Source organism: Streptomyces sp. NPDC036815 (assembly GCF_055609205.1).
On the sequence record NZ_JBVJPW010000016.1, the window covers coordinates 1 to 114,166 of the forward strand.

General features: G+C 70.8%; 97 protein-coding genes and 3 pseudogenes (1 of these 100 cut by a window edge). 41 read left to right on the plus strand and 59 right to left on the minus strand.

From position 1 onward, the window contains the following. The 6 genes and pseudogenes from ACZ69I_RS27470 to ACZ69I_RS27495 all read right to left on the minus strand — a co-directional run. Window positions 1–193, minus strand: a pseudogene (locus ACZ69I_RS27470) (methionine ABC transporter ATP-binding protein); the annotation flags it as partial. A gap of 22 nt (window positions 194–215) precedes the next feature. Further along, the gene (locus tag ACZ69I_RS27475; RefSeq protein ID WP_467680820.1) at window positions 216–1,208 is read right to left on the minus strand and encodes an ABC transporter permease; all 993 of its coding nucleotides are present in this window, start codon (window positions 1,206–1,208) and stop codon (window positions 216–218) included. Further along, window positions 1,201–2,127, minus strand: coding sequence for an ABC transporter permease (locus ACZ69I_RS27480; RefSeq protein ID WP_467681090.1), 927 nt, complete (start codon window positions 2,125–2,127; stop codon window positions 1,201–1,203). Before ACZ69I_RS27480 ends, ACZ69I_RS27475 begins: the two co-directional genes overlap by 8 nt. A 144-nt stretch (window positions 2,128–2,271) precedes the next feature. Beyond that, window positions 2,272–3,909 carry a peptide ABC transporter substrate-binding protein gene (locus ACZ69I_RS27485; protein ID WP_467680822.1) on the minus strand — a complete coding sequence of 546 codons (1,638 nt, stop codon included), beginning with the start codon at window positions 3,907–3,909 and terminating at the stop codon, window positions 2,272–2,274. 478 nt (window positions 3,910–4,387) lie between these two features. After that, on the minus strand, window positions 4,388–6,295 hold the full coding sequence (typA, locus tag ACZ69I_RS27490) for a translational GTPase TypA (RefSeq protein WP_470835270.1): 1,908 nt from the start codon (window positions 6,293–6,295) through the stop codon (window positions 4,388–4,390). A gap of 273 nt (window positions 6,296–6,568) precedes the next feature. Beyond that, window positions 6,569–8,959, minus strand: coding sequence for an ABC transporter family substrate-binding protein (locus tag ACZ69I_RS27495; protein WP_470835272.1), 2,391 nt, complete (start codon window positions 8,957–8,959; stop codon window positions 6,569–6,571). A 420-nt stretch (window positions 8,960–9,379) separates the two neighbouring features. Here ACZ69I_RS27495 and ACZ69I_RS27500 point away from each other — a divergent pair, with 420 nt between their 5' ends. The 7 genes and pseudogenes from ACZ69I_RS27500 to ACZ69I_RS27530 form a co-directional block, all read left to right on the plus strand. Next, a complete protein-coding gene (locus tag ACZ69I_RS27500; protein ID WP_467680828.1) occupies window positions 9,380–9,697 on the plus strand; it encodes a hypothetical protein in 318 nt (105 codons plus the stop codon). 110 nt (window positions 9,698–9,807) lie between these two features. Next, entirely contained in the window at window positions 9,808–10,641 is an 834-nt protein-coding gene (locus ACZ69I_RS27505) for a hypothetical protein (protein ID WP_467680830.1), read from the plus strand. Between the two features lie 16 nt (window positions 10,642–10,657). After that, window positions 10,658–12,607, plus strand: coding sequence for a fumarate reductase/succinate dehydrogenase flavoprotein subunit (locus tag ACZ69I_RS27510; protein WP_467680832.1), 1,950 nt, complete (start codon window positions 10,658–10,660; stop codon window positions 12,605–12,607). Next, entirely contained in the window at window positions 12,604–13,374 is a 771-nt protein-coding gene (locus ACZ69I_RS27515; protein ID WP_467680834.1) for a succinate dehydrogenase/fumarate reductase iron-sulfur subunit, read from the plus strand. Before ACZ69I_RS27510 ends, ACZ69I_RS27515 begins: the two co-directional genes overlap by 4 nt. Window positions 13,375–13,496: 122 nt before the next feature. Next, window positions 13,497–14,756: an alpha/beta hydrolase family protein gene (locus ACZ69I_RS27520; RefSeq protein WP_470835273.1), complete on the plus strand. Its 1,260-nt coding sequence runs from the start codon at window positions 13,497–13,499 to the stop codon at window positions 14,754–14,756. A gap of 58 nt (window positions 14,757–14,814) precedes the next feature. Next, window positions 14,815–15,165 carry a hypothetical protein gene (locus ACZ69I_RS27525; RefSeq protein ID WP_470835274.1) on the plus strand — a complete coding sequence of 117 codons (351 nt, stop codon included), beginning with the start codon at window positions 14,815–14,817 and terminating at the stop codon, window positions 15,163–15,165. A gap of 60 nt (window positions 15,166–15,225) precedes the next feature. Beyond that, a pseudogene (locus ACZ69I_RS27530) lies at window positions 15,226–16,230 on the plus strand (TPM domain-containing protein); the annotation flags it as partial. 208 nt (window positions 16,231–16,438) lie between these two features. Here ACZ69I_RS27530 and ACZ69I_RS27535 read toward each other — a convergent pair. The 7 genes from ACZ69I_RS27535 to ACZ69I_RS27565 all read right to left on the minus strand — a co-directional run bounded on the left by ACZ69I_RS27535 (window position 16,439) and on the right by ACZ69I_RS27565 (window position 24,522). After that, window positions 16,439–19,114, minus strand: a complete 2,676-nt coding sequence (locus ACZ69I_RS27535) for a SpoIIE family protein phosphatase (protein ID WP_470835275.1) — start codon at window positions 19,112–19,114, stop codon at window positions 16,439–16,441. Between the two features lie 173 nt (window positions 19,115–19,287). Further along, the gene (locus ACZ69I_RS27540) at window positions 19,288–19,704 is read right to left on the minus strand and encodes an ATP-binding protein (RefSeq protein ID WP_467680842.1); all 417 of its coding nucleotides are present in this window, start codon (window positions 19,702–19,704) and stop codon (window positions 19,288–19,290) included. 116 nt (window positions 19,705–19,820) lie between these two features. Continuing rightward, window positions 19,821–20,309: a (deoxy)nucleoside triphosphate pyrophosphohydrolase gene (locus ACZ69I_RS27545; protein WP_470835277.1), complete on the minus strand. Its 489-nt coding sequence runs from the start codon at window positions 20,307–20,309 to the stop codon at window positions 19,821–19,823. Between the two features lie 44 nt (window positions 20,310–20,353). Continuing rightward, window positions 20,354–20,539, minus strand: a complete 186-nt coding sequence (locus ACZ69I_RS27550) for an SPOR domain-containing protein (protein ID WP_467680846.1) — start codon at window positions 20,537–20,539, stop codon at window positions 20,354–20,356. 160 nt (window positions 20,540–20,699) lie between these two features. After that, window positions 20,700–21,455: a GntR family transcriptional regulator gene (locus ACZ69I_RS27555; RefSeq protein WP_389719864.1), complete on the minus strand. Its 756-nt coding sequence runs from the start codon at window positions 21,453–21,455 to the stop codon at window positions 20,700–20,702. A 112-nt stretch (window positions 21,456–21,567) separates the two neighbouring features. Beyond that, complete coding sequence (locus ACZ69I_RS27560) at window positions 21,568–22,785, minus strand: alpha/beta hydrolase fold domain-containing protein (RefSeq protein ID WP_470835279.1); 1,218 nt, start codon at window positions 22,783–22,785, stop codon at window positions 21,568–21,570. A gap of 162 nt (window positions 22,786–22,947) precedes the next feature. After that, window positions 22,948–24,522, minus strand: a complete 1,575-nt coding sequence (locus tag ACZ69I_RS27565; RefSeq protein WP_467680850.1) for a S8 family peptidase — start codon at window positions 24,520–24,522, stop codon at window positions 22,948–22,950. Window positions 24,523–24,811: 289 nt separating this feature from the next. Between ACZ69I_RS27565 and ACZ69I_RS27570 the strand changes: the two genes are divergently transcribed. Next, window positions 24,812–25,978 carry a threonine synthase gene (locus tag ACZ69I_RS27570; protein ID WP_470835280.1) on the plus strand — a complete coding sequence of 389 codons (1,167 nt, stop codon included), beginning with the start codon at window positions 24,812–24,814 and terminating at the stop codon, window positions 25,976–25,978. A gap of 961 nt (window positions 25,979–26,939) precedes the next feature. Beyond that, window positions 26,940–27,056 (plus strand): annotated as a pseudogene (locus ACZ69I_RS27575) (Uma2 family endonuclease); the annotation flags it as partial. 100 nt (window positions 27,057–27,156) lie between these two features. On the opposite strand, the gene ychF reads toward ACZ69I_RS27575, so the two are convergent. Next, window positions 27,157–28,245, minus strand: a complete 1,089-nt coding sequence (ychF, locus tag ACZ69I_RS27580) for a redox-regulated ATPase YchF (RefSeq protein WP_467680854.1) — start codon at window positions 28,243–28,245, stop codon at window positions 27,157–27,159. Between the two features lie 197 nt (window positions 28,246–28,442). Between ychF and ACZ69I_RS27585 the strand changes: the two genes are divergently transcribed. After that, window positions 28,443–29,096 (plus strand): DUF6542 domain-containing protein, encoded by a 654-nt coding sequence (locus ACZ69I_RS27585; protein ID WP_470835282.1) that lies wholly within the window; start codon window positions 28,443–28,445, stop codon window positions 29,094–29,096. Between the two features lie 76 nt (window positions 29,097–29,172). Here ACZ69I_RS27585 and ppgK read toward each other — a convergent pair whose 3' ends face one another. Both ppgK and ACZ69I_RS27595 read right to left on the minus strand, forming a co-directional pair. After that, window positions 29,173–29,913 carry a polyphosphate--glucose phosphotransferase gene (gene ppgK / locus ACZ69I_RS27590; protein ID WP_470835283.1) on the minus strand — a complete coding sequence of 247 codons (741 nt, stop codon included), beginning with the start codon at window positions 29,911–29,913 and terminating at the stop codon, window positions 29,173–29,175. A 66-nt stretch (window positions 29,914–29,979) separates the two neighbouring features. Further along, on the minus strand, window positions 29,980–30,963 hold the full coding sequence (locus ACZ69I_RS27595; protein ID WP_467680860.1) for a 4-hydroxy-3-methylbut-2-enyl diphosphate reductase: 984 nt from the start codon (window positions 30,961–30,963) through the stop codon (window positions 29,980–29,982). Between the two features lie 85 nt (window positions 30,964–31,048). Between ACZ69I_RS27595 and ACZ69I_RS27600 the strand changes: the two genes are divergently transcribed. From ACZ69I_RS27600 to ACZ69I_RS27615, 4 genes are all read left to right on the plus strand, one after another. Then, entirely contained in the window at window positions 31,049–32,461 is a 1,413-nt protein-coding gene (locus tag ACZ69I_RS27600) for an APC family permease (RefSeq protein ID WP_470835285.1), read from the plus strand. Between the two features lie 167 nt (window positions 32,462–32,628). Further along, window positions 32,629–33,900 carry an exodeoxyribonuclease VII large subunit gene (gene xseA / locus ACZ69I_RS27605; protein ID WP_470835286.1) on the plus strand — a complete coding sequence of 424 codons (1,272 nt, stop codon included), beginning with the start codon at window positions 32,629–32,631 and terminating at the stop codon, window positions 33,898–33,900. A gap of 9 nt (window positions 33,901–33,909) precedes the next feature. Next, window positions 33,910–34,167: an exodeoxyribonuclease VII small subunit gene (locus ACZ69I_RS27610; protein WP_470835287.1), complete on the plus strand. Its 258-nt coding sequence runs from the start codon at window positions 33,910–33,912 to the stop codon at window positions 34,165–34,167. Window positions 34,168–34,325: 158 nt separating this feature from the next. Further along, a complete protein-coding gene (locus ACZ69I_RS27615) occupies window positions 34,326–34,916 on the plus strand; it encodes a malonic semialdehyde reductase (protein ID WP_467680868.1) in 591 nt (196 codons plus the stop codon). A gap of 171 nt (window positions 34,917–35,087) precedes the next feature. Here the strand turns inward: ACZ69I_RS27615 and ACZ69I_RS27620 are convergent, their stop codons facing one another. After that, entirely contained in the window at window positions 35,088–35,606 is a 519-nt protein-coding gene (locus tag ACZ69I_RS27620; protein WP_470835288.1) for a DUF4245 domain-containing protein, read from the minus strand. 186 nt (window positions 35,607–35,792) lie between these two features. Here ACZ69I_RS27620 and glpX point away from each other — a divergent pair, with 186 nt between their 5' ends. Further along, the gene (gene glpX, locus ACZ69I_RS27625; protein ID WP_470835289.1) at window positions 35,793–36,824 is read left to right on the plus strand and encodes a class II fructose-bisphosphatase; all 1,032 of its coding nucleotides are present in this window, start codon (window positions 35,793–35,795) and stop codon (window positions 36,822–36,824) included. An 81-nt stretch (window positions 36,825–36,905) separates the two neighbouring features. Here glpX and ACZ69I_RS27630 read toward each other — a convergent pair whose 3' ends face one another. Beyond that, window positions 36,906–37,280, minus strand: coding sequence for a WhiB family transcriptional regulator (locus tag ACZ69I_RS27630; RefSeq protein ID WP_361715714.1), 375 nt, complete (start codon window positions 37,278–37,280; stop codon window positions 36,906–36,908). Between the two features lie 129 nt (window positions 37,281–37,409). Continuing rightward, window positions 37,410–38,066 carry a DUF1707 SHOCT-like domain-containing protein gene (locus tag ACZ69I_RS27635; protein WP_467680872.1) on the minus strand — a complete coding sequence of 219 codons (657 nt, stop codon included), beginning with the start codon at window positions 38,064–38,066 and terminating at the stop codon, window positions 37,410–37,412. Between the two features lie 202 nt (window positions 38,067–38,268). On the opposite strand from ACZ69I_RS27635, the gene ACZ69I_RS27640 reads away from it, so the two are divergent. Continuing rightward, window positions 38,269–39,936, plus strand: a complete 1,668-nt coding sequence (locus ACZ69I_RS27640; RefSeq protein WP_470835291.1) for a fumarate hydratase — start codon at window positions 38,269–38,271, stop codon at window positions 39,934–39,936. Window positions 39,937–40,020: 84 nt separating this feature from the next. Here ACZ69I_RS27640 and ACZ69I_RS27645 read toward each other — a convergent pair whose 3' ends face one another. Further along, on the minus strand, window positions 40,021–41,565 hold the full coding sequence (locus ACZ69I_RS27645) for a ricin-type beta-trefoil lectin domain protein (protein WP_470835293.1): 1,545 nt from the start codon (window positions 41,563–41,565) through the stop codon (window positions 40,021–40,023). 122 nt (window positions 41,566–41,687) lie between these two features. Here ACZ69I_RS27645 and ACZ69I_RS27650 point away from each other — a divergent pair, with 122 nt between their 5' ends. The 4 genes from ACZ69I_RS27650 (at window position 41,688) to ACZ69I_RS27665 (ending at window position 46,727) form a co-directional block, all read left to right on the plus strand. Continuing rightward, window positions 41,688–43,100 (plus strand): class II fumarate hydratase, encoded by a 1,413-nt coding sequence (locus ACZ69I_RS27650; protein ID WP_470835294.1) that lies wholly within the window; start codon window positions 41,688–41,690, stop codon window positions 43,098–43,100. Window positions 43,101–43,141: 41 nt separating this feature from the next. Beyond that, complete coding sequence (gene fomD / locus ACZ69I_RS27655) at window positions 43,142–43,828, plus strand: cytidylyl-2-hydroxypropylphosphonate hydrolase (protein WP_470835296.1); 687 nt, start codon at window positions 43,142–43,144, stop codon at window positions 43,826–43,828. A gap of 116 nt (window positions 43,829–43,944) precedes the next feature. Continuing rightward, complete coding sequence (locus ACZ69I_RS27660; RefSeq protein ID WP_467680882.1) at window positions 43,945–44,586, plus strand: class I SAM-dependent methyltransferase; 642 nt, start codon at window positions 43,945–43,947, stop codon at window positions 44,584–44,586. Window positions 44,587–44,648: 62 nt separating this feature from the next. Continuing rightward, window positions 44,649–46,727: a SpoIIE family protein phosphatase gene (locus ACZ69I_RS27665; protein ID WP_470835297.1), complete on the plus strand. Its 2,079-nt coding sequence runs from the start codon at window positions 44,649–44,651 to the stop codon at window positions 46,725–46,727. A 102-nt stretch (window positions 46,728–46,829) separates the two neighbouring features. On the opposite strand, the gene ACZ69I_RS27670 is transcribed toward ACZ69I_RS27665, so the two are convergent. After that, entirely contained in the window at window positions 46,830–49,082 is a 2,253-nt protein-coding gene (locus ACZ69I_RS27670; protein WP_470835298.1) for a transglycosylase domain-containing protein, read from the minus strand. A gap of 238 nt (window positions 49,083–49,320) precedes the next feature. Here ACZ69I_RS27670 and ACZ69I_RS27675 point away from each other — a divergent pair, with 238 nt between their 5' ends. From ACZ69I_RS27675 to ACZ69I_RS27685, 3 genes are read left to right on the plus strand one after another with little or no spacing between them, the layout of a single operon-like run. Then, window positions 49,321–49,848: a PadR family transcriptional regulator gene (locus tag ACZ69I_RS27675; protein WP_470835300.1), complete on the plus strand. Its 528-nt coding sequence runs from the start codon at window positions 49,321–49,323 to the stop codon at window positions 49,846–49,848. After that, window positions 49,845–50,531 (plus strand): ABC transporter ATP-binding protein, encoded by a 687-nt coding sequence (locus ACZ69I_RS27680; protein ID WP_467680890.1) that lies wholly within the window; start codon window positions 49,845–49,847, stop codon window positions 50,529–50,531. Before ACZ69I_RS27675 ends, ACZ69I_RS27680 begins: the two co-directional genes overlap by 4 nt. Then, a complete protein-coding gene (locus ACZ69I_RS27685; RefSeq protein ID WP_470835302.1) occupies window positions 50,528–52,939 on the plus strand; it encodes an ABC transporter permease in 2,412 nt (803 codons plus the stop codon). Before ACZ69I_RS27680 ends, ACZ69I_RS27685 begins: the two co-directional genes overlap by 4 nt. Window positions 52,940–53,027: 88 nt before the next feature. Here the strand turns inward: ACZ69I_RS27685 and ACZ69I_RS27690 are convergent, their stop codons facing one another. Further along, a complete protein-coding gene (locus tag ACZ69I_RS27690; RefSeq protein WP_467680894.1) occupies window positions 53,028–53,981 on the minus strand; it encodes a LysR substrate-binding domain-containing protein in 954 nt (317 codons plus the stop codon). Between the two features lie 133 nt (window positions 53,982–54,114). Between ACZ69I_RS27690 and ACZ69I_RS27695 the strand changes: the two genes are divergently transcribed. Together ACZ69I_RS27695 and ACZ69I_RS27700 are read left to right on the plus strand one after the other, a co-directional pair. Beyond that, window positions 54,115–54,669, plus strand: coding sequence for a peroxiredoxin (locus ACZ69I_RS27695; RefSeq protein ID WP_389719798.1), 555 nt, complete (start codon window positions 54,115–54,117; stop codon window positions 54,667–54,669). 16 nt (window positions 54,670–54,685) lie between these two features. Continuing rightward, window positions 54,686–55,216, plus strand: coding sequence for an alkyl hydroperoxide reductase (locus ACZ69I_RS27700; RefSeq protein WP_467680898.1), 531 nt, complete (start codon window positions 54,686–54,688; stop codon window positions 55,214–55,216). Window positions 55,217–55,324: 108 nt separating this feature from the next. On the opposite strand, the gene ACZ69I_RS27705 is transcribed toward ACZ69I_RS27700, so the two are convergent. From ACZ69I_RS27705 to ACZ69I_RS27720, 4 genes are all read right to left on the minus strand, one after another. After that, on the minus strand, window positions 55,325–56,725 hold the full coding sequence (locus ACZ69I_RS27705; protein ID WP_470835303.1) for an AI-2E family transporter: 1,401 nt from the start codon (window positions 56,723–56,725) through the stop codon (window positions 55,325–55,327). 136 nt (window positions 56,726–56,861) lie between these two features. Next, entirely contained in the window at window positions 56,862–57,581 is a 720-nt protein-coding gene (locus ACZ69I_RS27710) for an aggregation-promoting factor C-terminal-like domain-containing protein (protein ID WP_467680902.1), read from the minus strand. Window positions 57,582–57,980: 399 nt separating this feature from the next. Then, complete coding sequence (locus ACZ69I_RS27715; protein WP_467680904.1) at window positions 57,981–59,303, minus strand: PhoH family protein; 1,323 nt, start codon at window positions 59,301–59,303, stop codon at window positions 57,981–57,983. A 323-nt stretch (window positions 59,304–59,626) separates the two neighbouring features. Continuing rightward, entirely contained in the window at window positions 59,627–60,388 is a 762-nt protein-coding gene (locus tag ACZ69I_RS27720; protein ID WP_467680906.1) for an isoprenyl transferase, read from the minus strand. 128 nt (window positions 60,389–60,516) lie between these two features. Between ACZ69I_RS27720 and mgrA the strand changes: the two genes are divergently transcribed. Then, window positions 60,517–61,554, plus strand: a complete 1,038-nt coding sequence (gene mgrA / locus ACZ69I_RS27725; protein ID WP_470835305.1) for an L-glyceraldehyde 3-phosphate reductase — start codon at window positions 60,517–60,519, stop codon at window positions 61,552–61,554. Between the two features lie 125 nt (window positions 61,555–61,679). On the opposite strand, the gene ACZ69I_RS27730 is transcribed toward mgrA, so the two are convergent. Next, the gene (locus ACZ69I_RS27730; RefSeq protein ID WP_467680910.1) at window positions 61,680–62,213 is read right to left on the minus strand and encodes a hypothetical protein; all 534 of its coding nucleotides are present in this window, start codon (window positions 62,211–62,213) and stop codon (window positions 61,680–61,682) included. 318 nt (window positions 62,214–62,531) lie between these two features. On the opposite strand from ACZ69I_RS27730, the gene ACZ69I_RS27735 reads away from it, so the two are divergent. Next, on the plus strand, window positions 62,532–62,921 hold the full coding sequence (locus ACZ69I_RS27735; protein ID WP_470835403.1) for a DUF192 domain-containing protein: 390 nt from the start codon (window positions 62,532–62,534) through the stop codon (window positions 62,919–62,921). Between the two features lie 295 nt (window positions 62,922–63,216). On the opposite strand, the gene ACZ69I_RS27740 is transcribed toward ACZ69I_RS27735, so the two are convergent. The 14 genes from ACZ69I_RS27740 to ACZ69I_RS27805 form a co-directional block, all read right to left on the minus strand. Next, window positions 63,217–64,065 (minus strand): class I SAM-dependent methyltransferase, encoded by an 849-nt coding sequence (locus ACZ69I_RS27740; protein ID WP_470835306.1) that lies wholly within the window; start codon window positions 64,063–64,065, stop codon window positions 63,217–63,219. Between the two features lie 125 nt (window positions 64,066–64,190). Next, complete coding sequence (locus tag ACZ69I_RS27745) at window positions 64,191–64,844, minus strand: OmpA family protein (RefSeq protein WP_467680914.1); 654 nt, start codon at window positions 64,842–64,844, stop codon at window positions 64,191–64,193. Window positions 64,845–64,847: 3 nt separating this feature from the next. Beyond that, entirely contained in the window at window positions 64,848–65,456 is a 609-nt protein-coding gene (locus tag ACZ69I_RS27750) for a hypothetical protein (RefSeq protein ID WP_470835307.1), read from the minus strand. Window positions 65,457–65,488: 32 nt separating this feature from the next. Next, window positions 65,489–66,094: a pilus assembly protein TadG-related protein gene (locus ACZ69I_RS27755; protein WP_470835404.1), complete on the minus strand. Its 606-nt coding sequence runs from the start codon at window positions 66,092–66,094 to the stop codon at window positions 65,489–65,491. Then, complete coding sequence (locus ACZ69I_RS27760; RefSeq protein ID WP_467681096.1) at window positions 66,091–66,279, minus strand: hypothetical protein; 189 nt, start codon at window positions 66,277–66,279, stop codon at window positions 66,091–66,093. Before ACZ69I_RS27760 ends, ACZ69I_RS27755 begins: the two co-directional genes overlap by 4 nt. Before the next feature lie 278 nt (window positions 66,280–66,557). After that, window positions 66,558–67,448: a DUF5936 domain-containing protein gene (locus ACZ69I_RS27765; RefSeq protein ID WP_467680918.1), complete on the minus strand. Its 891-nt coding sequence runs from the start codon at window positions 67,446–67,448 to the stop codon at window positions 66,558–66,560. Window positions 67,449–67,476: 28 nt separating this feature from the next. Continuing rightward, window positions 67,477–68,424: a type II secretion system F family protein gene (locus ACZ69I_RS27770; RefSeq protein WP_470835308.1), complete on the minus strand. Its 948-nt coding sequence runs from the start codon at window positions 68,422–68,424 to the stop codon at window positions 67,477–67,479. Then, a complete protein-coding gene (locus tag ACZ69I_RS27775; RefSeq protein WP_470835310.1) occupies window positions 68,421–69,758 on the minus strand; it encodes a CpaF family protein in 1,338 nt (445 codons plus the stop codon). The genes ACZ69I_RS27770 and ACZ69I_RS27775 overlap by 4 nt, the downstream gene beginning before the upstream one ends. A gap of 45 nt (window positions 69,759–69,803) precedes the next feature. Further along, window positions 69,804–70,130, minus strand: coding sequence for a TadE/TadG family type IV pilus assembly protein (locus tag ACZ69I_RS27780; RefSeq protein WP_470835311.1), 327 nt, complete (start codon window positions 70,128–70,130; stop codon window positions 69,804–69,806). Window positions 70,131–70,408: 278 nt separating this feature from the next. Further along, entirely contained in the window at window positions 70,409–72,031 is a 1,623-nt protein-coding gene (locus tag ACZ69I_RS27785) for an AAA family ATPase (RefSeq protein WP_470835312.1), read from the minus strand. A 30-nt stretch (window positions 72,032–72,061) separates the two neighbouring features. Continuing rightward, window positions 72,062–72,772, minus strand: coding sequence for a Flp pilus assembly protein CpaB (gene cpaB / locus ACZ69I_RS27790; RefSeq protein WP_467680928.1), 711 nt, complete (start codon window positions 72,770–72,772; stop codon window positions 72,062–72,064). Between the two features lie 107 nt (window positions 72,773–72,879). Continuing rightward, the gene (locus tag ACZ69I_RS27795) at window positions 72,880–73,800 is read right to left on the minus strand and encodes a hypothetical protein (RefSeq protein ID WP_470835313.1); all 921 of its coding nucleotides are present in this window, start codon (window positions 73,798–73,800) and stop codon (window positions 72,880–72,882) included. Between the two features lie 107 nt (window positions 73,801–73,907). Further along, window positions 73,908–74,885: an endonuclease/exonuclease/phosphatase family protein gene (locus ACZ69I_RS27800; protein WP_470835314.1), complete on the minus strand. Its 978-nt coding sequence runs from the start codon at window positions 74,883–74,885 to the stop codon at window positions 73,908–73,910. Between the two features lie 233 nt (window positions 74,886–75,118). Then, the gene (locus ACZ69I_RS27805) at window positions 75,119–76,450 is read right to left on the minus strand and encodes an Nramp family divalent metal transporter (protein ID WP_470835316.1); all 1,332 of its coding nucleotides are present in this window, start codon (window positions 76,448–76,450) and stop codon (window positions 75,119–75,121) included. Window positions 76,451–76,628: 178 nt separating this feature from the next. Here ACZ69I_RS27805 and ACZ69I_RS27810 point away from each other — a divergent pair, with 178 nt between their 5' ends. After that, entirely contained in the window at window positions 76,629–77,972 is a 1,344-nt protein-coding gene (locus ACZ69I_RS27810) for a M14 family metallopeptidase (protein WP_470835317.1), read from the plus strand. A 1,122-nt stretch (window positions 77,973–79,094) separates the two neighbouring features. Here the strand turns inward: ACZ69I_RS27810 and ACZ69I_RS27815 are convergent. The 4 genes from ACZ69I_RS27815 to ACZ69I_RS27830 all read right to left on the minus strand — a co-directional run bounded on the left by ACZ69I_RS27815 (window position 79,095) and on the right by ACZ69I_RS27830 (window position 82,956). After that, window positions 79,095–80,582, minus strand: coding sequence for a GntP family permease (locus ACZ69I_RS27815; protein ID WP_470835318.1), 1,488 nt, complete (start codon window positions 80,580–80,582; stop codon window positions 79,095–79,097). A gap of 112 nt (window positions 80,583–80,694) precedes the next feature. After that, the gene (locus ACZ69I_RS27820; RefSeq protein ID WP_383331629.1) at window positions 80,695–81,105 is read right to left on the minus strand and encodes a RidA family protein; all 411 of its coding nucleotides are present in this window, start codon (window positions 81,103–81,105) and stop codon (window positions 80,695–80,697) included. A 7-nt stretch (window positions 81,106–81,112) separates the two neighbouring features. Continuing rightward, on the minus strand, window positions 81,113–81,889 hold the full coding sequence (locus ACZ69I_RS27825) for an IclR family transcriptional regulator (RefSeq protein WP_467680940.1): 777 nt from the start codon (window positions 81,887–81,889) through the stop codon (window positions 81,113–81,115). Beyond that, a complete protein-coding gene (locus tag ACZ69I_RS27830; RefSeq protein WP_470835320.1) occupies window positions 81,886–82,956 on the minus strand; it encodes a sugar kinase in 1,071 nt (356 codons plus the stop codon). The genes ACZ69I_RS27825 and ACZ69I_RS27830 overlap by 4 nt, the downstream gene beginning before the upstream one ends. 128 nt (window positions 82,957–83,084) lie before the next feature. Between ACZ69I_RS27830 and ACZ69I_RS27835 the strand changes: the two genes are divergently transcribed. Both ACZ69I_RS27835 and ACZ69I_RS27840 read left to right on the plus strand, forming a co-directional pair. Next, window positions 83,085–84,380, plus strand: a complete 1,296-nt coding sequence (locus tag ACZ69I_RS27835; protein ID WP_467680944.1) for an amino acid deaminase — start codon at window positions 83,085–83,087, stop codon at window positions 84,378–84,380. A 339-nt stretch (window positions 84,381–84,719) separates the two neighbouring features. Further along, window positions 84,720–86,336 (plus strand): N-acyl-D-amino-acid deacylase family protein, encoded by a 1,617-nt coding sequence (locus tag ACZ69I_RS27840; RefSeq protein WP_470835321.1) that lies wholly within the window; start codon window positions 84,720–84,722, stop codon window positions 86,334–86,336. A 27-nt stretch (window positions 86,337–86,363) separates the two neighbouring features. Here the strand turns inward: ACZ69I_RS27840 and ACZ69I_RS27845 are convergent, their stop codons facing one another. Together ACZ69I_RS27845 and ACZ69I_RS27850 are read right to left on the minus strand one after the other, a co-directional pair. After that, complete coding sequence (locus ACZ69I_RS27845) at window positions 86,364–87,230, minus strand: trypsin-like serine peptidase (RefSeq protein ID WP_470835322.1); 867 nt, start codon at window positions 87,228–87,230, stop codon at window positions 86,364–86,366. 98 nt (window positions 87,231–87,328) lie between these two features. Continuing rightward, window positions 87,329–88,783, minus strand: coding sequence for a cellulase family glycosylhydrolase (locus ACZ69I_RS27850; protein WP_470835324.1), 1,455 nt, complete (start codon window positions 88,781–88,783; stop codon window positions 87,329–87,331). 111 nt (window positions 88,784–88,894) lie between these two features. Here ACZ69I_RS27850 and ACZ69I_RS27855 point away from each other — a divergent pair, with 111 nt between their 5' ends. After that, window positions 88,895–89,452: a hypothetical protein gene (locus ACZ69I_RS27855; protein WP_470835325.1), complete on the plus strand. Its 558-nt coding sequence runs from the start codon at window positions 88,895–88,897 to the stop codon at window positions 89,450–89,452. Here ACZ69I_RS27855 and ACZ69I_RS27860 read toward each other — a convergent pair. The 5 genes from ACZ69I_RS27860 to ACZ69I_RS27880 all read right to left on the minus strand — a co-directional run bounded on the left by ACZ69I_RS27860 (window position 89,449) and on the right by ACZ69I_RS27880 (window position 93,316). Further along, a complete protein-coding gene (locus ACZ69I_RS27860) occupies window positions 89,449–89,736 on the minus strand; it encodes an SCO5918 family protein (RefSeq protein ID WP_470835327.1) in 288 nt (95 codons plus the stop codon). The two genes, ACZ69I_RS27855 and ACZ69I_RS27860, sit on opposite strands and share 4 nt — an antisense overlap. A 72-nt stretch (window positions 89,737–89,808) precedes the next feature. After that, window positions 89,809–91,218: a DEAD/DEAH box helicase gene (locus ACZ69I_RS27865; protein ID WP_470835329.1), complete on the minus strand. Its 1,410-nt coding sequence runs from the start codon at window positions 91,216–91,218 to the stop codon at window positions 89,809–89,811. Between the two features lie 233 nt (window positions 91,219–91,451). After that, a complete protein-coding gene (locus ACZ69I_RS27870; protein WP_030788646.1) occupies window positions 91,452–91,655 on the minus strand; it encodes a cold-shock protein in 204 nt (67 codons plus the stop codon). Window positions 91,656–91,984: 329 nt separating this feature from the next. Continuing rightward, window positions 91,985–92,317, minus strand: a complete 333-nt coding sequence (locus ACZ69I_RS27875) for a MerR family transcriptional regulator (RefSeq protein ID WP_470835330.1) — start codon at window positions 92,315–92,317, stop codon at window positions 91,985–91,987. Window positions 92,318–92,464: 147 nt separating this feature from the next. Then, window positions 92,465–93,316: a S1 family peptidase gene (locus tag ACZ69I_RS27880; RefSeq protein WP_467680958.1), complete on the minus strand. Its 852-nt coding sequence runs from the start codon at window positions 93,314–93,316 to the stop codon at window positions 92,465–92,467. A gap of 215 nt (window positions 93,317–93,531) precedes the next feature. On the opposite strand from ACZ69I_RS27880, the gene ACZ69I_RS27885 reads away from it, so the two are divergent. Then, entirely contained in the window at window positions 93,532–94,743 is a 1,212-nt protein-coding gene (locus ACZ69I_RS27885) for a pyridoxal phosphate-dependent aminotransferase (RefSeq protein ID WP_467680960.1), read from the plus strand. A gap of 81 nt (window positions 94,744–94,824) precedes the next feature. After that, window positions 94,825–95,235, plus strand: a complete 411-nt coding sequence (locus tag ACZ69I_RS27890; RefSeq protein WP_467680962.1) for an SCO4983 family protein — start codon at window positions 94,825–94,827, stop codon at window positions 95,233–95,235. 114 nt (window positions 95,236–95,349) lie between these two features. On the opposite strand, the gene ACZ69I_RS27895 is transcribed toward ACZ69I_RS27890, so the two are convergent. Continuing rightward, window positions 95,350–97,155, minus strand: a complete 1,806-nt coding sequence (locus ACZ69I_RS27895) for a YncE family protein (protein WP_470835333.1) — start codon at window positions 97,153–97,155, stop codon at window positions 95,350–95,352. 113 nt (window positions 97,156–97,268) lie between these two features. Then, window positions 97,269–99,110: a phosphoenolpyruvate carboxykinase (GTP) gene (locus tag ACZ69I_RS27900; protein ID WP_470835335.1), complete on the minus strand. Its 1,842-nt coding sequence runs from the start codon at window positions 99,108–99,110 to the stop codon at window positions 97,269–97,271. A 296-nt stretch (window positions 99,111–99,406) separates the two neighbouring features. Here ACZ69I_RS27900 and trhA point away from each other — a divergent pair, with 296 nt between their 5' ends. The 3 genes from trhA (at window position 99,407) to ACZ69I_RS27915 (ending at window position 101,624) form a co-directional block, all read left to right on the plus strand. Continuing rightward, window positions 99,407–100,123 carry a PAQR family membrane homeostasis protein TrhA gene (trhA, locus tag ACZ69I_RS27905; protein WP_467680967.1) on the plus strand — a complete coding sequence of 239 codons (717 nt, stop codon included), beginning with the start codon at window positions 99,407–99,409 and terminating at the stop codon, window positions 100,121–100,123. A gap of 89 nt (window positions 100,124–100,212) precedes the next feature. Continuing rightward, a complete protein-coding gene (locus ACZ69I_RS27910; RefSeq protein ID WP_470835336.1) occupies window positions 100,213–100,848 on the plus strand; it encodes a TetR/AcrR family transcriptional regulator in 636 nt (211 codons plus the stop codon). 29 nt (window positions 100,849–100,877) lie between these two features. After that, window positions 100,878–101,624 (plus strand): Mut7-C RNAse domain-containing protein, encoded by a 747-nt coding sequence (locus tag ACZ69I_RS27915; RefSeq protein WP_470835338.1) that lies wholly within the window; start codon window positions 100,878–100,880, stop codon window positions 101,622–101,624. Here the strand turns inward: ACZ69I_RS27915 and ACZ69I_RS27920 are convergent. Then, window positions 101,621–103,639: a thioredoxin domain-containing protein gene (locus ACZ69I_RS27920; protein WP_470835340.1), complete on the minus strand. Its 2,019-nt coding sequence runs from the start codon at window positions 103,637–103,639 to the stop codon at window positions 101,621–101,623. The genes ACZ69I_RS27915 and ACZ69I_RS27920 overlap by 4 nt on opposite strands. Window positions 103,640–103,818: 179 nt before the next feature. Between ACZ69I_RS27920 and ACZ69I_RS27925 the strand changes: the two genes are divergently transcribed. From ACZ69I_RS27925 to ACZ69I_RS27940, 4 genes are read left to right on the plus strand one after another with little or no spacing between them, the layout of a single operon-like run. Beyond that, complete coding sequence (locus tag ACZ69I_RS27925; protein WP_470835341.1) at window positions 103,819–104,562, plus strand: NUDIX hydrolase; 744 nt, start codon at window positions 103,819–103,821, stop codon at window positions 104,560–104,562. Beyond that, entirely contained in the window at window positions 104,563–105,726 is a 1,164-nt protein-coding gene (locus ACZ69I_RS27930) for a 5'-methylthioadenosine/S-adenosylhomocysteine nucleosidase family protein (protein ID WP_470835343.1), read from the plus strand. Then, window positions 105,723–107,708 carry a hypothetical protein gene (locus ACZ69I_RS27935; RefSeq protein ID WP_470835344.1) on the plus strand — a complete coding sequence of 662 codons (1,986 nt, stop codon included), beginning with the start codon at window positions 105,723–105,725 and terminating at the stop codon, window positions 107,706–107,708. Before ACZ69I_RS27930 ends, ACZ69I_RS27935 begins: the two co-directional genes overlap by 4 nt. A 14-nt stretch (window positions 107,709–107,722) precedes the next feature. Beyond that, window positions 107,723–108,262: a hypothetical protein gene (locus tag ACZ69I_RS27940; RefSeq protein WP_470835345.1), complete on the plus strand. Its 540-nt coding sequence runs from the start codon at window positions 107,723–107,725 to the stop codon at window positions 108,260–108,262. Here the strand turns inward: ACZ69I_RS27940 and ACZ69I_RS27945 are convergent, their stop codons facing one another. The 4 genes from ACZ69I_RS27945 to ACZ69I_RS27960 form a co-directional block, all read right to left on the minus strand. Beyond that, complete coding sequence (locus ACZ69I_RS27945; protein ID WP_470835347.1) at window positions 108,263–108,832, minus strand: lasso peptide biosynthesis protein; 570 nt, start codon at window positions 108,830–108,832, stop codon at window positions 108,263–108,265. Further along, window positions 108,829–109,107: a PqqD family protein gene (locus ACZ69I_RS27950; protein WP_467680977.1), complete on the minus strand. Its 279-nt coding sequence runs from the start codon at window positions 109,105–109,107 to the stop codon at window positions 108,829–108,831. Before ACZ69I_RS27950 ends, ACZ69I_RS27945 begins: the two co-directional genes overlap by 4 nt. Further along, a complete protein-coding gene (locus ACZ69I_RS27955; protein WP_470835349.1) occupies window positions 109,085–110,815 on the minus strand; it encodes an asparagine synthase-related protein in 1,731 nt (576 codons plus the stop codon). The genes ACZ69I_RS27950 and ACZ69I_RS27955 overlap by 23 nt, the downstream gene beginning before the upstream one ends. A 93-nt stretch (window positions 110,816–110,908) precedes the next feature. After that, the gene (locus tag ACZ69I_RS27960; RefSeq protein WP_467680981.1) at window positions 110,909–111,052 is read right to left on the minus strand and encodes a hypothetical protein; all 144 of its coding nucleotides are present in this window, start codon (window positions 111,050–111,052) and stop codon (window positions 110,909–110,911) included. Window positions 111,053–111,274: 222 nt separating this feature from the next. Here ACZ69I_RS27960 and ACZ69I_RS27965 point away from each other — a divergent pair, with 222 nt between their 5' ends. Further along, window positions 111,275–114,166: the 5' portion of a tetratricopeptide repeat protein gene (locus ACZ69I_RS27965; protein WP_470835350.1), read on the plus strand. Its footprint extends 357 nt past the window's final position; 2,892 of the gene's 3,249 nt are visible here — the first part of the coding sequence; the start codon lies at window positions 111,275–111,277; its stop codon lies beyond the right edge, outside the window.

The following is a 114,166-nucleotide window of genomic DNA, read 5'->3' on the forward strand; positions in this document are numbered from 1 at the left end:
ACTTGCCCGAACCCGACTCCCCCAGCACCGCGAGCGTCTCACCCGCGTCCACGCTGTAGTTGACCCCGTTCACCGCCTTGACCACACCATCACGCGTGTGGAACTCGACGTGCAGGTCCTTCACGTCCAGGAGCCTGCCGCTCTTCTCCTCGCCCGAACGGGGCGCGGGGAAGGCGTCTTCTTTGATGTCGATGCTGGTCACGTGTACGCCTCCCTCAGCGCAGCTTGGGGTCGAGGGCGTCGCGCACCGCGTCGCCGAGCATGATGAAAGCGAAGACCGTGATGCTCAGCATTCCCGCGGGGAAGAACAGTGCGTGCGGGTTGTCACGGATCGCCTTGCTGCCCTCGGAGATGTCGATGCCCCAGGAGATCGTCGGGTCGGCGAGGCCGAGTCCGAGGAAGGAGAGCGTCGCCTCTGCCGAGATGTAACCGCCCAGCGCGATCGTCGCGACCACGATGGTCGGCGCGATGGCGTTCGGCATCACGTGGCGGAACAGCATTCTGGTGGTGCCGGCGCCGAGTGCACGGGCCGCCGTCACGTAGTCGGCCTGCTTGGCGCTGATCACGGAACTGCGCGTCACACGGGCGATCGAGGTCCAGCCGAGGAACGCGAGGGACGCGATGACCACGTAGACCTTGCGCTCGGTGAAGGCGTTCAGGATGACCATCGTGCCGAGCAGGAAGGGCAGACCGAAGAAGATGTCCGTGATGCGGGAGATGATCGAGTCGATCCAGCCCCCGAAGTACCCCGCCAGCATGCCGAGCAGGCCGCCGAGCAGCGTCACGACGGTGGTCACGCCCACGCCGACCAGGATCGACGCGCGGGTTCCGTAGATGACCCGGGCGTAGATCGAGCGGCCCTGACCGTCGTAGCCGAACCAGTCGGCCTTGAAGATGTGGCCCAGTTCCGGCTTGCTCAGGAAGTGGTTGGTCAGATCTCCGTCGCGCGGGTCGGCGCCGGTGAACAGGCCGGGGAAGGCGGCGATGAAGAGCAGCAGGACCAGCAGGGTCGCCGAGATCCAGAACATCGGACGGTGACGCAGCTCGAACCAGGCGTCGCCCCAGAGCGAACGGGGCTTCTCCCGCTCGCCGCCGACCTTGGCCTTGGTGGCGGAGACGCCCGCAGCCGCGGCGTCCGCGCCGTCCTCCGTGCGGGCCGTCGCCGGCGGACCGTCGACGGCCGTTTTGCTCACAGGTGCGTCAGGCATACCGGATCCTCGGGTCCAGGACCGCGTACAGCAGGTCGATGAGCAGGTTGAGCAGCAGGATGACGAGGACGATGACCGTCACCACGCCGACGATCGTCGAGCCCTCGCTCGTCTGGATCGCCCTGTAGAGGAGGTTGCCCACGCCCTGCACGTTGAAGATGCCCTCGGTGATGACGGCACCGCCGATGAAGCCGCCGATGTCCGTGCCGATGAAGGTGATCACGGGAATCAGCGAGTTGCGCAGCAGGTGGACACCCACGATGCGGCGGCGCGGCAGCCCCTTGGCCGTCGCGGTGCGCATGTAGTCGGCCCGCAGGTTCTCGGCGAACGTCGTCCGGGTCAGCCGTGCCACGTACGCCATGGAGAGCATCGCCAGGACGAACGCGGGCAGGAACAACTGGGAGAGGTTCGTGGAGTCCTGCACATTGGGCGGCAGCCAGCCGAGTTCGTCCGCGAAGATGAACCGGGCGAGGTAGCCGAGTACGAACACCGGGATGGAGATCACGAACAGGGTGAAGACGAGGACGCCGGAGTCGGCCGCCTTGCCCGCACGCAGACCCGCCCACGCACCGAGACCGATACCGACGATGATCTCGATGATGATGGCGAGCGCGGTGAGTCTGAGCGTCACCGGGAACGCCTCCGACATCACGTCGACGACCTCGCGGCCGCCGAACGTCCGGCCGAAGTCCCCTTGGAAGAGGTTGGCCATGTAGTCGGTGTATTGCTTCCACACGGGCTGGTCGAGCCCGAACTCATGGCGCAGTGCCGCGACCTGTGCGGGGTCGGCGGCCTTGTCTCCCCACATCGCCCGGATGGGATCTCCGGGAAGGATGTGGACCATGAGGAAAATCAACAGAGTGGTCCCGATGAAGATCGGGATCATCTGGAGCAGTCGCCTGGCGGCGTAGCGCCCCATCATGCCTCCATGCCGTGAGGGGTCGGCGACGGCCTGCGCAAACTTCTCAACCACTGGGTGGGGGTGGAGAGTTACGAGCCAGCGCCTGGGTCGGGCGCCGCCGCTCCGGTTCGGAGCGGCGACACCCGACGACGGTCCCGATGCTTACTTCTGCTTCACCTGAACGTCGGTGAAGATGGGGTCGCCGTCCTGGCCGTAGGGGATCTTGCCGAGGATGTGCTTCGACTGGCCGCTGTTGACCTTGTAGAACCACAGCGGGATGGCCGGCATCTCCTTGACGAGGATCTGCTCCGCCTCCTGGTACAGCTTCACGGTCTCGTCGAGCGTGGCGGCCTTGTCGGCCTTCGTGCTCAGCTCGTCGAACTTCTTGTTGGAGAAGCCGCTGGTGTTACCGGCGGCCTTGGAGCCGTACAGGTCCCGCATGAAGTTCGAGTTGACGGGGTAGTCGAGCACCCAGCCACCGCGGTACATGGACTTGACCTGCTTGTTGTCACGCGCGTTCAGGTCGGCCTGGAAGGTCGGCTTGGAGGCACCGACACACTCGACGCCGACGCTCTTGCGAATGCTGTTGCAGACCGCGTCGACCCACGGCTTGTGGTCCTGGTCGGCGTTGAACTGGATCGAGATCTTGTTGCCCGGGACACCGCCGCCCTCCTTGATGAGAGCCTTGGCCTTCTTCGGGTCGAACTTGGCGACGTCGCCGAGGGCGCCGTCCTTGTGGCCGAGCACACCGCGGGCGACGAAGGAGTCGGCCGGGGTACGCGTGCCGTGCAGCACCTTCGCCGTGATGGTGTCACGGTCGATCGCCATGGACAGACCCTGGATGACCTTGGGGTCGATGTCCTTGAACTGCTTGGAGTAGAACGCCGGGACGATCGACTGGACCGCGGAGTACTCCTGGTCGATCGCACGGTCGCCGAGGTCCTGCTTGTAGTTCGTCAGCGCGGTGGTCGGAACCTGCTCGATCCAGTCGAGGCTGTCCGAGCGCAGGTCCGAGTAGGCGGCGTCGGCGGTCGTGTAGTTCTTGAAGTCGATGCCGCCGTTCTTCGCCGCGTTCGGGCCCTTGTAGCCGTCGAACTTACGGACCTTGATCAGCTTGTTGTGGTCCCACGAGACGAACTTGTAGGGGCCGTTGCCGACCGGCTTCTGGCCGAACGCCTTCGGGTCCTTGAAGAAGGCCTCCGGGAGCGGCGCCCAGACGTCGTAGCCGAGCTTGTACGCGAAGTACGAGACGGGGCTGTTCAGCGAGATCGTGAAGGTGTTCTCGTCCACGACCTTCAGGCCCGACATCTTGTCGGACTTGGGCTTGCCCTTCTCGGGGTGGACGTCCTCGTAGCCCTTGATGTCGGCGAACCAGCTGGAGTTGGTCTGGTTGTTCGACACGTTGGCCGACCAGTTCCAGGAGTCCACGTAGGACTTGGCGGTCACCGGGGTGCCGTCGTGGAACTTCCAGCCCGGCTTGAGCTTGACGGTCCAGACCGACGAGTCCTTGTTCGGCTTGACCGACTCGGCGTTGATGTTCACCAGGTCGCCGGAACCGGGCTTGTAGTCGACCAGACCCGCGAAGACCGTGCGCAGAACGCGGCTGCCCTGGCTCTCCTTGGCGTTGGCCGGCTGCAGCGGGTTCTGCGGCTCGCTGAGCTGCGCGGTGACAATGCCCTTCGGGTCCGCCTTGCCCTTGTTCATGTCGTCACCGCTGTCGCTGCCACCGCCGCAGGCGGTCGCCGCCAGAGTGACGGTTATCGCGCACGCGACCCACTTGGCGCTCTTGGCACCACGCATGGGGTTCCTCCTCATGAGTCCACTTGTTCACTACAAGAGGGGGTACGTGCAACCACGCCGACACCCCTGACGGCGAAGATCGAGTACCCCAGTGTGCTCGTGAGTCGGCGCTCCCCACAGCGCGTGACCCATTGACCCGAGCTATACGCGGTCAACTATTAGCCATGAGGTACCGGTCGACCACACCCTTTTGGTCTCGGTTCAATCACACCTGACGCGTACAACTTCCAAAATCCGGACAAACCGATCCGAGATAGATGGTTGCGAAACGGACGTGTTACACATCTAACGGTCAGTGACGTCCGAATAGCGGACGTTCCTCAGCCAAAAACCGGTTGCCGGGAACCCCTCGACCGGCAGCGGCCACACGGTACCCGCCAGGAGAAACGCAGAAGGCCGATCCCCGCCGAACCCCCTCGGGGGCGGCGGAAATCGGCCTCGTGGCGACTGAGTGCCACTAACTGCCTACATCAGCGGGTCAGTTGTGCTTGGCGCGGGACGCGGAACGGCCGCGCTCCTTCTGGTCGAGGACGACCTTGCGGATGCGCACGGCCTCCGGGGTCACCTCGACGCACTCGTCGTCGCGGCAGAACTCCAGGGACTGCTCCAGGGAGAGCTTGCGCGGCGGCACGATCGCCTCGAACGAGTCGGCGGCGGCCGAGCGCATGTTGGTGAGCTTCTTCTCCTTGGTGATGTTCACGTCCATGTCGTCGGCGCGCGAGTTCTCGCCGACGATCATGCCCTCGTACACCTCGGTGCCGGGCTCGGTGAACAGCACGCCGCGCTCCTGGAGGTTCGTCATCGCGAAGGCGGTGACGGCGCCGGCGCGGTCGGCGACCAGGGAGCCGTTGTTACGGGTCTTCAGCTCGCCGAACCACGGCTCGTGGCCCTCGTGGATGGAGTGGGCGATGCCGGTGCCGCGGGTGCTCGTCAGGAACTCCGTACGGAAGCCGATGAGGCCGCGGGAGGGCACGACGAACTCCAGGCGGACCCAGCCGGAGCCGTGGTTCGACATGTTGTCCATGCGGCCCTTGCGGACGCCCATGAGCTGCGTGACGGAGCCCATGTGCTCCTCGGGCACGTCGATGGTCATGCGCTCGACCGGCTCGTGCGTCTTGCCGTCGATCTGCTGCGTGACGACCTGCGGCTTGCCGATGGTCATCTCGAAGCCCTCGCGGCGCATCTGCTCGACCAGGATGGCCAGCGCCAGCTCACCGCGGCCCTGCACCTCCCAGGCGTCGGGACGCTCGGTCTCCAGGACGCGCAGCGAGACGTTACCGATCAGCTCGCGCTCCAGGCGGTCCTTCACCTGGCGGGCGGTGACCTTGCGGTCCTTGACCGCGGCCTTGGCGTCCGCGCCCTTGCCGGTGCCGCCGCGGCCGACGAGCGGCGAGGTGTTCGTACCGATGGTCATCGAGATCGCCGGCTCGTCGACCGTGATCAGCGGCAGCGCGATCGGGTTCTCCGGGTCGGCCAGCGTCTCGCCGATCATGATGTCGGGGATACCGGCGACCGCGCAGATGTCACCCGGACCCGCCATCTCGGCCGGCTTGCGGGTGAGCGCCTCGGTCATCATCAGCTCGGTGATGCGGACGTTGGAGATGGTGCCGTCCCGCTTGATCCACGCGACCGTCTGGCCCTTGCGCAGCTCGCCCTGCTCGACGCGGAGCAGCGCGATACGGCCGAGGAAGTTGTCCGCGTCGAGGTTGGTGACGTGCGCCTGCAGCGGCGCGGCCTCGTCGAACGTGGGGGCCGGGACGTGCTCGAGGATGGTGGAGAAGAACGGCTCCAGGTTGGTGGAGTCCGCCGGGACCGTGCCGTCGGCCGGCTTGGTCAGCGAGGCGACGCCGTCACGGCCACAGGCGTAGACGATCGGGAACTCGATCTGGTCCTCGTCCGCGTCCAGGTCCAGGAAGAGGTCGTACGTCTCGTTGACGACCTCGTCGATGCGCGAGTCCGGGCGGTCCGTCTTGTTGATGCACAGGATGACGGGCAGCCGCTGCTGGAGCGCCTTGCGCAGCACGAAGCGGGTCTGCGGCAGCGGGCCCTCGGAGGCGTCGACCAGCAGGACGACCGCGTCCACCATCGACAGACCGCGCTCGACCTCGCCACCGAAGTCGGCGTGGCCGGGGGTGTCGATGATGTTGATCGTGATCGGATCCCCGCCGTCCTTGGGGTGATACTTCACCGCCGTGTTCTTGGCGAGGATCGTGATGCCCTTCTCACGCTCCAGGTCGTTCGAGTCCATCATGCGGTCGTCGAGGGACTCGGCGGCGTGCGCGGCGAAGGAACCGGCCTGCTTGAGCATGGCATCGACGATGGTCGTCTTGCCATGGTCGACGTGAGCGACGATGGCGACGTTACGGATGTCGTGGCGCGTGGCCATAGTGCGGCGTACTCCTGGAGTGAGTGGATGGTCACACGCACCTCTGAAGTACGCGAACCCTGCCGGGCTGGACACGCCACGGCCTCACCCCAGTCTACGGGCCTTCCGCGGAGGCAGCCTCCGCGGGGGCGTCGCGGGGGTGGGGAAAGCCTCGGGAACTTTGAGGAAACAGCAGGTCAATGGGTGGGTACGAGCTTGCCCGCCGGGGTGGCCGACGGGCAAGAGAGTTGAGCGGAATCTGAGCAGCGGCGCCCCGGCGAGGGGGTGGTCCCGCTATCCGGCGGACGGGCTGCCCGAGGGCTTCGCGCCCGGCTTCAGGAAGCCGATGTCCTCGTAGTGCGGGGCCTGGAAGCCGAAGGCTCCCGCGTTGGCCAGGTTCGGCCGGGCCGCCATCAGCTGGGGGCGCTGATAGAGGGGGATGGAGCCCGCCTCGGCCCAGATGCGGGCGTCGGCCTTCTTCACCAGGGAGAGTGACGTTTCCTCATCGAGCTCGCCGATCGCCTGGTCGAAGAGCTGGTCGATGTGGTCGGTGCCGACGCGCGTGTAGTTCTGCTCGACGTTCAGCGACCCGTCCGCGGCCGGGACCGGCTTGGCGAAGATCGGGCGGGCGTCGGTGGCGGGGAAGGCCGACGCGGGCCACGAGTACAGGGCCAGGTCGTACTGCCCGGACGCGATGTGGTCCTTGAAGTAGCTGTCGTCGGCGACCTTCGCCGTCTCCGTGCGGACGCCGATCTTCTCCAGCATCCGCGTGATCCGGTCGGCCACCGCGCGCAGCGGCTCCGAGCCGTCGCCGGAGGGCAGGACGAAGCGGAGCGTGAGGGGCTTGCCGTCCTTGGCGAGCGGACCGGCCGCGGCCGCGCCCGCCGCCTTGGGAGCGGCGGTGCCCTTGGGGGCGTACGCGCCGGGGACTCCGCCCTTGGCGTGGTCCTTGGCCCGCGCCTCGGACTTGGGCTTGGACTCACCCTTCGACTCGGCCTTGGACTCCGCCTTGGACCGCGACTTCGCCTTCGACGCGGCCTCGGCCTTGGAGTGCTTGCCGGTGTGCTTGGCCTTGGAGTGCTCGCCCGGCTCCTTCTTCTTCTCCTTGTCGGCCTCGCGGGTCAGTCCGAGGGCGTCGGCCTGCCGGTTCAGGACGGCCCGCTGATAGGCGGCCGCGGGCGCGGGGGCGAGCACCGTGGTGCCGGTCTCGGCGGGCTTGCCGTCGTCCTCGCCCACGATGTACGTGCCGTCGCCCGACTCCTCCTCGGAGTCCGCCTTCGCCTTCTTCGCGCCGGCCTCGCCGCCCGCGGTCTTCGCGTCCTTGTCCTTCTTGCCCTTGAGCGGGCCGCCCGGCGTCCAGCCCGCGTCCGCGAGCAGCGCCCGCGCCTCCGCGGTGTCCTGCTCACCGAGGGCCCCGCTGTTGTCCGCGTACGCCTGCTGACCGGCGAGCGCGAGGTGGCTGCCGACCGGCACGGCGGGCAGGCCGAGCGGTTTGAGGACGGTCTTCGCGAGCTCCTCGCGGTTCAGGGCGCGGGCCACCGCGCGGCGCACGCGGTCGTCGGCGAGCGGTCCCTCGGAGCCGTTGAGGGCGAGCTGGGTGTAGGCCGGTTCCAGGGACTTGCGGACCACGTAGCCGCGCAGGCCCTCCTGCTCGGTCGCGTACTTCCTGACGGCCTTGCGGGTCTTGGCGCGGGCCTCGGTCTCCGCGTCGGCGGCCTCCTCGTCGGAGCCGTGCGCGAGCGCCCAGGAGCGGAGCGCCTTGGCGGGGGTCAGCGCGGCGCCGGGGCCGTGCGCGGGCGGGCCCTGCGCGCCCTTGTCCCGGGCGGCGAGGCCGATCCGTCCGGCCTCCGCCGAGTCGACCGCGGCGAGGTCGACCTTGTTCTGGGCGAGCGCTCCGGCCCGCTCGGCGCGCGTCACCCGGCGCAGCACGATCTTGTCGAGCTTGGCCGGGCTGCCCCACCAGCGCGGGTTGCGCTCCAGCGTCACGTCGCCGGCCTTCTGGTCGACGGAGGCGAGCGCGAAGGGGCCCGCGGTCACCTTCAGCTTGCGCCGTGCGCCGTCGTTGAAGGAGTCGGGGGCGCCCATGACCTGCTTGGGGTAGAGCGGCGAGAACAGGGAGCGCCAGTCCGCGTACGGCTTGGCGAAGGTGACCCGCACCTCCAGGTTGTTCGCGCCGCGCTCGATCTTCTGGATGCGGTCGTAACCGGCGTTGCGCGCCGTCCAGTACGCGGAGTCCTTGCCGGACAGGGCCCGCCACTGGGCGGCGAAGTCGTCGGCGCCGATCTCCCGGCCGTCGCTCCAGACCGCCTGCTGGTTGAGCTTGTACAGGACGACCTGCTGGGGCTCGCGCTCGACGACCTTCGCCGACTCGAGGAAGTCGGCGTTGCGCTGCGCCCTGCCCTGCGCGTCGAGGCGGAACAGGGACGGCAGGACCGCGCCCGCCACGCGCGAGGTGCCCTCGTCGGCGTCGGCCTGGAAGGAGTTGAACGTCTCGGGCAGCGCGTCGACCGCCCAGTTCATGGTTCCGCCGTCGGCGACCAGGTCCCGGGCGGCGGGAGCGACGTCCTGGCCCGCGGTCGGCCGCCCCGCCTCGTCGTTCGAGCTGCAGCCGGCGAGGGCGGGCAGAGCCAGCACCCCCGTCGCGAGGAACACGACAGATCTGACTCTGGCGCGGTCGTGGGACATGGCTGGTACCTCCGGGGTCCGGGGCTCGCCCGGCCGCCCGCTACCAGGACCGGGCCGGGTTTGATCACGTTTGGCGGTATATGGAGCTGATCACATCTATCGCTCCACTGAAGGCGACGGGACACACCCCGCGGGGGAGGCACGACACGGGGGCGCTCATATCCCACTCGTGCGGCCCAATGGCGCACGCCCGCGACGGCGCACGACGGCACACGGCAGCGCACGGCAGCGCCCCCGGGGCATGTTCCGGTCGCCGGACGGTCGCGGTCGGTCGAGGTCGGCGGGATCGGCGCGTGATCCGGCGCATTCACCGCTCCTGATCCGGCAATCGCTGCAGATCCCTTCACAAGCCGGGATGTGACGCGCGACACTCGCAGGCGCATGAGCGTTGCCACCGCACACCCGAAGTGAGGGCAAGTAATGGCTCTGCACGATGAATTGACGGCCGTCCAACGCTGTGTGGACGACCTCGTCCGCACCGTCGGCAGGCTGGAGCAGCAGGCCGACGGAGCACTGGCGGGCGTCGACGTACGCCGGGTGCGTACGGACACCGACCACCTGCGCGAGAGCGTGGCCCTGCTGCGCGCGGCGGCCCCGCCACCGTCCGCGCCCCGCGCCGAACCGCCCCCGCGCGAATTCGTGACCATCCCCGACACCCCGTACGACAGCTCTCTGTGGGCGAACGCCGGAGACCTCGACGACGAGGGCCTGGGCGGCTGCGACCGCCACGCGCCCTGACCCGCCACGCCCCGACCCGACCCGGGCCGCACCTCGCACCCCCGCACCCCCGCACGCCGCACGCACTCGCAGAGCCTCTCCCCATCCGAGGACGAAGGAGTGGAGCCTCGTTGGCCACCGGCACGGAACCCCAACCGAAGAGCGGACCGGCCCCCGGCGGCGTGCGCGACGGCACGCGCGCCGCGATCACCGCTGCCCATCTGCGGACCGACCGCTGGTGGCTGGCGCCCGCGGCGACCGCCGCCGGACTGCTCGCCTTCGTCGTCTACTCGACCTGGCGGGCCTTCGCGAACGCGGACTACTACGCGGCGCCCTACGTCTCGCCGTTCTACTCGCCGTGCGTCGCCGAGAACTGCGAACCGATGCGCTCCGGGCCCAACTGGGAGATCTTCGGCAGCTGGTGGGGCCTGTCCCCCTCGGTGCTCATCCTGGTCTTCCCGCTCGGCTTCCGGCTGACCTGCTACTACTACCGCAAGGCCTACTACCGGGGCTTCTGGGCGTCACCGCCCGCCTGCGCGGTCGCCGAGCCGCACAAGAAGTACACGGGTGAGACCCGCTTCCCGCTGATCCTGCAGAACGTCCACCGCTACTTCTTCTACGCAGCCGTGCCGGTGGCGGGCATCCTCACGTACGACGCCGTGCTCGGCTTCCGCGACGAGCACTACGAGTGGGGCCACATGGGGCTCGGCACCCTCGTCCTCCTCGTCAACGTCGTACTGATCTGGATCTACACGCTCTCCTGCCACTCCTGCCGGCACGTCATCGGCGGCAAGCTCAAACACTTCTCCAAGCACCCGGTGCGCTACCGCATGTGGCAGTGGACCGGCAAGCTGACCAACCATCACATGCTGCTCGCCTGGACGTCGTTGGCGAGCGTCGCGCTCGCCGACCTGTACGTCTACCTGGTCGCAAGCGGCGCCTTCGACGATCCGCGCTTCTTCTAAGGGACGGGACCAGCTGATGTCTCAAGTGGACCGGCAGCAGTGGGACGTCGTCGTGGTGGGGGCCGGCGGCGCGGGCCTGCGGGCGGCGATCGAGGCGCGCGAACAGGGCGCGCGTACGGCGGTGATCTGCAAGTCCCTGTTCGGCAAGGCGCACACCGTGATGGCCGAGGGCGGCATCGCCGCCTCCATGGGCAACGTGAACTCCGGCGACAACTGGCAGGTCCACTTCCGCGACACCCTGCGCGGCGGCAAGTTCCTCAACCAGTGGCGGATGGCCGAACTGCACGCCCGCGAAGCACCCGACCGCGTATGGGAGTTGGAGACCTGGGGCGCGCTGTTCGACCGCACCCCGGACGGCCGGATCTCCCAGCGCAACTTCGGCGGCCACGAGTACCCGCGCCTCGCACACGTCGGCGACCGCACCGGCCTGGAGCTGATCCGCACGCTCCAGCAGAAGGTCGTCGCCCTGCAGCAGGAGGACTACAAGGAGTTCGGGGACTACGAGGCGCGCCTGAAGGTCTTCCAGGAGTGCACGGTCACCCGGGTCCTGAAGGAGGAGGACGAGGGGTTCGGCGAGGGCGGGCGGGTCAGCGGGACCTTCTGCTACGACCGCGAGTCGGGCCGCTTCTTCGTCCTGGAGACACCCTCCGTGGTCCTTGCGACGGGCGGCATCGGCAAGTCGTTCAAGGTGACGTCGAACTCGTGGGAGTACACGGGCGACGGGCACGCGCTCGCACTGCTCGCCGGGGCTCCCCTGCTGAACATGGAGTTCGTCCAGTTCCACCCGACGGGCATGGTCTGGCCGCCGTCGGTCAAGGGCATCCTCGTCACCGAGTCCGTGCGCGGCGACGGCGGGGTCCTGCGCAACTCCGAGGGCAAGCGGTTCATGTTCGACTACGTGCCCGACGTCTTCAAGGAGAAGTACGCGCAGTCGGAGGAGGAGGGCGACCGCTGGTACGACGACCCGGACCACAACCGCAGGCCCCCCGAACTCCTGCCCCGTGACGAGGTCGCGCGCGCCATCAACGCCGAGGTGAAGGCGGGCCGCGGCTCGCCGCACGGCGGGGTGTTCCTCGACGTGTCGACGCGGATGCCCGCCGAGGTCATCAAGCGCCGACTGCCGTCCATGTACCACCAGTTCAAGGAGCTGGCGGACGTGGACATCACCGCGGAGGCGATGGAGGTCGGGCCGACCTGCCACTACGTGATGGGCGGCATCGCGGTCGACTCCGACACCGCCGCCGCGCGCCGCGTCGCCGGGCTCTACGCCGCGGGCGAGGTCGCGGGCGGCATGCACGGCTCCAACCGGCTCGGCGGCAACTCCCTCTCCGACCTGCTGGTCTTCGGGCGGCGCGCGGGCCTGCACGCGGCCAGGTACGCCGCGGGCCTCGCCGCCCGCCCCGCCGTGGAAGAGGAGCAGGTCGCCGCGGCGGCCGCGGAGGCGCTGCGGCCGTTCAGCGCGGAGGGGCCCGACGACGGGACGCCGCACGAGAATCCGTACACCCTCCACCAGGAACTGCAGCAGACCATGAACGACCTGGTCGGCATCATCCGCCGCGAGGCCGAGATGGCCCAGGCCCTGGAGAAGCTGGCCGAGCTGCGGGTGCGGGCGCGGCGGGCCGGTGTCGAGGGCCACCGCCAGTTCAATCCCGGCTGGCACCTCGCCCTCGACCTGCGCAACATGCTCCTGGTCAGCGAGTGCATCGCGCGGGCCGCCCTGGAGCGCACGGAGAGCCGCGGCGGTCACACCCGCGAGGACCACCCGTCGATGAACCGCGAGTGGCGCCGCGCCAATCTGCTCTGCCGGCTCGCCGACCCCACCGGGGGTCTGGCGGCCACCGGAGCCGTACGCGGCCAGATCGACCTGGTCCGCGTCGAGACCGAGCCCATCCGCCCGGACCTGCTCGCCCTCTTCGAGAAGGAGGAGCTGGTCAAGTACCTGGCTGAAGAGGAGCTGTACGAGTGAGTTCGTACGACGCGCAATTCAAGGTCTGGCGCGGGGACCTCGGCGGCGGCGGCCTGACGGACTACGAGGTCGAGGTCAACGAGGGCGAAGTGGTGCTCGACATCATCCACCGCCTCCAGGCCACCCAGGCCCCCGATCTCGCCGTCCGCTGGAACTGCAAGGCGGGCAAGTGCGGTTCGTGCTCGGCGGAGATCAACGGCCGCCCCCGGCTGATGTGCATGACCCGGATGTCGGTCTTCGGACCCGACGAGGTCATCACGGTGACGCCGCTGCGCGCCTTCCCCGTGGTGCGCGATCTGGTGACGGACGTCGGCTTCAACTACACGAAGGCGCGCGAAGTCCCGGCGTTCGTACCGCCCGCGGATCTCGGTCCGGGCGAGTACCGCATGCAGCAGGAGGACGTGGACCGGCCGCAGGAGTTCCGCAAGTGCATCGAGTGCTTTCTGTGCCAGGACACGTGCCACGCGGTGCGCGACCACGAGGAGAACAAGGGCGTCTTCGCCGGGCCCCGGTTCCTGATGCGCGTCGCCGAGCTGGACATGCATCCGCTGGACGCGGCGGCCGAGACCGGCCTCGACCGCAAGCGGACCGCACAGGACGAGCACGGGCTCGGCTACTGCAACATCACCAAGTGCTGTACGGAGGTGTGTCCCGAGGGCATCAAGATCACCGACAATGCGCTGATCCCCTTGAAGGAACGGGCGGTCGACCGCAAGTACGATCCGCTGGTGTGGCTGGGCAACAAGATCCGGCGGCGGACGGAGTAGGGGTTGGTTCGGGGAGAGGGCGTCAGGGGCGGCTGTCAGGGTCTCTGGGGGCAATCCCCCAGGCGGGATTTCCATGATTTCCCCCATAGTGGCGCGGTGTTGGTGACGCGCAGCATGGAGGCATGACTTCTCGTGCATCCCTGACCCGCCGTTCGCTCGTCGGGCTAGCGGTCGCGGGGCTCGCGGCGACCGCGCTGGCCCTGCCCGCGTCCGCGTCCACGTCCACGTCCACCCCCTCGCCCGGCTCGTCCGCCGCTGCCGCTGCCGTGGGCCAACTGCCCGCGCCCACGGGGTCGTACGGCATCGGCACCGTCTCGGCGCGGCTCGTCGACCGGTCGCGGCACGACCCGTGGGTGCCCGCGCAGCCGTACCGCGAGCTGATGATCAGCGTCTGGTACCCGGCCGCGCCCGGACCGGCCACCGGGCATCACCGCGCCCGCTACATGGCACCGGGCGCCGCCGCCCGCTGGGACGCCACGTCGCCGCACGGCATCCCCCGCGGCGCGATCGACTTCGCGGCCCTGCGGACACACGCCAGGGAAGGAGCCCCGGCCGACACCGGAGGCGGGCGGCGCCCCGTCCTCGTGTACGCGGCGGGGGCGGGCGACCCCCGGACCTGGGGCACCGCCCTGGTCGAGGAGATGGCGAGCCGCGGCTATGTCGTCGTGACCGTCGACCACACCTACGAGAACCCCGGGGTGCAGTTCCCCGACGGCTCGGTCAAGGACGACGGGCCGCTGCGGAAGGCGCTGGCGCAGGCGCAGAAGAACGGCACCCTTCCGCAGCTGATGAAGCGGACGCTCGACACCCGGGTCGCCGACTCCCGGTTCGTCCTCGACCGCCTCGGCTCGCTGCCGCACGGCCTCTCCCGGCTCGTCGACCGGCGGCGCGTGGGCATGTTCGGCCACTCCGCGGGCGGGATCGCCGCGGCCGAGACCATGTACGAGGACCGGCGGGTCACGGCCGGAATCGACCTGGACGGCACGCTGGAGTTCAACCCCGAACCGCTCGGCACCCACCTGACGCCGGTCGCACGGCACGGTCTGGACCGGCCGTTCCTGCTGATGGGTCACGAGGGCAGCGACCGCAGGACCGAGCCGTCGTGGCGGTCGTTCTGGTCCCACAGCACCGGCTGGAAGCGGAACCTGACGCTGCGCGGCTCGCTGCACCAGACGTACACCGATCTGTCCGCACTGCTTCCGCGGTCCGGCGTCGACAGGAAGACCCTGGAGGAGAACATAGGCACGGTCGACCCGAAGCGAGCGGTGGCGGCCCAACGGGCGTACGTGGCCTCGTTCTTCGACCGGTGGCTGAAGCAGCGGGACGACGGCCTCCTCGACGCGCCGTCCGGGCCGTACCCGGAGGTGGAGTTCGCGGGGTGACCTTCCCGCTCCCCCGCTGCCCGGCACGTCCCTGCGCGACGACGAGGCGTACAGGGACGTGGCCGACTGCCTGGGCGACGTGTACGAGGCGTCGTTCTCCGCGAAGCGCGAGGACGCGGACGTCGTGCTCTTCGCGATCGGCGGGCGGGTCGCCAAGGACGGCACGTCGTCGTCGGAGTCGCTCTGCGCACGCACCGCCTCCAAGAAGGCGGCGGACACCACCGCGTCCCGGCTCCGCGAGAAGACCGCCCCCGGACGGCGCTACGCGGGCTCGAAGGTGACCGTCGGCGAGAGCGGCACCCCGATGGTCACCATGACCTGGAAGAACCGCCCCAGGTCCGGCCTGCGCCCCGGCGACAACGACCGGACGTCGGAGCTGCCCAGGGTCCTGATGTGGGGGCGTGAGTGACCCGGGTCGCGGCGGTTCACAGGCCGCCCTACGCTCGCACATGTGACGCCGTCCCCGCGCATGGCCGCCGCGCGGGCAGCAGCGGCCGCGGTGGCCGTGCTGCTCGGGTGGCTTCTGCCGCTGTGGCCCTCCCCCGCGGTCGCCGACGACCCGGTCACGCTCTCGCGCACCGGCCAGACCACCGACAGGACCGACGCCCTCGCCGGGCGTGAGAACGCCGTCCGGCAGGCCCTCGACCGGCTCTACGACGACAGCGGCGTGCAGCTCTTCGTCGTTTACGTACGTGACTTCTCCGGCCGCTCCGCGCGGAGCTGGACGGACGCCACTGCGGAGCGCAACGGCCTCGGGCTGGACGACGTGCTGCTCGCCGTCGCGACGCACGATCGCCGTTTCGCCTGCTCCGTGGACGACGGCTCCCGGCTCACCGACGCGCAGCTCCGGTCCGTGACCACCACGGCGATCAGGCCCGCCCTGCGCCGGAACGACTGGGCCGGGGTCGCCGTGGGCGCCGCGGACGGCTACCGCGCCGTCCTCGCCGGCCGCCCCGTGCCGACCCCGACGCTCACCTCGGGTCCGGCCGACCCGGGCGGCGCGGACGGTGCGGACGACTCCGTGGCCGGTGACCTGGTGCTCCCCGTGGCGGCGGCGTGCGCGGCCGGGGTCGCCGCGACGGTCGCGTACAAGCGGCGCAGGAAGCGCGCCATCACCCGTACGACGCCCGGCGGCGGCTCGGGAAGAGGGGCGGCGGGCAAGAACGTCGCCCCGCTCCCCGAGCTCGACAGCGAGGCCCGGCGCCTCCTCGTGGAGACCGACGACGCGGTCCGCACCAGCACCGAGGAACTCGGCTTCGCCACGGCGCAGTTCGGGAAGGACGCGGTACAACCGTTCGGCGAGGCGCTCGCGTACGCGCAGCGGGAGCTGACGGCGGCGTTCCGGCTGCGCCAGGAGCTCGACGACGCCTTTCCCGAGGACGACGCCACCAGGCGCCGCATGCTGGGCGAGATCGTCGCGCGCTGCACGGACGCGGGCCGCCGCCTGGACGCCGAGACCGCGCGCTTCGACCGGCGCTCCTCGACGGGGCCGAGGACCCGCAGAAGACGATCGACCAGCTGATCCGCGACTACTCCACGACATCAAGGAGGCCGAGGAGGCGGTCGCCTCGCAGACCGAGACCGTGGAGGTCGAGGCCCGCCTCGGCGCCCTCGAGGCGACGACCTGACCCCGTACGGCGATCGGGCCAGGCAGCGGCCGTACGGCGGCCGGGCCGTCCGGGTCAGAACAGGCTGAGCAGCGCCTCCGCCGGGTCCTTCGGCTCCGCGTCGCCGGGCAGGGCGAGTTCGAACCACACCGTCTTGCCGTGCGGCGTCCTGCGCGAGCCCCAGGCCGCGCTGAGCAGGCCGACGAGCTGCAGCCCGCGCCCGCCCTCGTCGGTGTCCCTGGCCCGGCGCCGGCGCGGCTGGACGAAGCCCCCGTCCCACACCTCGCACACCAGCGTGCGGTCGAGCAGGAGGCGGAGTCTGATGTCACCCTCGCCGTACCGCAAGGCGTTGGTGACGAGCTCGCTGACCAGCAGTTCCGCGGTGTCGCAGAGCCGTTCCAGGTCCCACGCGCGCAGGTGGTCGCAGGCCAGTTCGCGGGCGCGGCCCACCGACTTGGGGTCGCGCGGCAGCGTCCAGTCCCCGACATGCTCGGCGGGCAGGCCCTCGACACGCGCCATCAGGAGCGCGATGTCGTCCTCCCCGTGGTGGGTGTCGAGCGTGTTCAGGACGTGGTCACAGACGTCCTCCAGCACGGGAGGCGCGTCGTTGAGGGCGCGCACCAGGGCGTTCAGGCCCTCGTCGAGCGGGTGGTGGCGGGATTCGACGAGGCCGTCGGTGTAGAGCGCGAGGAGTGCGCCCTCGGGGAGTTCCACCTGGACGTCCTCGAAGGGCTCACCGCCGACGCCGAGCGGCATGCCCGGGGGTACGTCGAGCATGAGCGCGGACTCGCCGGGCTCCACGAGGACGGGCGGCAGGTGTCCGGCGTTGGCGAAGGTGCAGCGCCGGGTCACGGCGTCGTAGACCGCGTACACGCAGGTGGCGAGGTACACCTCGCCGAGGTCCGCGTCCGCCGCCTTGCGGGCCGCGCGGGAGGCCTGCTGGGGACCTGCCGGGTTGCCGAGGCCGCTGGCGACCTCGTCGAGGGCGGAGAGCACCTCGGCGGGTTCCAGATCGAGGAGCGCCAGGGTGCGGACGGCGGTGCGCAGTTCGCCCATGGCGACGGCGGCCCGCAGGCCGCGGCCCATGACGTCGCCGACGACCAGCGCCGTGCGGTGGCCCGGCAGCTCGATGACGTCGAACCAGTCGCCGCCGACCTCCGTGGCCGCGTTGCCCGGCAGGTAGCGGCAGGCGATGTCGAGGCCGGACGCCTCCGGGTCACCGGGCGGCAGCAGGGACCGCTGCAGTATCAGCGCGCGTTCGTGCTCGCGGCGGTACAGGCGGGCGTTGTCGATGCAGACGGCGGCGCGCGCGGCCAGTTCGACGGCGAGCGCGCGGTCGCGCTCGCCGAAGGGCTCGCTGCCCTTCGTACGGGAGAACTGGGCGAGGCCGACCACGGTGTCGTGGGCGACCATCGGCACGGCGAGCGTCGACTGGACGAGGCCGCCGGTGCGCCGGCTCGCCGAATCGTCGTCGTCCCCGGTGATCAGGCGGGGGCGGGCGGCGCGCAGGGCGTCGGCGCAGGGCGACGTGAACGCGTAGCGGTGCACGGCGCCGACGTCGACGGGCGCGGTGCCCGCGGGGAACGGGGCGTCGGCGACGGCGCTCGCGAAGGCCACCCGGCGCAGGTCGGCGCTGCCGTCGGCGAGCCCGGGCGGCGCCTCGTCGCCGTCGAGGAGCCCCTGGTAGAGGTCGACGGAGGCGAGGTCGCAGAAGCCGGGGACGGCGACGTCGAGCAGTTCCCGGGCGGTGGTCTCCAGGTCGAGGGAGTTGCCGATGCGCGCTCCCGCCTCGTTCAGGAGGGCCAGATTGCGCCGCGCGTGGGCGGCCTCGCGGGCGGCGGCGTGCCGCCGGGTGACGTCGGTGCCGAGGCCGGCGACGCCGATGGGACGGCCCGAACCGCTGTGCACGCGGTAGAGGTTGATCGACCAGTGCCTGCGGTCGCTGTTGCCGGGCGCGGGGCCCACTATCTGCATGTCCGTCACGGAATCGCCGGTCTCCAGGACCCGCTTCATGGCGGCGGCCATGCGGTCGGCCTCGTGGCGCGGCAGATAGTCGTGCACGGTGCGGCCGCGCTGGTCCTCGACACCGCCGCCGAAGACGTCGGCGAACCTGCGGTTGGCGCGCTGCACCTTCAGGTCCGTACCGAACAGCAGGAAGCCGAAGGGTGATTGGCCGAAAATGGCCTGCGACGCGGCGAGGTCCGTCTCGATCCGGCGCAGCGCGCGGACGTCGACGACGATGCAGACCGCGGCCCGTTCGCCGTCCTCCGTCTCGGTCGGCATGACGTAGATCTCCGCGATGCCTTCCAGGCCGCCGGGGCCGCCGGGGCCGCTCCGGTGGCCGTAGGACGGCTGCGAGCCCTCCGGCAGCCGGAAGGGGACGACCCCCGTCCACTCGCGTCCGTCGAGGATCTCCGTCATCTTGCGGTGCCCGCCCGCGCGCAGCTCCGGCGGTACGAAGGCCTCGATGGGGTCCTTGCCCACGGCGTCCCGCGCCGCCACGCCGAACAGCCGCTCGGCGCGCGCGCTCCACTGGTCGACCAGGCCGTCGGCGCCGATCGAGAACGAGGCGACCTTGATGTAGTCGTAGATCGAACCCGGCGGGTTGCGCTGCCACGTCTCGTCGCCGGGGCCTTCGCCCGCCGCGTCGCCCGGGGCGGCGTCACCCGCCGCGTCGTCCGTGGCCCCATGGGCCCTCGCGTCGCCCGACGGACCGTCGCGCTCCGTCGCCTTCGCTGGTATCTCGCTCACGCGAACCGTCCCCTCCAGCTCACCGCGCCCGGCACCGGTCACCGCGTACGGCTGACCGCAGTATCCAGCACTACGGTGCCGCGCCACACGGCGTTCACGATCACAGCACGCACTCGACGCTTTTTGGCCCGTGCCGCTCTTGTGCCGGACGCCCATCGCACACTGCCAGTCTTCTAACCCGGCAACGCCAGCTCGAACCACACCGTCTTCCCCGTCCTGCCCGTACGACCCGGCCGCGTTCCCCAGCGCCGCGACGAGCGGGAGACCAGCTGCAGACCGCGCCCGCCCTCGTCGTCGGGTGCGGCCATCCGTTCGAGCGGCGGGTCGGGGAGGGGGTCGGAGACCTCCACGAGGAGCGTGCCCGTGGGCCCGGCGGGCCGTACGAGCCGTACGCCGATGGGCCCGGAGGCATGGCGCAGCGAATTGGTCACCAGTTCGCTGACGAGCAGCACGGTGATGTCACCCAGGGCCGTGAGGCCCCAGTCCGCGAGTTGTTTGCGCACGACGGCTCGGGCGGTGCGGACCGCGCCGGGGTCCGCGGGAAAGGCCCACTCGGCGCAGTCGCCTTCGGTGTCGATCACGCCGATCACTTCCAGACCAGTAGCTGAACCTGTCCGGTTTCATGGGGTTAATGGGCACATACCCGATATCCAGGTGGGTTTACCGCGCCATGAGGCGCACTGTGGCACGAACGGCGTAGGCGGGATCAGCGCGCGGCGTGCGGCGCGCCGAGCGCCGCCTCGACGGCGGGCACGTCCGCGGTCAGCCAGTCGACCGACCAGACGCGGTCGGGAGCGAGCCAGCGCAGCTCGTCGTGGTCCTGCAGGGGTCTCGGGTCACCCGAGACGAGCCGGGCCGTCCACACCCGCAGGACGTACCCCTTGGCGAGCGGCCACTCGCCGGGCACCCGCCCTGTCAGTTCGGCCTCGACGCCCAGTTCCTCGCGGAGCTCGCGCACCAGCGCGTCCTCGCACCGCTCGCCGGGCTCGACCTTGCCGCCGGGCAGCTCCCAGCCGCCCGCGAGCTCGGGGGGTGCGCTGCGCCGTGCGGCGAACAGGTGTCCGCCGTCGTAGAGGGCGGCGCCCACCACGACCCGTTCCTGCGCCGGATCGCGTGCGTCCACCGTGCGGTGTCCGTCCGCCGTGCGGTGTCCATCCGCGGGGCTGTGTCCGTCCGCGGGGCCATGTCCGTTCATGCGCCGGAGCCTAGGCGAGGCCCGTCCGGCGGTGGGCGAAGGGTTCAGCGGCCGCTGCCGTTCTGGCTCAGCCTCTCGACGGAGTAGAGCTGGCGGTGGCCGCGGTCGTCGAGGCTGTCCGCGATGCGCTGCGCCTCGGCCTTCGTCGCGTACCTGCCCACGCGATAGCGGTTGCCGTTGCCGTCCTGCCGTATCACGAACCAGGGCAGCAGGCCCGTACCGTCATTCATCGCGCCCCTCCGCTCGCCACCCCCGGCGCGCCCCACGCCTCGATCAGTAAGGAAACCGCAATCCGCATATGCCCGAGCCTACGCCCGACCTTCACTCAGCGGATACGGCTTTGCACAAAGAGGTACGCAGGGGGGTTGCTATCGGCCAGCGCGGCGCGGGCTACTTCACGGGCAGGTGGTACGCGATCCGATAGCGGTCGGCGGGCACCACGATGTCGGCCGTCTCGACCGGCCTGCCCGACGCGTAGTACGTCCGGTGGACGACGAGGACCACATGGCCGGGTACCCCGCCGAGCGCCGTGAGCTCCTCGGCCAGGCCGGGGCGTGCGCCCACGTCCTCCGCGACGTTGTCCACGACGACGTCGATGGCCGCCATCCGCTCCACCACTCCGCAGCCGCCGAGCGGCCCCTCCTCGGGGAGCATCACGGGCGAGCGGCCGGTGACGGCGAGGGGCTCCCAGGAGGTGGAGAGCATCATGGCCTCCCCCGCGTCCCGGAAGACGTACTTCGTGCACATCACGCGGTCGCCGGGACGGATGTCGAGCCGCTCGGCGACCGCGACGCTCGCCTCGACCTGCTCGCTGCGGGACTCCCAGGTGCCGCGCGCGCCGTCCGCGGCCTGCTCCTGGCGGAACGGCGTCGATCCGCCGTTCGCCGCGCGGTACCCGGCGCGGGCGACCTTGCGCGGGGCGGGGTGCTCCCGCACATAGGTGCCGGATCCGGAGCGGCCCTCGACGAGGCCCTCCGCCATCAGGACCTTGCGCGCCTCCAGGGCGACCGTGTCCGAGACCCCGTACTCCTCGCGGATCCTGGCCTGCGAGGGGAGCCGGGTGTGCGGCGGCAGCGAACCGTCGACGATCTTCTTGCGGAGATCACCCGCGACGCGCAGATACGCCGGCTGCTCACCGAAAGTCACTAGCCACTCCCATCACGTTGACAGACAGCAACAGCCTGGCAACCGTGGGTTGTTGGGTGCAACCCAAGGCCAAGGATTCACCCGATGTGATGATTTCTTGCGGTGCGGGTCTTTACGCAGGGCCTTTCCGCGGATATGGGGAACGCTCGAGGGAGCCGAGGAAACGCTTCGTCGCGGCCCGCGCGATCTGACTGCCCCAGCCGCCCCAGTTCACGTCGAAACAGTGGTCGGCCCACGGGAGTTCGATGTACGTCGCCGGGGCGCCGACCCCCTTCAGGCGCCGGGCCAGTTCGCGCGCCTGCGCCACCGGCACCGCGCGGTCCGCGCTCCCGTGCAGCAGCAGCGTCGGCGGGACGTCGCCGCGGACGAGGCGCGCCGGTGAGCCCAGACGGTAGCGGGCGGGGGCGGTGGCCGCCGAACCGCCCATCAGGCGGGGCATCATGGGGTCGCCGCGCAGCGCGGTGCCGGCGATCAGGCGCCCCATGTCGGTGGGCCCGTAGAGCGAGATGACCCCCGCGACCGAGCTGTCCCGCACCGGGCACGACGCCGGGACCCGGCTGTCGCCCTGCGTGTAGGCGGCGGCGAGCGCGAGATTTCCACCGGCCGAACTCCCCGCGAGGAGCAGGCGTCCGGGGTCGATGCCGTACACGCGCGCGTGCCTCCGCACCCAGCCGACCGCGCACTTCACATCGCCGATCTGGTCGAGCTGGGTGGCGCGGGGCGCGAGGCGGTAGTCGACGTCGAAGACCGACCACCCGCGGGCGTTGAACCACCGGTTCCACTCGGGGGTCTGACTGCGGTGCCCCTTGTTCCAGCCGCCGCCGTGCACCCAGACGACGGCGGGCCGTCGCACCGTTTCCCGCTTGGGCAGCGCCCAGAGGTCGAGCCTCAGCCTCTGCCCCCGCTCCGGGTGCGCCCCGCGGACCGCGCCCACGCGCGCGTACGTGAGCGTGCGCGTGCGGTCGGGCACCTTGGCGTAGTTGATGCCGTCGAAGTACTGGGCGGGGGCGAGCTGTTGGCCCGCTCGCCGGGCGGCGCCGTATGCGGCCGCGTACGGCATGACGCCGTACACGAGGGCGGCGAAGGAGGCGAGCGCGGCGAGCCCCGCGCACCAGGGGTGACGCCGTCCCGCGCACGCGGCGGCGGCGAGTCCGAGCAGCCCCGGCGGCAGCAGCACGAGCCCCCAGGAGGTGATGGCGCCCGCGACCAGCACCAGGAGGGGGACGCGGGGCAGCGGGGCGGCGACGAGGACGGTGAGTGCCGCGTTCAGGAGCCCGGCGCTGAGGAGCAGAATCCTGGCCACGGCGGGAGGCGGCACGGCGGACGTCACACCGAAGAACTATCACAGAAGCGGACAAAAGCTCTCTAGGGTGATCGCTCTGGTGACCTTGCGCCCTCGCGGCGGGCGGGTCGACGACCCGGAGCCGCGCCGCGAGGACTTCTGCCATCGGGAGTTGCCGGTTGCCGGTCAAGGACTACCCAGGGGTTCCGCCTAGAACTGCAGGCTCCACGAGTCGATCTTGCCGGTGTCCTGCGCCGCGTTGTCGCTGACCCGCAGCTTCCACGTGCCGTTGGCCGTCTCCGAGGAGGCATTCACGGTGTACGTGGTGTTGATGTTGTCCGAGCTGCCGCCGGTCCCGTAGCCCTTGAGCGTGTAGGCCGTGCCGTCGGGGGCGATCAGCTGGACCTGGAGGTCGCCGATGTAGGTGTGCTGGATGGTGACCGGCACGCTCAGTGCGGCGGGCGCGTTGCCCGGGACCTCGGTCACGGTCACCGGGGACTCAGCCGTGGCGTTGTCCTGGATCGGGTAGTCCGTGTCGTTCGTGAACTTCTTGCCCGGCGGGTTGGTGGTGCCACCCGTGACGTTCAGGAGGCGGTTGGGCGAGCCCGAGCCGGGGCTGCCGACGACGCCCGTCGAGGAGGCGCTGACCAGGGCGGCGGACACCTGCGCCGGGGTCGACGTGGGGTTCTGGCCCAGGTAGATCGCAGCCGCGCCCGCGACGTGCGGGGAGGCCATCGACGTACCGGAGATGGTGTTGGTCGCCGTGTCGCCCGAGTTCCACGTCGAGGTGATCGAGGAGCCCGGGGCGAAGATGTCGAGGATGCTGCCGTAGTTGGAGTAGCTCGCCCGCGCGTCGGTGTTGGTCGTGGCACCGACGGTGATGGCCTCCGCCACGCGTGCGGGGGACTTGGTCGACGCGTCGGTCGACTCGTTGCCCGCCGCGACGGCGTACGTGATGCCGGACGCGATGGAGTTGCGTACGGCCGTGTCCAGCGCGCTGTCGGCGCCGCCGCCGAGCGACATGTTGGCGACGGCGGGCTTGACCGCGTTCTTCGTCACCCAGTCGATGCCCGCGACGACCTGCGCGGTCGTCCCTGAGCCCTGGTTGTTCAGGACGCGGACGCCGACGATCTTCGCCTTCTTGGCGACGCCGTGCAGGGTGCCGGCGACGGTGCCCGAGACGTGCGTGCCGTGGCCGTGGCCGTCCTGCGCGGTGTTGTCGTTGTCGATGGCGTCGTAGCCGTAGGAGGCGCGGCCGCCGAAGTCGGTGTGGCTGATGCGGACGCCGGTGTCGATGATGTACGCCGTGACGCCCTCGCCCGCGGAGTCCGGGTAGGTGTACTTCTGGTCCAGCGGCAGGTTCTTCTGATCGATGCGGTCCAGACCCCAGGACGGCGGGTTGTTCTGGGTCGCGGTGGCGGTGAACGTCCGGTTCTGGACGACCATGTCGACCGCCGGGTCGGCCGCGAACTTCTTCGCCTCGGCCTCGGAGAGCTCGACCGCGTAGCCGTTGAGGGCCTTGTCGTAGGTCCGCTCGATCTTGGCGCCGTACTCCTTGGCCAGGGCCTTGCCCTCGGCCGAGCGGGCCTTCGGCGCGTTCTTGTCGAGGCTCACGATGTAGCTGTTCTTGATCACTCCGGGGGCGCCGGCGTTCTCGATCGTGCCTTCCGCGCGGTCCGGCCGGGCATTCGCCGGGAGGGCGGAGACGGCGCCGAGGGCGAGGGCCGCGACCGCTGTCGCGCTGATCCCGGCCAGTCTTCGGCGGTTATGACGCATCACTGCCATCTGAGGGGTCCTCCTCAATAGGTGGTGCGTTGGTGGGGGATGGGTACGGATGGGTACGGATTGGTGCCGTGGTGCCCACACTCACGGGGGCGGGCGGCAGGGCCATGTCAAGGCGACGTGCCGACGTTTACCTCCGTCCGGACGAAAGATTGGCGGATCCATAGGGAACCCACAAGAGCCAGGACAGGACGTAACACGGCTACGGAGTTCCGCTCCTGACGCCCCGTCACCACCCCCACCGGACCTCCTGCGCCCCTGCCTCACCAACCGCCCCGACTAGCCTGCGCGCATGACCACTGCCACGGATGCGCCCGCCCTGCCCGACTACGTGTGTCCGGCCGACGGGACGCGCGTACCCACGGCCTCGCTCGCCTGGTCCTGCCCCGTCTGTCGCGGCCCTCTCGACCTGGACTTCTCCCCCACGCCCGCGCCGCTCGGCAGTCTGTCCGGCCGCGTGAACTCCCTCTGGCGGTACGCGGAATGTCTGCCGTTGCGCACTCCCGCGATCTCCCTCGGCGAAGGCCGCACGCCCCTCGTCGAACTGGAGGGAAACGTCTCGGCCAAGCTGGACTTCCTGATGCCCACGCTCTCCTTCAAGGACCGCGGGGCGGTCGTCCTCGCCGCCCTCGCGCGCCGCCTCGCTCCCGATCGGGTGATCGCCGACAGCAGTGGCAACGCGGGCACGGCCGTCGCCGCGTACTGCGCGCGGGCCGGGCTCCCCTGCACCGTGTACGTCCCCGCCGGTACGTCGCCGAAGAAGCTGGCGCAGATCGGTGCGCACGGGGCATGGCTCGAAGTCGTCGACGGCGACCGCGAGGCGGCGGCCCACGCGGCCCGCGCCGCCGCCGACGAACCCGGCACGTTCTACGCATCCCACGTCCACAACCCCTACTTCCTCCACGGCACCAAGACGTACGTCCACGAACTCTGGGAAGACCTCGGCGGCACGCTGCCCGACGCGCTCGTCGTCCCCGTCGGCAACGGGACGCTGCTGCTGGGCGCGGCGCTCGCGGTGCGGGAGCTGTACGGGGCCGGGCTCATCGCGCGCCGGCCCGCGCTGTACGCGGTGCAGTCGGCGGTGGTTGCTCCGCTGGCTGAGGCGTGGCGGGCTGGTGCGGAGGATCTGCTCGGTGAGGCCGCGTCGGCGGGGGCCGGGACGTCGGCGGGGGCGGGGGCGGGGGCGGGGGCGGCTACGTTCGCGGAGGGCATCGCGATTTCTCGGCCTCTTCGGGCGCGGCAGATTCTTCGGGCGGTACGTGAATCGGGGGGCGCCTTTTTGACGGTGACGGAGGAGCAGATCGTGGCGGGGCAGCGGGATCTGGCTTCTCGGGGCCTGTACGTCGAGTCGACCGGGGTGGCGTGTTGGGCGGCTGTACGGGAGGGGGCCCTCGGGGATCGCGGGGTGGTGGTTCCACTGTGTGGGGCGGGGGTGAAGACGGGGCTAGTGGGGGCGTGAGGTTGGGCGGGGGCGCCGCTTGATGGGCCGGAGTCTTTGACGGTTGCCGGGGCCGCCCGGTTTTTTGCGGAGTGTGGCGCCTCCGGGCCGGCAGTAAAGGGCGCTCCTACGTCGCGTCGGCTGCGCCGATTCCGCTGCGCTCCACCCTTGACTCCCGCCCCTCCACCGCACGTTGACTTTGACCCGGACGGCCAGGGGTGGGACCCACGGGACTGCCTACGGGGTCATCACCATTCATCGCCGGGTGCGGACCGGCCCATCGTGAGCGGCCGCCCCGGTGCGCGCTCGGCCAGCCGCCCGGCCTCGCCGCTCGGGTCATCGGCTCTCGCTGCCGGGTGCGGACCGGTCCATCGTGGGGCGCTGTCACGGGCACAGGGCTGCCCGACATCCATGCAGGATCTGCCCTCTCGGGAACCTGCTTCGGGAAAGTTGCGAATTGGGACGCCGCGCGCCCCCTCCATGACGAATGTGCCGTGCACCGCCGGACGGGATTGGCACCAGCCCGGCACCGGTCCTCCAGGGCATCAACTTTGGGAAAGTTGCGAAGCAGACTGCCGCGCGCCCCCCGTCATGCGCACTGCGCCCCCAGTCACGTGAACTCTCGACCGCAACACCCCCCTGATGGGCGGTCTGGGGGAGGGCGCGTGGGATGTGACCGGGGGGCGCGCGCCGACTTGCTTCGCAACTTTCCCAAAGTAGGTTCCCGGGAGCGCCCGACCGAGCCACGACGGTGAAACGGCCACACACGATGGGCCGGACCGCACCCGGCAGCGAAAGGGAATGACCCATCCTCGCGATCCCGTCGGCCCCACCCCTGGCCGTCCGGTCAAAGTCAGGCGGGCAAGCGCGACCCCGACGCCTCCGCGGCCGACGCGATCAGCGCGCTGGACGACCTGATCACGACGAGCCTCGTGGGCCAGCAGGAGGACGACCGGTGCGGTGACCGGCATCCTCAACCGCGACCGGCGCCTACGCGCCCGCAGGGATCTTCCGGGGCACCCTCCAGCGCCCGGTGCTCTTCGAGATCAGCCTGGACCTCGACAAGCTCACACCACCACGAGGCACACCGAGCAGCTGAGAAGTCGGCACGGAAACGCACCAGGGGTCGGACCCACCGGGTCCGACCCCTTCTGACCTGCCCATGCGACCAAGAGACCTGGCCTGCAGGAACGAGAACGCTAGACGTTGAAGCGGAACTCCACCACATCCCCGTCCTGCATCACATACTCCTTGCCCTCCATACGCGCCTTCCCCTTCGCGCGCGCCTCCGTCACCGAGCCCGTCTCCACCAGGTCCTCGAAGGAGATGACCTCCGCCTTGATGAAGCCCTTCTGGAAGTCGGTGTGGATGACACCGGCCGCCTCGGGGGCCGTCGCGCCCTGCTTGATCGTCCAGGCGCGGGACTCCTTGGGGCCTGCCGTGAGGTAGGTCTGGAGGCCGAGCGTACGGAAGCCGACGTGGGCGAGGGTGGCGAGGCCGGGCTCTTCCTGGCCCACGGACTGGAGGAGTTCGAGGGCCTCCTCGTCGTCGAGCTCCGCGAGGTCCGCCTCCAGCTTGGCGTTGAGGAAGATCGCCTCGGCGGGGGCGACCAGCGCCCGCTGCTCGGCCTTGAAGTCGTCGTCCGTCAGCTCGTCCTCGTCCACGTTGAAGACGTAGAGGAAGGGCTTGGTGGTGAGGAGGTGGAGGTCGTGCAGGAGCTCCTCCTTGCCGGAGCCCTGGACGATGCCGGCGGAGAAGAGCGTGTCGCCCTTTTCCAGGATCGCCTGGGCCTCCTCGACCGCCTTCACCTTCGGAGCGATGTCCTTCTTGATGCGCGACTCCTTCTGGAGGCGCGGCAGGACCTTCTCGATGGTCTGGAGGTCGGCGAGGATCAGCTCGGTGTTGATCGTCTCGATGTCGTCCTTGGGCGAGACCTTGCCGTCGACGTGGACGACGTTCTCGTCCTTGAAGGCGCGGATGACCTGGCAGATGGCGTCCGACTCGCGGATGTTCGCGAGGAACTTGTTGCCCAGGCCCTCGCCCTCGCTCGCGCCGCGCACGATGCCCGCGATGTCGACGAAGTCGACGGTCGCCGGGAGGACCTTCTGCGAGGAGAAGATCTCGGCCAGTTTCGTGAGGCGGGGGTCGGGGACGCCGACCACGCCCACGTTCGGCTCGATCGTCGCGAACGGGTAGTTGGCCGCAAGGACGTCGTTCTTGGTCAGGGCGTTGAACAGGGTCGACTTGCCGACATTCGGCAGACCGACGATTCCGATCGTGAGCGACACGTTGCGACTTCCCGTACGTGAGGGCTGTGGGTGGACGGCCCGGAGGGCCGGAGCGACCGTGGGGCGATCCCCCAGTCTACGGCGTGCCGCCGACGCCACCGTCGGCCCGTCGCCGCCCCGTCGAACGCATGGCCAAGGTCGTCCCAAAGGCGTGTCCCGCAACGGGTTCGGCGCGGTGTCCCGCCTAGGTTGGTCCAGTGGAGCAACACAGGACGCGTCCCCCTCAGCCCCGGACCACCTCACCGGCGCGGCCCCGCCGGACCGCCCCGCTGCCCCCGCAGAGCCGGCCCGCCTCCGCGGGCACGGTGTACCGGAGCCCGCCACGTCCGCGCCGCCCCGTCCCGCCGTTCGTCCGGGCACTGCGCCGGCACCCGCTCTACCGGACGCTGCGCCGCATTCCGAACCCCCGCCTCACCGGGCTCGGCAGCGGCCTCTTCTGCACCGCGGTGATGTTCCTGCTCGCGTGTCTGCTGCGCCTGGTCGCGGGCGGTTCCGTCGTCGCGTACGGCGTGCTGTTCCTGCCCGTCGCCGCGCTCACCGCCCTGTGGGTGCGCCCGGCGGACCTGGTCACCGCCCCCGTGGGCGTACCGATCGCCTTCGCGGCCGGGGTGCTGCCCATCTCCGAGGGGTCGGACGGGTTCGGCGGCCAGGTCATGGGACTCGTGACGACGCTGGCCTTCCACGCGGGCTGGCTGTACGGGGGGACGCTCGTCGCCGGACTCATCGTGACCGTACGCCGGGTCCGGCTGATGACGCAGCGGCGGCAGGCCCGCACGCAGCGCCCGGTCGGCAGCGGTGGCCGTGACGGGGGCGGTGGCCGTGGTGGCGGCAAGCGGCTCCCCGCCGCTTGAGAAACCCCGGAGTCCCGGAGTCCGTTAGCCCTGCAGGCCCCGGAGCCCGCGCCGCGCCCCGGGACCACGTCGAGCGCTACGCCTCGGCCGCCGCCATCGCCGCTCCCACGATGCCCGCGTTGTTCTGCAGCTGGGCCGGGACGATCTCCGCCGCGATGCCCTCGATGAGCGGCAGGAACTTGTGCGCCTTGCGGCTCACCCCGCCGCCGATGATGAACAGCTCCGGCGAGAACAGCATCTCCACGTGCGCGAGGTACTTCTGGACGCGGCGCGCCCAGTGCTCCCAGCTCAGGTCCTCGTCCTCGCGCGCCTTGGAGGAGGCCTTCTTCTCCGCGTCGTGGCCGCTCAGTTCGAGGTGGCCGAGCTCGGTGTTGGGGACCAGTCTGCCCCCGGTGAAGAGCGCGCTGCCGATGCCCGTGCCGAGGGTGAGCAGGATGACCGTGCCCTTGCGGTCGCGGCCCGCGCCGAAGTGCATCTCGGCCACGCCCGCCGCGTCGGCGTCGTTCAGGACGGTCACGGGGGCGCCGCCCAGCCGGTCGGAGACCAGCTTCTGGATGTCCGTACCGATCCAGCTCTTGTCGACGTTGGCCGCGGTGCGGGCCGTGCCGCCGGTGATCACGCCGGGGAAGGTCGCCCCGATGGGGCCCTTCCAGCCGAAGTGCTCGACCACCTCGCGCACGCCCTCGACCACGGACTCCGGCGTCGCCGGGTGCGGGGTCAGCACCTTGTGCCGCTCTTGCGTCAGGTCTCCACGGTCCAGGTCAACGGGCGCGCCCTTGATCCCTGATCCGCCGATGTCCACACCGAAGATCTGCATGGCTCCCACCGTACGACGCGCTCGGCCCGTATGACGGACTGAGCGCGCTCGGCCCGTACCGCGCGCTCAGCCCTGGGACAGCTCGGCCGCCTCGGCGCGCAGGTCCCTGCGGAGCTCCTTGGGGAGGGAGAAGGTGATGGACTCCTCGGCGGTCTTGACCGTCTCCACGTCGCCGTAACCCCGCTCGGCCAGCCACTCGATGACGCCGTCCACCAGGACGTCCGGCACGGAGGCGCCCGAGGTCAGGCCGACCGTGGTCACGCCCTCCAGCCAGGCCTCGTCGATCTCGTCGGCGTTGTCGACGAGGTAGGAGGCGGCGGCGCCCGCGTCCAGGGCGACCTCGACCATGCGGATGGAGTTCGAGGAGTTCTTGGAGCCGACGACGATGACCAGCTCGGCGTCCTCGGCGAGCTTCTTCACCGCGGTCTGGCGGTTCTGCGTGGCGTAGCAGATGTCGTCGCTGGGCGGCGAGAGCAGGTTCGGGAACTTGCCCTTCAGGGCGTCGACCGTCTCCATCGTCTCGTCCACGGAGAGCGTGGTCTGGGAGAGCCAGACGACCTTGTCCGGGTCGCGGACCTCGACGTTCGCGACGTCCTCGGGGCCGTCGACCAGCGTGATGTGGTCGGGCGCCTCGCCGGACGTGCCGATGACCTCCTCGTGGCCCTCGTGACCGATCAGGAGGATGTCGAAGTCGTCCTTGGCGTACCGGACCGCTTCCTTGTGGACCTTGGTGACCAGCGGGCACGTGGCGTCGATGGTGGCGAGCTTGCGCTCGGCGGCCTCCGCGTGGACGGTCGGGGCCACGCCGTGCGCGGAGAACATCACGATGGAGCCCTCGGGGACCTCCGCCGTCTGCTCGACGAAGATCGCACCCTTCTTCTCCAGGGTCCGCACCACGTATTTGTTGTGGACGATCTCGTGGCGGACATAGATCGGGGCCCCGTACTGCTCCAGGGCCTTCTCGACGGCGATCACGGCACGGTCCACGCCGGCGCAGTAGCCACGGGGAGCGGCGAGCAGGACACGGCGGGTGCCAGGCGTTGCAGTCATGCCCACCATCGTAAGGCCGCGTCCAGCGCGTCAAAGATCGCCCTGTTGGAGAGACTGGGGGCCTGCGTCGAGCTACGGAGGCACGATGTCCGGTCAGTCCGCCAGTACGGGAGCCCATGCCGGGAACGGGGGGCCCGCCGAGCCCGCCGGGGGCGAGGAGCTGCGGCGAAGTCTCGGCTTCCGTGACCTCGTCGTCTACGGGCTGCTCTTCATCGCCCCCATGGCGCCGGTCGGCGTCTTCGGCACGCTCGACGCGAAGTCGCACGGCGCCGTCGCCCTCGTCTACCTGGTCGCCACGGTCGCGATGGCGTTCACCGCTTTCAGTTACGCGCAGATGGTGCGCGTGGTCCCCCGGGCGGGGTCCGTCTTCGCCTACGCGCGCGCGGGGCTCGGCGAGGGCCCCGGGTTCATCGCCGGGTGGATGGCGATGCTCGACTACCTCCTCATCCCGGCCGTCGCCTACCTCTTCTCCGGCATCGCCATGAACTCCCTGGTGCCTTCGGTGTCCCGGTGGGTGTGGACGGCGCTCGCGGTGCTCATCACGACCGCGCTCAACCTGTGGGGCGTGCGCGCGGCGGCCCGGGTGGGCTTCGCGGTGCTCGCCATGGAGGTCGTGGTGCTGCTGGTCTTCATCGTGGCCGCGGTGGTCGTCCTGGTACGGGACGGGGCGCAGCGCGACTGGCTCTCGCCGCTGACGGGTGACGGCTCGCAGGGCGCGTTCGCGCTGTCGGCGGTGGTCGGCGCGGTGTCGATCGCCGTCCTTTCGTACCTGGGCTTCGACGCCATCGCGTCCTTCGCGGAGGAGGTGACGGGCGGGTCGGCGAAGGTCGCGCGGGCGGTGCTCGTCTGCCTGGCGCTCGCGGGCTTCCTGTTCATCCTCCAGACGTACCTGGTGGCCCTCCTGGAGCCGCTGTCCTCCGCCGAGCTCGCGGCGGAGCCGGGCAAGCAGGGCACGGCGTTCTACGACGCGGTGGATTCGGCGGCGGGATCGTGGCTGCACGATCTGGTGGCCGTGAGCAAGGCGATCGGCGCGGCGTTCGCGGCGCTCGCCGGGCAGGCGGCCGCGGGGCGACTGCTCTTCGCGATGGCGCGTGACCGGCGGCTGCCGAAGGTCCTGGCCAGGACGTACTCCGGGACGCCTCGGGTGGCGTTGCTGGGTGCGGCGGTGGTGACGTTGGTGGCGGCGGTGTGGGCGGCGCGGCGGGACGACGGGATGGACCACCTCGTGTCGGTGGTCGACATCGGGGCTCTGACCGCGTTCCTGCTGCTGCACGCGAGCGTGGTGGGGTGGTTCGCCCTGCGCCACCGTGACACTGCGTTCAGCTGGTGGCGGCATGTGCTGGTGCCCGTGCTCGGGGCGGCGATCGTGGTGGCGGTCATCTGGGAGGCGTCCACCTCTGCGCAGGTGGTGGGGGCGGTCTGGCTTGGGGTGGGGTTGGTTGTGCTGTTGGTGCAGGGGCGGGGGTGGGGGCGGGGGCAGGAACGGGTGCGGGGCTGAGGTCGCGTCCCTGATCCCCTTCCGTGCGGGTGCGTCGTGGTTGCTCGCGCAGTTCCCCGCGCCCCTCAGCGGCGATTGGCTCCCAGCACCCCGTCACGCTAAGCGGCGATTGGGCCCCTCGTGCGCGGACCACGGGAGTTGTCGGTGGGGGCCGTTACGCTCGGTGTATGGCTCGCAATACGTCCGCCGACGCGCCGATCCCCGTCGGCGAGGTGTCCCGGCTCATCGGTGGGTGGATCGATCGGCTCGGTGCCGTCTGGGTCGAGGGGCAGATCACGCAGCTGTCCCGCAGGCCCGGCGCCGGTGTCGTCTTCATGACGTTGCGCGATCCGTCGCACGACATCTCGGTGAGCGTCACCTGTTACCGCCAGGTGTTCGACGCAGTGGCGGACGTCGTCTCCGAGGGCGCCCGTGTCGTCGTACGGGCCAAGCCCGAGTGGTACGAGCGGCGGGGGCAGCTGTCGCTGCGGGCCGCCGAGATAAAGCCGGTCGGCGTCGGTGAGCTGCTCGCCCGCATCGAGCAGTTGAAGAAGAGCCTCGCCGCGGAGGGGCTCTTCTCTCCCGAGCGCAAGAAGACGCTGCCGTTCCTGCCGCAGCTCATCGGCCTCGTCACCGGCCGCGCCTCGGCCGCCGAGCGGGACGTCCTGGAGAACGCCAGGCACCGCTGGCCCGCCGTCCGCTTCGAGGTGCGCAACGTCCCCGTGCAGGGCGTGCACGCCGTGCCGCAGGTCGTCCAGGCCGTGAAGGATCTCGACGCGCACGACGAGGTCGACGTGATCATCGTGGCGCGCGGCGGCGGCAGCGTGGAGGACCTGCTGCCGTTCTCCGACGAGCAGCTGGTGCGGGCCGTCGCCTCCTGCCGTACGCCCGTCGTCTCCGCGATCGGGCACGAGCCGGACAACCCCCTGCTCGACCACGTGGCCGACCTGCGCGCCTCCACGCCGACCGACGCGGCCAAGAAGGTCGTGCCGGACGTCGGCGAGGAATACGAGCGCGTGCAGTGGCTCCGGGACCGCGCCCGGCGCAGCGTCGACGCCTTCCTCGACCGCGAGGTCCGCGGCCTGGCGCACGCCCTGGCCCGCCCCTCCATGGAGCACCCGCACCGGATGGTCGAGGAGCGCGAGGAGCAGGTCACGGCGCTCGTCGACCGCAGCCGCCGCACGCTCGGGCACCTCCTCGACCGGGCCGGTTCCGAGCTGACGCACACGCACGCGCGCGTGGTGGCCCTCTCCCCCGCCGCGACCCTCCAGAGGGGGTACGCGGTCCTGCAGAAGCCGGACGGCACGGTGGTCCGGGCGCCGGACGAGGTGGCCGTCGACGAGGAGCTGCGGGCGCGGGTCGCCGAGGGCGCCTTCACCGTACGAGCGGTGGACACCGCGGAACGGACCACCGCGGCACCGACGGACGACGCGGACCGTACGAACAACGCCGAGAATTAGGGTGGGCGCATGACCAGCAAGACGGACGAGGCCACGGTCCCCACGGACGCGCTCGGATACGAGCAGGCGCGGGACGAGCTGATCGAGGTCGTACGCCGCCTGGAGACCGGCGGGACGACCCTGGAGGAGTCGCTCGCGCTGTGGGAGCGCGGCGAGGAGCTGGCGAAGATCTGCCGCCGCTGGCTGGACGGCGCGCGGGCCCGGCTCGACGCGGCCCTGGCGGGTCCTGACGCGGACGACGAGGCCGGTGGCGACCGGGACGTCTGAGGCCTCGGCGCCGAAAACAGTCCTGACCTGCGGTTTGTGAAGCGGATCACGCAGGTCCAGTTTTGGTTGAAAGTTGAACAGTGGCGGCGTACTGTCGTGTTCGCGAGCCCGGTGACGGGTTCGGCAGACACCCCCCGTACGTTCAAGAAGGTTGATCCATGTCTCTCGTACTTGACCCCGCCGCCCAGGACCTGCTCTTCCGCGAGGCCCGCACCGCGAACACCTTCACCGACGAGCCGGTCACCGAGGAGCAGGTCCAGGCGATCTACGACCTGGTCAAGTACGGCCCGACCGCGTTCAACCAGTCGCCGCTGCGCGTCACCCTGGTCCGCTCCCCCGAGGCCCGCGAGCGCCTGGTCCAGCACATGGCCGAGGGCAACCGCCCGAAGACGGCGGCCGCGCCGCTCGTCGCGATCCTCTCCGCGGACAACGAGTTCCACGAGGAGCTCCCGGCGCTGTTCCCGCACTTCCCGCAGGCCAAGGACGCCTTCTTCTCGGAGCGCCCGGTCCGCGAGCAGGCCGCCCTGGTCAACGCCACGCTGCAGGCCGGTTACTTCATCGTCGGCGTCCGCGCCGCCGGTCTGGCCGCGGGCCCGATGACCGGCTTCGACTTCGCCGGCGTCCAGAAGGAGTTCCTGGACGACGACCACACCCCGCTGATGATCGTCAACATCGGCAAGCCGGGCGAGGACGCCTGGTTCCCGCGCTCCCCGCGCCTGGCCTTCGACGACGTCATCACGACGGTCTGAGACCGCGGCAGACGCAGAAGAGGGCCCCGGCGATGCGCCGGGGCCCTCTTCGCGTGTCGGTACCGGCGTGTCGGTACCGGCGTGTCCGTACCGAGCGACATCGTCCGCCACGCCTGGCACGCTCAGGACGTCCCAGTACATCCCAGTACGTCCCAGAACGTCCCGGACGTCTCAGGACATCTTCAGCGACTCCGTCATCTTCGTCAGCTGTCCGAAGGACGCCGTACCGGTGACCACCGTCGTCGCGCCCTTCTCCTCGCTCACCAGGGCGTTGTACTTCGGGCCCTCGTAGCGCCGCCAGGTCCGGCCGCCGATCTCGTCGGTGGCCTCGGTCTTCGTGGCCTTCTGCGTGACGTCCCTGATGAACGCGGCCGGCTTGCCGGTGGACTGCTCGATCGCGATGTACTCCTCGTCCGGGTCGAGGAAGCCCAGGTGCCAGGTGTCGTCCTCGGCGCCGTTGAACCGCACCGACGTCGGCTTCCAGGTCTTGGGCAGGCCCTCGGGCGCCGCCACGGGATACGCCGCGGCCCGCCGCGCCGTCAGGAGCTCCACCCGGTAGTCGACCCGCTTGACGGCGGTCTTGGACTCGTCATGCGGGACGAAGATGTAGATCACGCCCGCCGCGAGGGCGATCACCACCAACGACCAGAGCATGTTCTTGACGGTCTGAGTGCCTTGTCTTCCTGCCACGCCTCCATGGTCTCAGGCGCCGCCCGCGCTTCTTCCCCCGGTGCCTCCGTCGGCGTCCGGCTCGGCGCCCCCGGCCCGTCCGGTCCGCTCATGCGTGGGGCCCACTGCTCATTTTGTCGGCCTACGGATAGAGTCATCACCATCCCTCATCCGGCCGTCGTCGTATCAGCAGAAAGGTGCGCTCCGATGACCGAGCATCATCTCCCGTCCGAGCTCGAGGTCTCCCCCGAGGCTCCCGACCGCAACCTCGCCCTGGAGCTCGTCCGGGTCACCGAGGCCGCCGCCATGGCCGCGGGCCGCTGGGTCGGCCGCGGCGACAAGAACGGCGCGGACGGCGCGGCCGTCAGGGCCATGCGGACCCTCGTCCACACCGTCTCGATGAACGGCATCGTCGTCATCGGCGAGGGCGAGAAGGACGAGGCCCCGATGCTCTTCAACGGAGAGCGCATCGGTGACAGCACGGGCGCCGAGGTCGACATCGCCGTCGACCCGATCGACGGCACGACCCTCTGCGCGAAGGGCATGCCGAACGCCATCGCCGTGCTCGCCGCCGCCGACCGCGGCGCGATGTTCGACCCGTCCGCCGTCTTCTACATGGACAAGCTGGTCACGGGCCCCGAGGCCGCGGACTACGTGGACATCAACGCGCCCGCCTCGGTCAACATCCGCCGCGTCGCGAAGGCCAAGAACTCCTCGCCCGAGGACGTCACGGTCATGATCCTCGACCGCCCCCGCCACGAGGGCATCGTCAAGGAGATCCGCGAGACCGGCGCCCGCATCAAGTTCATCTCGGACGGCGACGTCGCGGGCTCGGTCATGGCCGTCCGCGAGGGCACCGGCGTCGACCTGCTCATGGGCATCGGCGGCACCCCCGAGGGCATCATCTCGGCCTGCGCGATCAAGTGCCTGGGCGGTGTGATCCAGGGCAAGCTGTGGCCCAAGGACGACGCCGAGCGCCAGCGCGCCATCGACGCGGGCCACGACCTGGACCGCACGCTCTCCACGGACGACCTGGTCAAGGGCGACAACGTCTTCTTCGTCGCGACCGGCATCACCGACGGCGAGCTGCTCCAGGGCGTGCGCTACCGGGCGGCGACGGCCTCCACCTCGTCGCTGGTCATGCGCTCCAAGTCGGGCACGATCCGCAAGATCGACTCCGAACACCGGCTGTCGAAGCTGCGCGCGTACAGCGCGGTCGACTTCGACCGGGCCAAGTAGGCGCGGCAGCGGTACGCGGGCCGTACGCATGCCGAAGGGGGCGTCCCGTGCGGGGGACGCCCCCTTCGGCCTGTGGCCGTGCTATCCGGCGGCCGCGATGCCCGCCGCGTGGGACGCCTTCTTCAGCTCCAGGTCGCGCCGGCGGCGGCGGGCCAGGACCACGCGGCGCTCGGCGGCGGTGAGGCCGCCCCACACGCCGTACGGCTCCGGCTGCAGCAGGGCGTGTTCGCGGCACTCGACCATCACGGGGCAGCGGGCGCAGACGCGCTTGGCGGCCTCCTCCCGCGACAGCCGCGCCGCGGTCGGCTCCTTGGACGGGGCGAAGAACAGTCCGGCTTCGTCACGGCGGCACACGGCTTCGGTGTGCCACGGGGCGTCATCATCCCGATCTCGCATGGGCGACCGCTGGGCCGGAACTGCGGCGACCTGCAGAGACTGATGCGACGGTTGCAGCACGGGTCTACTCCTGACGACGGCTTCGCGAGCGAGAGACGATGCAGCAAGCTCTACCCGCTGTGTGCGCGCCTATGCACTGAGTTCCGATGTACGGACGTGCCGCCGGCCCGTCGTGGCCGTAGGACGCCGTCAGTGGCCGGTGCGCTTGCCCAGTCGCCGGTGCAGGTCGCGGACGAGCTTGCCGCGCTGGGGCCGCGCCTCGATGCTGCCGAGGACCGCGATGCCGTCCACGAAGACCACGGGGGCGTCCTGGTCCGGCGAGTCGAGCGTGTCCACCTCGAAGCTGCCGAGGACGCCGCCGCCACTGCCGCGCAGCGAGACGTTCTCCGGGACGCGGATCTCGACCGAGCCGAAGATCGCGAGGGCCTTGATGACCACCTGGCGCTGCTCGAAGATCGCCTCGCTCAGGTCGATCTCGACGCTGCCGAACACCGCGTACGCGTGCGTGCGGCGGCCCACCCGCCAGCGGCCCCTGCGCGCCGAGCTGCTGAGCACCGCGACGAGGTTCTCGTCCGCGACCGGCGGGACGACGCCGGGGGACGGCCGGGAGGGGGCGGGCTCGGGGGCGCGACCCCGGGCGGGCGCGGGGGCGTGGGCGGCGGGCAGGTCGCGGACCAGCGGCTCCAGGTCCGCCATGGTCTTGGCGCGGTACACCCCGTCGATCCGTTCCGCGTGCTCCTCGGCGGTCAGCCGGCCCTCGGCCAGGGCCTCGCGCAGGATGTCCGCCGTGCGGTCCCGGTCGGCGTCGGAGGCACGGAGCGCTGGGGGATGCTTTTCGAGGTCCACGCAGAGCAGCGTACCCAGACGCGATAGATCGCGACTAGCCCTGTATCGCGACTATCCGGCGCACCGGAGGACCGGGGCCCGCCTCGCGAGCACGTCCACTGAGCCTTACCTCACAGGATCGGCCCGCCGGGCGCGTTCTACGCTGGATGCCGCGTCGCCAATGGAGGCCGCGCCGCTGTCTGCCGAGTGAGGAATGGCCGTAATGCCAGAGTTTGCGTACTCCGATCTGCTCCCGCTGGGAGAGGACACCACCCCGTACCGGCTGGTGACCGCCGAGGGTGTCTCCACCTTCGAGGCCGACGGGCGGACGTTCCTCAAGGTCGACCCGGAGGCGCTGCGCAAGCTGGCCGCCGAGGCGATCCACGACATCCAGCACTACCTGCGCCCCGCCCACCTGGCCCAGCTGCGGCGCATCGTCGACGACCCGGAGGCGTCGGGCAACGACAAGTTCGTCGCCCTCGACCTGCTGAAGAACGCGAACATCGCGGCGGCGGGCGTGCTCCCCATGTGCCAGGACACCGGCACCGCGATCGTCATGGGCAAGCGCGGCCAGAACGTCCTCACCGAAGGTGAGGACGAGAAGGCGCTCTCCAAGGGCATCTTCGACGCGTACACGAAGCTGAACCTGCGCTACTCGCAGATGGCTCCCCTGACCATGTGGGAGGAGAAGAACACCGGCTCCAACCTCCCCGCCCAGATCGAGCTGTACGCGACCGACGGCGGCGCCTACAAGTTCCTCTTCATGGCCAAGGGCGGCGGCTCCGCCAACAAGTCGTTCCTCTACCAGGAGACGAAGGCCGTCCTGAACGAGGCCTCCATGATGAAGTTCCTGGAGGAGAAGATCAGGTCCCTGGGGACGGCCGCGTGCCCGCCCTACCACCTGGCCATCGTCGTCGGCGGCACGTCCGCCGAGTTCGCCCTGAAGACCGCGAAGTACGCGTCCGCGCACTACCTGGACGAGCTGCCCGCCGAGGGCTCCGCGACCGGCCACGGATTCCGTGACAAGGAGCTGGAGGAGAAGGTCTTCGAGCTGACGCAGAAGATCGGCATCGGCGCGCAGTTCGGCGGCAAGTACTTCTGCCACGACGTGCGCGTGGTGCGTCTGCCCCGGCACGGCGCCTCGCTGCCCGTCGCCATCGCCGTCTCCTGCTCGGCCGACCGCCAGGCCACCGCGAAGATCACCGCCGAGGGCGTCTTCCTTGAGCAGCTGGAGACGGACCCGGCGCGCTTCCTGCCGGAGACGACCGACGAGCACCTCGATGAGGCCGCCGACGTCGTCAAGATCGACCTCAACCAGCCCATGGACGACATCCTCGCCGAGCTCACCAAGCACCCGGTGAAGACCCGCCTCTCCCTGACCGGTCCGCTGGTCGTGGCCCGCGACATCGCGCACGCCAAGATCAAGGAGCGGCTCGACGCGGGCGAGGAGATGCCGCAGTACCTGAAGGACCACCCGGTGTACTACGCCGGTCCCGCGAAGACCCCCGAGGGCTACGCGTCCGGTTCGTTCGGGCCCACGACGGCCGGCCGGATGGACTCCTACGTGGAGCAGTTCCAGGCCGCGGGCGGCTCCAAGGTCATGCTCGCCAAGGGCAACCGGAGCAAGCAGGTCACCGACGCGTGCGACGCGCACGGCGGCTTCTACCTCGGCTCGATCGGCGGTCCGGCCGCGCGCCTCGCGCAGGACTGCATCAAGAAGGTCGAGGTCGTCGAGTACGAGGAGCTCGGCATGGAGGCGGTCTGGAAGATCGAGGTCGAGGACTTCCCGGCCTTCATCGTCGTCGACGACAAGGGCAACGACTTCTTCCAGAACCCGGCCCCGGAGCCGACGTTCACGTCGATTCCGGTGCGTGGGCCCGGCCTGGCGTGATCTTTTAAAGGGCGCGGGGAACTGCGCGACCGGCCACGGCGCGCCCGCGGCGAAAGGACGCGCAGTTCCCGAGAAGGCAGGCTCCTAGGCGAACCGCTGGTTCGCCGCCCCCGTGCACTTCTGGAGCTTCAGCGGCTCCTTGGCCCCCGCCAGGGTCAGGCAGAGCCCGGTGTCCGAGGCGGGACGCAGGCTGCCCGACACACGGGCGAACTTCTGGTTGGCGCCGCCGTGGCAGTTCCAGAGGGTGACGGCGGTGCCTTCCTTGTAGGCCCCGTCCGGCACGTCCAGGCAGCGGTCCTGGGTCAGTCCGGTGTGCAGCGACTTCTGGCCGCCGGAAGAACCGTCGTACCACCAGGTCTGGTTGCGGTTGCCGGTGCAGTCCCAGCCCTGGACCTTGGTGCCGTTGCGGCTCTTGGACGCGTCGACGTCCACGCAGGTCCCGGTGGCCTCGTTCTTCAGGGGCCTGTACGCGTCGTCCCAGGCCCCTTCGTACAGCTTCGGGCTGCCCGTGCTCGCCGGGTCGGCGCAACTGCCCTCACGCTTGCCGGAGTTGTAGATCTGGGTGAGGCAGGACGCGAAGGCGGCGTGGCCGCGGGCGTTGGGGTGGAAGGACTGGCGCACCGAGTTGGAGTCCGGCGGGAACGGGTTCGACAGGTCGACGTGGAGGCCGCGCGCCCAGGTGTCCTCCATGCAGACCTCGTGGCCGTGGAAGAGCCGCGAGTTGTCGAGGTAGATCGCGCCCGCGTTCCGCGCGGCCTTGCGCATGCCGGTCCCGAAGGCGGGCACCGCGTAGTTGCGGCCCCACTCGGTGTCGGAGTCGTAGCCGAGTCCGCCGCAGGCCAGCTTGCCGGGGAACGAGGGGTTGTCGCGGAAGTCCGGGCCGATCGGGCTCGGATAGCCCATCGCGACGAGCTTGTAGTCGCCCTCCTGGTAGCCCGCGTCCTTCATGACGGTCTTCAGGTCGCGGATGGACTGCTCGACCTTGGGCACGAGCCCGTCGACGCGCGCCTGCCAGCCGTCGTTGTACTTGCCCGCGCACGCGCCCTGGCTGAGCAGGAAGCGGGTGACGCAGTCCGTCATCACCCCGGAGAAGTCGAGGTCGTCGTTGGCGCCGATGACCAGCAGAATCGTCTTGATCTTCGTGTTGCGCGCCTTGACGGCGAGATTGTCGCTCTGGACCAGCTCGTCGGCGTACTGCTTCTGGCCGCCGATCCTGATGTTGACGGTCTGCGCTCCCGAGCAGGCGACGTTGTACGTGACGTCGGCCGGGATGCCGGTGCGGTGGATCGCGGCGTCCGGCGAGCGATGGCACCAGTTGTCGGGGCCGTCGGTGCCGGGCTCGTACGTCCCGACGCCCTCGCCGGAGATCTCGCTGTCGCCGAGCGAGATCAGGCCGGTCTTGCGGTCGGCCATCGGGCGCTCGGCCGGACTGCCGTAGAGCTTCGTGGCCTCGGCCGCCCGGATCTTCTCCAGCTCGGGCGGGAGGGGCGTCGCGACGGGCGCCTTCCCCTCGCCCCCGTCCGCCGCCCGGGCGGGTACGGCGGCTGCCGTGCCGAGCACGGCAGCCATCGCGACGGCTGCCGCGAACGAACGTCGCAGTCGGTCACCGCTGCTTCTGATGCGCTTCATTGCGCCTCCCCGGTGTGGTGTTACCCAGGGTTTTTACTGGTCAGTAGCAGGCTTGGGAATACCTGGAACAAGACAAGTGCTCAACTTTTCACGGGGTTTGAACGGAGAGGTAGGTTCAGGGCATGACCAGTGACGCCAGCGACGACCGCACCGGCGAGTACCGGACCGAGCACGACTCCATGGGCGAGGTACGGGTCCCCGCGCACGCCAAATGGCGCGCCCAGACCCAGCGCGCGGTGGAGAACTTCCCCATCTCCGGGCAGGTTCTCGAACGCGCCCACATCGCCGCCCTCGCACAGATCAAGGCGGCCGCCGCCCAGGTCAACGCGGAGCTCGGGGTGCTCGACAAGGACATCGCCGAGGCCATCGCCGCCGCGGCCGCCGAGGTCGCCGACGGGCGCTGGGACGACCACTTCCCGGTCGACGTCTTCCAGACCGGCTCCGGCACCTCGTCCAACATGAACACCAACGAGGTCCTCGCCACCCTCGCCACCGAGCGCCTCGGCCGCGACGTCCACCCCAACGACCACGTGAACGCCTCGCAGTCGTCCAACGACGTCTTCCCGTCCTCGATCCACATCGCGGCAACGAGCGCGGTCACCGGTGACCTGATCCCCGCCCTGGAACACCTCGCCGCCGCCCTGGAGCGCAAGGCGGAGGAGTTCGCGGACGTCGTGAAGTCCGGCCGTACGCACCTCATGGACGCCACGCCCGTGACACTGGGCCAGGAGTTCGGCGGATACGCGGCCCAGGTGCGGTACGGCGTCGAGCGGCTGCGCGCCTCGCTCCCCCGCCTCGCCGAACTGCCGCTCGGCGGCACGGCCGTGGGCACCGGTATCAACACCCCGCCCGGCTTCGCCGCCGCCGTCATCGCCGAGGTCGCGCGGGCCACCGGGCTGCCGCTGACCGAGGCGCGCGACCACTTCGAGGCGCAGGGCGCCCGCGACGGCATCGTCGAGACCAGCGGACAGCTGCGGACCATCGGCGTCGGCCTGACGAAGATCGCGAACGATCTGCGGTGGATGGCGTCGGGCCCGCGCACCGGCCTCGCCGAGATCAGCCTGCCGGACCTGCAGCCCGGCTCGTCGATCATGCCCGGCAAGGTCAACCCGGTCATCCCCGAGGCGGCCCTGATGGTCGCCGTGCAGGTCACCGGTAACGACGCGACGGTCGCCGCGGCCGGCGCCGCGGGGAACTTCGAGCTGAACGTGATGCTCCCGGTCATCGCCAAGAACGTCCTGGAGTCGGTCAGGCTGCTCGCCAACGTCTCCCGACTGCTCGCCGACCGCACCGTCGACGGCATCACCGCCCACCGCGAACGGGCCCGCGAGTACGCCGAGTCCTCGCCGTCCGTCGTGACCCCGCTGAACAAGTACATCGGGTACGAGGAGGCGGCGAAGGTCGCCAAGAAGTCCCTCGCCGAGCGGAAGACGATCCGTGAGGTGGTCCTGGAGTCCGGGTACGTCGAGCGGGGCGACCTCTCCCTGGAGCAGCTCGACCAGGCGCTGGACGTCCTGCGCATGACACATCCCTGACAGAGCCGGACGGTGAACGGGGTGGCGTCTAGTATCTGTCCATGACAGACCTCGACGGGCAGACGACGGCCGGTGGCGGAGCGGCGCGGTGGGCGCCGGGGGAGCACATCCTGTGGCGGTACCGGGAGAACTCCGGTCACCGCGTCCACATCTGCCGCCCCGTCACCGTCGTGCGGGACACCGAGGACCTGCTCGCCGTGTGGATGGCGCCCGGCACCGAGTGCGTGCGGCCGGTGATCGCCGACGGGACGCCCCTGCACCACGAGCCGCTCGCCACCCGCTACACCAAGCCGCGCACGGTCCGCACGGGCCACTGGTTCGGCACCGGCGTCCTCAAGCTCGCGCGGCCGGGCGACCCCTGGTCGGTCTGGCTCTTCTGGGACTCGGGCTGGAAGTTCAAGAACTGGTACGTCAACCTGGAGGAGCCACGCGCCCGTTGGGCCGGCGGCGTCGACTCCGAGGATCACTTTCTGGACATCTCCGTGCGTCCGGACCGCAGCTGGCGCTGGCACGACGAGGACGAGTTCGAGCAGGCCCGCAGGGTGGGCCTGATGGACGCGGCCAAGGCCGCCGGCGTCCGCGCCGCCGGGCGGGCCGCACTTGACGTGATCGAGACCTGGGGGGCGCCGTTTTCGGACGGCTGGCAGAACTGGCGGCCCGATCCGTCCTGGGTCGTACCCTCCCTTCCGGATGACTGGGACCGTACGCCCGCGCATGTGTCCTCATGAGACCCTTGATGCGCCCCCGTGGTTCAAACGTAGGATCGTCCTCCGCAAGGGCGCACAGCAGCAACTCCGTGCGTCCGCGCGGTGCCTGACAGGAAGTCATCGAGGGGCGGCAGAACGTGAGCGAGGACCGCAGAGGTCAGGCCGAGGCCTTTGACGCCATCGGGCAGCACTACGACGACGCCTTCCCGCACAAGGAAGGCCAACTGGAGGCCGGAAGCCGCCTCGCCGCGGCGCTCCCCGCCGGTTCCACCGTGCTCGACGTGGGCTGCGGCACCGGCCTGCCGACCGCCCGCCAACTGACCGAATCCGGCCACTCGGTCCTCGGCACGGACATCTCGTCGGGCATGCTGGACCTGGCGAGAAAGAACGTCCCGGCAGCCCGGTTCCGGCAACTCGACATCGCCGAGCTGCGGGCCGAAGGGCCGGGCGGGGTCGGCACGTTCGACGGCATCGTCTGCTTCTTCTCCCTCCTGATGCTGCCGCGCGCGGAGATCCCCGAGGCGCTGCGGCTGCTGCACGGCCTGCTGCGACCTGGAGGCCTGATGGAACTGTCCATGGTCGAGGCCGACCTGGACGACGCGGCAATTCCGTTCCTGGGGCACACGATCCGGGTATCGGGTTACCTGCGGGACGAACTGCGGCAGGTCGTGCGGGACGCGGGCTTCGAGATCACCGGCGAGGACACGTACGCGTACGCCCCCGCAAGCACCGACGCACCACCCGAGCACCAGGTCTTTCTGCACTGCCGACGCGGCTGAGCAACGTGCAACGCTGGACGGCGCGCACGGCGCGCAGCCCCGGACGGACGGATTCGAAACGCGTGACGGAGCACCTCACCCCCCACGAGGGTCGCAAGGCACCAGCTGCCCGGCCGACCGCCCCCGCGGATCCCCGCGGGGCGCTGCTGCGTTCCCCCGAACACCCGGAGGGCGGCGGCGCCGGACCAGCGGCCCAGGCACCCACCGGCGAGTCGCGCCGGGACGCCCCCGTGCCATCCGGCGAGCACTCCCAGTCCTCGGCCGCCCAGCCCGACCCGCACCGGCCGCGCCCCGCGCCCGAGAGCGGCGTGCCGTCCCAGCCCGGACCCGCCCCGGGCGGTACGGCGGCCCCGCCGGACGGCGAGGAGCGGCGCTCCGGAGCGCCCAGGCCGCCGGGTTCGGGCCCGGTGGCGATGCGGCGTGACGGCGACCGGCTGCGCTTCGTGGGCGCCGCGACCCGGCGCATCGCGCGCGGCATCGACCTCGACGAGATCGTGATGGGGCTGTGCCGGGCGACCGTGCCGACGTTCTCCGACGCGATCCTGGTCTACCTGCGCGACCCGCTGCCGGTCGGCGACGAGCGGCCCACCGGGCCGCTGGTGCTCCGCCTGCGCCGCACCGACCGGCTGCGCTCCATCGAGGAGGGCGCCGAGGAGCCGGACACCGACGGCGGCGCCACCCTGCCCGCGCTGCAGATGGTGCAGTCCGACATCACCGACGTGATGGGCAGCGCCGAGCTGTGCGAGGTGCGGCCGGGCGGCGCGCTCGCCGAGGTCCTGCGCGGTGTGCGCCCCGTCTTCGCGGACTCGGCGGCGGCGCGGGCGGCACTGCCCGAGCTGCTCGGCGAGGGGCGCACCCTGCCGGGCGGGCAGCGGGCGATCCTCGCGCCGCTGCGCGGCAGGCGCCGGGTGATCGGCGCCGCGGTGTTCCTGCGCCGCCCGGACCGGCCCGCGTTCGAGGGGGACGACCTGCTCGTCGCCGCCCAGCTGGCCACGCACAGCGCGCTCGGCATCGACAAGGCCGTCCTGTACGGCCGCGAGGCGTACATCGCCGACGAGCTGCAGCGCACCATGCTGCCCGAGACGCTGCCGCGCCCGACGGGCGTGCGGCTCGCCTCGCGCTATCTGCCCGCCGCCGAGACCGCCCGCGTCGGCGGCGACTGGTACGACGCGATCCCGCTGCCCGGCAGCCGGGTCGCCCTGGTCGTGGGCGACGTCATGGGCCACTCCATGACCTCGGCGGCGATCATGGGCCAGCTGCGGACGACCGCCCAGACCCTGGCCGGGCTCGACCTGCCGCCCCAGGAGGTCCTGCACCACCTGGACGAGCAGGCCCAGCGGCTCGGCTCCGACCGCATGGCCACCTGCCTCTACGCGGTGTACGACCCGGTCTCGCACCGCATCACCATCGCCAACGCCGGGCATCCGCCGCCCGTCCTGCTGCACCTGGGCGGCCGCGCCGAGGTCCTCCGGGTGCCGCCGGGCGCGCCCATCGGGGTGGGCGGCGTCGACTTCGAGGCCGTCGAGCTGGACGCCCCCGCGGGCGCGACGCTGCTCCTCTACACGGACGGACTCGTGGAGTCCCGGCTGCGCGACGTGTGGACCGGCATAGAGCAGCTGCGCGAACGGCTCGCCGCGACCGCCCAGTTGACGGGCCCCGACCATCCGCCGCCCCTCGAAGCGCTCTGCGACGAGGTGCTCGACATGCTCGGCCCCGGCGACCGGGACGACGACATCGCGCTGCTCGCCGCCCGCTTCGACGGGATCGCGCCGAGCGACGTCGCGTACTGGTTCCTCGAACCGGAGAACGCGACCCCGTCCCGCGCCCGCCGCCTGGCCCGCAGCGCGCTGGTGCGCTGGGGCCTTGAGGAGCTCACGGACTCGGTGGAGCTCCTGGTCAGCGAGGTCGTGACGAATGCCGTGCGGTACGCGTCGCGGCCGATCACGCTGCGGCTGCTCCGGACCGACGTGCTGCGCTGCGAGGTCGGCGACGACGTCCCGCAACTGCCCCGCCTGCGCAATGCCCGTGCCACCGACGAGGGCGGCCGCGGCCTGTACCTCGTCAACAAGATGGCGCGGCGCTGGGGCGCCACCCGGCTGAGCACCGGCAAGGTGGTCTGGTTCGAGCTGAACCGGAGCTGAGCGCCCCGCGGGGTACGTACGACGAAGGCGCCCCGAACCGTTTCGGTCCGGGGCGCCTTACTGCGTATTCGTACGGGAGGCCGTACGGGACTTCGTACGGGGTCAGTCCCTGCCGAACAGGCCGTCGTCGGGATCCTCGGGGTCGATCGTCGAGGTCGGCGTGTCCGTCGGAGTCTGCGTCGGCTTGTCCGTGGGCTTCTGCGTCGGGGTCTGCGTCGGCTTCTGCGTCGGGGTCTGGGTCGGCTTCTGCGTCGGCTTCTGCGTCGGCTTGTGGGAAGGCTCCGACGGGGTGCTCGTCGGCTCCTTCGGCGCCTTCGACGTCGGGTCCGGCGGCGGCGCGACGGCCGCGCCCATGTCCGTGTTGAGGTCGAACCTGCTCGGCGCGCCCATGGCGTCGAAGGTGTACGCCGCCCAGATCTCGGCGGGGAAGCTGCCGCCGTCGACGCGCGCCTTGCCGCCCGCGCCCTTCATGGAGACCTGCTTGTTCTTCTCCGGGGTGCCCGGGGCACCCTCGCCGAACAGGCCGACGGAGGTGACCAGCTTCGGCGTGTAGCCGGTGAACCAGGCCGACTTGTTGTCGTCGGAGGTACCGGTCTTGCCCGCCACGTCCTGCACCGGGTTGCGCACCGCGTGGCCCGTGCCGTCGTCGACCACGCCGGTGAGCACCGAGGTGAGCGAGTCGGCCGTGCCGCGCTTGACGACCTCGTCGCCGACCGGGTCGGGCAGGTCGATGGTGCGGTCCTTGTGCTCGACGGAGCCGACGAGCGCCGGGGTGACCTTCTTGCCGTGGTTGTCGAGCGTGGCGTAGACGCCGGCCATCTCCAGCGGGCTCGCGCCCATGGAGCCCAGGGTCTGCGCGGGCACGGCCGGCAGGCCCTTGACGTCCATGCCGAGCTTGCCCGCCATCTCCATGACCTCGGGCATGCCCACGTCGACGCCCATCTGCGCGAAGACGGAGTTGATGGACTTGTTCATCGCCTTCTGGACGGTGACGGGGCCGTAGTCGACGCCGTCCTCATTGGGCGGCGCGAAGCCGACCTCGCTGCCCCTGACCGGGCGCCTGCTGGTGCCGTCGTAGATCGTGCCGGCCGTGATCGGCTTGCCGTCCTGCGTGGTGGCACCGTGCTCCAGGGCCGCGGCGAGGATCAGCGGCTTGAAGGTGGAGGCGGACTGGTAGTCGCGGCGGGTCGCGTTGTTCGTGTAGTGCTTCACGTAGTCCTCGCCGCCGTACATGGCGAGGACCTTGCCCGTCTTGGGGTCGACGGACGCGGCGCCCGCCTGGACCCGCGCGTCCGCCTTGTTCTTCTTCCGGTCGAGCCTGTCGTTCAGCTTCTTGTCGACGGCCTGCTCGAGCTGCTTCTGCTTCTTGGGGTCGATGTTCAGCGTGACGGTGTAGCCGCCCGCCTCGAACTCGGCCTCGCTGAGGCCGCTGTTGCGCAGGACCTCGCGCTTGGCCTCCTCCACGAGGTAGCCGATCTGCCCCTCGCGGCCGGGCGGGGCCTTGGGGTTCTCGGGCGTGGGGAACTTCAGGTCCTCGCGCTTGCCGGAGTCGAGCCAGCCCTCCTCGACCATGTTGTCGAGGACGTAGTTCCAGCGCGCCTTGACCAGCTTCCTGCCGGTCGGCGTCGCGGAGGTCCAGTCGTACTGGCTGGGGGCCTGGAGGAGCGCCGCGAGGTAGGCGCCCTGCTCGACCTTCAGGTCCTTGGCGTCGACGCCGTAGTAGGCCTGGGCGGCGGCCTGGATGCCGTACGCGCCGCGGCCGTAGTAGCTGGTGTTGATGTAGCCCGCGAGGATGTCGTCCTTGCTCTTCTCGCGGTCCACCTTCAGCGAGATGACCAGTTCCTTCAGCTTGCGGCTGACGGTCTGGTCCTGGCTGAGGTAGTAGTTCTTCACGTACTGCTGGGTGATGGTGGAGCCACCCTGCTTGCCCTTGCCGGTCACCGTGTTGAGCACACCGCGGGCGGTGCCCTTGAAGTCGATGCCCTCGTCCTTGTAGAAGGACTTGTTCTCCGCGGCGACGAAGGTCTTCTGGACGTCCTCGGGGACCTTGTCCAGGTCGACGATCTCGCGGTTCACGTCGCCGGTGCGGGCGATGACGTCGCCGTTGCTGTACCTGTAGACGTTGCTCTGCATCTTCGCCGCGGGGTTGCCCTCGGGTATGTCCACCACGAGGTAGAGGACCACGAAGCCGAGCATGCCGAGCAGGCAGAATCCGAGGAACGTGCCGAGGATCTTCTTCCAGGTGAAGAAGCGCCGTATGCCGGTGCGCTTGGGCTTGCCCCCGCCGGACGGGCGCCCGCGCGCTGCCCGGCGGGCCCCGCGCTGCCGCGCTTGTCGTTCTTCGGCTCGGCCCATGACTGAGAGTGCTCCGCTTCCGTCTAGTCCTCATGCGTACGTCGAGTCAGCTCATGAAGCTAACACCGCACCGCGGGACAAACTCCTGCCCATCCGGTCTTTTCCGGACGTGACAATGAGCACCTGCCCCTAAGGAACCGACGTTCGCAGGCCCCCGATGGTTGCGCACCCCTCGCACAAATGATCTCTACACCCTGGGTATACATCGCACGTATACACACCGTGTAGAGTGCTCCGCATGTCCATTGGCCACACCCTTCTGGGTCTTCTGGAATCCGGCCCCCGGCACGGTTACGACCTCAAGCGCGCCTTCGACGAGAAGTTCGGGCACGACAAGCCCCTGCACTACGGGCAGGTCTACTCGACCATGTCCCGGCTCCTGAAGAACGGCCTCGTCGAGGTCGACGGCATAGAGGCGGGCGGCGGTCCCGAGCGCAAGCGGTACGCGATCACCGAGGCGGGCATCACGGACGTCCAGCGGTGGCTCGCCACCCCGGAGAAGCCCGAGCCCTACCTCCAGTCGACCCTCTACACCAAAGTCGTCCTCGCGATCCTCACCGAACGCGACGCCGCCGAACTCCTCGACGTACAGCGCGCGGAGCACCTGCGCCTGATGCGCATCCTCACCGACCGCAAGCGCAAGGGCGACCTCGCCGACCAGCTCATCTGCGACCACGCGCTCTTCCACCTCGAAGCCGATCTGCGCTGGCTGGAGCTGGCCGCCGCACGTCTCGGCAAGCTCGCCCAGGAGGTGCGCTCCGCATGACCCCCGCAGGTTCCCTTCTCGTGGCCGACGGACTCCGCAAGGAGTACGGCCCGACCACCGCGCTCGACGGCGCCGCGTTCTCCATCCACCCCGGTGAGGTCGTCGCCGTCATGGGCCCCTCCGGCTCCGGCAAGTCGACCCTGCTGCACTGCCTCGCCGGGATCGTCCGCCCCGACGCCGGCTCCATCACGTACGGCGGCCGCGAGCTGACCGGCATGTCGGACGCCGAGCTGAGCGCGCTGCGCCGCAGCGAGTTCGGCTTCGTCTTCCAGTTCGGCCAGCTCGTGCCCGAGCTCACCTGCGTCGAGAACGTCGCGCTGCCGCTGCGCATGAACGGCGTCAAGCGCAAGGCGGCCGAGGAGACGGCCCGCTCCTGGATGGAGCGTCTGGAGGTCGACGACGTCGCCGCCAAGCGGCCCGGCGAGGTCTCCGGCGGCCAGGGCCAGCGCGTCGCCGTGGCCCGGTCCCTCGCACCGAGCCCGCGTGTGATCTTCGCCGACGAGCCGACCGGCGCCCTCGACTCGCTGAACGGCGAACGCGTCATGGAACTCCTGACCGACGCGGCCCGTTCCACCAACGCGGCCGTCGTCCTGGTCACCCACGAGACCCGCGTCGCCGCGTACTCGGACCGCGAGATCGTCGTGCGGGACGGCAAGTCCCGCGACATGGAGCGGGCCTCATGAGTGACACCCGAATCCGCCCGGCGCCCTCGGTCGCGGCGCCGGCCGCCGGGGCCCCGACCGGAGTCGCCGCCTGGATGCGCGACCTGGGCATGGGCATACGGTTCGCCACGAGCGGCGGCCGCGAGGGCTGGATCCGTACGATCCTGACCGCCGTCGGCGTCGGCCTCGGCGTCGCGCTCCTGCTCGGCGCCGCGTCGGTGCCGAACATGCTGCAGAACCGCGACGACCGGTCGTTCGCGCGCACACCGCACTCCTCCTTCGACGGCAAGCCGCTCAAGGCGACCGATTCGACGGTGGTCATGCGCAACACCGGCACCACGTTCCGCGGGAAGAGCCCGACCGGCCTCTTCCTGCGCGCCGACGGCGAGCACCCGGCGCTGCCGCCGGGACTCGACAAGATCCCCGCGGCGGGCGAGATGGTCGTCTCGCCCGCGCTGCGCGACCTGCTCGACGACCCGGCGAACAAGCTGCTGAAGGAACGCTTCCGCGACTACCGCGTGACCGGCACCATCGGCAAGGCGGGCCTCCTCTCACCGGTGGAGCTCTACTACTACGCGGGCAGCGACAAGATCACCGCGACGGGCAACAACTACCGCGTCGAGAGCTTCGGACAGGACAACTCGCTGCCCCTCGACCCGTTCCTGATGGCGCTCGTCGTCCTGATCTGCGTCGTGCTCCTCACCCCGGTGGCGATCTTCATCGGCACGGCCGTGCGGTTCGGCGGCGACCGGCGCGACCGGCGGCTCGCCGCGCTGCGCCTGGTCGGCGCGGACGCCCGGGCGGTGCGCAGGATCGCGGCGGGCGAAGCGCTGTTCGGCGCGCTCCTCGGGCTCGTCGCGGGCGCCGTGTTCTTCCTGCTCCTGCGGGAGTTGGTGGGCGTGGTCGACCTGACGAACGTCAGCGCCTACCCCTCCGACATGGTGCCCTCGCCCGGCCTGGTCGCGCTGGTCGCGGTGGCCGTGCCGGTGTCCGCGGTCCTGGTGACGCTGATCTCGCTGCGCGCGGTCGCCATCGAGCCCCTCGGCGTGTTCCGCGGCGCCAAGCAGCGCAAGCGCCGCCTGTGGTGGCGGCTCGTCCTGCCGGTCCTCGGCATCGGCATCCTGCTCTACTCCGGCCGCATCGACCGCGACATGGGCAACGACTCCGTCAACGTGACCGCGATCGCGGTGGGTTCGGCGCTCTCCCTGATCGGGCTCAGCGCGCTGCTTCCCTGGCTCGTCGAGGCCGTCGTGGGACGCCTGCGCGGCGGCCCGGTGCCCTGGCAACTCGCCGTCCGCAGGCTCCAGCTGACCACCGGCACCGCGTCCCGCGCGGTCAGCGGGATCACCGTCGCGGTGGCGGGCGCGGTGGCGCTGCAGATGATGTTCGCGTCCATGCACGACGACTTCAACGCGGTCACGGGCCAGGACACCACGCGCGCCCAGCTCACGGTCCGCAGCGGGGCCGTCAGCGGCGCCCTCACCCAGCGGATGATCGACGACTTCACCGCGACCAAGGGCGTCACCAAGGTCATCGGGACCGTGCAGGCGTTCGTCACCCGGCCCGGCGGCAAGAAGGTCAACGACCTCACGCCGACCACGGAGGTGACCATCGGCACCTGCGCGACCCTGCGCGAGCTGGCGGACATCGACTCCTGCAAGGACGGCGACACCTTCATCTCGCACACCGGCAGCAAGGAGCAGAACGGCTGGGTGGACCAGACGGCACGCCCCGGCAAGCCGGTCAACGTCGGGCCCGACCCCGACTACGACAAGAAGGCCGAGCCGGTCCTGTGGACGCTGCCCAAGGACACGCCCACCGTCCGGGCACGGTCCAACCCGTCCGGCAGGAAGATCGACGGCATCTTCGCGACGCCGAGCGCCATCGACGTCAAGCAGCTGGACGACGCGTCGACGACCTCCTGGGTCAAGACCGACCCGAAGGTGGCGGACGCCGAGGAGTACGTGCGCAACACGGCGCTCCGCATCGATCCGTTCGCCGGCGTGGACACCCTGAAGTCGGTCGACCGCGACAAGCAGTACGCGTCCATCGCGCGCGGTCTGCAGATCGGCGCGAGCGCCACGATGGCGCTGATCGCGGCGTCCATGCTGGTCTCGATGATCGAGCAACTGCGTGAGCGCAAGCGGCTGCTGGCGGTCCTCACCGCGTTCGGCACGCGCCGCTCGTCGATGGCCTGGTCGCTCCTGTGGCAGACGGCGCTCCCGGTCGCCCTCGGCCTCGCCCTCGCGATCGTCGGCGGCCTCGGCCTCGGCGTGGTCATGACCCGCATGATCGACAAGTCGGTCACCGACTGGTGGTCGTTCCTGCCCCTGACGGGCGCGGGCGCGGCGATGGTGGCGATCGTGACGCTGCTGAGCCTGCCGCCCCTGCGTCGCATGATGCGCCCGGACGGCTTGCGTACGGAGTAGCGCCGAAGGGACGCGGGCAGCTGCGCGCCCCGCCGCGGGCGGGCGCGCAGCTCTCGACACAGCGTCCGCACGGAACGCCGGTGCGGGTTCACCCGACCCGCACCGGCAACGGCCGCACCGCCTCCCTGAGGGCATCGGCCAATTCCTCGTACTCGGCGGCCCGCGCAGCCCCCGTCCGCATCGCGAGCGCGATCCGCCGCGTCGGCGCGGGATCGGCGAAGTACCCGGTCAGGAGCTGATTGCTGCGGCTGGTCTCCACCCGTACGGCCGTGCGCGGAAGCAGCGTCACGCCGAGCCCCCCGGCGACGAGCTGGACGAGCGTGGACAGTCCAGCGGCTGTCGTGGTGACGGGCGCCTCCGCGCGGCCCGCCTCGCGGCAGATGTCGAGCGCCTGGTCGCGCAGGCAGTGCCCCTCGTCGAGGAGCAGCAGGTTGAGCTCCTTCAGCGCCTCGCGCGGGATGCCCTCGCGGCCGCCGAGCCAGTGGTCCAGCGGTGTGACGAGCACGAAGTCCTCGTCGAAGAGCGGCAGTTCGCTCACCCCCGGCACGCCGAGCGGCACCGCGAGCAGCAGCAGGTCGAGCCGTCCGGCGGTGAGCCCTTCGAGGAGCGAGGAGGTCTGCTCCTCGTGCACCTGGAGGTCCAGGTCCGGGTACCGCTCGTGGACGAGCGCGATCACCGTGGGCAGCAGGTACGGTGCCACGGTCGGGATCACCCCGAGCCGCAGCGCACCGGTGAACGGCGCCTTGACCGCGTCGGCCTCCTCCATGAGCGCCTCGACCTCGTCGAGGACCGCCTTGACCCGCACGGAGAGCCGCTCGCCCGCGGGCGAGAGCAGCACCTTGCGGGTGGTCCGCTCCAGGAGCTTGACACCCAGTGCCTCCTCCAGCGCGGCCACGGCCCCGGAGAGCGCGGGCTGGCTCATCCCGATCGCGGCGGCGGCATCGCGGAAGTGCAGATGCTCGGCCACGGCGGCGAAGGCGCGCAGCTGCGCCAGGCTGGGCTGTCTGCCCTGTGACGGCTTGCCCCTTTGTATGGCTCGCACTGATAACCACCTCCGATCAACACGACCCACTCTAGCTATTTCCGTAATCAATGCACCCTGTGCCACCATCGACTTCAGTCCAACCCCATAGGAATCTCCCCAAAAGGGATTTTCCTTGTCGCAAGGAGTACGTGTGCTCACTGTCGGTGACAAGTTCCCCGAGTTCGACCTGACCGCCTGCGTCTCGCTGGAGAAGGGCGCGGAGTTCGAGCAGATCAACCACAAGACCTACGAGGGCAAGTGGAAGATCGTCTTCGCGTGGCCCAAGGACTTCACCTTCGTGTGCCCGACCGAGATCGCCGCCTTCGGCAAGCTGAACGACGAGTTCGCCGACCGTGACGCCCAGATCCTCGGCTTCTCCGGTGACTCCGAGTTCGTGCACCACGCCTGGCGCAAGGACCACCCGGACCTGACGGACCTGCCCTTCCCGATGCTGGCCGACTCGAAGCACGAGCTCATGCGTGACCTCGGCATCGAGGGCGAGGACGGCTTCGCGCAGCGCGCCGTCTTCATCGTCGACCAGAACAACGAGATCCAGTTCACGATGGTGACCGCCGGTTCCGTGGGCCGTAACCCCAAGGAGGTCCTCCGGGTCCTCGACGCCCTGCAGACCGACGAGCTGTGCCCCTGCAACTGGACCCAGGGCGACGAGACCCTGGACCCGGTCGCGCTGCTCTCGGGCGAGTGAACAGGAGTCTTCTGACATGGCACTCGACGAACTGAAGTCCGCCGTACCGGACTACGCCAAGGACCTGAAGCTGAACCTCGGCTCGGTCATCGGCAACAGCGACCTCCCCAAGCAGCAGCTCTGGGGCACGGTCCTGGCCTGCGCGATCGCCTCGCGCTCGCCGATCGTGCTGCGCGAGCTGGAGCCGGAGGCGAAGGCGAACCTCTCCGCGGAGGCGTACACCGCCGCGAAGTCCGCCGCCGCGATCATGGCGATGAACAACGTCTTCTACCGCACGCGCCACCTGCTCTCCGACCCGGAGTACGGGACGATGCGCGCCGGTCTGCGGATGAACGTCATCGGCAACCCGGGCGTCGAGAAGGTCGACTTCGAGCTGTGGTCCCTCGCGGTCTCCGCGATCAACGGCTGCGGCCAGTGCCTGGACTCGCACGAGCAGGTCCTGCGCAAGGCCGGCGTCGACCGCGAGACGATCCAGGAGGCCGTCAAGGTCGCCGCGGTCATCCAGGCGGTGGGCGTCACGCTGGACTCCGAGGCTCACCTCGCGTAGTCCCGCCTGGAGCTCGTACAGGAAACCCTGAAGAGAGTGGGGCCCGGAACCGAAAGGTTCCGGGCCCCACTTTCGTATGAGCTTTCAGTGAGTCTCCGCGTGAGCGGGCTACTCCTGCGGGTCGTCCGTGCGCTCGGCCGCTGCGGCGGGCGCGGCGGCGGGCGCGGCCTCCGACGTCGCTGCGGAAGCCGACGCGGGCGCGGACGCGGAGACGGCCGCGGAGTCCAGGGCGGTGGCGCCCCTGGGCTGCGGGGCCTGCTTCAGCGCGGCCTCCCGGGCGTACGCCCGCAGATAGCCGACGACCGTGTTCGTGACGGCCACCAGCGGCACCGCCACGACCGCACCGCCGACCCCGGCGACCATGCCGCCCGCGGCGACGGACAGGATCACCGCCAGCGGATGCACCCGCACCGCACGGCCGAGGATGAACGGCTGCAGGATGTGTCCCTCGATCTGCTGCACCGCGAGGACCACCGCGAGCGCCATCACCGCGGTGAACACGCCCTGGGTGACCAGCGCGACGACCACCGCGAGCGCGCCGGAGACCACGGCGCCGACCAGCGGCACGAACGCGGCCAGGAAGATGATGACGGCGAGCGGCACCGCCATCGGCACCCCGAGGAAGTAGATGCCGAGGCCGATGAAGATGGCGTCGATCAGGGCCACTATCACCGTGCCGCGCACGTACGCGGTGAGCGTGCGCCAGGCCCGCGGGCCCGCGCCCGCGATGCCGGGCCGCGCCTGGGCGGGCATCAGCTTCAGGAACCACTGCCAGATGCGCTTGCCGTCGTAGAGCAGGAAGAGCGTCGAGAACATCGCGAGCAGGATGCCGGTCAGCATCTCGACGATGACGGTGACGCCTTCCAGGCCCGCGGAGGTGAGCTCCTCCGTGTTGGAGCCGACCGCGTCCCGCAGGCTCTTGGCGATGTCGTTGATCTGGTCCTCGGTCACGTGGAACGGGCTGTTGAGGAGCCACTTGCGCAGATCCTCGATGCCGTCCTGGACCTGCCGGGACAGTTCGTCGGCGTTCTCCATGACCTGCCACACCACGAACCAGCCGACCAGACCCATGATGACGAAGCCGAGGATCGCGGTGACCGCCGTCGCGAGCCCGCGCGGCAGCCCCAGCTTCCTGAGCCGGGCCACGGTGGGCTGCAGCAGCGCGGTGATCAGCAGGGCGGCCACGAACGCGAGCACCACCAGCTGCACCGCACTGATGACCTTCATCAGGACCCAGAGGGCGCCCGCGAGGATCAGCAGCCGCCAGCCGGCCTCGGCGGCGACCCGCATGCCCCACGGCACGGCGTCCACGGGGTCGGGTCTCGCCGCTATGGCCGGCGCGTACGCGGGCGGCGGCGGCACGTGTTCGCTGTCGTCCTCGACGACGGAATCCCTCGGCTCGTCGGTGTCCGAGTCGGCGTCCTTGTCGCGGCGCTGCTCGTTCAACCGCTCGCCCATCCCGCTCAGTCCGGCGCCGAGCCGGCCGAGCCACCCTGGCACTCGCGACATGATCCGTCCTCTACCCCCGTCTTTCCCCACCACTCCCCCCTGGAGCTGTCGCACCGACCGTACACGGGAGAGACCCCCCACCGAAGGACGGTAGGGGGCCTCTCCAGGTTGAGCACCGGTACGGCCGGAGTGCGGCCTAGTACCAGTTGTTCGCCTGCCAGAAGCTCCAGGCGCCGCACGGGCTTCCGTAGCGGTCGTTCATGTAACCCAGGCCCCACTTGATCTGCGTGGCCGGGTTGGTCTGCCAGTCCGAGCCCGCCGAGGACATCTTGGAACCGGGCAGCGCCTGGACGAGGCCGTACGCGCCCGAACCGGCGTTGGTGGCCTTGTAGTTCCAGGTCGACTCGTGGTTGACGATGTTGCTGAAGCACTGGAACTGGTCGCCGGGGACCATCTGCCGTGCCATCGCCTGGACCTGGGCAACCGTGTAAGAGCTCTGCGGCGCGAAGCTGGAGGCGTCGCGGGCGGAGGAGCGGCTGGCCTTGGTCTCGGCCTTCTCCTCACGCTCCTTCTTGGCGGCGGCCTTCTTGGCGGCCTCCGCCTTCTCCGCGGCCTGCTGCTTCTCGATCGCCGAGGCGGCGGCCCGCTTGCGGGCCTCCTCCGCGGCGGTCTTCTTCGCGGCGGTGTCGGCGGCCGTGGCCTGCGCGTCGGCCTGCTGCGCCAGGGACGCGGTCTGGACCTGGGCCTGCTGACCCGCGGGTATGTCTGCGAGGAGCGTCGCGTCGCTTGCCGCTGCCTCGAAGTCGTTCGAGTTCGAGGGCTGGGTGTTGCCCGAGGCAACACCCACGACAGCGCCGACGGTGGTGACCGCGGTGGCAGAAGCCACGGCGAATCCCCGGACCGAAATCCGGCTCACACGGTTTCCTTCCAGCATCGCCCGCATAGGTGACCTCGCGGACGCAATCGTGCCCCTGGCGCTGGCCTCCGCTTGCGATCGGTCACGGGAGGCACGGACCCGGTGCTCAACTCCCGTTGCGGGAGCGTCGCGTGGTGCTTCGGGCGGCATGCGACGGTCACTATGAAGTTCTGGTGTTCGGTACCGCTGGGGGTACAGGTGTGTCGCATGCGGGGCCTGACAGGACCCAGACTCTGCCCCAGCCGGACACCGCAAGGCAATTCTCCGTTGCGTGGGAAAGCTCACACCCCGTTTGCCCCAGGAGTTTTACGGAAACAGGGGTGCAGCAAGACGCCGCCCGGCTAGGCTCCTTCGCTTTGCCGGGCGGCGCCATCTGTGGTGCAACTGCCGTGAACCGCCTCAGATATGACCGTCCTCCAGCATTTCGGTCACCAGGGCCGCGATCTGCGACCGCTCCGAGCGCGTGAGCGTGACGTGCGCGAAGAGCGGATGCCCCTTCAGCTTCTCGACGACGGCGACCACCCCGTCGTACCTCCCCACGCGGAGGTTGTCGCGCTGCGCCACGTCGTGGGTCAGTACGACGCGGGAGTTGGCCCCGATGCGCGACAGCACGGTCAGCAGGACGTTCCGCTCCAGGGACTGCGCCTCGTCCACGATCACGAACGCGTCGTGCAGGGAGCGCCCGCGGATGTGGGTGAGCGGGAGCACTTCGAGCATCCCGCGCGCCGTGACCTCCTCGATGACCTCCTTGCCCGCCACCGAACCGAGCGTGTCGAAGACCGCCTGCGCCCAGGGGCCCATCTTCTCGGCCTCGGTGCCGGGCAGATAGCCGAGCTCCTGCCCGCCCACCGCGTACAGCGGCCTGAAGACCATCACCTTCTGGTGCTGCCTGCGCTCGAGGACGGCCTCCAGGCCCGCGCAGAGCGCCAGCGCCGACTTGCCGGTGCCCGCTCGGCCGCCCATCGAGACGATGCCGACGTCCGGGTCGAGGAGCAGGTCGAGCGCGACGCGCTGCTCGGCGCTCCTGCCCTTGAGGCCGAAGGCCTCACGGTCGCCGCGCACGAGCCGGACGTTGCCGTCGGCAGTGACGCGGCCGAGCGCCTTGCCCCGCTCCGACTGGATGGTGAGGCCCGTGTGCACCGGCAGGTCCGACGCCTCCGGGACGTACAGGGAGTCCTCCTCGAAGAGGAGGTCCACCTGCTCGGCCGAGAGCGTCAGTTCGGACATGCCGGTCCAGCCGGAGTCCGTGATCGCGAGCTCGGCCCGGTACTCCTCGGCGAGGAGCCCCACCGAGGACGCCTTGATCCGGAGCGGCAGGTCCTTGGAGACGACGGTGACGTCGTACCCCTCGGCCTGCAGGTTGCGCGCCACGGCGAGAATCCGTGAGTCGTTGTCCCCCAACCGGTAGCCGGCCGGAAGCACGCCGGGATCGGAGTGGTTGAGCTCGACGCGCAGCGAACCGCCCAGGTCCCCGATCGGGATCGGGGCGTCCAGGCGGCCGTGCCGGATGCGGAAGTCGTCCAGCAGGCGCAGCGCCTGCCGGGCGAAGTATCCGAGCTCCGGATGGTGCCGCTTGGCCTCCAGCTCCGTCACCACGACGATCGGCAGCACGACTTCGTGCTCCTCGAAGCGGGTCAGGGCGTTCGGATCGGCCAGCAGGACGCTGGTGTCGAGAACATAGGTGCGCCTGTCGGGCATGCGGCGCTTTGTGCTGGTCACCACGGAAGGACGTACCCCCTCGGATGAGGTCGGGGAGCGACGGGAGGGATACCGGGGGCGATCCGGCGGGTGTGAGCCGGACCGGTCACGGGCCGCGCTGCGCGGGCCGAGCACCGGCCCTCCACGTCGCCCGTGCTGCTCACACGGTCGTCCTGGTGCAACGGGCCTCCCGGGCGGACGGCCCATGCCGTCCGCTGAGATACGACATCCGTGAATCGGACGTCGACCTGGAAGGCTTATTCCCTCGAACAAGCGCAGCCATGCCAGGGCATATGACGACGCGTTGGTTAACTCCGGGTTACCCCGACCTCAGGGGCGAAAGCGGATCAGCCGCCGTAGCGGCGGTGGCGGGCCGCGTAATCACGCAGCGCACGCAGGAAATCGACCTTGCGGAAGGCCGGCCAGAAGACTTCGCAGAAGTAGTACTCGGAGTGGGCCGACTGCCAGAGCATGAATCCGGAGAGGCGCTGCTCACCACTCGTTCGGATCACCAGGTCGGGGTCCGGCTGGCCGCTGGTGTAGAGGTGCTTGGAGATCTGGTCGATGTCGACGCGCTCCGCGACGTCCTCCAGGCTGGCGCCGTTGTCCGCGTGCTCGAGGAGCAGCGAGCGGACCGCGTCGGCGATCTCCTGGCGGCCGCCGTAGCCGACGGCCACGTTGACCAGTATCCCGGTGTTGTGGTGGGTCGCCTCTTCGGCTTCCTTCATCACCGTCTGGGTGTGGGCCGGCAGGAGGTCGAGGGCGCCGACGTGGTGGACCCGCCAGCGGCCGTCCGCGACGAGCGAGCGGACGGTGCCCTCGATGATGCCCAGGAGCGGCGTCAGCTCGTCCGCGGGCCGGTCGAAGTTGTCGGTGGAGAGCATCCACAACGTCACGACCTCGACGTCCGTCTCCGCACACCAGCCGAGGAACTCCTCGATCTTGTGCGCGCCCGCCTGGTGGCCCTCAGCGGTGGTCCCGCCCGCCGCCTTGGCCCAACGGCGGTTGCCGTCGAGGATGACACCGATGTGCTTGGGCACCTGGTCGTGGTCGAGGCGGCCTTCCACCCGGCGTGCGTAAAGTCCGTACACCAGGTCGCGCAGGTTCACGTGTGTCAGCCTCCAGCAGATGGCGATCTCCAGGGGTGCGCCCAGAGCAACCCCGAGGGCGACACCCTACCGCCGCTCGAGCGTCCCTCCACAGTCGGGTGGCAGGACCCTGAAGTAGCTTCATCCCCATGAACGACACGTCTCTGTATCGCGCGGCACCGGACCGTTACGACTCGATGGAGTACCGGCGGACGGGTCGCAGCGGCCTGAAACTGCCCGCCGTCTCCCTCGGGCTCTGGCACAACTTCGGCGACGACAAGGCTCTCGGGACGCAGCGCGAGATCCTGCGACGCGCCTTCGACCTGGGCGTCACGCACTTCGACCTGGCGAACAACTACGGCCCCCCGGCCGGCTCGGCCGAGCTCAACTTCGGCAAGATCTTCGCGCAGGACTTCGCCCCGTACCGTGACGAGCTGGTCCTCTCGACCAAGGCCGGCTACCTCATGCACCCCGGCCCGTACGGCGAGTGGGGCAGCCGCAAATATCTGCTGTCGTCGTTGGACGCGTCGCTGAAGCGGATGGGCGTCGACTACGTGGACATCTTCTACTCCCACCGCTTCGACCCGGAGACTCCGCTGGAGGAGACGATGGGCGCCCTGGCCTCCGCCGTCCAGCAGGGCAAGGCGCTGTACGTGGGGGTGTCCTCGTACAACAGCGAGCAGACCGCCCAAGCGGCGCGGCTGCTGCGGGAGATGGGCGTCCCGGCCCTCATCCACCAGCCCTCGTACTCGATGATCAACCGCTGGACCGAGGACGACGGGCTGCTCGACACCCTGGAGGCGGCGGGGATGGGCTGCATCTCCTTCGTGCCGCTCGCCCAGGGCCTGCTGACGAACAAGTACTTGCAGGGCATCCCGGAGGGTTCGCGCGCGACACAGGGCAAATCCCTGGACCCGGGCCTGCTGAGCGACGAGGTGGTGCGCCGGCTGAACGGCCTGAACGGCATCGCGGCGAAGCGCGGCCAGTCCCTCGCCCAGCTCGCCCTGAACTGGGTGCTCCGCGACGAGCGGATGACCTCCGCGCTGATCGGGGCCTCCAGCGTCAAGCAGTTGGAGGAGAACGTGGCGGCGCTCGCGGGCCCGAAGCTGACGGACGCCGAACTGTCCGCGATCGACACGTTCGCGGTGTCGACGCCCGGCACCAACATCTGGGCCGGGCGCGGCTGACCGGCGCGGCGCGCGGGCGGACGCGCGGGAGCCCCGGACCGGATGCGTTCCGGTCCGGGGCTCCCCGCTGCGTGCCGTGTTCCGCTGCGTGCCGTGTTCCGCCGGCGCCGTTGTTCTGCGTCGCGTCAGACGCGCGGCCGCTTGAACCACGCGCCCGCCACGCCCTGCGAGAGCAGGACGACGACGGCGATCGAGCCGAGCAGCGGCAGCAGCCCGCCGGGGTTGCCCGCGGCCGCGCCGCCGAGCCCGAACAGGATCTGCACGCTCATCAGAACGATGCATGTGACGCGGATGCCGTTGCCCGCGGTGCCGAACCGGAAGGCCATGCCGGCGGCGACCAGGAGGCAGACGTTCACGCCGAGGGCCGCGCCGGCCGTCTCCGGGTTGGAGATGGCTATCAGGAGAATGCTGCCGATGACGGTGAGTCCGGCGAGCACCCAGGTGACGATCTGCGCGGCGCGGACGACGCCGGGCATCCGCTGCGGCCCCATCGGGCCCTGGCCGTATCCGGGGTGTCCGGGGTATCCCGGGTAACCGGGGCCGTATCCGTAGCCCTGTCCCTGCCCGTAGCCCGGGTCCTGGGCGGGGCCGTTGTACGTGGGGAGACCTTGCTGGGGGTTGGGCTGCGCAGGGGGCGGAGGGGGGAATGGGTTCGACATGTCCCTGACGATAACCGGACGTCGATCTTGAGCCATCTCGTGGCACAAAAAATCGGGCCGGTCCGTGGGGGGGAGACGGACCGGCCCGAGGGGGGGTTTCCACCATAACCCTTCGTAAGTGCTGCTGGGTGCATTGACGCGCCACAACTACTCTCCGAGACCGGCCGACGACTGCGCGATCCCGTTCCACCGGCGGAATCGCGGGTTCGCAGGCGTATTTCGGCCGCGTGCGGCGGTACCCCCCAAGAGGGACCCCCGCGAGGTTCGCGCGCTTGACGCCTCGGGCGGCCGTGGCGCTAATTTCGCGGCATGGCGACGATGACGGTCTCCCCTCCCCCGCCGGGCCCCTCTCCGCGGGAGTCCCCGGTCCCCACCCCGGCGGCCCTCCCGGAGATCCCGCTGGAGATCGCGGAGTCGGCGCGGGCGCGGCGGCGGGGGCTGCTCGGGCGCACGGGGGTGGTGGGGGCGCTGCTGCTGTCACCGGCGAGCAGTGTGCACACCGTGCGGATGCGGTTCGCCATTGATGTGGCGTATCTCGACGGGAAGTTGCGCGTGTTGTCCGTACGGACGATGCGTCCGGGGCGGATCGGGCTGCCGCGACCGCGGGCCCGGCACGTGATCGAGGCGGAGGCCGGGGCGATGGCCCGGTGGGGCGTGCGCCGGGGTGCACGGATCGTCGTGAGCGCCGCCGGGCGCGGTACGGAGTGACGGCTCGCGGTGCCGCGCGGCCCCCTCCACCGCACGGCACCGCCCGCGTTGGTTTGCTCACGCGAATTAGCCTTGGTCTGAACTTACGTGACGTCGGCGGGCGGATCGAGCCAGTATTGGTAACGATGCGGAATCAAGGCTTCAATTACGGGGCGTACGTCACGATGTGAGAGATGAGGGCGAAGTGCCCGGATCGGCGCATTAGGCGGCGTTATGCGCCTGATTGCCGCCCTCTTCGTCACTCAGCCACTCAGTCACTCAGCCACTCCGTCACGCCGTCACTCCGTATGACCCCTCACCCGGCGGCCCGCGGTGGCTTGCGGAGGTCGAAGAGGTGCCGGGTGCTGTGGGCCACGAAGGGGCCTTCCGCCTCGATCCGGTCGTGCAGCTCGCGCAGGCGCGGCCGGTACTTCTCCACGCTGAAGCCGGGGACCATCCACACCACCTTGCGCAGGAAGTGGACGACCGCCCCGATGTCGTAGAACTCGATCCGCAGCCGCTCGGCCCGCAGATCCACGACCTCCAGGCCCGCCGCCTCGGCCTCGGCGCGCTCCAGGTCGGGGTGGCGGGCGTTCCTGACCTCCGCGGGCTGCGGCCCGAGGAAGTACTCGACGACCTCGAAGACGCTGGCGGGCCCGACGTGCTGCGCGAAGTACGTGCCGCCGGGGCGCAGCACGCGGGCGATGTCGTCGAAGTGGGCCTTCACCGGGTGGCGGCTGGTGACGAGGTCGAACGCCCCGTCCGCGAACGGCAGCGGCGCGTCCTCGGGCGAGGCGACGACGGCGACGCCGCGCGGGTGCAGCAGGGCGGTGGCCTTGGCGACGTTCGCGGGCCAGCCTTCCGTGGCCACGGCGAGCCGCGGCAGGGTGGCGGCGGAGGCCAGCACCTCGCCGCCGCCGGTCTGGATGTCGAGGCTCGCGGACGCCCCGGCGAGGCGCTGCGCCATGGCCTCGGCGTACCGCCACGAGGGCCGCGCCTCGGTGGCCCGCCCCTCGAACCAGGAGAAGTCCCACCCTTCGGTGGACGCGGCCTCGGCTTCGGCGACGAGGGCGTCGAAGGGGCGGTGGGGGGTGGAGTGGGGGGCTGGGTGGGGGGTGGAGTGGGGGGTGGGGCCGGGCGTGGGGCGGGGGCTGGTGGGGCTCATGGGGCAATCCTGCCGGACGGGTCCGGGGGGCGGGCCTGACGCGCGGGCGGGGTTGGTGGGGTTGGCGCGCGGGCGGGGTTGGCGGGATTGGCGCGCGGGCGGGGACGTGGGGCGGTGGCCGTGGCTCAACCCGTAGTGCCCGTCGCCCCGGTCGTGTCGCCCGCGCTCCCCCGCGGGAAGGAGACCTCCACCCGGCGGTTCTTCCTGCGGCCCTCCTCGGAGCCGTTGTCCGCGATGGGGTAGTCCTCGCTGTAGCCGCGCACGGAGTACGTGACCTCGGGGCCGAGGTAGCCCGCCATCCTGTCGTGCACGGCTTCCGCGCGCTCGCGGGAGAGCTTCTTGCCGTGGCCGTAGGACCCGAGGCTGTCCGTGAACCCGAACACCCGTACGTCCGTGGCCTTCTGGTTCTTGGCCTCCTCCGCGATGGCCTTGATCCGGGCGTTCGCCTCCGGGTTCAGCTTCGAACTGTCCTTGGGGAACAGCACCTCCGCCTGCAGCGCGAACTTCACGTCCGTGTTGGTGTCCTCACGGCGCTCCTCACCGCCGAGGTCCTCGACGACGGACTTGATGTCCAGCACCTTGGCCGGCGCGAGGGTGGCACCGTCGGCGAGCTTCAGCCCCGGGCTGGTGGAGTCGACTTCGGGGGGTGGGGAGGTGGTGGTGCTGCCGGGGGGTGCGCTGGGGTCCTCGTCGTCGGCCCAGGCGGGCGCGGGGACGAGGAGCAGGGCCAGAACGGTGAGGGTGGCGGCGCCTGCGGTGCGGTGGGGGTGGCGGGTCATGGGTCACTCGCCCTCGGAGATTTCGATGGGGGCGGGGGGCATGGCGCCCACCTGGAACGCCACCTTGGTGGTGCCTTCCGGCGGCGCGGGGAACTGCGCGTACCAGTCAGCAGTCTGGCTCGGCTTGACGCCTCCGGTGAACTTGGTGCACAGGCACCGTCCCTCGGTGTCCCGGAGCACGAGGTACTTCTTCTTGCCTGTGTTGTCGACCAGGTTCGCCCCCGCCACGGACGACCCGTTCTTGTTGAGCTCCCGTTCCTCGCCACGCCAGTTGGCGGCCGCCCAGAACTTGCCGCCGTTGTTCGTCACCTTTCCGGAAACGGTCACGAAGCCACCGTCATCACGGACAGCCGAGGTGACCGTCAGCGTGATGCTCTCCTCGCCCTTCACTTCGGCCATCACCTCGTCCGATGCCGGGGCCCGGTCGCTCTCACCCTTTCCCTCGTCCTCCTCCCCGCCGCCCTTGGCCGACTCTGTGGGCGAGGCCCCTCGATCCGACTTGTCGCCGTCTCCATCTCCACCACCGCAGCCGACGACCGTGAAGACCAGACCGGTCGTGATCGCCACAGCGGTCATTGCCCTGCGGGTCGTCGCGGTGCGCCGAATGTTCATCGCTGCGGCTTCCTTCTCTCGTCGATCATTCGTCAGTCGGCCAAGTGGACAGAGAAGAGGACGGACGGGTCCGGGAGGTCACCCAGTTCGAAGTCGTCCGGATCGATCTCGAAGGATTCGCCGCCGGCGCAGTTGAATTCCACGGCCTTCTCCGGATCGGCTGAAGGGTCGAAGTCGCAGCGGGGTTTGATGACGGCGACGGCATCCGCCTTGGCATGTTTCGATTCCGTACCCGGGATGATCGAGTCACCAACCGTGTAGTTGGTCTCGACCTGCGCCCGGAAGCCTGAGTAGCCGTTGACTTCTTCTCGCGTGATGGTGACGGTGGAGTCGTTCTCGGCGGCGAGCGCGTTCGCCGCGGCCTGGGCTCCATAGCCCTCGAACCTGTCTCCGGTGAGCCAGTCGAGCCAGTCGTCGCCATCACCGATGGACAGCACCAGACCGTCGATGAGCTCGTCCCTGGCGTCTTGTGTGGCTGCCAACGCAGCGGCGTCGGCGGCAGTTTGGGCGCCGTTACGCGCCGAGGCCGCTTGCGCGAACGCGAAGAAGGCGAACGCGACAAAGAGCAGAATCCCCGTCAGCCAGATGTAGATGGGGAGAGTCTGCCCTCTGTCACTGCCGAGAAGGCGGCGCTTCAGCCGCCGACCACGTCTGATACCGCGTCCTGGATCGCGCCGGAGATCTGGCCGTCGAGGCCCAGGCCGTCGATGAGGACGAAGATCCCCGCAATAAGAATCATCAGCCCCGCATACTCCACGAACCCCGCCCCCGCATCCCGCCCCTTCCCCCGGACCCGGGACGCCACGGCAACCGTCCAGTCCACCCAGATCTTGAGCGCGCGTTCCTTCAGCACGACGGCTCCTTCTCTCCCACCCGATACCGAGCCCGTTGCGGTCAGAGGCAACGTACGCCACCACGCGTACATCGGCAGCAACTCTGCGCAACGGATGTGACAACCCGGGTAGTCGGCCCGCAAGTTGGCGGGTTCTCTTCCCCCTCGTCGAGATCACCATGCACGAAGTCCCCTCCCGCGAACCGTGAGCTCAATTCTGACTGTCCCACATCGAGTTGCATCCGCGAAGGGCTTTCGCGAAGCTGGTGTCAACGGCCCAGGATCGAGCCGAAGTCGGAGCCCGAGCCGAGGAACATGCCCGCGGCGATCAGGATCATCGTGGCCGGGAGCATGAAGACCAGCGTCACCATCGTCGCCTTCGGGATCGTCTTGGCCGCCCGGCGGCGGGAGTTCTGCGCGTCCGTGCGGCGCATGTCCGTGGCGAGCTGGATCAGGGTGTCGGCGATGGGGGAGCCCAGTTCCTCGCCCTGCTGGAGGGCCGAGACGAACTGGGCGACCTGTTCGGAGGCGTTGCGGCGGCGGAGCTCGTCGAAGGCCTGGCGGCGGCTGACGCCCATGTCCATCTGGCGCAGGGTGATGCGGAGTTCGTCCGCCCACGGCCCCTCGTACCGTTCCGCCACGCGGTCAAGGGCCTGGCGGAAGCCGAGGCCCGCCGAGACGACGACGGCGAGGACGTCCAGGAAGTCGGGGAGGGTGCGGTCGATGACCTCGCGGCGTTCGCGGATCGCCTGCCAGATCAGGCCGTCCGCCGCGAGCGCGCCGAAGGCCAGGGTGAGGAGGCCGAAGAGCGGGGAGCCGTTGGTGAGGAAGACCAGGCCGAGGACGAGGCCGAAGATGCCGTAGACCGCGCGGCGGGCCGCGTACCGGTCGATGGTCAGGCCGCCCGGGTTGCCCGCCATGTCGATCCTGCGGCGCTTGGCGTCGACCCGTTTCGGGCCCATCAGGCGCAGGACGAGGGGGGCGAAGCGCATGCCGAGGCGGTCGACGGCGGAGCCCGCCACGGAGACGCGGGTCGCGCCGACCTCCAGGGCGATGGCGAGGTCGGAGGGCAGCTTCGCGTCCGCGCGGTACATGCGGACGCCCTGGCAGACGCCCGCCACGGCGAGGCCCATCGCGACCGCTAGCAGCAAGCCCAGCAACGTAACTCCCCCTCCTTGCACGGCACTTCTAGACCTCGATCTTTCCGAGGCGTCTGATCACGAGGAAGCCGATTCCGTACAGGCCCAGCGAGATCAGGATCAGAGTCTGTCCCAGCGGCGATCCCGTCACCCGCTCCAGCGCTCCCTCGTTCGAGGAGTTGATGAGGAGCAGGGAGCCCAGGCCGAGCAGCGGGACCGTGAAGGCGGTCGCGTGGACCTCGGACAGCATCGTGCGGACCTCGCGCCTGGTCTCCTTCCTGTCCTCCAGGGTCTGGGTGAGGTTGCGCAGGGAGTTGACCACCGTGCCGCCCGCCTTGTTGGACAGGACGAGGGTCGTGACCAGCACTATCAGCTCGCGGGACGGCAGGCGTTCGGCCAGTTCGCCCAGGGTGTCGTCGATGGAGCGGCCGAGCGTCAACTGATCGGCGACGTGCGAGAGTTCCTCGCCCGCGGGGGCCTCCAGCTCCTCCGCGGCCATCGCGAGCGACGTGCGCAGGGCCAGGCCCGCCGCCGTCGCGTTGGCCAGGATGCGGGCCACGTCGGGGAGTTGGTTGATGAAGGCCTCGATGCGTTTCTGGCGCTGCCAGTTGAGGAAGGCGATCGCGCTCCACACCGCCACCACTCCCGCGATCGGTCCGAAGAAGGGGGCCAGCGTGGCCGCCGCCATCAGCCAGAGCGCGGCGACGACCGCGACGACGTACGTGAAGAACTCGCCGGGCGTCAGGTCCAGGCCGGTCGCCGAGAGGCGCAGGTGCAGGGAGCGGCCCAGGCGGGTGCGGCGCAGGCGGCGGTCGACGGCGGCGAAGCGGCGGGCGCGGCCGGTCGGGCCGCCGTCGCCCGTGCCGGGGCCGAGCGCGAGGCGGTCGACCAAGGCCTGGCGCTGGGCCCGCCCCGACGCGTACGTGTGGACTCCGGCGACGGCGAGGGTGCCCGTGAGGATCGTGGCGCCCAGCGCGAGGACGGCGGGGTTGTTCATCCGATCGCTTCCCTCGTGTTCACGACGTCGACGGCGTCCGCCACGCCGAAGGCCGGCGGTACCGGTTCGTTCGCGACGTACAGCTTGGCCGCGACCTCGCGCGGCAGCGGCAGGTGCTCGTAGTGGCCGTGCACGACGCGGTCGGCGCCGAGCGGGCGCGGCACGAACCGGGTGACGGGCGCGATGCGGAACTGCTGGCGCCCGTGGCTGACGAGCAGCACGATCTCGGCGACCTTGCGGGAGCCGTCGCCGTGCCGGGCGAGCTGGATGACGACGTCGACGGCCGAGTTGATCTGGTCCTTCAGCGCCTCGAAGGGGATCTGGACCTCCGACATGGAGCCGAGGGTCTGCAGGCGCATGAGGGCGTCCTCTGCGGTGTTCGCGTGGACGGTGGCGAGCGAGCCGTCGTGCCCCGTCGACATCGCCTGGAGCATGTCGAGGGTCTCGCCGCCGCGGACCTCGCCGACGATGATGCGGTCGGGGCGCATGCGCAGACTGTTGCGGACGAGGTCGCGGATGGTGATCTGGCCCTTGCCCTCGACGTTCGGGGGCCGGGATTCGAGGCGGATGACGTGTTCCTGCTGGAGCTGGAGCTCGGCCGAGTCCTCGATGGTGATGATGCGCTCGTGGGCCGGGATCAGGCCGGAGAGGGCGTTCAGGAGGGTCGTCTTGCCGGTGCCCGTGCCGCCGCTGACGATGAGGTTGAAGCGGGCGCGCACGAAGGCGGCGAGCAGCATCAGCATGTGCTCGTCGAGGGAGCCGAGGCCGATGAGTTCGGGGAGCGTGTAGGCGCGCGGGAAGCGGCGGATCGTGAGGGTGGCGCCGGTCAGGGCGAGCGGCGGGATGATGACGTTGACGCGTTCGCCGGTGGGCAGGCGGGCGTCGACCATGGGGTTCGACTCGTCCACGCGGCGGTTGACCGTGGAGACGATGCGTTCGATGGTCTGCATCAGCTGCTCGTTCGAGGCGAAGCGGAGGGGGAGCTGTTCCACCCGGCCGGCGCGCTCGACGAAGATCGAGTCGGGGCCGTTGACCATGATCTCCGTGATGGACGTGTCGGCGAGGAGCGGTTCCAGTACGCCGAGGCCGAGGGCCTCGTCGACGACGCGGCGGATCAGCTGGGCGCGCTCGGAGGTGGAGAGGACGGGGCCCTCGCGGCTGATGATGTGTCCGAGGACGCGTTCCAGGCGGACCCGGCGGTCGGCCGCCGCGAGCGACGACATCTCGGCGAGGTCGATCTCCTCCAGGAGCTTGGAGCGGTAGACGGCGACGAGGCCGTCGTCGCGGCTCGGCTCGGTCTGGCGGGTGGGGGCCACGCGGTCGCGCAGGCTCATGGTGTCCTCTCAACCTCCTTCGGGTGTACGGGGGTTCGGCACGGCTCAGTCGTCCGGGGCGTCGTCGTTGGGCATGGTGGCGTGCTTGGTGACGCTCCAGTCGGAGCCGATGAACGGGAGCAGGGTCGGGACCTGCACCTCCACGGTGGCGGTCGTGGTGTCGCCGCCCCCGCCGACCTCGATCGAGGAGCTCAGGTCACCGTCCATCGCCGCAGCGCCCGCCGCCTCCCCGGAGTCGCCCTGCGAGGCCGCGCGGGCGGCGGCGCGGGCGCCGGAACCGGCCTGGTTGGCGGCGTAGCCGACGAGGCCCAGCTGGATCGCGGCGAGGCCGACGAGCAGCAGGATGGGCAGGAATCCGGCGAACTCCAGCATGGATACGCCGTGGTCGCCCCAGCGGCGACGGTGTCCGGAGGGGCCGGAGGGGCCGGGGGGGCCGGGCAGGCCGGGGGGGTGCCCCCGGCGGCGACGGCGTCCGGAGACCCCGTTGGTCCCGGTGGCCCCGGAGGTCCCGGAGGTCCCGGTGGACCCGGAGAACCCGGACGCCCCGGAGGCCCTGGTGGCCCCGGAGGTCCCGGACGCCCCGGAGGTCCTAGTCGCCCCAGAGACCCACCCCCCGCCGTCCCGGAACCGCGTAGAGAACCCGAGCCGTCTCACCCGTCATCCCCCTCCTTCGCCGCGCCCGCCTCCCCGTCCACGTGCCACCCGGCGTCGAAGCCCGGGAAGAACACCGGGACGTCCACCGAGACCCGCGCCTTCCAGACGGCGCCCTCGTCCGTGCAGCTGACGCCCGCGCCCTGCCAGGCGTCCGGCAGGTGTTCCTGAGCCGCCGCCGAGCAGGCGCCCGCCTCGTCCTCCCCCGCCGCGTGCGCCGCCGTCGCCGCCCGCGCCGCCTCGTCCGCTGCGTTGCCCGCCAGGGAGTACGAGTAGCCGTACAGCGCGCACTGCCAGAGGATCGTCATGACGACGAGGAGCAGCGGGAACATGGCGGCGAATTCGAGGGTGACCGCGCCCCGGTCGCCGGTCGCCGCCCTGCGGCGCAGGGTGAGGCCGGAGCGTTTGCCCGAGGCGGCCGCCTCCCCGTCGACCAGGCCGAGCTCGCCCGCGAGGGCCCACAGCGCCTGTTTCACCGAGGAGCGGCTGTCGAGGTCCTGCATGCGGCCCGCGTCGACCGCGCCCTGCAGCTCCTTGAAGCAGGCGGGCACGGTGGAGCGGGCCGTCCGCGTGCCGGTGACGCGTTCCACCAGGGAGGGCTGGATCTCCGCGGTCCTGCCGTGCCGGTTGACGACGGTGACGGTCTCCTCCGCCTTGCGGATCTGCAGGCGGTCCCAGAAGCGCACCATGCGTTTGGCGGCGCGCACGGCGACGACGTCGGGGGTGACGAGGAGCAGCGCCTGGTCGGCGAGTTCGACGGCGGTGGCGCTCGCCGAGGTGACGTAGGCGCCGCAGTCGACGACCACGACGTCGTAGCGGGCGCGCAGGGCGCCGATGATCTGGCGGGCCACGCGGTCGGTGACCTCTTCGCCGCGCTCGCCCTCGGCGGGGGCGAGGAGCAGGCCGATGCCGGTCTCGTGGGTGTAGACGGCGTCCTGCAGGACGCGGGGGGTGATGTCGCTGATGGCGGCGAGGTCGGCGACGGAGCGCCGGAACTGCACGTCGAGGTAGGAGGCGACGTCCCCGGACTGCAGGTCGAGGTCGAGGAGCGCCGCGGTGCGGCCCGACGCGTGCGCGGCGAGGGCGAGCTGGACGGCCGTCACGGTCGTCCCGACGCCGCCCTTGGCGCCGCTGACCGCGACGACGGTGCCCGCGCCGCCGGGCCCCGTGCCGTTGCCCGCGTACAGCTCCAGGCCGCTGCTCCCGCTGCCCAGGTGCCGCCGCATCCCGGTGGACCAGGCGGCGGCCGCCTGGACGCGCTCGGCGAGGGCGTCGTAGGCCAGCGGGACGCCGACGATGCCGCGCGCCCCGGAGTCCATGGCTGCGGTGAGGGTGCCGGGGCTGGTGTCGGCGGTGATCAGGACGACGCCGACGGCGGGGAAGCGCAGGACGAGGTCGCGGATGAGGTCGAGGGCGGGGACGGGCCCGATCCGCTCGTGGACGAGGACGACCTCGGGCAGTTCGTCGACGGATGCGGCGGCGAGCTGCGCGAGGGTGTCGAGGAGCGCCGTGGAGTCGCCGACGGGCAGCGCGGGTTCGGTGTCGGGCAGCTGGCCGGTGAGGGTGGACAGGGCGCGGGCCGCGTCGGTGTCTCCGACGGCGGGGAGGATCCGGACGGTCATACGTGACCTCCTGTGGTCATACGTGACCTCCTACTTGTCCTCGTCGAGGGTGTACGTCCGGTCGCGGGGCGGCACGGTCGCGTCGCCGCCGGCCCCGACCAGGGCGAGCCGGACGTGCGTGGCGAACGACTCGGCGTAGGCGACGCGCTGGGCGTCCGCGGTGCCGAGGGCGAACGTGATGGGCACCGCCTCGGTGGCCCTGCGGCGGGTGCGGTCGTCCTGGTTGGGTTCGAGCGGGGTCAGCTTGCCGACGTCGAGCACCCTGGCGCCCTCCACGATGACTTTGGACTGGTCCTTCGCCTTGTCGGTCTCGCCCTTGAAGGTGGCGTAGATGTTGACCGTCGAGCCCGGTGTGATCTTGCCCGCGACGCCGGTCGCCGCGTCGATCATGATGGCGATCTCCTGCTGGCCGGGGCCGAGTCGGGGCCGCCTGACGATCATGTCGGACTGCAGCAGCGAGCCCTTGCGCAGCTGGGTGACGGCGATCTTGCCGCGGATGTCGCCGAGGTCGGTGACGGCGTTGTCGGACAGCCACCGCTCGGGCATCTCGACCTTCTCGAACTGGTCGGAGGTCAGCTCCTTGTACGGCGCGATGTCGCCCTTGAGCTTGTACGCGGGGACCTCGGGGCCGACCTTCGAGTTCACGTCACGGATCACCGAGAGGACGCCCGCGAACGCGCCGATCGCGCACAGGACCGAAAGGACCAGCAGGATGACGCCGCGGCGCTGGCGTGAGTTCATGGGCCGGACTACCTCGATCGAGTGCGGTTGGCTACGGACAGTGAGCGGGGTGGCGCACGTGCGGTCGTCGGTCGGGTACGAGGTGCGGGGCGGGCGACGGGCCGGGTCTAGGGGGTGCCGGGTGGCAGGGCGGTGGCGCCGCGGGTCACGAGGGCGCGCACCGGCGGTGCGGGTCGTTCGGAGGGCGGCGGCAGGGGCGCGGCGCAGAACGCGCAGCGGTCACCGATGAGTTCGAGGCCGCACCAGTGGCAGTCGTCGCGGCGGACGGACGACACCAGCTGGTAGAGGACGGAGATGTCCGGGATGGCGGCGGCGAACTCGACGAGCCGGCCGGTGGCCCACCAGCGCGCGGACTCGCCGGGCAGCCGCGCCTCGGTGACGTCCTGGGAGCGCCAGGCGGGGGCGAGGGTGCCGGTCACCCAGTCGGGGGCGAGCCGGCCCGGCGCGTAGAGCATCCGGGTGCCGAACCCCGGTCCCGGCAGGTGTGCCTCGTCGCCGCTCGACACCTTCATGAGCGAGGGACGCGGGGTGGCGAGGACCGCGAACTGGGTGCCGGGCACCCAGGACTTGGCGTGCGACTGGAGGGTGACGGGGACGCGGTCGAGCTTGGCGACGGAGCCGAGCAGGGCGCCCGCGTAGATGTAGTGGGACAGGAGCCGGGCGGCGCAGGCGAGGACGCCGGGGCTGAAGTCGCAGACGGACAACTGCCGCAGTTGCAGGGCGAGTACGGCGAGGCCGAGCGGCGGCAGGTCCGAGCGGACGACGGCGATGCGGTCGCTCTCCAGGACCGAGCGGACCGCGTGCAGCCGCTGGGCGATGGCCGCGGGCGCGGAGGCGGGGCAGAGGACGACGACGTACCCGTGGTGCTCGATGAGGGTGTGCATCTCGGTGAGCGCCTGGTCCAGGGAGTACGCCCGCGGGGACTGCACCGCCGACTGGAGGACGGCGGCCGACGGGGTGTGCCGGTCGGGCGACGGCAGCACGAGGTCGGGGCCGGTGACGGCTATGGCGGTCGGCAACGCGTACACCCCCGGTGGTCGTGCACTCCTGCCTCAGCACCATATCCACGTCATGGTCGCCTCAACACCCAACTTCGCACTGTTCATTTGTAGGTGGGCCGTTCCGCGGGTCCGGGTCAGAAGGTGACCCCCGCCCACAGCAGCTTGTGGTCGGAGTGGATGGCGTTCGTGGCGTCGGCCCAGTCGACGTGCGTCGCCATCGGCACGAAGAGGTAGTCGATCTTCTTGTTGGCGCCCGCCATCGTGGCCTCGCCGTCCCGGCACCACAGGAACACCGGGAAGGGCGAGCCGCCGATCACGTCGCCCCAGTGCGGGTTGTTGCCGCAGTGGCTGTCGGCCTCCTTGAACTGGCCGCCCGCGCCCCGCCCGTAGTCGGGGTGGTAGAAGTTGTCCGGCGCCTGGTGCAGCGGTTCGGCGTTGAGGTCGCCGCCCACGAACTTCGTGTATCCGGCGTACGTGGTGTCCAGGATCTGCTTGGCCCTCGCGGACTCCGTGCGGCGCTCGGCCTTGCTGTTGTGCGTGAGGTGCACGCTGCACAGGGCCAGTTGCCGGCTGGGCGAGGTCATGCAGAGCATCTCGCGCTGCTCCCGGTCCGCCGAGGTGCCGAGCGGGTGGCCGACGAGCGTCGCGGGGTCGAAGCCCATGTCGTTGCGGACGAGGAGGCCGTTGCCGAAGTCCGTGCGCTGCTCGTCCGGCACGCCCACCGGGTGGTAGCACTTGGTGTTCGGACCGCCTGCGCTCCTGGTCACGGGGTCGAACAGCACCGTGTACTCGCTGCCGAGCTGCGACTGGAGCCGGTCCGACCAGTCCCTGCACGCCTCGTTCAGCGTCATGAAGGCGGGCTTTCGGTCCTGGACGCTGCGCACGAGGGCGTCCGGTGCCTCGTCGCCGTCGTCGCCGTGCTGGGCGTTGCCGCCGGCCATGTTGAACTGGCCGATGGTGTACGACGCGGCGGCCGGGGCGGTGCCGGGATCGGCCGGGGCCGCGGAAGCGTTCGGTCCGGCCCACAGGAGTGCGCCGCCGAGCAGCGCCGCGAGCGAGACGAACGTACGCGCCGCGCGGGTGGTGGTCCTTCTGGTGCCCTTGGTGGTCATGATCTCCCCCGTTCGCCCGGCTGAACGGCAGCCGGGCTTGAGTGGGCCATGACGCTACTGAGGCGGTACGGGCAGGACAGCACATGCGGCGGACCGGGCCGGAACTCGCCCCAGCCGGAACCGACAGGTCCACGCCCCGCCAACTCCGGGTTCGGGCCCGGCCCCCGGAACCGAGGTTGGCCGAACCCGTTCCCCGGAACGCGGGCGTCCCCCAGGGACTTCGGCGGGACGGCTCAGAAGAAGCTGCTCCAGTCCTGGTCGGTGATCTGCTTGACGCACAGCACCAGGAACAGCAGGCCCGCGACGGTCAGCATGGCGTTGCTGAGCCAGCCGTTGCGCCACTCGCTCGGCGTGCGGCTGGAGTTGAGGAGCCAGACCAGGGTGAGGGCGAGGAAGGGCATGAAGGCCGCGCCGAGCACGCCGTAGATGATGATGAGGCGGAACGGCTGCCCCTCGAAGAGTAGGATCATCGGCGGGAACGTCAGCCACAGCAGGTACGCGCGGAACGGCACCGACTTCTCGTGGCTGCCGGACGCCACCTCCTTGCCGGTCGGCGCCCCGTCGTCGGCGCCCACACGCTGTTTGCGGTAGCGCTCGACGAAGTCCGCGAACATCAGGCTCACGCCGTGCCACACGCCGATCAGTGAGGTGAAGGACGTGGCGAAGAAGCCGACGAGGAACATCTTGGCGGTCGCGTCGCCGTACTCCTTCGCCAGGATGTCGGAGAGCTGGACGAGGCCCTTGTCGCCGCTGGCGATGGCGACGTTGGCGGAGTGCAGCATCTCGGCGCCGACGAAGAGCATGGCGACGACGAAGATGCCGGTGGTGATGTACGCGACGCGGTTGTCGAGCCGCATCACCTTCATCCAGCCGGTGTCGGTCCAGCCCTTGGCGTTGACCCAGTAGCCGTACGCGGCCAGGGTGATGGTGCCGCCGACGCCGCCGATCAGGCCGAGGGTGTTGAGGACGGAGTCCTTCTCGTCGGGGAGCACGGGCAGCAGGCCCGCGAAGGCGTCGCCCAGGTGCGGGGTGACGCGGACGGCGAGGTAGACGGTCACGAGGAACATCACGCCGACGAGGACCGTCATGACCTTCTCGAAGACGGCGTACTTGTTGAACCAGACGAAGACCAGGCCGACGACGCCGGTGAGGATGGCCCACCACTTGAGCGCCATGACGTCGGGGAAGAGGGCCTGCAGGGGCAGCCCGGACGAGGACATCGCGGCCGCGCCGTAGACGTACCCCCAGATCACCACGTAGACGACGAAGAACCACGTCGTCCAGCGGCCGAGGCCGGCCCAGCCGTCGAAGAGGGTGCGGCCGGTGGCCAGATGCCAGCGGCCCGCGGCCTCGGCGAGCGAGATCTTCACGACACAGCCGATGACGGCGGCCCACAGCAGGGTGTAGCCGAAGTTGCTGCCCGCGATGAGGGTCGCGACGAGGTCGCCCGCGCCGACGCCGGTCGCGGCCACGACGATGCCGGGGCCGATGTACTTCCAGCTCGACTTCCGCGGCCGGGGGGCCGCCGCGTCGGCGGTGATGCCACTGCCTGTCGTTTCAGCCATGCCGATCAAGAAAGCGCATCGCCGCCTCCGGCACAAGGGGGTTGGCCGAAGAGAGCGTTGACGGGGGCATGCCACGGCTCGACGATGGGCCCGCGCGACCCGCACCGCACGCGGCGCACACGCAGCGCGCCGCCCCCGCACTGTCGCACTGAACAACCCCCACCCTTCAGGAGACTTCATGCGACTCCGCATACGCGGCAGGAGATCCGCCGCCCTCGCGACCCTCCTCACCCTCGCCCTCGCGGCGCCCCTCACCGCCAACGCCTCACCGGGATCGGACGGCCCGCCCGCGGGCAGCGCGGCGACGGCGGCCGACGAAGAAACGCGCCAGTACGAGATACCCCTGCGCGACGACCGCGCCGCGCGCACCGCGCTCGCCCGCACCGGCGTCGCCATCGACGAGGTGGACGCCCGCGCGGTGGTCGTCTCTGCGGACGCCCGGCAGGCCGCGCGGCTGCGGGAGTCGGGCTACGAGCTCCGGCCCCTCGCCGGGCCCCCGAAGCGTACGAACGGGCAGGAGGTGCAGGTCAAGGACTTCCCGCCCGCCGACGCGCGGTACCACAACTACGCCGAGATGAACGCGGAGATCGACCAGCGCATCGCGGCCCATCCGAACCTGATGAGCAAGCGCGTCATCGGCAAGTCCTACTCGGGCCGCGACATCATCGCCATCAAGGTCAGCGACAACGTGGGCACGGACGAGGCCGAACCGGAGGTCCTCTTCACCCACCACCAGCACGCGCGCGAGCACCTGACGGTGGAGATGGCGCTCTACCTGCTGCGCGAACTCGGCGACGACTACGGTACGGACGCGCGGATCAAGAAGATGGTCGACGAGCGCGAGATCTGGATCGTGCCGGACCTGAACCCGGACGGCGGCGAGTACGACATCGCGACCGGCCGCTACCGCAGCTGGCGCAAGAACCGCCAGCCCAACAGCGGCTCGTCGAACGTCGGCACCGACCTGAACCGCAACTGGGCCTACAAGTGGGGCTGCTGCGGCGGTTCCTCCGGCTCCACGGGTTCGGAGACCTACCGTGGCGCGCGCGCCGAGTCGGCCCCCGAGGTCAAGGTCGTCGCGGACTTCGTCCGCAGCCGTGTCGTCGGTGGCAAGCAGCAGATCAGGGCGGGCATCGACTTCCACACGTACAGCGAGCTGGTCCTGTGGCCCTACGGCTACACCTACAACGACACGGCACCCGGCCTCACCCAGGACGACCGCGACGCCCACGCGGCCGTCGGCCGGAAGATGGCCGCGAGCAACGGCTACACGCCCGAGCAGTCCAGTGACCTCTACATCACGGACGGGTCGATCGACGACTGGCTGTGGGGCGACCAGAAGATCTTCAGCTACACCTTCGAGATGTACCCGACGTCCGCCGGAGCGGGTGGCTTCTATCCGCCCGACGAGGTGATCGAGCGGGAGACCTCGCGCAACCGTGACGCGGTGTTGCAGCTCCTGGAGAACTCGGACTGCATGTACCGGTCGATCGGCAAGGAGCAGCAGTACTGCACGAGTTGACGCGCTTTCGGGGTCCCCGTGGGGGTGACTCGGCGGGGACTTCGGTGGGGCGGTGTCGTTGATGGTTGCCGGGGCCGCCCGGTTTTTTGCGGAGTGTGGCGCCTCCGGGCCGGCAGTAAAGGGCGCTCCGCTGCGCTGCGCGTCGGCTGCGCCGATTCCGCTGCGCTCCACCCTTGACTCCCGCCCCTCCACCGCACGTTGACCTTGACCCGGACGGCCAGGGGTGGGACCCACGGGACTGCCTACGGGGGTCATCACCATTCGTCGCCGGGTGCGGACCGGCCCATCGTGCGCGCGGGCCACGGAAGGCGCTCGGCCAGCCGCCCCGGCTTCGCCGCTCGGGTCATCACCCTTCGCTGCCGGGTGCGGACCGGCCCATCGTGGGTCGCTGTCACGGTCGCAGTGCTGCCGGGCATGCACGGAGGATCTGCCCTCCCGGGAACCTACTTTGGGAAAGTTGCGAATCGACCCGCCGCGCGCCCCCCGTCATGCGCAATGCGCCCCCAACCATGTGGGCTCTTCGGGCGGAGCACCCTGTGATGGGTGGATTTGGGGAGGGCGCGTGGGGTGTGACCGGGGGCGCGCGCCGACTTGCTTCGCAACTTTCCCAAAGTAGGTTCCCGGGAGCGGCTGACCGGGCCGTGACGGTGACGGCCACGGACGATGGGCCGGTCCGCACTCGGCCGTGCGAGCCGATGACCCGAGCGGCGAAGCCGGACGGCTGACCGAGCACGCACCGAGGCCCCCGCCCACGATGGGCCGGTCCGCACCCGGCAGCGAGAGCCGATGACCCGAGCGGCGTGGCCGGGCGGCTGGCCGAGCCCGCACCGAGGCGCTCGCGCACGATGGGCCGGTCCGCACCCGGCGATGAAAGGGAATGACCCATCCCCGCGATCCCGTGGGTCCCACCCCTGGCCGTCCGGGTCAAAGTCAACGTGCGGTGGAGGGACGGGAGTCAAGGGTGGAGCGGAGCGGAATCGGCGGAGCCGACGCGTAGCGCAGCGGAGCGCCCTTTACTGCCGGCCCGGAACCGCCACACTCCGCAAAAAACCGGGCGGCCCCGGCAACCATCAACGACACCGCCCCACCGAAGTCCCCGCCCCGTACCAGCCGCAAACCGCGCTACACGAACAGACTGAGCACGCCCGCGACCGCGAAGCCCGCCACCGAGAGCACCGACTCCAGCACCGTCCACGTCTTCAACGTGTTCCGCTCACTGATGCCGAAGTACTTCGCGACCATCCAGAAGCCGCCGTCGTTGACGTGCGAGGCGAAGATGGAGCCCGCCGAGATGGCCATGATGACCAGGGCGGTGAACGCCTGGGAGTAGTCGCCCTCGGAGAGCAGCGGGGCGACGATGCCCGCCGTCGTGACGATCGCGACCGTCGCCGAGCCCTGTGCGACGCGCAGGATCAGGGAGAGCAGGTACGCGAGCACGATGATCGGCAGGCCCACGTCCTGGAAGGTGTCCGAGATGGCGTCGGCCACACCGCTCGCCTTGAGGACCGCGCCGAAGATCCCGCCCGCGCCGACGACCAGGAGGATGTTGCCGACCGGCTTGAGGGAGGCGGTCGAGACGGTCTCCAGGGACTTGCGGGACCAGCCGCGCCGGATGCCCAGCAGGTAGTACGCCATGAACAGGGCGATCGTCAGGGCGACGAAGGGGCTGCCGAAGAACTCGATGACGCTGCGGAACGTCGAGGGGTCGAAGGCGATCGAGGAGAACGTCGCGAGGAGGATCAGGACCAGCGGCGTGCCGATGATCGTGAAGACGATGCCCAGCGGCACCGGCTTCTCCTGCGGGGCCACACCCGCCGCGCGCTGCTCGGCGACGACCGCGGCCTTCGCCTCCTCGGCGGCCTCGACCATGTCCTGCGGCACCGGCACGAAGACGCGCTTGCCGACCCACGCGGAGAAGGCCCAGGCGGCGAGGACGGCCGGGATGCCGCAGACGATGCCCATCAGGATGACCCAGCCGAGGTCCACCTTCAGGAGCCCCGCGGCGGCCACCGGACCCGGGTGCGGGGGCAGGAACGCGTGGGTCATGGAGAGACCCGCGAGCAGGGGGAGGCAGTAGAGGAGGATCGACTTGCCGCTGCGCTTGGCGGCCGCGTACACGATCGGTGCGAGGACGAAGATGCCGACGTCGAAGAAGACGGGGACGCCGAAGATCAGACCCGTCAGGCCCATCGCGAGCGGGGCGCGCTTCTCGCCGAAGAGGCCGAGGAGGCGGGAGGCGAGGACCTCGGCACCGCCGGAGACCTCCAGGATCGCGCCGAGCATCGTGCCGAGCCCGATGATGATCGCCACGTGGCCGAGGATGCCGCCCATGCCCGATTCGATGACCGAGACGGCGGCGGACTTCTGGACGGTGCCGAAGAGTTCGGTCACGGAGAGGCCCGCGGAGAGGCCGACGACTATGGAGACCGCGAGGAGCGCCACGAAGGGCTGCAGCCTGACCTTGATGATCAGGAAGAGCAGGAGCAGGATGCCGAGCGCCGCGACGGTCAGCAGGCCTGGTGTGCCGTCGATCAGGGCGAGCAGGCCGCCGGTGTGCGGTGGTGTCTCGGCGGCGGGGGCGGCCGCGAGCACGGCGTGGGACGGGGACATCGTTGACCTCGTAAGTGCATGGGGCTTTCGGAGCAGGGGGGATCGCGGCGCGGCGCCCCGGAGAAGGGCGCCGCGCCGTGACGACGTACGGCTTGCTGGGTGTGGATGTGTGTCAGCCGAGAACGGCGAGCGCGTCGATCTCGATGAGCAGGCCCTTGGGCAGGCCCACGTAGACGGTGGTGCGGGCGGAGGCGGGGGCCTTCAGGCCCTGCTCCTCGAAGTACGCGTTGTAGATCTCGTTCATCTCCGCGAAGTGGTCCACGTCCGTGAGGTAGACGCGCATCATCATCACGTCGTCCCAGGTCGCGCCGCCCTCTTCGAGGATCGCCTTGACGTTGGCGAAGGTCTGCAGGGTCTGCTCGCGCAGGGTGGGACCGGCGGGGGTGGGGGCCTTGCCCTCTTCGGCCGGGAGGAAGCCGACCTGGCCCGCGACCTGAAGGATGTTGCCCTTCTTCACGCCGTGGGAGAACTTCGCGGGCGGGGTGGTGTGGGTGGCCGGGGTGAGTGCGGTCTTCTCGGTCATTCGCTGATCAGGCTTCCTTGAGAGGGACGGTCTTTGCGTCAGGCGCGGCGCCCGAGTACTCCCGGCTGATGGCGTCCGCCGTGCGGCGGACCAGCGGGAGGAGGGTGAGGAGTTCCTCGGCGGTCACGACGACATTCGGTGCGGAGACCGACATGGCGGCGACGACGCGCCCGTCCGCACCGCGGATGGGGGCCCCGATGCAGTTGATGGACTCCTCGTGGCCACCGAGGTCGGTGGCCCAGCCCTGTTCGCGCACGGCGGCCAGCTCCCTGAGGAACGCGGCGGCGTTGGGCGTCGAACGGGACGTGTAGGTGGGGTAGTCGAGCTTCTCCGCGATGGCGCGGCGCTCGGCCTCCGGGAAGTCGGAGAGCAGCAGTTTGGCGACGGCGGCGACGGTGATCGCCACCGGCTTGCCGATGCGGGAGTACATCCGCACCGGATAGCGGCTCTCGACCTTGTCGATGTAGAGGACTTCCTGCTCCTCGTAGACGGCGAGGTGGACCGTGTGGCCGCACTTCTCGTTGAGGGCGAGGAGGTGAGGGTGGGCGATCTCGCGCACGTCGAGGCTCTCGACGGCCTGCTGGGCGAGGGCGAACAGGCGCGCGCCGAGGCGGTAGCGCTGGTCGGACTGGCGGAAGACCAGGCCGTGTTCGTGCAGGGTGCGCAGCAGCCTGAGCGCCGTGGACTTGTGCACGTCGAGCCGGTCGGCGACCTGGCCCAGGTCGGCGGGGCCCTCGGCGAGCAGCGGCAGGATCGAGAGCGCGCGGTCGACGGTCTGGCTCATGGGGTACGTACCTCCTCCTCGGCCGCGTCGTCCGCCGGGACGCGGTCCGTCCAGCCGGGGCCGAGACGCAGTGTCCCCCAGGCGGCGTCGTCCAGGTCGGCGAGGCGGTCGGCATGGGTGCGGGCAGGGGGTGTGGCGAGGTCGCCGGGGACGGTGAGCGCGGCGGCGGCCATCAGGTGGCCGTGGCGCAGGCACCGGTCGGCGGGCAGGTCGCGCAGGGTGGCGGAGAGGAATCCGGCGGCGAAGGCGTCCCCGGCGCCGACCGGCGCGACGACGTCCACGCGCAGGGCGACCCGGAAGACGGGGTCCTCGCCGTGCCGGAAGACGGTGGCGCCGCGGCTGCCCTGCTTCACGACGAGGGTGGCGGGCTCAGGCAGGGCGGCGCGGACGGCGGCGGGCCCGCCGGTCACGCCCCAGGCGGCCGCGGCCTCGTCCTCGCCGACGAAGACGAGGTCGGCGCCGCGGGCGAGGTCGAGGAGGACGCCGGGGCCGTCCCCCGCGTCCTTCCACAGGCCCGGTCGGTGGTTGACGTCGAAGGAGACGAGCGGGCCGCGGTCCGCGCGCCGGGTGCAGAGGTGGCGTACGAGGGCGAGGCAGTCGGCGGAGAGGGCGGGGGTGATGCCCGACAGGTGCAGGATGCGGGCGGCGGTGAGGGCGTCCTCGTCGACGGAGCCGGGCGCCATGGCGGAGGCGGCGGAACCGGCGCGGTAGTAGACGACCTCGTGGGCGTCGGTGTCGCGGTCGTCGGCGGTGCGGAAGTAGATGCCGGTGGGGCGGTGCGGGTCGCGGCCGACGGCGGAGGTGTCGACTCCGTAGCGGCCGATGGCCTCGACGAGGTGGTCGCCGAAGCCGTCGGCGCCGACGCGGCTGACCCAGCGGGCGGTGTGCCCGGCGGCGGCCAGGGCGCAGGCGACGTTGGACTCGGCGCCGCCGATCCCGCGGTCGAAGGAGGGCACGTCGGCGAGGCGGCCGGGCCGGGCGGGCAGGAACGTGACCATGGACTCGCCGAGCGCCACGACGTCCACCACTGCCTGTGCGGCCGCCCGTGCGGCTGCCTGTCCGGTCACGATCTTCCAGCCCCTCAACCGACTCGCCGGATCCGTTGACCCGGCGTTGGCTCGGATGTTAGACAGCAGTAAACGACATACGCAATGACCGTTGCACATAATGCAACGCACTCCTGGAGGAGGCGCCCATGGCCGCCGACAACGCCGTCGAACGTCCCGCCGGCCCGCTGGCCGCCCTCGCGGACGAACGGCTCGACCACCGCTTCAAGGGTCTGCCGCCGGACGCCGAGGGGCTGACGGTGGGCGAGCTCGCGGCGCAGCGGCGCAACCTCTTCACGGGCGGCTTCACCACCCCGGTCCTCGCGCTCTCCGCCGAACGCCTCGAACACAACCTCGCCCTCATGGAGACGTACGCCGAACGGCACGGCCTGGCCTTCGCGCCGCACGGCAAGACGTCGATGGCCCCGCAGCTCTTCGCCCGCCAACTGGAGCGCGGCGCCTGGGGCATCACGCTCGCCGTACCCCACCAGGTGCGCGTGGCACGGGAGTTCGGCGTCCCGCGGATCTTCCTCGCCAACGAACTCGTCGACGCGGCGGCGCTGCGGTGGCTGGCCGGCGAGCTCGACGCGGACCCCTCCTTCCGCTTCATCTGTTACGTGGACTCCGTACGCGGCGTCGAGCTGATGCACGCCGCGCTCAGTGAGGCGGGCGCGAGCCGCCCCGTCGACGTCGTGGTGGAGCTGGCGGCGGGCGACGGCGCGCGGACCGGCGTGCGCACCGAGGCGGAGTGCTTCGAGATCGCCACGGCCGTCGCGAGCGCCGACACGCTGCGGCTCGTGGGCGTCGCCGGGTACGAGGGCGAGGTGCCGGACGCGTCGAGCGCGACCGTCACGGCGTGGCTGCGCCGCCTGCTCGCGCTCCTCGTCGACTTCGACGAGTCCGGGCACTTCGCGGATCTGCCGGAGGTCGTGCTCAGCGCGGGCGGCAGCGCGTGGTTCGACGCGGTGGCCACCGTCTTCGCGGAGCTCCCCGAACTCTCGCGGCCCGTCTGCAAGTTGCTGCGCTCCGGTGCGTACGTCTCGCACGACGACGGCCACTACAAGCACCTGACGCCGTTCAACCGGGTGCCTGAAGAGGGTGCGCTGGAACCCGCGTTCCGGCTCTGGGCCCAGGTGGTGTCCCGGCCCTCGGCCGAGCAGGCGTTCACCAACGCGGGCAAGCGGGACGCGGCGTACGACCTGGACCTGCCCGAGGCGCAGGTCGTCCGCCGGGACGGTGCGGAGCGCCCCGCGACCGGGGTCACCGTCACCGGGCTCTCCGACCAGCACGGGTGGCTCCGGACGACTCCGGAGGCGGACCTCGCGGTCGGCGACTGGCTCGGGATGGGCCTCTCGCACCCGTGCACGGCGTTCGACAAGTGGCAGCTGATTCCGCTGGTGGAGGGGGACGGGACGGTGTCGGACTACATCCGCACGTTCTTCTGACCGGGGGGTCTCGGGCGGGCGCCCTGTCCCGCCGCTCCGCGGCGGATGGGGGGCTCAGGGGTTCTCGGCTCCCCCGCCCCTTGCGGTGGTGGGGGCAGTCATGTCCCGCCGCTTCGCGGCGGATGTATCCCACCCACCCACCCGTTTGCCCCGCGACGTCCGGCGGGAGTAAGGGCAACCCACCCACCCACTCGCCGCCGACGGCGAGCCCGCCCCACCAAGGCCATCCGCACCCGACAACGAAACCCGCACGGGTGGTGCGGGTGGGAACAGAAAGACCCGGCCGGAGGCCGGGTGCACCACCCCCGGACCGCAGCAAAAAGAAACGAGGCACCCCCCATGGACCTGGTGATCCGAGACGCACGCGTCATAGACGGCACCGGAGGTGCCTCCTACCGCGCCGACGTAGCCGTACACGAGGGCAGAATCACGGAGATCCACCGGGAGGGGGAGGAGAAGGGTCCCCGCCCCACGGGCCAGGCCACCCTCGACGCCGAAGGCCTCGCGCTGGCGCCCGGCTTCATCGACATGCACGCGCACAGCGACCTCGCCCTCCTCCGGGACCCCGACCACTCCGCGAAGGCGGCGCAGGGCGTGACCCTGGAAGTCATCGGCCAGGACGGACTGTCCTACGCCCCCGTCGACGACCGCACGCTCGCCCAGGTCCGCCAGGCCATCACCGGCTGGAACGGCGACGGCGGCGACATCGACTTCACCTGGCGCACGGTCGGCGGCTACCTCGACGCCCTGGACACCGCCCACGGCGGCCGCGGCATCGCGGTGAACGCCGCGTACCTCATCCCGCAGGGCACCGTCCGCATGCACGCGCTGGGCTGGGACGACCGCCCGGCCACCGCCGCCGAGCTGGACCGGATGAAGGAGCTCGTCGCCGAGGGGATGCGGGAGGGCGCCGTCGGCATGTCGTCGGGGCTCACGTACACGCCGGGCATGTACGCCGACGACTCCGAACTCACCGAACTCTGCAAGGTGGTGGCGGCCCACAACGGCTACTACTGCCCGCATCACCGCAGTTACGGCGCCGGCGCCCTGCAGGCGTACGAGGAGATGGTGAACCTCACCCGGACCGCGAACTGCCCCCTCCACCTCGCGCACGCCACCATGAACTTCGGCGTGAACAAGGGCAAGGCGCCGGACCTGCTCGCCCTCCTCGACGACGCCCTCGCGCACGGGGCGGACATCACCCTGGACACGTACCCCTACACCCCGGGCTGCACGACGCTCGTGGCGATGCTGCCCAGCTGGGCGAGCGAGGGCGGCCCCGACGCCATCCTCGCCCGTCTCCGGGACGACGGGACCGCCGAGAAGATCCGGCACCACATGGAGGTCATCGGCGCCGACGGCTGTCACGGCGTGCCGATCGAGTGGGACACGATCGAGGTCTCCGGCGTCTCCGACCCCGGTCTCGCCTCCTGCGTGGGCAAGACCATCGCCCACTCGGCCGCCCAGCGCGGCGAGGAGCCGTGGATCACCGCCCGCCGTCTCCTCGTCAACGACAACCTCGGCTCGACGATCCTGCAGCACGTCGGTCACGAGGAGAACGTGCAGGCGATCATGCGGCACCGGGTGCACACCGGCGGCAGCGACGGCATCCTGCAGGGCTTCAAGCCGCACCCGCGCGCGTACGGCACGTTCCCGCAGTACCTGGGGCGCTACGCCCGCGACCTCGGCGTCATGTCCCTGGAGGAGACCGTCGCGCACCTCACCTCGCGGCCCGCGGCCCGGCTGCGCCTGCCCGACCGGGGCGCCGTCCGGGAGGGCTACCGCGCCGACCTGGTCCTCTTCGACCCGGAGACGGTCGCGGCGGGCTCGACGTTCGAGGCGCCGCGCACCCTGCCCGTCGGTGTCCCGCACGTCCTGATCGACGGCAGGTTCGTGATGCGGGACGGCCGGCGCACGGACGTCCTCGCGGGACGCGCCGTACGCCGGACTCCCTGAGAGCAGCGCCTGTGTGGTGCCTGTCGACTACCTCGTGGCGGCCGGCCGGGGCAGCTTGCAGCCCTTCCGGCCGAGGTCGATCTTGCTGGCCTTGCCGACGCACGGGACGATGCCGTACGTCTCCTGGGCGTAGTTGATGCCCTTGCGCACCGTCACCCGGCCCTTGCGGTCGATCTCACAGGGGTTGTTGAGGGTGCAGCGCTCGCCGTCCTCGTTGCCCGTGTTGTTGACGGCGGTGACCTTGCCGGTCTTGTGGTCGATCACCGGCGAGCCCGACGTGCCGCCGATGGTCTTGCACGCAGGGGTGTAGCGGACGGAATCCTTCCAGGTCCACTCGCCCTCCTTGATGCGGTGGACGAACCCGTCGATGCGGCAGCTGTAGGTCTTCTTCCAGAAGCCGGAGACGACCGTGATCGCCCGCCCCTTCACCGGGTGGTCGTCCTCCAGCTCCAGCGGCTTGATCTTGTACTTCGTGGTGATGTCGCGGTAGCTGCTGGTGAGTTGGTAGAGCGTGATGTCGGTGTCCGTCATCGTCGCGTACGACACCTTGGACGCCTTGAGCGTGGCGACCTCGTTCGCCTTCGCGTCGAGCAGCTTGAAGGTGCGGGTGGACGGCTGGTCGACGATGACCTCACCCGCCGCGGGGAACCCGGACTCTATGCAGTGGCCGTTGGTGAGCACGAGTGCCGGGTCGCCCGGTTTGGACTTGGGTGTGCGCACGACCGAGCCGGAACAGTTGCTGAGCGCCACCGTCCCCGCGAAGTCGACGGCCTTGGCCTTGGTCTGCGCCTGCCGGCCCTGCTGGCCGTTCCCCGCGAACGCGGGCACCGCGCCCGCACCGGCCAGGGCGAGTGCGAGCAGCCCGCCCGCCACCACTTTGCTCGTCTGTCCCATCGGTGGAACCCCCCTTGTGATGTACACCGGTCGTACGTATGTCAGGGGCATTCTTGAGGTCGCCGTGCGGCCGGACAAGGGGTGGGAACTCTTCCCTTTCACCCACGGGATGTGGTGCGGGGCGTGATGCGGACCGAGTGCGTACCGGGACCCGAACCCAGCGTGAGGACACGGGACTTGGGGTCCCAGGCGACTCTCTCGCCACCCCGCACCCGACCGCCCTCGGGGAAGTGGCGCGCGGGCAGCCGGACTTCCGTGCCGCCCCGCACGCCCGCCGTGCCCCGCCAGCTCACCGTCAGCGCCTTGTCCGCCGCGTCCCACCGGTACGCGACCGGGTCCCCGGCGACCGCCAGCGGGGCGGGCCGGTCGAGCACGGGCAGCAGCGCGGTCGGCCTCATGTCGGCGTCCCACGGCGCCCAGGTCCCGGGGTCGTTGGACCAGTAGGCGAAGCCCGCGCCCATCTCGTCGGCCGTCCGCTGCACCTCCTCGACGTACTCCATGGCTCCCGGCAGACCGACGTCCAGCCCGAACTCCCCGATGACCACGGGCGCCCCGAGCCGCCGCGCGGTCCTCTCCGTCTGCTCGCGCCAGGCCCGCAGCGACCGGTCGACCTGGCCCTTGGTGCCGCCGGTGTAGCCGCCGCCGAGATCCATCGGGAGGGGGTAGAGGTGCGGCGCGTAGGCGATGCGGGCCGCGTCGCCGTCGCCGCGCGGGTCGTCCAGGCGCGGAAGGCCGGACGCGAAGCCCCAGTTGGCGCCGATGGCCGACGGTTCGACGAAGAGCCAGTGGTCGCGGTCGACGGTGCGGATGGCGTCGATGCCGTCCTGGTAGAGGCGGGCGAGCGGGCCGGACTCGAACGCGGGGCCCTGCACGCTGCCGCCCCAGGGCTCGTTCATCAGGTCGTACCCGATGACGGCGTCGTCGTCGGCGAAGCGGCGGGCCACCTCACGCAGGGCGCCGACGTAGTGCCGTCGCAGATCACGCCCGCCGCCTTCGACCGTCCCCCAGAAACGGTCGAAGGCGCGGACGGTCCCGGGTTCGGCGTAGCCGAGCTCCCAGGGGTCGGTGGCGGCGGACGTGAGGCCGTCGGTCTCGGTGGCCCACGCGGGCGCGCCGTTGCCGCCCACCCGTGGGCCGTACAGGTCCTGATGCATGTCGAGCAGCACGTGATAGCCCCGCTCGCCGTACCAGCGCACGCGCTCGGCGACCCGCTCCAGATACGTCCTGTCGTACGTGCCCGGCGACGGCTCGACCTTGCGCCACTGGAGGAGGAAGCGGACGAAGTTCGTGCCCAGCGCGCGCTGTTCGCGCGCGACGTCCTTCGCCTCGATCCACGGCAGGCCGTCGGCCGCCTGCTTGGCGCTGCTCGCCGTGGACAGGCCGCGCAGCACCAGCGCGCGGCCCTGCCGGTCGGTGATCCACCGGTGGCCGCTCGCGGTGTCGGCGCGCGCGGCGCCCGCGCCCTCGGGTCCGACGGCGGTCAGCAGGGCGGCGGCGACCGCGAGCACGACCGCGCCCACCGCCCGGGTACGCCACGCCGCGAGGGACTTCATGGCCGGGATGGTAGATCGCGGAAGCCCCGGCGCAACAGACCTGAGCATTGTTCACTTTCTTCGGCCGGACCCCTGTCCACGAACGACCGGGGCGGCCTACAGTGGCGCGCCATGCGGACGACGTACGACGCGTTGCGGGCCCGGACGGATGCCACGGCCGTGGTCGCCGGGGTCTGCCTGCTGCTCGTTCTCGCACACGGCAGCGCCACCCTGCTGACGGCGTTCACGGCGCGGGCGGGTCTCACGGTCGCGCCGAGCGCGCTCGGCGTGCCCTACGCGCTGCCGGGGCTGCGGGCGACGCCGCTCGGCGCGACGGACTGGTCCTGGCAGCTCTGCGAGGACTTCGCGGCGCTGCTCCTGATCGCCGGAGCCGCCGCCCGGATGCGCCGCCACCTGCGCGTGCGCCCCGGCGCGGGCCGGGTCCGCAGGCTGCTCGCGGGCTGGACGGCGCTGATCGCGGGTGCCGCGGTGGCCGGCGCGTGGCGGGGCATGGTCGCGGCCCGCATGGTCGAGGCGGGCGTCCGGGGGTGGCTGGTCCTGCCGCTGACCGGAGCCGTGGCCGGGGCACTGTGGGGGCTGACCCTCGGCTGGCTGCCGGGGGCCGCGGCACTCGCGGCGGGACGAGGGCCCCGCCGCGCGCCCCGGGCCCCCGGGACAGTGGAGTCCTAGACGACCGAGGTCGGCCAGGGCGCCGGGACGGGCTCGGCGGCCACGGGCACGGGAGCCTGCCGGATGGTGAAGCCGAGGCCGGTCAGCGCCCTGGTCACCTCGCGCGCCGAGAAGTCGCGGCGGTCCTGGCGGGTGATGACCTCCCCCACCTGCTTGATCGGGTAGTGGCGTCGGCCGATGATCACGGACTCGCCGGTGACGGGCTCGGGCTTGACGCCCTTCATGACCTCCACCACCTCACTCTTGAACAGGTCGAAGGGGAAGCGGGCGATGACACAGCGCATGGTGCCTCACAGGGGAGAGGGTCGGTGGTCGGACGGGGCGCCGCCGGCTCCGGGAGCCGGACGGGCCCGTGGTCAGGCTGCGTTGTCGCTCCGCGAGCGGGCGGCGTAGGCGCGGCGCGCGCGGCCGTCGCGGGGACGGCGGCCGCGGGAGGTGGATCCGCCGCGGTGGGAGTCCTGTTTGGGCGGCGCCGCGATGGTGACCGGGATGCCCGAGGGGGCCTTGGCGCCGGTGATACGCGTCAACTCGGCCTCGCCGGAGCGGACTTGAGCGGTGTGCGGCCGGATGCCCGCGGCCGCCATCAGCCGCGTCATGTCGCGCCGCTGCGCCGAGGTGACGAGCGTGACGACGCTGCCCGAACCACCGGCGCGGGCGGTACGGCCGCCGCGGTGCAGGTAGTCCTTGTGGTCGGCGGGCGGGTCCACGTTGACGACGAGGTCGAGGTCGTCGACGTGGATGCCGCGCGCCGCGACGTTCGTGGCGACGAGCGCGGTGACCTGGCCGGACTTGAACTGGGCGAGCGTGCGGGTGCGCTGGGGCTGGGACTTGCCGCCGTGCAGGGCCGCCGCGCGCACGCCGCTGCTCAGCAGGTGCGTGGTGAGCCGGTCGACCGCGTGCTTGGTGTCGAGGAAGAGGATCACCCGACCGTCCCTGGCCGCGATCTCCGTGGTGGCGGCGTACTTGTCGGCGCCGTGGATGTGCAGCACGTGGTGTTCCATCGTGGTGACCGCGCCCGCCGACGGGTCGACCGAGTGGACGACCGGGTCGCTGAGGTAGCGGCGGACCAGGAGGTCGACGTTGCGGTCCAGGGTGGCCGAGAACAGCATGCGCTGGCCGTCGGGCCGCACCTGGTCGAGGAGCTCGGTGACCTGGGGCAGGAAGCCCATGTCGGCCATCTGGTCGGCCTCGTCGAGGACGGTGACGGCGACCTGGTCCAGGTGGCAGTCGCGGCGCTCGATGAGGTCCTTGAGGCGGCCCGGCGTCGCGACGACGACCTCGGCCCCGGAGCGCAGGGCACCGGCCTGCCGTCCGATCGACATGCCGCCGACGACGGTGGCCATGCGCAGCCTGAGCGACCTGGCGTAGGGGGTGAGCGCGTCCGTGACCTGCTGGGCGAGCTCACGCGTGGGGACGAGGATCAGCGCGAGGGGGCGGCGCGGTTCGGCGCGCTGCCCGGCGGTACGGGTGAGCACCGCGAGGCCGAAGGCGAGGGTCTTGCCGGATCCGGTGCGCCCGCGGCCCAGGACGTCCCGGCCCGCGAGGGAGTTGGGCAGCGTGGCCGCCTGGATCGGGAACGGCGCGGTGACGCCGAGGCCGGTGAGGGTCTGCAGCACCCCGTCCGGCAGGCCGAGCGCGGCGAAGTCCTCGACGGGCGGGAGCGCCGGGGTGACGGTGACCGGCAGCGCGAACTCTCCCTGGAGCGCGACGGGGCGGCGCCCGGAGCTCTTGGGACGTCGACTGTTCGGGCGAGTTGAACGGTTCATGGAGAACCTTCCTCGATGCGGCGCGTATCGAGGAATTCTGACCGGCACCGACCGGTGCCGAGAATCGCAGGAACGGCCGGAGAAAAATGAAACACATTCCCACTCGGCGCGAAATCATTCCGGCCGGCGGGTGAAAAGCGGGGAAACAGGGAACGTCGTCCCGGAAAAACAACGAGCTGGGGCCCGCACCCAAGGTGCGGGCCCCAGCTACGTAGTACGCGTGAGCGTCAGCGTCAGGCGGGAACGATGTTCTCGGCCTGCGGGCCCTTCTGGCCCTGCGTGACGTCGAAGGTCACCTTCTGGCCCTCCTGCAGCTCACGGAAGCCCTGGGTGGCGATGTTCGAGTAGTGAGCGAAGACGTCGGCGCCGCCGCCCTCCTGCTCGATGAAGCCGAAGCCCTTTTCCGCGTTGAACCACTTCACGGTGCCAGTAGCCATGTCATATCTCCTTCGGGGCAGTGCCCGGGAGCCCGCACTGTGCGCACTCCACGTCGCCGCGATGATTACCCCGTCCGGAAATGACCGGCAATACAAAGTGCCCCCGTCGGCACATAACGCCAACCGGAGCACTTGGAGTCTCTGGGAACCACAACTGCAACTGAAATCGACAGTAGCACGGCATCGGCCGCGGCGCGCGTCTTTCCATATCGCGTCGGAGCCGACGGCGTGGCCGCCGAAATATTCCGTCGCGCGCACCTCAAGAAATTCTGCATTTGCCGCCACAGGTATGCGTACTCAAGGGGCACAGCGTTTCGCGCCCGGCGCCCTCAGGACGCCGGGCCCTCGTCCCCGGGGTCGCGGCGCAGCGCCTCGTTGAGACGGAGCGCCTCCTCGAGCTGGTCCTCCAGGATGACGATGCGGCAGGCCGCCTCGACCGGCGTGCCCTGGTCGACGAGGTCCCGTGCGCGCGCGGCGATGCGCAGCTGGTAGCGGGAGTAGCGGCGGTGACCGCCCTCGGAGCGCAGCGGCGTGATCAGCCGGGCGTCGCCGACCGCCCGCAGGAAGGCCGGCGTGGCACCGATCAGCTCGGCGGCCCGGCCCATCGTGTAGGCGGGGTAGTCGTCGTCATCGAGGCGCTCGGGGCCGTGCGAGGAGGTCACCGGGGGAACGCTACCAACGGGGTATGCGCATGTCTGCTTCGGCCGTGACAGATATTCACCACGTCCGGGCGAACGCAGGCGGGCGGGGCCGGCGCCACGAGGCGCCGACCCCGCCCGGGACCGCTGAGTACGAGAACTACCGAAGAGCTACTTCACCCCGGACGGCTTGGGCAGCTGGCAGCCCGCACGGTTCAGGTCGATCTTGTTGCCGGCTCCGACGCACGGCACGATCCAGTAGGTCTGCTGCGCGTAGTTGATGCCCTTGCGCACCGTGACCTTGCCGTTCTCGTCGACCTCGCACGGGTTGTTGTCCGTGCACCGCGCGCCGTCCTCGTTGCCGGTGTTGTTGACGGCGACGACCTTGCCGGTCGCGTCGTCGATCACCGGGGAGCCCGAGGTGCCGCCGATCGTCTGGCAGGCGGGGGTGTAGCGGACCGAGTCCTTCCAGGTCCAGCTCCCCTCCTTGAGGCGGTACGCGAAGCCGTCGACGTTGCACTTGTAGAGCTTCTTCCAGTAGCCCGAGGCGACGGTGATCGCCCGCCCCTGCTCGGGCCGCGCCGCGTTCAGCTCCAGCGCCTTGATCCCGTACCTGCTCTCGATGTCGCTGTAGGTGCTGGTCAGTTGGTACAGCGAGATGTCCGTGTCGGTCATCGTGCCGTACGCGACCTTGCTGGCCCTGACCTTTCCGGCGTTGCCGCCGGAGGCGTTGAGCAGGGTGAAGCTGCGCGTCGAGGGCTTGTTGAGGACGACTTCGCCGGGCGCGGGGAAGCCGCTCTCCAGGCAGTGCCCGTTGGACAGGACGAGCGCCGGGTCGCCGGGCTTGGAGTCGGGCACGCGGACCACGGAGCCGGAGCAGTTGCTGAGCGCCACCGTTCCGGCGAAACCGACGGCCTGGGCCTTCGGCTGCGCGGGTCGTTCGTCGCCGACGGCCGCCGCGGGCGCCGCCGTCGCTCCGAGAAGGAGGACGGCGAAGCACGCACCGACGAGAGGCTTCTTCATGTGGGGGTCCCCTCTGATGATGACCATGTGACCGGAGTTCTTACGGTTTTGTCATGCGCATTGTTGAGGTCTCCGGCCGTCGGGACAAGACCACAAACGGACACAACTGACCGCTGAGAGAACATCCCCGCGCGCCCCCCACGCCTCCCCCGGGCGCCCCCCTTGTGTCCCAAAACACGGAGCGGCCCGTCCGGCCCGGCCGTAAGCTCGCGGACATGCAGGTCATCCAGTCGACGAAGCTCTCCAACGTCTGTTACGAGATCCGGGGCCCGGTGCTCGAGGAGGCGACGCGGCTGGAGGCGGCCGGACACCGCATCCTCAAGCTGAACACCGGCAATCCCGCCGCCTTCGGATTCGAGTGCCCGCCCGAGATCCTGGAGGACATCCTCCGCAACGTCGGCGACGCCCATGGCTACGGCGACGCGAAGGGCCTCCTCGCCGCCCGCCGCGCGGTCGTCATGCACAACCAGACCCTGGGCATCGAGACCGACGTCGAGCACGTCTTCATCGGCAACGGCGTCTCCGAGCTCATCGTGATGGCCATGCAGGGCCTGCTCGACGACGGCGACGAGGTCCTCGTACCGGCGCCGGACTATCCGCTGTGGACGGCCGCGGTCTCGCTCTCCGGCGGCACCGCCGTGCACTACCGCTGCGACGAGCAGGCCGACTGGATGCCGGACCTCGCCGACATCGAGCGCAAGGTCACCGACCGCACCAAGGCGCTCGTGATCATCAACCCGAACAACCCGACCGGCGCCGTCTACAGCGACGAGATGCTGCGCGGACTCACCGACATCGCCCGCCGCCACAACCTGCTCGTCTGCTCCGACGAGATCTACGACAAGATCCTCTACGACGGCGCGACGCACACCGCGACCGCCGCCATCGCCCCCGACCTGCTCACCCTCACCTTCAACGGCATGTCGAAGGCGTACCGCGTGGCGGGCTACCGCGTCGGCTGGATGTCGATCTCCGGCCCGAAGGCGCACGCCTCCTCGTACATCGAGGGTCTGACGATCCTGGCCAACATGCGCCTGTGCGCGAACATGCCCGGACAGCACGGCGTCGTCGCGGCGCTCAGTGGGCGGCAGACGATCAACGACCTGGTGCTGCCGGGCGGCCGCCTGCTCGAACAGCGTGACACCGCGTACGACCTGCTGACGCAGATCCCCGGCGTGAGCTGCGTGAAGCCCAAGGGATCGCTCTACCTCTTCCCGCGGCTCGACCCGAAGGTCTTCAAGATCAAGGACGACCGGCAGATGGTCCTCGACCTGCTGCGCGCCGAGAAGATCATGGTCGTGCACGGCACGGGCTTCAACTGGCCGGAGCCCGATCACTTCCGCGTCGTGACGCTGCCGACCGCGACGGACCTCGCGGAGGCGGTCACCCGGATCGGGAACTTCCTGGACGGCTACAGCCAGCCGTGACGGCCCGCGATTGGTCCGGACTCAACTTTAGACAGAATCTAAGCTAGGATGGCTTTCAAGCAATCGTTCGGAGGTCATCCCATGTACGAGCCGATCCGCACCAAGTCGGTCCACTCGATGGCCGACGACGCCGGCTATCCGCACCGCTCCCGCGAGGAGGAGCTGGACATCCAGCTCGCCGGACACCTCGCGGCGCTGCTCGCCCTCACCGACGAGCTGCGCGCCCTGTCCCCGTCGGCCGACCTGGACGACGCCGCCGAGCAGCTGTCGTACCAGGTGGCACGGCTGCGCGGTGGCGTGCACCCGCCGCGCTCCGCCGTCGCGGCCGCCGTGCACGAACCCCACCTCGCCGCCCTGCACCAGCGCGCCCACGCCCTCGCGGGCCGCGCCCTGGTCGTGGCGGCGTCCCGCGCCGACACCGCCGCGGCGATCCTGGCCGCGGGCCGCATGGACGCCCACGCGGACGCCACGCGCCTGGTCGGCGCCTCCTGAACGGCCCCGGTCCGCGGCCGGGAAGGCCGCGGACCGGGCGCCACCAACGGCGACGGCACTGGGGGTGCGCGTCGCCGTCGATGTCTTCGGGTACGTCCCGCCGGACGGCGGGCCTCAGCCGGTGATCTTCACCGTGGCCCGGGCGGACGAGCCCTCGTGCAGGGCGTCGCCCTCGTAGCTCACCGCGTACACCGTCCTGCCCTTCTTGCCGGGCAGGTCCTTGATCTTGAAGGTGCCGTCGGCCGCGACCCGCGCCGCCGTGAGCTCCCCCGTCGCGCCGAGCCGGTCGGTGCGGGTCACCTTCAGCTCGATCCCGGCCGGCAGCGCGCGGCCCTGCCCGGTGAGGCTGCCGGTGATCTCGACGCCGCCCGCCCGGGTCGCCTCGGCCGGGGCCGTCAGCTCGATCGCCGTAGCGGCCTTGGCCACGTCCACCGTGACGGTGACGTCCTCGGCGGGGCGGTGCGTCACATCGCCGAGGAAGCGCAGCGTGTACGTCGCCTCGCCGAGCCGGTCCGGCACGTCGAGCACGGTGAAACTGCCGTCGGCCGCGACCTTGGCGGCCGCCACCTCCTGCGTGCCGTCGGCGTCCTTGCGGACCGCGGCGACCTTCACGGGCTCCGCGGGCGCGGGCCCGTCGAGCTCCAGCCTGCCGCGGATGCCCAGCGGCTCGCCGACGACGGGCCTGGAGGGCGTGGTGGTCAGGGCGCCGGTGAAGCGGGAGTCGTACTGGGCCGCGGGCGGCTGGATGATGTGCAGCCAGTACTCGCTGCCCGCCGTGCTGGTCGTGACGGCGAACAGTCTCTTCCCGTCCTTGGACCAGTCCAGGCCGCGCGGCACGACACGGTTGCCGTCGAGCGGCCCCTCGAAGGCGAACTCGAACGGCGTCACGCCGTCCGCCGGGTCCGCGGGCTGCACCAGCAGGTCGGCGGTGCTCCCGGTGGACGCGGCGCCGCGCGCCACGTACTTCCCGTCGCCGCTGAACGCCACCGCGGAGGACCTGGCCCCCTCGGGCAGCGCCTGATAGGGCGTGCCGGCGTCCGACAGGTCACCCGCATTCAGGAGCCTGGTGCCGTACGCGGCGTCCGCGACCGCCACCCGCTTCCCGTCGGCGCTGACCGCGATGTCCTTCAGCTGCAGCGCGCCCTTACCCGCGCTGTCGCCGAAGCGGCGCACGGCGTCACGGACGGGGTTGTCGCCCTCCGTTCCGAAGGAGGCCAGGAAGGGGTCGGGCTCCGCGGTGCTGTTCTCCTGCCCCATGAAGAGTCGCTTCGCCCCGTCGGGCGCGGCCTCCAGCTGGAGCCGGCCCTTGGCGTTCCAGTTGGTCCGGCTGTGGGCGCCGCCGACCAGGCCGTCCAGGTCGCTCCGGGCCTCGGGGCAGTCGGACACGTAGGTGGCGTTCTGGGATGTCCACCAGGCCTTGTCGCCGGTGACGGCCAGCTCGCGGCCGCAGGTCTCCTCGTAGGCGCCGGTGGCCACGGTCGGCTTGAGCGTGGCGGCGTCGTAGGTCACGATCCTGGCGCGCTCGCCGGTGTACAGGGTGTTGCCGTCCGCGCTCAGCGCGAGGCCCGAGACCCGGGTCTCCGTGGTCGTCCGGGAGACGAGGTGTCCCTGGAAGTCGTAGACGGCGATGACGCCCGTGTTGCTCCAGGTGCCGCGGTTGTTGTCCGACACGTAGACCCGCTCGTGCGCGGAGTCCACGGCCAGCGCGGAGTAGGAGGAGATCGGCAGCTTCACGACCTCGTCCGACGCGGTGGCGGCGTACGCGGCGGGCGTGCCCACCGCCACGAGCCCGGCCGAGCCGAGCGCCGCCGCGAGGGCGGTTCCCGTCACACGTCTTAACCGCTGGTTCTTCTTCAACTGTGCCCCCCACAGGCTCGTTTGACGGCCCATGACGATCACCGGGCCCCCGTGTGAGGTCATTGAAGCATGTGAGAGGAGTGTGAAGGCAAGGTGGTGGAGATGCGACCACGTCACACGGCCGGGCCCCCGCACGCCGTTGTGCGGGGGCCCGGCCGAAAGCGGAACGGCGGAGGTCAGCCGAGGCGCTGCACCAGCGCGCGGTACTCGTCCCACAGCTCCGTGGGCGTGTGGTCGCCGAAGGTGTTGAGGTGCTCGGGGACCAGCGAGGCCTCCTCGCGCCAGACCTCCTTGTCGACCGTGAGCAGGAACTCCAGGTCGTCCTTGGCCAGGTCGAGGCCCTCGGTGTCCAGGGAGTCGACCGTCGGCAGGATGCCGATGGGGGTCTCGACGCCCTCGGCCTTGCCGTCGAGGCGGTCCACGATCCACTTCAGGACGCGGGAGTTCTCGCCGAAGCCGGGCCACACGAACTTGCCGTCCGCGTTCTTCCGGAACCAGTTCACGTAGTAGATCTTCGGCAGCTTGGACTGGTCCTTGTCCGCGCCGACCTTGACCCAGTGGGCCATGTAGTCGCCCATGTTGTAGCCGCAGAACGGCAGCATCGCGAACGGGTCGCGGCGCAGCTCGCCGACCTTGCCCTCGGCCGCCGCGGTCTTCTCGCTCGCCACGTTCGCGCCGAGGAAGACGCCGTGCTGCCAGTTGAAGGACTCCGTCACCAGCGGCACCGCGCTGGCGCGACGGCCGCCGAAGAGGATCGCCGAGATCGGCACGCCCTTGGGGTCCTCCCACTCGGGCGCGATGATCGGGCACTGCGAGGCGGGCGTGGTGAAGCGGGCGTTGGGGTGGGCGGCCGGGACACCTGACTCCGGCGTCCAGTCGTTCCCCTTCCAGTCGGTGAGGTGGTCGGGAGTCTCCTCCGTCATGCCCTCCCACCACACGTCGCCGTCATCCGTCAGCGCGACGTTCGTGAAGACGGAGTTGCCCCAGAGCGTCTTCATGGCGTTGGCGTTGGTGTGCTCGCCGGTGCCGGGGGCGACGCCGAAGAAGCCGGCCTCGGGGTTGATCGCGTAGAGGCGGCCGTCCTCGCCGAACCGCATCCAGGCGATGTCGTCACCGATGGTCTCGACCGTCCAGCCGCGGACCGTCGGCTCCAGCATGGCGAGGTTCGTCTTGCCGCAGGCGCTCGGGAACGCGGCGGCGACGTACTTGCTCTCGCCCTTCGGGGGCGTGAGCTTGAGGATGAGCATGTGCTCGGCCAGCCAGCCCTCGTCGCGCGCCATGACCGAGGCGATGCGCAGGGCGTAGCACTTCTTGCCGAGCAGGGCGTTGCCGCCGTAGCCCGAGCCGTACGACCAGATCTCGCGGTCCTCGGGGAAGTGCGAGATGTACTTGGTGGAGTTGCAGGGCCACGGCACGTCGGCCTCGCCCGCGGCCAGCGGGGCGCCGAGCGTGTGGACGGCCTTCACGAAGAAGCCGTCCTCGCCGAGCTCGTCCAGGACGGCCTGGCCCATGCGGGTCATGGTGCGCATGGAGACGGCGACGTACGCGGAGTCGGTGATCTCCACACCGATGGCGGACAGCGGTGACCCGACCGGGCCCATGCAGAACGGCACGACGTACATCGTCCGGCCGCGCATCGAGCCGCGGAAGACGCCACCCTCGCCGTTCGAGCCCTGGAAGATCTCCCGCATCTCGGCGGGGGCCTTCCAGTGGTTGGTCGGGCCCGCGTCCTCTTCCTTCGCGGAGCAGATGAAGGTGCGGTCCTCGACGCGCGCGACGTCGGTCGGGTCGGAGGCCGCGTAGTACGAGTTCGGGCGCTTGATCGGGTCGAGCTTCTTGAACGTGCCCTTGGCGACGAGCTCCTCGCACAGGCGCTCGTACTCGGCCTCTGAGCCGTCGCACCAGACCACCCGGTCCGGCTGCGTCAGTTCGGCGATCTCGTTGACCCAGGAGACGAGCTCCCGGTGGTTGGTCGGGGCAGTGCCCAAGGACAGGGGAGCCGCGATGTCGCGCGCCACGATTGCTCCTAATCGAGGGGTTTTTGGGATGTATGCCCCGTGGGGGCTGCGACCCGGACGCTTCACGTGAACTTCCTTTGGCGCTCATCCGGTGCCGACCGCACTCATTTGATCATCCGACTCGTTCGCGCATCTGTCCAGAGGGCTTCACACTTGAGCGGCGTGAGCATCGCCACTTGTACGGGTACGGGTGCGAGGGCACTGATCCGTCCCCTTGTACGGCGTACCCGTCCGTTTGCAGCGCGGAGCCATCCGGCTGATGTGCGACTTACGGGCCCGTGGGTACCATGCGGCACATGACCGCGTCTGTCCCCGAAGCTGGCCCGCAGAGCGCGGGCGAGCCCTCGCTCGTTCCACCCCCGGAAGCCATGCCGCTTCCCGTGAAGCCGAAGATGCGCGGCTGGCTGCACGCCGGCATGTTCCCCGCGGTGGTGATCGCCGGTCTGGTGCTCACCGCACTCGCGGACTCCCCGCGCGGCCGCCTCGCCTGCGGCATCTTCGCCCTGAGCGCCTGCCTCCTGTTCGGCGTGAGCGCGCTCTACCACCGGGGCAACTGGGGCCCCAGAGCCGACGGCATCCTGCGCAGGCTCGACCACTCCAACATCTTCCTGATCATCGCGGGCACGTACACCCCGCTGACGCTGCTGCTGCTCCCCGAGTCGAAGGGGCGGTGGCTACTCTGGGGCATCTGGGGCGCGGCCCTGGCCGGCATCGCCTTCCGCGTCTTCTGGGTCGGTGCCCCCCGCTGGCTCTACACCCCGTGCTACATCGCGATGGGCTGGGCCGCCGTCTTCTTCCTGCCGGACTTCATGCACACGGGCGGCGTCGCGGTGCTCGTCCTGGTCGTCATCGGCGGGCTCCTCTATAGCGCGGGCGGCGTGATCTACGGCATCAAGCGCCCCAACCCCTCCCCCCGCTTCTTCGGCTTCCACGAGGTCTTCCACTCCCTGACGCTGGCCGCGTTCGCGGTGCACTACGTGGGGATCTCGCTGGTGGCCTACCAGCACGGCTGACCCACCCCCCCTCTCCGCAGTGGCCGCGCCCCGGAGTCGCGGCCACCTGGTCAGGGGCGGGGCTCCGGCCGATGTCCGACAATGACGTCATGACGGCCGTACGCATCTCCGCCCCCGCGGGCTCCCCCCGGCCGGGCCTGCGCGAGCGCAAGAAGCTCAGGACCCGCCTCGCGATCCGTGAGGCGACGTACCGGCTGATCGAGGAGCACGGGTACGAGTCGACGACGGTCGAGCGGATCGCGGAGGCCGCCGAGGTCTCCCCCTCCACCGTCTTCCGCTACTTCCCCACCAAGGAGGACATCGTCCTCACGGACGCGTACGACCCGTTCCTGGAGAGCGCGCTGCGGGAGCGGCCCGCCGACGAGCCGGTCGTGGAATCCCTCCGGCACGTGCTGCGCCGGGCGGTCACCCTCGGCTACGCGGAGGAGCCCGAGGTCTCCAGGCTGCGGACGAAACTGATGACCGAGGTGCCCGCCGTGCGCTCCCGGATGCTGCAGAGCATGTCGGTCACCGGCGCGATCCTGTGCCGTGTCATCGCGGAACGCACCGGCCGCGAGGCGGGCGACCTGGAGGTGCGGACGTTCTCCATGGGCCTGATCGGCGCGCTCACCGAGACCGCGGCGTACTGGGCCGAACACGGCCACGAGGACGACCTGCCCGCCCTCGTGGACCGCACCCTCGACACGCTGGGCAGCGGATTCTCCGGACCGGAAAATCCCCGCTGAGCCCCGTCCCGCCATGCCATCCTGACGGCATGAACGGTCCGGAGATCCTCATCAGTTTCGCCCCCGAGCTGGGGATTTTCGTCCCGCACGAGCGACGGGGCGGGCCCACCACGGCCGTCACGGACGGCGCGTCCACGCTCGGGCACGTCGTCGAGTCGCTCGGCGTCCCGCTGACGGAGGCCGGCGCGCTCACGGTGGACGGCCGCGAGGTCGCCGCCGCGCACGTCCCCGCGGCGGGCGAGAGCGTCACCGTGCACGCCGTCACCCGCCCCCAACAGATCCCCGGCGCCCCGCTCCGCTTCCTCCTCGACGTCCATCTCGGCACCTTGGCCCGGCGCCTGCGCCTCCTCGGCGTCGACACGGCGTACGAGAGCACGGACATCGGCGACCCGGCGCTCGCCGCCCGCTCGGCGGCCGAGCGCCGCGTCCTGCTCAGCCGCGACCGCGGGCTGCTGCGCCGCCGCGAACTGTGGGCCGGCGCGTACGTCTACAGCGACCGCCCCGACGACCAACTCCGCGACGTCCTCGGCCGCTTCACCCCCGAGCTGCGCCCCTGGACCCGCTGCGGCGCCTGCAACGGCACCCTCCGCCCGGCCACGAAGGAGGAGGTGGCCGACCGCCTGGAGGGCGGCACCCGGGGCACGTACAACGTCTTCGCCCAGTGCGAGACCTGCGCCCGCGTGTTCTGGCGGGGGGCCCACCACGACCGGCTCGACGCCATCGTGGAGCGGGCCGTGGCGGAGTTCGGCGGCCCCCGCGCCGCGGCGGCCTCCTAGGAGAGCAGCCCCGCGAGGACCGCCGGGTCCGTGGTGGGGGCGTCGCACACGAAGTCGCGGCAGACGTACGCCGTCGGGCGCCCCTCGACCAGGGGCCGGTCGGCGAGCAGCGGCAGTTCGTCGCCGCCCTCGGGGCCCGCCGCGACCACCGCTCCCGGGGCGGTGCCGAGCAGCGCCGTACGGTGCAGGTCACCGAGGATCTCGCCCACGACCGCCACCTCGCGCGGACCGTCGAGGGCCGCCTCGGCGGCCGCGAGACCGTGGCCGATGAAGCGCGGCACGCGGGGGCCGAGCGCCTTGACGATGCCGAGCGCCCGCTCCGCCGCGGTGCGGTGCGGCTCGGCGCCCGTGTGGGCCGCGTACGACAGGAGCGCGTTCGCGGCCGCCGTCCAGCCGGAGGGCGCCGCGTTGTCCGTGGGGTCCTGCGGGCGGCGGATGAGCTGTTCCGCGTCGGCCGCGGTGTCGTACAGCGCCCCGCTCTCCGCGTCGACGAACTGCGCGAGGACGTGGTCGAGGAGGAATCCCGCGAACTCCAGCCACACGCCCTCGCCGGTCACCGACGCCAGCGCGAGGAAGCCCTCGGCCACGTCGGCGTAGTCCTCCAGGACGCCCGCGTTCTCGCCCGGCCGCCCGTCCTTGGACGTGCGGGCCAGCCGTGCGCGGTCGTCCATGTGGAGCCGTACGAGGAGGTCGCCCGCGCCCACGGCGGCCGCGATCAGGTCCGGCCGGTCGAAGTAGGCGCCGACCTCGGCGAGCGCGGCGATCGCGAGGCCGTTCCACGCGGCGACCACCTTGTCGTCGCGCCCCGGCGCGGGCCGCTCCGCACGGGCCGCGAGCAGCCGCTCCCGTACGGAGGAGAGCCGCGCGGCATCCGCCAACGACCCCTCGGACTGCGGGAGTTGCAGCACGGAGGCACCTTTCTCGAAGGTGCCCTCCTCCGTCACGCCGAAGCAGCTCATCGCGAGGTCCGCGTCGGCCTCCCCCAGCACCTCGCGCAGCTCCCGCGGCGTCCACACGTAGTACGCGCCCTCGACGTGCTCGCCCGTCACCGGGTCCGCGCTGTCGGCGTCGAGCGCGGAGGCGAAGCCGCCCTCACCGGTGCGCAGTTCGCGGACCATGAACTCCGCGGTCTCCAGGGCCACCCGGCGCGCCATCTCGGAGCCGGTGATCCGCCACAGGTGGGCGTAGGCGCGGCACAGCAGCGCGTTGTCGTACAGCATCTTCTCGAAGTGGGGCACCACCCACTCGCGGTCGACGCTGTAGCGCGCGAAGCCGCCGCCGAGCTGGTCGTAGATGCCGCCGCGCGCCATCCGCTCGCAGGTGTCGGCGGCCATCTGCAGCGCGCCCTCGGCGCCCGTGCGGGCGTAGTGCCGCAGCAGGAACTCGATCGCCATGGACGGCGGGAACTTCGGCGCGCCGCCGAAGCCGCCGTGGGTCGCGTCGTAGTCGCGGGTCAGGCCGAGCAGCGCCTGGGCGAGCTCGTCCTCGCCGGGCTTCTCGTCGGAGTTGTGCGTGAGCTGCCGCTCGCCGAGATCCCGGACGATCTTGCCCGCGACCTCGGCGACCTCGCCGCGCCGGTCCGTCCACGCCCGGTGCACGCCGTCGAGGACCTGCGCGAAGGACGGCATGCCGTGCCGCGGCTCGGGCGGGAAGTACGTACCGAAGTAGAAGGGCTCGGCGTCGGCGGTGAGGAAGACGGTCATGGGCCAGCCGCCCTGCCCGGTCGCGGCCTGCACGGCCTCCATGTAGACGGCGTCGACGTCGGGCCGCTCCTCGCGGTCGACCTTGATGTTCACGAACTTCTCGTTCATGAGCGCGGCCGTCGCGGCGTCCTCGAAGGACTCGTGGGCCATGACGTGGCACCAGTGGCACGCGGAGTAGCCGACGCTGAGCAGCACGGGCACATTCCGCCGTCGCGCCTCCTCGAACGCCTCTGCCGACCAGGGCCACCAGTCGACCGGGTTGTCAGCGTGCTGAAGCAGATAAGGCGAGGTCACACCAGCCAGCCGGTTCATACGAGCCAGCCTCTCACAGCGCCCCGCTCTGACGGCGAAGCCCGCCCGTCTCCCCTGGTCCGAGGAGCAGTACGCCAGCCTCGAGATCGCAGACGGGGTAGCTGGCGCGAGGCTATGCAGTCGAGCGGCACCAGCCCCCTTCTTGTGCAAGTGACAGTAACTGAAGTACCTTGCAGAGCATGCAAGATGATGCCTGGTCACCACCTCCTGTGCTACTGACGGTCGATCTCGTGATCCTGACGCTGAGAGAGAGCCGTCTCCACGTACTCCTGGTGGAGCGGGGTGAAGATCCCTTCCGGGGCATGCCCGCCCTGCCCGGAGGATTTCTGAACCACGAGGGTGAGGAGATTCTGGATGCCGCTCATCGCGAACTGAGCGAGGAGACGGCCTTGACCGCCGGTTGGGTGCACCTTGAACAGCTGGCCGTGTACGGGGACTCGGGCCGCGATCCGCGCGGCCGAGTCGTCTCCGTAGCCCACCTGGCGATCGCACCGGGGCTGCCCGACCCGGTCGCGGGGACGGATGCCACCGATGCCGCGTGGGTTCCCGCAGAAGCCGTCCTGTCCGGCGAGGTGGAGCTCGCCTTCGACCACCGCCGCATCGCTGCGGACGGGATCGAACACGCGCGCACCAAGCTCGAGTTCTCGGCTCTGGCCACAGCATTCTGCCGGGAGAACTTCACCATCACAGAGTTGCAACAAGTGTACGAAGCCGTCTGGGGCACCGAACTCGACACCCGCAACTTCTACCGGAAGGTCCAGGCCGCGAAGGGATTCATCGTCCCGGCCGGCACGAATCGCAGGACCACAGGAGGCCGGCCCGCACGGCTGTACCGGGCCGGTCCGCAAACCGTGCTGTTCCCACCACTGATCCGACCCGCCCCTTCCGCGATGGAAGGGAACGCGAAAGAGGAAGAGGAATAGATGCCGAGTGGCCAGGTGGTGGTTCTCACTGCCCTCAATCTTGAATACCAGGCTGTACGCCAGAGGCTCACGGGTACGCAGGTGCATCGCCACAAGCGTGGCACCCGGTTCGAGGTGGGCACCGTGCAGGGCACATCGTGCCGTGTCGCGCTCGGCCTGACGAGCAAGGGGAACAGTTCCGCCGCAGTGATCGCCGAACGCGCGATTCAGGAGTTCTCGCCGGCGGCCGTGCTGTTCGTCGGGGTCGCCGGAGCCCTGTGGGACGCCGCCAGGCTGGGGGACGTGGTGATGGCGACACACGTGTACGCCTACCACGGCGGCACCAGCGAGGATGACGGACTCAAAGCCCGCCCTCGGGTGTGGGAAGCACCTCACGGCATCAGTCAGATCGCCTCGCACCTGGCCCGCCTGAACGACTGGGCGGACCCTGTGCCCGGTCACGAGGACCTGCCGCAAGTGCGCTTCGCGGCGATAGCCGCCGGCGAGATCGTCCAGAACTCGAGGATCTCGTCCGAGGCGAAGTGGATCCGACAGCACTACAACGACGCACTCGCCATCGAGATGGAGGCGGCCGGTGTGGCGCAGGCCGGCCATCTCAGCGGGGCGCCGGTGGCTGTCGTCCGCGGGATCAGTGACCGGGCGGACGGCACGAAGAACAGCGCGGAGGACCGCAACTGGCAGCCGCGGGCCGCTGCGAACGCGGCTGCGTTCGCCGTCCGGTTAGCGGTGGAGCTGGTGGGGGAGCAGGAGGAGGCAGCAATGTCCCAGGACGACAGGGTTCGTTCGGCCGACCGATTCGACCGGCACGTCAGCAACACCGCTCACAACAGCACCGTCGGCATCATGGCCGGTTCGGTCACGGGCAGCAGCGTCCGCATGGACTGGGCTCCCAAGGCATCCGGCACTACGGACCTGATCGCGGAACTGAACGGTTTCCGCGCGCAGTTGGGGCGGCACCGTGCCGAGGACGCCCTCGACGAGGACACCTACCGAGAGGCCCTGAACGACCTGGACGCGGCCCTGCGGACGGCCGCGAGGAACACCCCTGAATCGTCGAAGCGGACGGCCATGACGCTCAGGAGACTGCGTGGACTGGTCGCGGAGTGCCCCGCGCTGGTGGCCGCGCTGGCCCCCATGGTGGCCGCGGCCGGTGACCTGGCATGAGCCAAAGCAGCGATGCCCCGTACACCTCGGCCGCCTACGACTCCACCGTCGGAATCCAGGCTGAGACCGTACACAACTCCAACGTCTACTTCGTCCACCCGGACGCTGCGCCGCAGGAGAAGTACAGAGTGGGCGTGCGGCTACTGGAGGACGGCATCCCCAGCCGCGCCCGCGAAATGATCACTAATGCGATCGCCCACGGGTACGACAGCGCGGAGGTTCGTTTCCACTGGGTGCTCGCCGTACTCAGCGCACGCACCTACGACGACCTCAGCACCGAAGAGGTCCAGCGGCTGCACTACATCTCCGGGCTCGTACGGACCTTTGCAGAGGACGAGTGGAAGCAGGCCCTGCGCGTCACTTTCGGCCTGCTGGCGGTACTCAGCACCGCCAGCGGTGAGACCGCGCCCGTGCTGAAGCAGCTGCAGGACCTGCCGCTCCGCCAGCACAACGCCATCCTCCGCCACCTCGACCACATGCTCACCGGAGGACTGAAGGACGACCTGTGGGCAGAGACCCGCGAACGAGCCAGGGCGGAGCGCTTCGGTAACGACCGGGGCCAGCGGGTCTGGGCCTACTTCGCGCCTGCCCCCATCGGGGCGCGGGCCGTTCCGCCCCGCCCGAGCACCGCTGCCGCCGCCAAGGCAGCCCTCCCCGTCCGGACGGTCGCGTTCGCCGTCAGCAGCGGGCTCCTCTGGGCCCTGGCACTGATCGCCGATCCGACCAAGGCGATCGTCGAGTTGCTGGTGGCGCTCGGCGCGGGTCTTGCTGCGGCCCGCTTCGGCGACCGGTGGTGGGGCCGGGAACCCCGGTTGGACCACCTCACTGCCGGGACTCGCGTCCCGCACACGGGCGGTCCCTCCCCCGACGAGGACGGGTTCACCAAACGCGTCCGCCATTCGTTCGATCACTACTTCAGCGTTCGCACTCCTCGCGAGTTCACGCCGGACGCCTGGCTCACCCACACCGCTCAGATCCGCGGCAGCCTCGCCGCCGAGATCGCGGACCTCTACCGGGAGAGCCGGATCAAGGTGGACCAGGTCGCCTGGTTGATCCGGTACCTCGCCGAGGACGCCCGGAACCGCCACAACAACGGCAACCTGTTCGAAGATCACGGCCAGGACCGGGCTCCGGTCAGGACGAAGGCGCTGACCGTGGTGGCCCTGGTCGTTCTCGGCCTCACGGCTCTGACCGCGTTCGGAACGGCGCTCTCGGGCGTCACCTCGCAGCGGTCACTGTGGGCGTTCCTGGCCGTGCTCGGTGCGGCCTGGTCCGGACACGCGGCCGCTTCCCTGCTGCTGGAGGTCCGGCGTGAAGAGCACCGGCTGGCCCGGGAGACCCAGAAGTACCGCGAGCAGCTGGCCGCACGACAAGAAGCACACCAGCGCTGGCAGTCGCTCCTGGACGCCACGCGCCCCAGCGAGCGGCAAATGGAGACCTGGCTCACCTGCGACAAGACGTCGTTTGTCGATGAAGCGCTCCGGCACCACCGGCTCACCTGGCGCGACCTGATCACCCACGCCATCCTGGTGTCTCCCGCCCCTTCCTACAAAAGAGGCCGGGTCAGACGCGGCCCCTGGCGGTACTCGCACTACGTCTTCCGCTTGTTCCTGTTCACCCAGGACGGCATCCGCGAGATGAGCTCCGAGTTCAGCTTCTCCGACGCAACGCGCAAGAACGAGCAGCGGAGCAACTACCGGTTCGACGCCCTGTCCTCCGTACAGGTGGCCGAGAACGTCGACGGAGGCTACGTCCTGGAAATCGTCCTCACCAACGGACCAGCCAGGAAGATCCGCGTCAAGGACGCCGATGCCCATCAACTGGCGCCGGAGGAGGATTCTCAGGAAATCTCCGAGATCAACCTCAGCGCGGCCGGCTCCACCCACACCTTCCGCCTCCTGGAGGGGATAGCAGCTGACGGGAAGGGCTGGCTGGAACGACACAGCCCCAACAACCTGACGCCCTTCCAGGTCGTCGGCTGATCCTGAGTAGGGGAATGCCTGTGACTTCCACGGACGACGTCACCGAGAGCAAAATCCTGCTGGCCGAGTACGACCGCCTCAAAGAAGAACAGAGGACCCGCATAGGTTTTCGCGACAACCTGCTCTACTTCACTCTCGCCGCGGCCACTGCGGCCGTGGCGGTCTCCGTCCAGAGCGGACAGTTCCAACTGCTGCTCTCCGTCCCCGCGATCTGCCTGATCCTGGGCTGGACCTACCTGGTCAACGACGAGAAGGTTTCGACGATCAGCTATTACGTCCGCGACCAACTGGGACCGCGCCTGGGGGAACTCGCCTCCGCCCACGGCACGGTATTCGGCTGGGAGGTGTACCACCGCAATGTTGCAGGCCGCACCATGCGCAAGCGGCTGCAGACCGCCGTGGACCTGTCCGCGTACCTGGTCCTGCCCATGGTCTGCACGACCGCGTTCTGGTGCTCTCCCCCCGATCAGCCCCTGCTCGTGCTCGCTTCTCTCGTACAGACACTCGCCCTGACCGTACTGGGCTGGCAGTTCCTACGCCGTGCGGAGCGGTAGCTACCGACTCGTCTTCGACCCGGCCTCTGTGTCCCGCCCCAGCCCCTCGTCATGCGCATGCATGGCAACACTCTCGGAGGCGACCCGTTGCAGGACGGTGTAACCGAGTTGGACGTCGGGATTGTCGTTGAGCACGGTGCCGTGGAGCTCGGTCCAGGAGTGGAAGCTGTTCTTCGGCATGGCCACGGTGCGCAGGCGGGCGACGGTCACCTGCGCGGGCAGTCCGAGCGCGGACAGGTACGTGGCCAGGGCGAGGGACCGCGGCAGGCACAGGCCGTCGGGGAGCAGCGCGCGATGGACCAGTTGGGAGGAGAAGACCTCCCGGCGGGCCAGCCGGAGCGCGGTTCCGGCCGGTAGAGCGGTCAGCGCCGCCGAGCCGGGGCCGGGGCGCAGGTGTCGCAGATACGGGTGCGCCCCCGCCCAGCCGCGCCGGCGGTAGAGCCACAGTGCGCGGGCGGTGTGCGCGAGGGCGTAGAGGCGCAACCGGGCCGGGACGTGGGGCGGAGAGGTGGCCGGGTCGAGGTCGCAGAGGAAGAACTCCCAGTCGGGCGTGGTGGCGGCGCCGCTCATCGCGCGTCCTGGTGCGTGGCGCTCAGCAGCGCGCGGCCGCGGAGCTGGTCGGTGAGCTTGGTGAGTCCGGATTCCAGGGTCCCGTCCGTGGCGTCGATCTCCTCGCGCAGGCAGCCGACCACCTCGTCCACGGTGTCGCACCGCAGGGCGGCCCGGAGCATGAGGGTGGCGGTCGAGTTCAGCGTCAGATAGACGCCCCGCCGGGAGTCGAGGATGACGCCCGCGTCGTCGGTGTCGTCGAAGACGGCGTGTTCAGCCAGCCGTACGAGAGACATCCCAGGGCCCCTTCCCGGTGGCGGAGGTTCGCCGCGCGTCGCCGCGCAGGAACAGTTCGGTCATGGCGGCGCACACCAGCTGTTCGGCGTTGCGCCGCAGGCTCGCCGGCTCGGCGAGGACACCGGTGAGCCGCCGCGGGTCGACGATGCCCATCCGGACGAGGTGCGCGTCCGGGCGCCCGATGAGGTCGGCGAGGGTGCGGCTGTGGTGGAGGACGTAGTTCTTGTGGGGCGAGTCCAGCCACAGCCGTCCGTAGCGGCGCCAGATGCTCTCGGGGAGCCGGGTGGACAGGAGCAGCCGCAGCACCGGTTTGGTGATCAGCCTCCCCTGGTAGGGCAGGAGGCGGTAGGCGTTCGGCATGCGGGCGGCGAAGCGCTTGATGTCCTTGCTGCCCAGGGGGTTGCACAGCTGGATTCCCCGCGGACGCCAGACGGTGAGGTCCACGCAGTGGTCCCGGGCCGCGTACTCGTCGTTGAACCGGTCGTCCGGCACGCCGGGGAGCGGCGTGAGGAAGTCGGTGGCCCGCGCGTTGTCCCCGGTCGGCACGAGGTCGTCGAGGACCGAGGAGGACGGCAGGGCGCTGCGCAGGACCCGGGAGAGCTCGAAGCGCGAGCACAGCAGCCCCCGGCACAGCGCCGCCTTCTCCCGCGGGCGGAGATCGCCGCGCAGGACGTCGTGCAGCCCGTAGCGCGTCGGGCCGAAGACCATGTCACCGTCGCGGCCCCAGGTCAGGAAGGTGATCCCGTCGCGCTCGATGCGTTCGGCGATCTGCTCGACCCACCGGTAGGCGATGTTGTTGAAGGGGTGGGGGAACTCCCACTTCTCGGACAGATAGCCCTCGTCGCGGTCCATCAGTACCGGTACGAAGGGGACGCCCAGATGCTCGCAGACCGCCCGCGCGTAGCCGGACTCGTCCGCGAGGGGGTCATCGGTGGCCTGGTGGTAGGCGACCACGTCGGCGCCGGACTCCACCAGCGCCGCGAGTACGGCACCGGAGTCGAGGCCGCCGCTGAGGAGGATGCCGATCCGGCCGCGGCCGGCGTACGGGCGCACCGCCCGCAGGATCAAGTCGTGGGCGATCTCTGCGTATTCCGGCATGGAGGTGTGCCGGGGCAGGTCCAGCGGCACGACGGGGTCGTACTCCACGACGGTCGCGCGGTCGCGGTCGACGACCACGAGTTGGCCGGGCAGCACCGGCGTGAGGTCGCGGTAGACGAACACCTCGTCGCCACGGCACGATCGCCAGATCGCCTCGTGGTCGAACTCCCCCGGGCCGTCGAGCAGATCGGTGGGGTCGGTGGACCACCGCAGCAGCGCACCGTCCCTGCGGTAGAGCAGACCTTCGCGGCTGGTGGCGCTCCGGAAGAGGAAGACCCTGTGCTCCGTCACCAGGCAGCCCGCCAGCTCCCCCGGCAGCCCCGCCAACTCCGCGTGGCGGCCGTCCTTCAGGGCGGCGGCGATCCGCCGCGCCCAGTCCGGCGTCACCGGGCCCGTGACGACTCCCGACAGCAGCAGCCGCTCCCGGTCCGCCGGGACCGGAACCTCGACGGCGTCCGGTGCCTGCCACTGCACGGCGAGACGGCCCGCCCCGGGCGGTGCCGGGCGCTGCCCGAAGGGAGCACCCACGAAGGAGATGCGGGAGTCGGCGTCACCGAAGTGAACACGGCCGCAGCAGCCCGTGTAGTCCCCGACCAGAACAGACCCCATGCCGGCCACCGAGCGCTCCCCTCCGCACGTGAAACGAGTCGTCCAGCACAGCGGTGCCTTCCCCGGGCAGGCCTGCCCGGGGAAGGCGCGGGCTCACAGCAGCGTGCGGTGAGTCGGGTTGTCGGGGAGGAGGATGCTGCCGTGTGCCGTCAACTCCTCGACCGTGCCCAGTTCTTCGACTTCGGGCTCCACGTAGACGCGCTTCGTGGTCGGTTCCTTGCCGGTATCACGTTCCATGATCATCTCCTTGCTCGTCACTGAGGTGTCCGGCCCTCCCATCGTGGCGCGCCGCGCCCTGCCACCGCTACGCAACGGGCGCCCGGGAACAGAACGTCCGGAAACACCCGCCTCCCCCGCCCGGTCCGGGCCCCCCTGATCCGCGGACGCCCTCGCGCCGGCGCCCCGTACGCAGGACACTTGTGACCGCAGGCAACTGTTGCTCTCGGAGGGGGAACCCATATGCGGGACAGCCATCGGGCCGAGGCCGAGCGGCTGTTGGTACGGGCCGTGGAGGAGGAGGTCCGGCGTTCCGGCGGGCGCGTCGACGGGGGCGTCCTGCTCTCGCGGGCGCGCGGCGCGCTGGATGCCATGGCACTGACGGCGGCCGAGGAGTACGAGACCTACACCGGGGCGCTCGACGAGGCGGACGCCGGACGGCTCAGTTTCGGGCAGCGCTACGCACGGGAGGGGGCCGGAACTCCGTTGCTGGTGGCGGTGGTCGCGGCCGTCGCGGCCGGGTTCTCCGACCTGTCGTTCGGTACGAGCGTCGGCACCGCCCTCGGCACCGGCGCGGTCGTCGCCGTGGCGGGCGCGGCGGCGACCGTCGTGAAGGTGACGGCGTCCCACGTGCCCGCGGCCAGCCGCCGCGCGGGCGAGCTCAGCAGGCCGGGCGGCCCCGAGCAGCTGCGGCTGCAGTGGCTGACGGCGCTCGAGGTGCGCGGCATCCGGCCCTTCCTCGACCAGCAGCGCGTCCTGGCCGCGTCGACGGGCGCGCACGCGGCGAAGAAGACCGCGCCCCAGTTGCGCGGCACGGACAAGAGCGCGGCGGCGCGCCGGCGCAACGTGCTGCAGCAGTCCTTCGGTCAACTCGCCGAGACCGCCGCCCCGTTCGTGGGCCGCAGGACCGAGCTGGGGCGGATCGCCCAGTGGGTGCACGCGGCGCGCGCCAGCACCGACACCCGGCCCACGGTCGTCGTGCTGCACGGCGTGCCGGGTTCGGGACGGACCTCGCTCGCGGTGCGGGCCGCGCACGATCTGCGCGACCAGTTCCGCGGCGCGTGCGTGGTGGACCTGCGCGGTGACGCCCCCGAGGACACCCCGCTGTCCACGCGCGACGCCCTGCTCCACCTCCTGAACCGGCTGGGCGCCCCGCGCGAACAGCTGCTGTTCCGGGAGCGCTCCTCGCACGAGCAGCAGGTCAAGCGGCTCAGCGAGCTCTACCACCAGTACCTGACGGGCCTTCCGGTGACGATCGTCCTCGACGACGCGAGCGACATCGAGCAGGTCCGCACGCTGATCCCGGAGCGCTCGGACAGCCTCGTCCTGGTCACCGCGAGGGAGCCCCTCGAACTGCCCGCCGACCTGCCCGCCTGGGTGCACCGGCTGCCGGTCGAGGCGCTGGACGAGGCGGCGGCCGAGCAGCTCCTGCGGGAGTCCGCCGAGGACCTCTCCGGGCCCTACGACGCCGAAGCGGGCGACGAGGTACGGGAGTTGTGCGGCGGTCTGCCGCTGGCCCTGCACGCCGCGGGCTCCTCGCTCGGCCCTCGGACGCCGCGCCGCCTCGCCGCGGACCTGGCGGCGTACGGGCCCGTCGAGAAGGTCGGCCCGGTCGAGCGCGTCCTGTGGCTGCGCTACTCCGACCAGTGCGAACCGGCCCGGCGGCTGCTGCGCCGCCTCGCGCTGGCCGGGCGCGCCTCGCTGGGCACGGCCGCCGCGGCGGCGCTGCTCGGCACCGACGAGCAGGAGGCGGCCCGGCAGCTGACCGCGCTCTCCCGGGCCGGTCTCGTCGACCTGCCCCGCCCCCGCGCGGGCGGCGAGGCGCCGTCCACGGCCAGCCGCTACCGCCTGCACGACCTCGTGCGCTCCTTCGCCCGGGCCCGCCTCCTCGACGAGGAGGAGCCCGCCGAGCGCACCGCCGCGCAGGAGCGCCTCATCGCCAGCTACGGCGAGCTCGCCGACACGGTGATCCGGCTGGTCGACGGCAAGACGTCCACGCGCGCGGACCAGTTCGGCCAGCACGGCTTCGCCTCCCTCGACGCGGCGCTGCGCTGGCTGGACGACGAGTCGACGTTCATCACGGCGGCCCTGCGGTACGCGGAGGGCGTCGACCAGCGGGCCGTGCTCAACCTCCTTGGCGCCCTGTGCGACTACTGCCTGCTCCGCGGCGACCTCTACCGGCTCGGCGAGATCAACGAACTCACCCAGGCCATCGACCAGGGACTGCTCGGCCGCAGCGTGCAGTGGCGCACGGGCATCGCGGCCCGTCAGCTCGGCGAACTCGACCAGTCGCGCACGACACTGAACTCCGTCGTGGACCTGTACTTCGAGGCCCACCAGGACGCGGCGGCCGCCCGTGCCCTCGGCTCCCTCGGCATCACCCTGCACCACCAGGGCAACCTGACGGAGGCCGCGGCCCGCCTCACCGAGGCCCTTGAGCTGCAGACCGCCGACGAGCTCGCGGGCGACCGCGCCTGGACGCTGCACGCGCTCGCGGCGGTCGAGCGGGACCGCGCCCACCTGGCGCACGCGCTCGACATGCTGCAGACGGCGCTCGCGCTGCACCGTACGAGCGGCTCGGTGCACGGCGAGGCCTGGACGCACTTCCAGCTCGGTCAGCTCTGCCTGCGCATGGGCGACGTACCGCGCGCGGAGGGCGAGTTGCGGGACGCCCTCGACCTGTACGGCCGCACCCACGACGCGCGCGGCGAGGCCTGGGCCCTCACGCAGCTGGCCAGGGCCCGCCTGGTGGACGGCGACCCGTCGCCCGCGGTCGACGGCCTGCGGCAGGCGGTGTCCCGGCACCGCGACAACGACGACGCGCGCGGTGAGGCCTGGTCCCTGTACTACCTGGGCCAGGCCCTGGAGGAGACCGGCGACCTCGACCGGGCGGTGCGCGAGCTGGAGCGGGCCCGCACGATGTTCTCCCGGATGCGCGACGTGTACGGCCTGGCGTGCGCCCGGCACCACTCGGCGCGCGTGACCCGCGACCAGCGCGCCGCCCAGACGGGCTCGCTGCGCAACTCCGGTTTCGCCCGGCAGCTCCTGGTCGACGCCCGCGCCGACTTCCAGCGCATCGGTGTCGCGCACGGAGAGGCCTGGACCTGTCTGGAACTGGTGGTCGTGGACGCGGGC

What these genes read in the sequence shown, in the direction of transcription:
- ACZ69I_RS27475 (WP_467680820.1), bottom strand. Translation starts at nt 1,208, where the DNA reads ATGCCTGACGCACCTGTGAGCAAAACGGCCGTCGACGGTCCGCCGGCG.
- ACZ69I_RS27480 (WP_467681090.1), bottom strand. Translation starts at nt 2,127, where the DNA reads ATGGGGCGCTACGCCGCCAGGCGACTGCTCCAGATGATCCCGATCTTC.
- ACZ69I_RS27485 (WP_467680822.1), bottom strand. Translation starts at nt 3,909, where the DNA reads ATGCGTGGTGCCAAGAGCGCCAAGTGGGTCGCGTGCGCGATAACCGTC.
- typA (WP_470835270.1), bottom strand. Translation starts at nt 6,295, where the DNA reads ATGGCCACGCGCCACGACATCCGTAACGTCGCCATCGTCGCTCACGTC.
- ACZ69I_RS27495 (WP_470835272.1), bottom strand. Translation starts at nt 8,959, where the DNA reads ATGTCCCACGACCGCGCCAGAGTCAGATCTGTCGTGTTCCTCGCGACG.
- ACZ69I_RS27500 (WP_467680828.1), top strand. Translation starts at nt 9,380, where the DNA reads ATGGCTCTGCACGATGAATTGACGGCCGTCCAACGCTGTGTGGACGAC.
- ACZ69I_RS27510 (WP_467680832.1), top strand. Translation starts at nt 10,658, where the DNA reads ATGTCTCAAGTGGACCGGCAGCAGTGGGACGTCGTCGTGGTGGGGGCC.
- ACZ69I_RS27520 (WP_470835273.1), top strand. Translation starts at nt 13,497, where the DNA reads ATGACTTCTCGTGCATCCCTGACCCGCCGTTCGCTCGTCGGGCTAGCG.
- ACZ69I_RS27545 (WP_470835277.1), bottom strand. Translation starts at nt 20,309, where the DNA reads ATGAACGGACATGGCCCCGCGGACGGACACAGCCCCGCGGATGGACAC.
- ACZ69I_RS27550 (WP_467680846.1), bottom strand. Translation starts at nt 20,539, where the DNA reads ATGAATGACGGTACGGGCCTGCTGCCCTGGTTCGTGATACGGCAGGAC.
- ACZ69I_RS27565 (WP_467680850.1), bottom strand. Translation starts at nt 24,522, where the DNA reads ATGGCAGTGATGCGTCATAACCGCCGAAGACTGGCCGGGATCAGCGCG.
- ACZ69I_RS27570 (WP_470835280.1), top strand. Translation starts at nt 24,812, where the DNA reads ATGACCACTGCCACGGATGCGCCCGCCCTGCCCGACTACGTGTGTCCG.
- ppgK (WP_470835283.1), bottom strand. Translation starts at nt 29,913, where the DNA reads ATGCAGATCTTCGGTGTGGACATCGGCGGATCAGGGATCAAGGGCGCG.
- ACZ69I_RS27595 (WP_467680860.1), bottom strand. Translation starts at nt 30,963, where the DNA reads ATGACTGCAACGCCTGGCACCCGCCGTGTCCTGCTCGCCGCTCCCCGT.
- ACZ69I_RS27600 (WP_470835285.1), top strand. Translation starts at nt 31,049, where the DNA reads ATGTCCGGTCAGTCCGCCAGTACGGGAGCCCATGCCGGGAACGGGGGG.
- xseA (WP_470835286.1), top strand. Translation starts at nt 32,629, where the DNA reads ATGGCTCGCAATACGTCCGCCGACGCGCCGATCCCCGTCGGCGAGGTG.
- ACZ69I_RS27610 (WP_470835287.1), top strand. Translation starts at nt 33,910, where the DNA reads ATGACCAGCAAGACGGACGAGGCCACGGTCCCCACGGACGCGCTCGGA.
- ACZ69I_RS27615 (WP_467680868.1), top strand. Translation starts at nt 34,326, where the DNA reads ATGTCTCTCGTACTTGACCCCGCCGCCCAGGACCTGCTCTTCCGCGAG.
- glpX (WP_470835289.1), top strand. Translation starts at nt 35,793, where the DNA reads ATGACCGAGCATCATCTCCCGTCCGAGCTCGAGGTCTCCCCCGAGGCT.
- ACZ69I_RS27640 (WP_470835291.1), top strand. Translation starts at nt 38,269, where the DNA reads ATGCCAGAGTTTGCGTACTCCGATCTGCTCCCGCTGGGAGAGGACACC.
- ACZ69I_RS27645 (WP_470835293.1), bottom strand. Translation starts at nt 41,565, where the DNA reads ATGAAGCGCATCAGAAGCAGCGGTGACCGACTGCGACGTTCGTTCGCG.
- ACZ69I_RS27650 (WP_470835294.1), top strand. Translation starts at nt 41,688, where the DNA reads ATGACCAGTGACGCCAGCGACGACCGCACCGGCGAGTACCGGACCGAG.
- fomD (WP_470835296.1), top strand. Translation starts at nt 43,142, where the DNA reads ATGACAGACCTCGACGGGCAGACGACGGCCGGTGGCGGAGCGGCGCGG.
- ACZ69I_RS27670 (WP_470835298.1), bottom strand. Translation starts at nt 49,082, where the DNA reads ATGGGCCGAGCCGAAGAACGACAAGCGCGGCAGCGCGGGGCCCGCCGG.
- ACZ69I_RS27675 (WP_470835300.1), top strand. Translation starts at nt 49,321, where the DNA reads ATGTCCATTGGCCACACCCTTCTGGGTCTTCTGGAATCCGGCCCCCGG.
- ACZ69I_RS27680 (WP_467680890.1), top strand. Translation starts at nt 49,845, where the DNA reads ATGACCCCCGCAGGTTCCCTTCTCGTGGCCGACGGACTCCGCAAGGAG.
- ACZ69I_RS27685 (WP_470835302.1), top strand. Translation starts at nt 50,528, where the DNA reads ATGAGTGACACCCGAATCCGCCCGGCGCCCTCGGTCGCGGCGCCGGCC.
- ACZ69I_RS27700 (WP_467680898.1), top strand. Translation starts at nt 54,686, where the DNA reads ATGGCACTCGACGAACTGAAGTCCGCCGTACCGGACTACGCCAAGGAC.
- ACZ69I_RS27705 (WP_470835303.1), bottom strand. Translation starts at nt 56,725, where the DNA reads ATGTCGCGAGTGCCAGGGTGGCTCGGCCGGCTCGGCGCCGGACTGAGC.
- mgrA (WP_470835305.1), top strand. Translation starts at nt 60,517, where the DNA reads ATGAACGACACGTCTCTGTATCGCGCGGCACCGGACCGTTACGACTCG.
- ACZ69I_RS27730 (WP_467680910.1), bottom strand. Translation starts at nt 62,213, where the DNA reads ATGTCGAACCCATTCCCCCCTCCGCCCCCTGCGCAGCCCAACCCCCAG.
- ACZ69I_RS27735 (WP_470835403.1), top strand. Translation starts at nt 62,532, where the DNA reads ATGACGGTCTCCCCTCCCCCGCCGGGCCCCTCTCCGCGGGAGTCCCCG.
- ACZ69I_RS27740 (WP_470835306.1), bottom strand. Translation starts at nt 64,065, where the DNA reads ATGAGCCCCACCAGCCCCCGCCCCACGCCCGGCCCCACCCCCCACTCC.
- ACZ69I_RS27745 (WP_467680914.1), bottom strand. Translation starts at nt 64,844, where the DNA reads ATGACCCGCCACCCCCACCGCACCGCAGGCGCCGCCACCCTCACCGTT.
- ACZ69I_RS27750 (WP_470835307.1), bottom strand. Translation starts at nt 65,456, where the DNA reads ATGAACATTCGGCGCACCGCGACGACCCGCAGGGCAATGACCGCTGTG.
- ACZ69I_RS27770 (WP_470835308.1), bottom strand. Translation starts at nt 68,424, where the DNA reads ATGAACAACCCCGCCGTCCTCGCGCTGGGCGCCACGATCCTCACGGGC.
- ACZ69I_RS27775 (WP_470835310.1), bottom strand. Translation starts at nt 69,758, where the DNA reads ATGAGCCTGCGCGACCGCGTGGCCCCCACCCGCCAGACCGAGCCGAGC.
- ACZ69I_RS27780 (WP_470835311.1), bottom strand. Translation starts at nt 70,130, where the DNA reads ATGCTGGAGTTCGCCGGATTCCTGCCCATCCTGCTGCTCGTCGGCCTC.
- ACZ69I_RS27785 (WP_470835312.1), bottom strand. Translation starts at nt 72,031, where the DNA reads ATGACCGTCCGGATCCTCCCCGCCGTCGGAGACACCGACGCGGCCCGC.
- cpaB (WP_467680928.1), bottom strand. Translation starts at nt 72,772, where the DNA reads ATGAACTCACGCCAGCGCCGCGGCGTCATCCTGCTGGTCCTTTCGGTC.
- ACZ69I_RS27800 (WP_470835314.1), bottom strand. Translation starts at nt 74,885, where the DNA reads ATGACCACCAAGGGCACCAGAAGGACCACCACCCGCGCGGCGCGTACG.
- ACZ69I_RS27805 (WP_470835316.1), bottom strand. Translation starts at nt 76,450, where the DNA reads ATGGCTGAAACGACAGGCAGTGGCATCACCGCCGACGCGGCGGCCCCC.
- ACZ69I_RS27810 (WP_470835317.1), top strand. Translation starts at nt 76,629, where the DNA reads ATGCGACTCCGCATACGCGGCAGGAGATCCGCCGCCCTCGCGACCCTC.
- ACZ69I_RS27815 (WP_470835318.1), bottom strand. Translation starts at nt 80,582, where the DNA reads ATGTCCCCGTCCCACGCCGTGCTCGCGGCCGCCCCCGCCGCCGAGACA.
- ACZ69I_RS27820 (WP_383331629.1), bottom strand. Translation starts at nt 81,105, where the DNA reads ATGACCGAGAAGACCGCACTCACCCCGGCCACCCACACCACCCCGCCC.
- ACZ69I_RS27825 (WP_467680940.1), bottom strand. Translation starts at nt 81,889, where the DNA reads ATGAGCCAGACCGTCGACCGCGCGCTCTCGATCCTGCCGCTGCTCGCC.
- ACZ69I_RS27835 (WP_467680944.1), top strand. Translation starts at nt 83,085, where the DNA reads ATGGCCGCCGACAACGCCGTCGAACGTCCCGCCGGCCCGCTGGCCGCC.
- ACZ69I_RS27840 (WP_470835321.1), top strand. Translation starts at nt 84,720, where the DNA reads ATGGACCTGGTGATCCGAGACGCACGCGTCATAGACGGCACCGGAGGT.
- ACZ69I_RS27845 (WP_470835322.1), bottom strand. Translation starts at nt 87,230, where the DNA reads ATGGGACAGACGAGCAAAGTGGTGGCGGGCGGGCTGCTCGCACTCGCC.
- ACZ69I_RS27850 (WP_470835324.1), bottom strand. Translation starts at nt 88,783, where the DNA reads ATGAAGTCCCTCGCGGCGTGGCGTACCCGGGCGGTGGGCGCGGTCGTG.
- ACZ69I_RS27855 (WP_470835325.1), top strand. Translation starts at nt 88,895, where the DNA reads ATGCGGACGACGTACGACGCGTTGCGGGCCCGGACGGATGCCACGGCC.
- ACZ69I_RS27860 (WP_470835327.1), bottom strand. Translation starts at nt 89,736, where the DNA reads ATGCGCTGTGTCATCGCCCGCTTCCCCTTCGACCTGTTCAAGAGTGAG.
- ACZ69I_RS27865 (WP_470835329.1), bottom strand. Translation starts at nt 91,218, where the DNA reads ATGAACCGTTCAACTCGCCCGAACAGTCGACGTCCCAAGAGCTCCGGG.
- ACZ69I_RS27870 (WP_030788646.1), bottom strand. Translation starts at nt 91,655, where the DNA reads ATGGCTACTGGCACCGTGAAGTGGTTCAACGCGGAAAAGGGCTTCGGC.
- ACZ69I_RS27880 (WP_467680958.1), bottom strand. Translation starts at nt 93,316, where the DNA reads ATGAAGAAGCCTCTCGTCGGTGCGTGCTTCGCCGTCCTCCTTCTCGGA.
- ACZ69I_RS27885 (WP_467680960.1), top strand. Translation starts at nt 93,532, where the DNA reads ATGCAGGTCATCCAGTCGACGAAGCTCTCCAACGTCTGTTACGAGATC.
- ACZ69I_RS27890 (WP_467680962.1), top strand. Translation starts at nt 94,825, where the DNA reads ATGTACGAGCCGATCCGCACCAAGTCGGTCCACTCGATGGCCGACGAC.
- ACZ69I_RS27895 (WP_470835333.1), bottom strand. Translation starts at nt 97,155, where the DNA reads ATGACCTCACACGGGGGCCCGGTGATCGTCATGGGCCGTCAAACGAGC.
- trhA (WP_467680967.1), top strand. Translation starts at nt 99,407, where the DNA reads ATGACCGCGTCTGTCCCCGAAGCTGGCCCGCAGAGCGCGGGCGAGCCC.
- ACZ69I_RS27910 (WP_470835336.1), top strand. Translation starts at nt 100,213, where the DNA reads ATGACGGCCGTACGCATCTCCGCCCCCGCGGGCTCCCCCCGGCCGGGC.
- ACZ69I_RS27915 (WP_470835338.1), top strand. Translation starts at nt 100,878, where the DNA reads ATGAACGGTCCGGAGATCCTCATCAGTTTCGCCCCCGAGCTGGGGATT.
- ACZ69I_RS27920 (WP_470835340.1), bottom strand. Translation starts at nt 103,639, where the DNA reads ATGAACCGGCTGGCTGGTGTGACCTCGCCTTATCTGCTTCAGCACGCT.
- ACZ69I_RS27925 (WP_470835341.1), top strand. Translation starts at nt 103,819, where the DNA reads ATGCAAGATGATGCCTGGTCACCACCTCCTGTGCTACTGACGGTCGAT.
- ACZ69I_RS27930 (WP_470835343.1), top strand. Translation starts at nt 104,563, where the DNA reads ATGCCGAGTGGCCAGGTGGTGGTTCTCACTGCCCTCAATCTTGAATAC.
- ACZ69I_RS27935 (WP_470835344.1), top strand. Translation starts at nt 105,723, where the DNA reads ATGAGCCAAAGCAGCGATGCCCCGTACACCTCGGCCGCCTACGACTCC.
- ACZ69I_RS27940 (WP_470835345.1), top strand. Translation starts at nt 107,723, where the DNA reads ATGCCTGTGACTTCCACGGACGACGTCACCGAGAGCAAAATCCTGCTG.
- ACZ69I_RS27945 (WP_470835347.1), bottom strand. Translation starts at nt 108,832, where the DNA reads ATGAGCGGCGCCGCCACCACGCCCGACTGGGAGTTCTTCCTCTGCGAC.
- ACZ69I_RS27950 (WP_467680977.1), bottom strand. Translation starts at nt 109,107, where the DNA reads ATGTCTCTCGTACGGCTGGCTGAACACGCCGTCTTCGACGACACCGAC.
- ACZ69I_RS27955 (WP_470835349.1), bottom strand. Translation starts at nt 110,815, where the DNA reads ATGGGGTCTGTTCTGGTCGGGGACTACACGGGCTGCTGCGGCCGTGTT.
- ACZ69I_RS27960 (WP_467680981.1), bottom strand. Translation starts at nt 111,052, where the DNA reads ATGGAACGTGATACCGGCAAGGAACCGACCACGAAGCGCGTCTACGTG.